The organism is Bradyrhizobium lablabi (assembly GCF_001440475.1).
GTDB classification, from domain to species: Bacteria; Pseudomonadota; Alphaproteobacteria; order Rhizobiales; family Xanthobacteraceae; genus Bradyrhizobium; species Bradyrhizobium lablabi.
Map to the genome: position 1 here is coordinate 120,766 of NZ_LLYB01000071.1, position 115,343 is coordinate 236,108.

Below are 115,343 nucleotides of genomic sequence, written 5' to 3' on the forward strand. Positions count from 1 at the left end.
CGACGAGCTGGAAACGACGATCAACGCGCTGGCCGGCGTCGGCAACGACATCGCCCACGATCTGCGAACGCCGCTGACGCGCGCTCGCCTGACGCTCGAGCGTGGCCGCACCAATGCGACCACCCTGGAGCAGCTCCAGCAGGCCGCCGACAAGGCCATTGCTGGCATCGACCAGTCGCTGTCGATCGTCACGGCATTGCTGCGGCTCGCCGAAATCGAGAACAGCCGCCGCTCATCCGCGTTCGGCGACGTTGCGCTTGGCGAAATGCTGCGCGAGGTCTGCGACATGTACGAGCCGATCGCCGAAGACAAGCAGGTTGCGCTCAGCGTCAACATACCAGCCGCGCTTTCCGTGCGCGGCGACCGGGACTTGCTGCTGGAGGCGGTCGCCAACCTCGTCGACAATGCGATCAAATTCACGCCCCGGAATGGAAGCGTCGAGCTTGAGCTCAAGCGCGGCGAAGGGCAAACCATTCTGCGGGTGAGGGACACGGGTCCGGGGATCAGCGCGGAAGAGCACGAAGCCGTGCTGCGCCGGTTCTATCGCTCGGACAAGATCCGCAACACGCCCGGGGTCGGCCTCGGCCTCAACCTGGTATCGGCGATCGTGAAGCTGCACGGATTTCGCCTGATCATCCACGCCGGCCCGGGGGGCCGGGTGGAGATCGTTTGCCCCGATGAACAACGCGGTCGGACATAGAATTGCTCCCCGCCACCGTCATCCATGCCGGTGGCCGTCATGCTCGGCGCGAGATGCGTGGTGGACGCGCCGATGATGCCAGACGGTGGGGCCGGTCATGCCGCTGTCTCTTTCGTTGTAGGCCTGCATCACCGAAGGCGGTTGCCCTTCCAACCTGTAGGCTGGCGTGGGGGCGCCGCCATTCAGCACGTCCAGATTCGGGTAATAGAACGCAAAGGCACCCGGCTCCTGGATGGCTTCCTGCGCGAGGGCTGGTGCTGCCGCCAGCATCGACAGCAATCCTGCGACGGCGATTGTCTTGATCGAGGTCATTGTCTTTCTCCATGTCGTTGACGCAGCAAGCGCGGCCGCACGCCGCAACGGGCGCCTTCTTCCGAACGCGAACTGCTCGCTTGACGCTGCATCGCTCAGCGGATGCATGCGGAGAGGTAGGGTGGGCGCGATGTCGTCCCACTAAATTGCGTTTTACAAAGCTGAACTGATCTCGTGCCGCCTGCAAAGGTTCGGGAAGCGTCCGCTTCGAATTCACGCGAGCGCGATGGAAGTTCACCGATCGATGTTTTGCGATCTCGCGCACAACACGATCGCGCGATGAGGTCGGGATCGAAACGTTCGCGGACGCTAACAGCGAATTTAGATTCCTCAATTCCAATTTAATGGCTGCGGTGCGGTGTCTTCTCCTAGGGTCTCCCGTGCCGGACCTGATGGATTGGAGCTACCCATGAACGCTCACAGCACAAGTTTGATGTCGGACAATCGGGAGATGTTGACCGCGGACAGATCGCAAAACCTCGTCGGTGAATACGCATCTCTCATCAAGCGATACGCTCTGCTCGAACCGGCACGCGAGCAGCAGCTTGCCCGACGCTGGCAGGATCATCGCGACCGCGCGGCTACTGACGTGCTCGTCACCAGCCATCTCCGGCTCGCCGCGAAGGTCGCGCGCCGCTATCAGAGATACGACCTTCCGCTCGCCGATCTGATCGGGGAGGCCAATCTCGGCCTCGTCATCGCGGCCTCGCATTTCGAGCCTGGCCGTGGCGCCCGGTTTTCCAGCTATGCGCTATGGTGGATCAAGGCAGCCATCCACGATTACATTCTGCGGTCGCGGTCGCTGGTCAAGATCGGGACGACGACGGCCCAGCGGAAGCTGTTCTTTGGCCTGAGGCGCGCCATGCGCAAGTTCGGTGGCGATAGAGAAAGGCTCACGCAGGAGGTAGCCGAGGCCGTCGCGCGCGAACTCGACGTCCCCGTTCGCGAAGTGATCGAGATGCACAGCCGACTGACCGGAGACCTCTCGCTGAATGTGCCGATCGGCGACGATGGACCGGCCGAATGGGAGGCGATGCTGGTCGATCAGTCGCCGGACGCCGAGGCAATCGTCTCCGATCAGGATGAAAGCGCGCAACGGACCAGGGCGCTCCATTCAGCCCTCGATGTGCTGACCGCGCGGGAGCGCCGCATCTTCAAGGCCCGCCGGATGAACGAGAACCCGCCGAGCCTGGAGGATCTCGGGCGCGAGCTGTCGATCTCCGGCGAGCGCGTCCGGCAGATCGAGACGTTGGCCTTCGAAAAGGTCAGGCGTGCGGCGACCAGGCATTGGAGAGCCGCCGCGCTCCTGGCGGGAAAGATGGCGGCTTGAAGGGAAACAAGCGAGCGGCAGCGTTCGCGCCGCTCGCTTCCCTTCAGATCGCCCGATCAGCGCACGATGCGCTCGACGGCGATGGCGGTCGCTTCACCGCCGCCGATGCACAGCGCGGCGACGCCGCGTTTCAGGTTGCGCGCTTCCAGCGCATGCAGCAGCGTCACGATCAATCGCGCGCCGGTGGCGCCGATCGGATGGCCAAGCGCACAGGCGCCGCCGTTGACGTTGAGTTTGTCCGCGGGAATGCCGAGATCCTTCTGCGCCGCCATGGCGACCACGGCAAAGGCTTCGTTGATCTCGAACAAATCGACGTCGGAGACCGACCAGCCGACCTTGTCGAGCAGCTTGCGGATGGCCGGGATCGGCGCGGTCGTGAACCATTGCGGCTCCTGGCTGTGGGTGGCGTGGCCCTTGATCTCCGCCAGCACCGGCAATCCCTCGCGATCGGCGAGTGAGAGCTTGGCCAGAATGAGCGCGGCGGCGCCGTCGGCATTGGCGGAGGAGGCGGCCGGCGTGATGGTGCCGCCCGCGCGGAACGCCGGCTTCAATCCGGGAATCTTGGCAGGGTCCACCTTGAGCGGATGCTCGTCGCTGGCGATGACGCGCGGACCGGCTTTCTCAGCTAGCGTAATCGGTGCGATCTCGGCCCTGAACGCGCCACCCTCGACCGCCTTGCGGGCGCGGGTCAGCGTCTCGATCGCGTATGCATCCTGGTCCTTGCGGGTAAACTGATAGGTCTCTGCGGTGGCCTCGCCGAAATCGCCCATCGAGCGTCCGGTCTCATAGGCGTCTTCCAGCCCGTCCATCATCATGTGATCGATGATCCGGTCATGGCCGGCGCGGTAGCCGCCGCGCGCCTTCGCGAGCAGGTAGGGCGCATTCGACATGCTCTCCATGCCGCCGGACAGCACGATATTGGCGGAGCCGGCCTTGATGATGTCGTGGCCCAGCATGGTCGCCTTCATGCCGGAGCCGCAGACCTTGTTGACGGTAGTGGCGCCGGTGGCGTCGGGCAGGCCGGCGCCGCGCGCGGCCTGTCGCGCCGGGGCCTGGCCTTGTCCGGCCGGCAGCACATTGCCCATGAAGACCTCGTCAACGCGTTCCGGCGCGAGTTGCGCCCGCTCCAGCGCCGCGCCGATCACGTGAGCCCCGAGCTTGTGCGCGCTGAAGGGGGACAGTTCGCCCATGAAGCGGCCAAGCGGCGTGCGGGCGGCGGAAAGGATGACGACGGGATCGGGGCTTGCGGACATGATGGGCTCTCCTGTTCGGTCATGGGTTATGATATGATGATAATCATATATTGCGTCATTGCAAAGAGGCGCCGCCGTCGTGGGGGCCGCGATCTATCTGGAAAGTTCTTGGGGAATGCGGCCGGGAGCGGCCGTTTTTCGGTCCTGGGAGGTCGCCGCGCGCGGTCGTCTCCGCGAGGCACGGTAGCACCGGTCAACGCAGGCGCGTTGGCCCTCCAATCGGGATGCTGCGCCTCTCGGCATCGAAAGGCTTAACACCAATGATCCTCCCGTCTGCGCCGATGGCATTCAGTGCGGAACCCGATCGATGCTATGCTTTGCCCTGCAAGAAGAAGACTCCCGAAACTGAGCTTCGGTGAATGCCAGCCCCTGCGTCCGAAGGCGACCCCGGAACAGCCCCCCGGGGCCTCTTTCGGAGCGAAATACCTCTTGGCCAGAATAGCGTTCGCCAAGCCTGTCGAGCGCCAAGCCTTGTCGGGCGTCAAGCCTTGTCGAGCGTCAAGCCTTGCCGATGCAATGGTGCGCCCGCAAATGCGGGGCGTGGATCGCTAGTGGGAAACGGAGGATTTGACCATAGGCGGCAAATCCGAGGGGACGAGATCGACGCCGTCGGAGCTGACGCTGCGGCCCGCGGCGATGGCGACTTGCGTGCGGTTGCATACGCCCAGCTTGCGCATGATCTCCCGGACATGGACTTTCACGGTTGTCTCGGTCATTCCGAGCTTGCGACCGATTACCTTGTTGGGATCACCCTGGCATAGGCAGGCGAGAACGGCATACTGTCGCTCGGTAAACTCGGGCGCGGGCCGGGCACTCTCGGGGCCACTGCCGCGCTGGATGCCGCCGGGGGACTTTCCATCAAAAAGGGAGCCTGGCTGCTCGTAAATCCCGCTATCCGGGCTCGGCATCGAAGCCGGACTTTGTTGCTCAGGGTCCGGAACCGTCTGTTCCGGAGCCAAATCCGGCGGCCCGAATTCTATCGGCGACGCTCCGCCGAGGGCGCGACCGGCCATGATGACGGTGGGAGGGAAATAGGTTCCGCCGCGCAGAACGAATGAAAGTGCCTGCAGTGCAAGATCCGGAGGCATCGAATTGCTGAAATAGCCCCTGGCTCCCGAACGGATCGCTGCGATGATGGTCGCGGGATTTTCGTCGTCGGAGACGATTGCCAACGCCGCCTCCCGGCGCAGCATATGCAGCACCTGGATTTCGGTGAATACCTCAGGGGCGGAGGAGGCGCCCACGCTGTAGATCAGCATGTCGCATTCGCGGCGCTCGACGAGCTTGATGTGCGCCTCTTCAGGATCGAGCGAAATCAACTCAACCTGTTCGTTACTGGCCCAAGGACTTAAGAAGCTCTCTGCTCGAGCCCGTCGAAAAGCCATTGCGTCTACAATAAACACCGTCTTCTTCGGTGGGACTGACATAACGCGCCCCCGGACTTTGTGATGCTATCGATAGATTCTTTCCGAATCGCGCAAGTTGCTATTATTTAGTTCACTTAGCGTCAAAATTGTTCAGAAAAAGTTTACTCCCATAAGGTGGGGATGCCAAGAAGGCGGAGTGTGACAAGATCTCGTCGAAACTGGGTCATTAAAGTGTGTTTTTCATTCTTCGATTTTAAAAATCGCACCATACAACCTTTGCTATTATATCTTTCGATATGTACATCCGCGGTGGCCAGGCAGATACGATAGTATCCCTTCGTCCCTGCCGTCGCGGACACAAACGATGTTTGTCAGCAAGCTGCCGCCAAAGCCGGATTTTGAGGTGCTGGCGGCCGCTGCCCCGGCTTCCGCGGATCGCCGGACATTCGTTCTCGCCCTGATTGGGAACCTGATCTGCAGCTGGTCCAATAACGAAAGTCTCTTTATCTACGTTCTGATGATCCTGTTGCGGACCGACGAAGCGTCGGCCGCCGTCGTGTTCGCGACGCTGAACACCACCCGCGCTCGACTGGATTTGATCCAGCGGCTGGCCAAGATCAGAGTAACCGACAAGGCGCTCGCCAGGAGTCTGACCTCGCTTGTCGAACGCTTTTCGGAATCCACCAAGGTTCGCAATGAACTGAATCACTGCATGTTCATCTTCGACGCCGCAGGCGCCATCACCCACACCCAGTCGATGCGGTTGATGGAAACAAAGTCGAGCCTGAGGTTCGGAGAGATAAAGGCGCTGGACGACAACCGCCTGCAGGAGATGCTGCGGACGACCAGCGAGATGACGAAGATCAATCACGACATCTGGGATCTGCTGCCGCGCCTTGAAGCGCATGTCTGCGGCGGCGCGCAGCAAGACCTTCCCACCAAAGTGGCGTAGGCCGCCTCCGACGGCAATGGAAGTTCATGCCGTCGTCGCGGCCTCATCGGCATTCTCGACTCTCTTGAGCGTGACGTGCGTCGATGGTTGATATCGCAAGATACAACGTCAGATCGAATGCATGCATGTTGTTGACGAGGGNTGTGTCGGCAAACTGACAGAGCTGGCATCCGCAATCAGGCGGTGCCGGCAGTNCGGAAGAACCGACATGGCAGAGCAGCGCCGCGCCTCGCAGACCGCAGACTTAGAAGATCAGCGATCTCGTTCCGCTCGCGATGCTCCAACCTCAGGAGCACATCATGAGTAAGCCAAAGCCGAAGTGGGATCCCAAGGATCAGGAACAAGACCAGGACCAGAAGCAAGACCAGTTGCAGGCACAGGCAAACCTGCAGGCCCAGCTCCAGGGGCAGGGTCAGGGCCAGGGCCAGGGTCAGGGCCAATACCAGACCGCGGTGCAGTCGCTGGAGTCCAACAGCGACAACGACAACTGGAACGCCAACGGCAACCTGAACGGCAACGGCAACCTGAACTTCAATGAGAACAAGAACGAGAACAAGGTCGATAACAAGGTCGATAACGACGTCGACAACAAGCTCGACAACAAGGTCGACAATGATATCGACAACAAGATCGAGAACACCATCGACAACAAGGTCAACGTCGATGTCGACGTGAAGGTCGATCTTGATATCGACGCCGACAGCCTGAGCAGCCCGGTCATCGATCTCACCCATTTCACCACGACCGATTCTGTCGTGATGCCCGACGTGGTGAACCAGACGCTGAACGGTGGCGGCAACCAGTTCAATATTGATCAGGTCAACAACCTAGTCGATAACGACACCAACACCTCCACTGCCAGCTACTCCAGTGGCGGCGGATCATGGCACGACCCGGGCTTCAACATGGAAGCCAAGATCGAGGGCGGCGAGTCCAAGATCGACGGCGGAACCATGACCGACGCAGTAGGCGCCGGCTCTGGCATTGTCTCTCACGCCGATGCGGTTCTGAACCAGTCTGCCTTTGACCAGAACATCACGCAGGGTGCGAACATCCAGTTCAACAGCATCACTATGCAGGTGGCCGGTCATGATCTGACCGACTCTCACGACATTTAGCCTCGTGCTCGACCCGCGCGGCGTTTGCCGCGCGGGTCATTGTTCTCAAATATACATTTTCAGTCGCCGCAGTTGCCGACAAGAAGCTGTCCGCGACCCTGGCCGTTCACGGCAACAGGGGAGGTTCCCATGGCGTCAGCAAGCTTTGCCGAAATTATTGCCCACTTCGCAGGATATCTGCAGATCTTCCAGGACATCGCCCGCGACCGTATCCAGTACGACGACCACCTCGCGCCCCGTCCTTCCGACGACTACACGACGCCGCGACCGGACGACGATTTTCGCTTCGTGCCGGACGACATGGATACAGCGGCGAGTCCCGCTCCGGCGCCACTGTCGGACGACCCGATACATCTGGTTCGGGGGCGTCCGCTCAAATTGCTCCATGACGCGCCGGATTCCGATCCCGATTTCTTTAAGCCCTTGTCGACCCCGAAAATCACGCTGCCGATGCCCGGTGGTGGCGGCGGGAGCGGGCATTCCGAGCATCACATCAAGGTGACATACCAGGAAGACGGCCAGCAGACGCAGCTTACGGTCCACCAGTTCAATGTCATGCATGACGACGATGCCAACCTACCGCCGGGCGCCATGGCTGTCGTCGACCCCTTGATCGTGCATGTCAACGCCAGTGCGATGGCAACCATTGAGCAACTGGCTTCCAATGCCAATGAGGAGATTCCTTCCAACTGGCAGATGCCGCAGAACGATGCCGGCGCAAAGGATTTTCTGTCCGCGCACGACGCCGCGTGGGCCGACCGCGGCGGTACGCCGGACGAGCATTCGGTGCCGGTCGGCTACTACGTCAATGGCGAGGTGCAGGAACACCCGACGGAGCCGACGCCGCCGGCCGAGCCGCCGACGCTGCCCGACACCGGCGACGGAATCGGCCAGTGGGCGACGCTAGGTAGCAACTTCAGTGTCAACGCGGCGCTGATCGTCGATATCGGCGAGGGCGTCCGCACCATGGTGGTGATGGGCGATTACTTCAAGACTGACGCCATCTTCCAGACCAATACGATTGTCGACCATGACCAGATCAGCGTATTGGGCGGGAACGGCGCGCCATCGGTGAGCTGCGGACATGATGCCGCGACCAACATCGCCGACTTCGTCCAGAACCCCAGTATCTACACCGGCTTCGCGGCCCAGGTGGCCGGCCCGAACTGGAAGATCGATGTGGTCGATGGCGACTACTACAGCGTTCATGCGGTGGCTCAGGTCAACTATCTCTCCGACAACGACGTGGGAACGCAGGTCAGCGGCAGCACCCACTACAACCTCGTCGGTGGCCACAACGAGCAAGGCAATCTGTCTCTGGTTCTTGATGGCAGCATTCAATACGACCTGATCATCATCAAGGGCTCCTATCACGGGATGAACGTGATCTTCCAGAACAACATCCTGTTAAACAACGACAAGATCGTGATGGCGGCCGACGGCTCCGATCCGTCTCAATCGGTAGATTCAGGCTCCAACAGCCTGCTGAACCAGGCAGCCATTGAAAATTTCGGCGGCGACAATATCGATACGATGCCGCCGAACTTCGCGCTGATCGAGAGCCTGCTGGCATCGGGCGTGACCTCGATTGATCCCGCGTTGGGCAGCGCCTTGGTCGGCAATGGCGGCAGTACCCTCAAGGTGCTCTACATCACGGGAGACTATTACGACATCAATGCGGTCTGGCAGACCAACGTCACCTCCGATGTCAATGTGATGTATCAGCTGCAAAACCGGCCGTCGTCCGATCTGCTGGCGCGTGATCCCGATGGTGACGTGACGCAGTCGGTCAGCACCGGAGACAACAGATTGACCAACGACACTGCGATTGTCGACGTCAATCCCGACCACACATACGTCGCCGGCCATGTCTATGCCGATTCCATTCTGGTACAGGCCAATCTGCTGCCGTCAGCGCCGGATACCGCGCTCAATACCAACACCGACAGGCTCGCGACCGAACTCATTGCGTTCGTCGACGACGCTCAGGACACGACGGCGCCGCCGCCGGCTGTGGTTGCCAATACGGTGCATGCAGACCCGATGGCGAGCATGCTGCATTAGAGGCAAGGGNTCTTCTGTTTCAAGAGTGCTCTCTTTATTGCCGCGGTAATGGAGTTTGAAAANTGTGGGGCTGGGATGATCGTCCAGGCGCTGCCGGAAGTTCGCGTTTGCGTCAGTACGACGAAGCAACAGCGAGTACGGCCAAGATAATTCCGCTTCGTCCGTGGTTCGACCCACCATCCAGGCAGGCCGAGGCCCCATCAGTCACGTTTGCCGACGCGAAGGCGCCTCCTCCGGCAGAGGCCAAGACGGCGGAACCGCCGTCAGTCGAACCATCCCTGCGCGAGGAAGCCAAGACACCGCCGGGATCCACCGTCGTGATCGAGCAGACTGTTCCGGCTCCCCCGCTGCAACGTGGAGGTGACAGAGACGGAGGCGGCGCCTCCGGCGGCGGTGGGGGCGGTGGAGGTGGCGGCGGTACGCCGCCCCTGCACAAGCGTTCAAGCGACCATGAATTTCGCGATGTGCTCGGCAAGGGCCTGGCCAACGCCCGCCGCAATCTGGTGGTCGTCGGGCTGTTCTCGATTGCTGTCAACCTGCTGGTGCTGGCGATTCCGATCTACCTGTTCAACATGTCCGACCGCGTGCTGACCAGCCGCAGCACGGACACGCTGGTGATGCTGACAATCATCGTGGTCATCGCGATCGGGGCACATGTGCTGATGGACATGATGCGCCGCATCATCCTGATGCGGGTAGCCGTCGAGACCGAAGCCCGATTAGGCGGGCCCGTCCTGAGCGCCGCGGCCAAGGCCGCGCAGAGCGGGTCCAGCCGCGAATTCCAGACATTGGCGGATCTGCAGCATTTGCGCGCATTCATTACCGGCCCGGTATTGCTGACGATGTTCGATACGCCGGTGTCGCCGGTCTATTTCGCGGTGGTTTTCCTCATCCATCCCCATCTCGGGTTCATCGTGCTGGGGTCGGGCATCGCGCTGATCGTCGTGGCGCTGCTGAACCAGCGCTTCACGGCGATCCCGTTCAACCAGGCCAACAGTTACGGCGCGCGGGCAAACCTGCAGGCGGAATCGATGGCCCGCAATGCCCAGGTCATCAACGCGATGGGCATGATCCCGGAAGGCGTCCAGGTATGGGGCCGCGAAACCGTGGAATCCCTGAAGGCGCAGGTGATCGGGCAGGACCGCAACGTCCTGATGACGGGATTGTCGAAGTTTCTGCGGCTGTGCACCCAGATCGCAATCCTTGGCTGGGGCGCATGGCTGGCGCTGGAAACCCAGATCACCAGCGGCATGGTCATTGCAGCTTCCATCGTCGCGAGCCGCGCGCTGGCGCCGCTGGAGGGCACCATCGAGGGCTGGCGCAACTTCGTGCAGGCGCGCTCCGCCTATGCCCGCGTCAAGGCGCTGTTGCTGAACTCGCCGCTCAACCTGGAGCGGCTGCGGCTGCCGCGTCCGGCGGGATATCTCAACGTCGAGCGTATTCTCTATGTGCCGCCTCCGAACAAGAAGGTGATCCTGAACGGAATCAGTTTTCAGCTGAAGCCGGGCGAGTCGCTCGCGATCGTCGGAGACTCCGGTACCGGAAAAACCATGCTGGCGCGCATGCTGGTCGGGTCCATCATCCCGACCGCGGGCAGCGTGAGGCTCGACATGATGGACCTGCGCAACTGGGATCCACGCCAGTTCGGCGAGAGCGTCGGCTACCTGCCGCAGGATGTGCAATTGTTCCCGGCATCCATCAAGGCGAACATCGGCCGGATGCGCGACGACGCCCGCGACGAAGACGTGTTTGACGCGGCCGAGGCTGCCGATGTGCATGAGATGATCTCGGGCTTTGCCCAGGGCTACGAGACCATCGTCGGCATGGACGGGAGTCCGCTGTCGGGCGGCCAGCGGCAGCGCATCGGGCTGGCCCGCGCGTTCTACGGCAACCCGCGCCTGCTCGTGCTCGACGAACCAAATTCGAATTTAGACGCCAATGGCGAGCGGGCGCTTGCCAAGGCGCTGGTACGCGCCAAGGAAAAGCAGATCACGGTCGTGACGATCACCCAACGCGCGGCACTGCTCACGAGCGTCGACAAGATTATGATCCTGCACCAGGGCGCGGTGCAGGCTTTCGGCACCCGCGACGAGATCATTCCGATGATTACCGGACGCAAGCCGAACAGCATCCCGCCAGGGCCGGGCGGACCGCCCTCGCTGAATTGATGGCAGCGCCAGCCGGTTTGACAGTAACGAGGTTACGCGATGGCAAAAAGGAAAACTGCGAAACCCGCCGCGGCATCAGCGGGCACCTGGTACGATTCGCTGCCGCGATCGACCAAATGGCCGACCTTTGCCGGCGTGCTGATCATGGCCACGGTGCTGATGGGGTTCGGCGTCTGGGGCAACATGGCGCCGATCGCGGGCGCCGTAGTCGCGTCGGGCGTATTTGTCGCTACCGGACAGAACAAGATCATCCAGCATCTCGAAGGTGGCATGATCCGCGAGATCTACGTACGCGAAGGCGACACTGTGGAAGCGGGACAGTTGTTGCTCGAGCTTGACGAAACGGCGGCGCGCGCAGAGCTGCAGCGCCTGTTCCTGCGCCGCATCAGGCTGTCAGCCATGGATGCAAGGCTGCAGGCCGAGATGAAGGAGGAGCAGGAGATCACGCTACCGGGCGAAGTCGTCAATTGGCTGGGTGGTTCGTCCGAGGTGAAGGAAATCGTGGACAGCCAGAAGCTGACGTTCACGGCGCGGCGCAACAACATCAACAGCGACATCAAGAGCATCGACGAGAGCATCAAGGCGCTGGAGGAGCGGATCAGGGGATCGCGGGTACAACTGGACGCGGTCAAGCGCCAGATCGTCCTGCTCGATGAGGAAATCGAGACCAAGGATCGCCTGGTGCAGGCCGGACTGGTGCGCAAGCCCGAGCTGATGGTGCTGCAGCGGACGAAGGCCAATCTGGAAGGCGAGGTGGGCCGCATCATGGGCGACATCGGCGATGCCAAGGAACGCATCGCCCGCGCGGTCGAGCAGATCAATGGCGTGCGGAAGACCGCGATCAAGACCGCGGTCGAGCAGATGCATGAGGTCCGGGGCGAACTGGCCGACGTCCGCGAGCGGATGTTGAGCGCCAAGGGCGTGCTCGATCGTGTCCGCGTCACGGCGCCGGTGAGCGGTGTCGTGGTGAAGCTGCGCTATCACACGCGGGGCGGGGTGGTCGAGGCCGGCAAGAATATCATGGAGCTGTTGCCGCTGAAGGACGAACTCATCATCGAGGCGCGCGTGCGGCCGCAGGATATCGACCATGTCAAGCACGGGCAGACCGCGATGGTGCGGCTGACCGCGCTGAACCAGCGCATCACGCCGATGGTCTCCGGCGACGTCGTCTACCTGTCGGCCGACACGCTCGCCGACGAAAAGAAGTCCCAGCAGGTCGGCCCGACCGACATCTATCTCGTCCGCGTCCGGCTGAATGGCGAGGAGAGCCGGAATGTCCCGAACTTCAGTCCGACGCCCGGCATGCCGGCCGAGGTCTACATCAAGACGTCGGAACGGACCTTCTTCCAGTACCTCGTCAGGCCGATCCACGACAGCATGACGCGTGCGTTCCGGGAGCGGTAGCGAACCAGCAGGTGTAACAAGCACATTGGAAAGGCGGTCGCCGTGCATATCGACATCATCGAAGACCTGCCGTCGCTGGCCAAGCTCGAGGACAACTGGAACGCCGTCTACGACGAGGATCCCGAGGCCCAGATATTCCTGTCGTGGAAGTGGCTGCACGGCTGGCTGTCCTGCATCCATGGGCCGTGGTTCATTCTGGCGGCCAAGGCCGGCAAGGCCGCCGACCTGCCTTATGTTGCGTTCTTTCCGCTGCGGCTGCAGACCACGATCGAGGACGACGACATCATCCATGACATCAGGATGGCAGGCAATTTTGGCGCCGACTACACCGGCATCGTCTGCAGGCCCGAGGTGGAGAACAAGGTTCTTCCTGCCCTTGCCCGCTACGTCAGGCATATGAACTGGGCGCGCTTGAATCTCGACAATCTGCGAATGTCGGAGCGGCGGGTGCGGCTGCTGCTGGCGTGTTTCCCGAAAGCCAGTTTTCGCTATCGGGAGGCCAACGCGGTCAACAAGGTCGACGGGATCGATAACAGCCTCTGCCCCTACGTGACGCTGCCCGGAGACTGGAATGCCTACCTCGAAACGCTGAGCACCAATACACGGCAGAAGATCCGGCGCCTGCTGAAGCAGGTCGACACGCCCAGCGAATATCGGATATCGGTCTCCACATCCGAAACTTTCGAGCAGGACCTCAAGACCTTGCTGGGGTTCTGGGAGACAAAATGGCGTCCGCGCAAGGGGGACCGCACCGACAGCCTCGTGCACTCGAACGGCGCGATGCTGACGCGCAGTTTCCAATCCGGTCTGGTGTACCTGCCGACGTTCTGGCATGGCGAGCGTGCGGTTGCGGCGCTGGCCACGCTGGTGGATCCGCGCAAGCGGACGTTCTCATTCTACATGACCGGACGTGACGAGACGTTCGAGGGACCGCCTGCGGGAATGATCCTGCATGCCTTCAGCATTCGCCACGCCATCGCGAACGGCTTTTGCGAGTACGACTTCCTGCGCGGCAACGAGTCCTACAAATATTCGTATGGCTGCGCCGAGCGCAAGATCCGCCACACGATTCTGGAGACCAGGGACGGCAGGAATCTTCGCACCGGCATCGATCCGCGGAGCATTCCGGACGTGTTGCAGAAGGCCACTGAGCTGCACAAGAAGGGGAAAATCACCGAAGCCGAGATGGGATACCGCCGGATATTAGGCGCGCAGCCGAAACACGCCGACGCGTTGCACCGGCTGGGCCAGTTGCTGGCGGCAAAGGCTGATTTTGTCGCGGCCAAGCGGGTGTTCCGCACCTTGACCGCGGTTCGCCCCGGCGCCGCCAAGGCGTGGCAGTGCCTGGGTCAGGCCTGCGAAAGCCTCGGTGACTATGAGCAGGCGCTGCGTCAGCATCTCGAGTTCATGCGGTTGCAACCGGATTCGCCCGACGGGTTTGTCGCGGTCGCCAGATGCATGGCGAAACTCGGGAGGGTTGCAGAAATCAATGCCGCGCTGTTGGCCGCAATCGAACCGGCGAGCGGACCGTCGGTGAGGAAGTGGCGCGACTGGCGAAGCATACCGGATCGGCAGACCCCGGAACGCTCGATCTCGGCGTAGGACGGGATAGATGAATTCCGCAAAAGCGCTTCGTCCCAGAACCGGATCCCGCAAAGCGTCACCCGATCAACAGCCTCAGCTGCCTGCAGGGACCCGTGTCAGGACGAGTGCGCTCGGAGCGATGCGATGCCCAAATCTCGCCGGCCGGGAAGCCGTTGTCATCGGCTCGGGTCGCTATCGCAGCACCATCCGCGTCATGTTCGACGGTTTCAAGTCGCCGACATCGCTGCATAGCAGCTACATCGAACCCGTGGTGGACGAAGAGGGTTCTTCCGCCCAGGCCAGCGCGGTACGCCTGGACGCCGGTTCTACCCGAGAGGGAGAAGCCGGCGTCCACGTGCGGGGTCGGCGATTCCATTGAAGCCCGAAGCCGGGGAGGCGCCAAGTTCCGTCCGGCTGGAACTCTGCTGCCCGCAAGACGTTGATTTGCCGACGGGCGAACGCGCGTTTTTCGATCCCGCATCTGCTTCCATGTTCTGTCGAGGTGTCGCCTGCTGCGAAGCTCATCCATCCTCATTCCGGGTAAAACCGTCTGGAGAAGGTGCAAGGCAGGGCGGCTGGCAATTCTCAACGACGCAGCCGCGTATTTCGCCGCTCTGCGGGAAGCGCTGCTGCGTGCGACGCGGCAGGTCTACATCATCGGTTGGGACATCCACAGCCAGACCCGATTTGTCGGGCCCTCCGGGCACGCGGAGGACGGCTATCCGGAACAACTGGGGGCGTTTCTCAAGGCGTTGCTGAGAGAGAAGCCCGACCTGCGCATCAACATCCTGAGTTGGAATTTTCCGGCGCTGTATGCGGCAGAGCGGGAGTGGAATTCGGCCGCCAAATTCACCCTGGACGCATCGGACCGGCTCCGTTTCTGTTTCGATTCCAGCCTTCCTCTGGGGTCAGCACAGCATCAGAAAATCGTCGTCATCGACGGCGCGGTCGCGTTTTCCGGCGGCCTCGACCTGACGATCCGGCGCTGGGACACCAGCGAGCACAAAACCCGTCATCCGCTGCGGACCGATCCCGACGGCAAGCCGTATCCGCCGTTTCACGACGTGCAATGCATGGTGGATGGCGAAGCCGCAGCCAGTCTGAGGGAGGTGGTGGAGAACAGATGGCGGGCCGCCGGCTGCACGGTCGAAACCTCAGCCGATGTCACTGATGACCGCTGGCCGGCCTCGGTGCCGGTGCAATGCCGGGGCATGACAGTCGGCATCGCCCGGACCGAGATCGCAACCGCCAGCGATAGCGGCGTCAACGAGGTCGCGCGGCTGTTCGAGGCCTCCATCAACGCGGCCGATCGTTTCATCTATATCGAGAACCAGTTCACCAGCGCCACCGACATCGCGCGCCTGTTGGCACAGCGGATGCTGGACGTGCCGCAGCTTCGTGTCCTGATCGTCACGCCGAAAATGCATTCGTCGTGGTTCGAGTCGCAGGCGATGCAGAGCGGCCGCGGCGGATTCATCGCGCCCTTCGTGGCGGTCGGCGTCATGGACCGGATCCGCTTTCTCTATCCATCGACGCAGGACGGCGACGAAGTCGCCGCCGTCATGGTGCACAGCAAGGTGATGATCGTCGACGATCGCATCCTGCGTGTCGGCTCGGCCAACCTCAACAATCGCTCGATGGGCGCGGACACCGAATGCGATCTCGCGTTCGAGGCGACCTCCGAAGCGCATCGTCAATGTATCGCCTGGCTTCGCCGTCAGTTGATCGGCCATTTCTGCGGCGTCGACGAACGGGAAATTGCAAGCAACGAAGCTGACCTGTTCGGATATCTGGATCGATTGGCCGAAGGTGGCGGCGCGAAATCGTTGCGTCCGATTGATCCGGCCGCGACAGCCGGCAGCATGGCGACCATGGTGCAGCCGGTCGCCGATCCCAGGGAGCCGCTGCATCTCGATCGCGCCGCGACGCGCATGTGGACGCCGAGAACGATTTTGGCCGTGTCCGGATTGGCTGCGGCGCTCGCCGGCCTGGCGCTGGTCTGGCAGTACACGCCCTTGCGCGATTTCACCGATGTCGGCTTCGTCTCCTCGGTCATTTCGCAGCCCGCGCGCTCGCAATTCGCGCCGCTGTTTGCGATTGCTGCCTTCGTGGTCGGTGGCCTGGTGGTGTTTCCGGTGCTGGTTCTGATCGCTGCGACAGCGGCGGCGCTCGGGCCGTGGATGGGTTTCTTCAGCGCCGGTGCCGGCGTGCTGCTCAGCGCACTCACGCTGTTTTCGATCGGCCGTGTGCTGGGCCAGACGCGGTTGCAGCGGCTGCTCGGCCGCCGGGCCGCGCGGGTTCAGGGCCGCATCATCGGCAAGGGGGTTGTCGCGGTCGCCATGATCCGGATGGTGCCGATCGCCCCGTTCTCGATCGTGAACGTAGTGGCGGGCGCCAGCAAGCTGAGCCTGCGCGATTTCCTGCTCGGCACCGTGCTGGGCATGGCGCCGGGGATCGCGGTCATGGCCGCGCTCGGCGCGCAGATCGCGGATCTCGCCCGGAATGCCTCGTGGGCGAATGCGCTGCTGCTGGCGCTGGCGATTCTGGCCTGGATCGCGCTGTGCCTTGGCGTGCAATTCCTGGTGACGTGGATGGCGGGACGACGAACGTGACGGCGACGATGCGCATCATGACGTGGAACGTCCACGGCATCTTCCACCTCAATCCGGGTTTCGATCTGGATGGCGTTTGTTCCGTCATCCGCCACTGGTCGCCTGATGTGGTGGCGCTGCAGGAAGTCGATTCACGTGGACGAACCGACGATCCCTTTGCCCTTCTGGCGAAAGCCGTCGGCGACCACAGCGTCGATGCAAGATCGATTGTCACGCAGGACGGCGACTACGGACAGGTGCTGCTGAGCCGCTGGCCCTTCGCCGAGCCGCCAACAATTTCCGACGTCTCCTATCAGGAACGCGAGCCCCGCCGCGCCATCGCCGCGCGCATATTGTCTGATTTTGGGGAGATGAAGGTCATTGCCACCCATCTCGGCCTGAGCATTCATGAACGGCACGCCCAGGCGCACGCGTTGATCGACCTGGTGCAGCCGACGCGAACGATCGTGCTCGGCGATTTCAACGACTGGTTCTGGGTGAAATCGGTGCGGGGCGTGCTGGCGCGGATCTGCCCGGTCCGGACGCGGCTGCGGACGTTTCCCGCAAGATTGCCGATGATGCGACTGGACCGGATCTACGCCTCGCGCGACCTGATCATCCGCTCGGCCTGGACCGATCGCAAGGCCCGTGCCTATTCGGACCATCTGCCGGTGATCGCTGACGTCGTGTTTCCGGATTAGGCTGCATCAGGCGGGCTTGGCCGGATGCTGCGTTCTCGGATGGCGCTCGTGCAACAGCCTCGCCAGATCGTGACGCAGCTCGGACCGGTCGCGCATGGCGGCCTCGAACAGCGCTTCCTGGATGTCGCGCGGCATGTCGCCCCAGACTGCCATCGCAGCCTCGCCGAGCAATGATGCAAAGGTCTGTTCGTTGGTCATGTCGATCCTCCCGATTTTCGACGTTTGACCGGAACGAAGGTTCCCTCCGACCGGAATCAATCCCGTGTCGTCCGTCGACGAACAGAGAGTTACGGACCGGCCGGCAGCCCGAGCCGGCCGACGCCGGGCAGTTTCAACGCGGGGCGGCGGATGTCGAAGCCGAGCACGCCGCCGAAGAAATTGAGTTCGAATCCCTCGATCCATCCGATCGTCAGCCCGAGATAGCCTCCGAGCGAAGCAAACACGCCGGTGCGCGACGGGGTGAAGCCGACCCAGTCGCCATGGTAGGGGTAATCCTTGCCGATCGCCGTTGGCGGCAACACCGCCTCGAGTTCCGGAACGGCATTCAGGATCGCCTGGATGAAGGTGTTGGAGTTTGGACCGGGCCAGGCGCTGTAATCGCCATAGGCGCGAAACCTGTAGGTCTCGATGACCGAGCGGATCTTGGGAATGAGCGCTTCCGCCTTCGGACCGTCGACGCTGACGACGGTTTCGGGGACCGCGCCGAACCAGCGGCCATCGGCCTGGAATCCGTCGATCCGGATCGGTTCGCCCCAGGCCGTGTAATCATAGCGGCTGTAACGGCTGGCGCCGCGCTCCTTCACGACGATCCAGGTGTGAACCGCGAAGATTCCGCGCCAGCGCACGGTCCTGGCGGCGAAAACCCGGATGACGGCGTCCGCGTGCTCGGAGGCCTTGGGAAGCAGCCCGGCGCTTGAACGGTCCGCGGTCTGCCAGTTTTCACGCCTGTCGCCGAGCAGATATTTCACGGCGGAAATAGCCACGGGAACGAGCACGAGCAGAAGAAAAATGACGAGGTATCTCTTCACGGCGGGGGATCAGTTGGAGCGGATTGCAGGCTCTTGATGTAGTCGCTCCCATCCTGATTTCCAGTTCAGCCCTGCCGGGGTAGCTAAAGCGGGATCAAAAGTGCAGGAAGCCCAGGGCGACAAGCAGAGCGAAGGTCACGGCTGCCGAAAGCAGCAGCGAACCGAGACATCCCAGCCGGTTCGAGAAAAACAGGAACATCTGGTTGCCTGTTTATGATTTCGCTTCTCCGATGGTGTCGGCCATCGTCGCGCCGCGATGACCCAGCGGCTTGTTTTCGCCCTCGGTGCTGTCGACCGCGGTCTGATGCTCTATCTCCGAATTGAGTTCGGCGCCAAACAGCACGACGATCGTCGACATCCACATCCACATCATCAGGCCGATCGCGGCGCCGAGCGAGCCGTAGGTCGCGTCGTAATTGGCGTAATTGGCCAGATAGAACGAGAGCAGAGCAGATCCGGCGAGCCACGCGAGCGTTGCAAGCACGCTGCCGACGCTCAGCCAGCGCCATTGCGCCGCGCGGCGGCTTGGTCCGAACCGATAGAGCACCGCAAGGCCCACAAGCATGGTCAGGACCAGGATAGGCCAGCGTCCGATCCGAAACAGCGCATCGGTGACCGACCCGAGCCCGATGGTGGACAGAACGATCGGGAGGGCGACTACGGAGCCGATGGCGAGAAGCGCCACAACCAATCCGCCGAAGGTGAAGGCGAGAGAAACCGCGTTGAGCTTGAAAAATCCGCGCTTCTCGTCCTCGTCATAGACGACGTTGAGCGCATCGATGATGGCTTTCAAGCCGCCATTGGCGCTCCACACCGCAAGCACGAAGGAGAACAGAAACGCCAGTCCGAGCTTGACGTCGCCCTTGGCCAGCACGCGGCTGACCTGATCCCTGACGATGCCGAGCGCGCCCTCGGGAAGGATGCCCGCCAGCATCGTCATGTGATCGTTGATCGTGCTGGCCTTGGCAAACAGGGCGTAGGACGAGACGAGGGCGGTGATCGCCGGGAACAGGGCGAGCAGCGCATAGAAGACGACGCCTGCGGCAACCGCGAGCAGCCGGTCTTCGCCGATCTGCTGGTAGGTCCTGATCAGGATGTCCTTCCATCCCTTCCAGGGAATTTGCCATGGTGACACCGCGCGGCGGCCGCGGCCCTGATCGCCTGGATCTCCTGAAACGTCCGGCTCGCGCCGGGCCGCAGGCATGATGCCGTGCAGGTAACTCACATTGCTCATGGCGAACCGTCTCGCGCCTCTACGCCTTAATGCGCTGAGAGCGGCGACGTTCCTCGGGTCAAGTCGCAGCGAGCAGGCGGCGCCGCCGGCTAGCGGTGGCGATCTACCGCCCCCAGCGCAACACCACGGGATCGAGCTGGCGGGCGATTTCAACGAGACCGGCGCGCGCGGCCGGGTGAACCCTTTGCAGGGGATGACGAACCGCGTCCGAGCCGATCACGCCGCCTTCCTTCATCAGGATTTTTGCAGCCTGCAAGCCGCACTGGCGGTTTTCGTAATTGATCAGCGGCAGCCAGCGCGCATAGGCCGCCATCGCCTCACTGCGGCTCCCCGCGAGATAGGGATCGATGATCTGCCTGATGCCATCAGGATAGCCGCCGCCCGTCATGGCGCCGGTCGCCCCGGCATCGAGATCGGCCATCAGCGTGATGGCTTCCTCGCCATCCCAGGGCCCCTCGATGCTGTCGCCGCCGGCGGCGATGAGATCGCGCAGCTTCGCCGCCGCCATCGGCACCTCGATCTTGAAATAGCTGATGTTGGGAATTTCCCGGGCCATGCGCGCCAGCAGATCGACCGACAGCGGCGTCCCGGCAACCGGCGCATCCTGGATCATGATCGGGATATCGATGGCGTCGGACACGGTGCGATAGAAGTCGAAGATAGCCTTTTCCGGCACGCGGAAAGTGGCGCCGTGATAGGGCGGCATGATCATTACCATTGCCGCACCTGCGTCCTGCGCCTGGCGGCTCCGCTCGGCGCAGATGCGCGAGCCGAAATGCGTCGTCGTCACGATGACAGGCACGCGGCCGGCGACGTGTTCCAGCACCGCATGCATCACCTGTTCGCGCTCGGCATCGGTCAGCACGAACTGCTCGGAGAAATTGGCCAGAATGCACAGCCCGTTCGAGCCGGCATCGATCATGAAATCGATGCAGCGCCGCTGCCCTTCAAGATCGAGTCCGCCCCGCTCGTCGAAAATGGTGGGAGCGACGGGGAAGACGCCGCGATAGGGCCGTTTTGCAGTCGAGTTCATCTGGGGAGGTTCCGTTCGAAGAAGATCAGTGATTGTATGGTCGTCCAATTCATTCATCAACATGCTAGAAGGTCCGGCACAACCGGGCAGGCAGATATAAGGAAGAATCGATGGGGGGAGTTCTGGAGGGCGTTCGCGTCCTCGATTTCGGGCGCTATATCGCGGGGCCGTATTGCGCGACCTTGCTGGCGGAATTTGGCGCGGAAGTCATTCGCGTCGAAAAGCGGGACGGCAGCGAGGATCGTTTTGTCGCGCCGGTCGGGGAAGGCGGCGAGGGCGCGCTGTTCCTGCAGGTCAACCGCAACAAGAAGTGCATCACACTGGATCCGATGAAACCGGAAGGGCAGGAGGTGATGCGCCGGCTGGTCGCGACCGCCGACGTCGTCGTCGCCAATCTGCCGCCGCAGACATTGCGGGCGATGAAGCTCGATTATGACTCGCTGAAAGCGATCAAGCCGGACATCATCCTGACGACGGCAACCGCCTTCGGCAACCCCGGGCCATGGTCCGACCGCGTCGGCTTCGACGGCGTCGGGCAAGTGATGTCGGGCGCGGTCTACATGACGGGCAAGGGTGATCCGCCGTACCGCGCCGCGGTGAACTGGGTCGATTTCGGCACCGCGCTGCATTGTGCGTTCGGCACGCTCGCCGCCCTGATCGAGCGCGGCAAATCCGGGCGCGGCCAGATCGTCGAGGGCGCGCTGCTGGCGACCGCGCTGTCCTTTACCAACGCGACGCTGATCGAGCAGGCGGTGATTGCGGCCAACCGGGTACCCACCGGCAATCTCGGCCAGACCGCGGCGCCCGCCGATATCTACCGCACCAGGGACGGCTGGGTGCTGTGTCAGGTCACCGGCCACCCACTGTTCATCCGCTGGGCGAGATTGATGGGTGAGGCGGATCAATGGCTGAGCGATCCGCGTTTTGCTGACGACATCAAGCGCGGCGACAATGGTCCGATCATCAGCGAACGGATGGCGCGCTGGTGCGCCGAGCGCACCACGCAGGAAGCGGTCGATACGCTCGGCAAGGCGATGATTCCGGCCGGCCCCGTGCTGAGCCCGCAACAGGCACTGGAGCATCCGCACATCCGCGCCACCGGCTTCATGCAGGATGTCGATTATCCCGGCTTGCCTAACCCGGCACCCACGGTGCGCGCCGCGGTACGGCTGTCGGAAACCCCCGGCGAAATCGCCACGCGCCCGCCGACGCTCGGCGAACACACCGACCGCGTGCTGGCCGAGATCGGCTATGACGCGGATGCCATCGCCGCGCTCCGCAACAACGGGATCATCTAGATGCAGCAGCGGTCGACGACCCGGCGCCTTGCTGGTTGCTGTCAGGCGGGCCTTCGCCTCACCGGCGCCCGCTCGTCCGCGCCATGACGCTCCTCTCCATACCCTCCAATCTCGTTCCGGAGGGCGCGTTTGCCGGAACGATCGGAGCGCCGGACGGCACCGCATTACGTTTTGCGCGGTGGGTGGCGCCGGCCACCGGCAGGGGGACCGTCTGCGTCTTCACCGGGCGCGGCGAGTGCATCGAGAAATATTTCGAGACGGTGCAGGATCTGCGCAAGCGCGGCTATTCGGTGGCGATGATCGATTGGCGGGGGCAGGGACATTCCGCGCGCCAGCTGCGCAATCCATTCAAGGGCCATGTGCGGAGTTTTTCCGAGTACCAGAGCGACGTGGCGGCCTTCGTCAAGCAGGTGGTGCTGCCGGATTGTCCGCCGCCCCATTTTGCGCTGGCCCATTCGATGGGCGGCGCGGTGATGCTGCACGTCGCGCATGCCGGCAACGAGGTGTTCGAACGCTTCGTGCTTTGCGCGCCGATGGTCGGCCTGCCGAGCCTGCGCGCCTCGTTGCCGATGCGCGCCCTGATGCGCACGCTGCGCGTGACCGGATTGGGCGAGCGGTTCATTCCGGGCGGCAATGTCGACCTGATGAAGTCGACCGGCTTTCCCGGCAATCCTCTGACCTCGAACCCGCACCGCTATGCCCGCAACGCGGCAATTCTCGAGGCGGATCCGACACTCGGCATTGCATCGCCGACCGTGGCATGGCTCGACGCGGCATTTGCGGCGATGGCCGAGTTTCGCTCGCCCGAGTTTGCCCGTGGGATTCACCGGCCCGTCCTGATGTTCGCGGCAGGCGCCGACACCATCGTATCCGCCCCCGCCATCGCGGCGTTTGCCGGTAATCTGCCGGCGGGATCGTATCGCCTGATCCCGGGTGCGAAGCACGAAATCCTGCAGGAAGACGACCGCTATCGCGACCAGCTCTGGGCCGCGTTCGACGCGTTCATGGCGGGGTAGAAACGCCGTTGATATCGCGGTTGCGAACATGCCGGAAATCGCCCGGTCTCGATGCTTGGGCGCTTGTCACAATGGAGTTCCAGACCGTATCGTGACGTCGCAGCCGAAGCGGGATCGGGGAATTGCATGGGGTCGCAGGTAAGCTTGCCGCTCTGGGTCGTCGTCCTGATGGCGATCTTCGCGATCTCCGCGGCGCTGGATCGTATCCTGATTCCCAGCGTGCGCTGGGCGCTGCGGCGCCGCGCCAATCGTGCCATCGAGGAACTCAACACCAAGCTCAAACTTCGCATTCAGCCGTTCAAGCTGACCGAGCGTCAGGTGCTGATCGACCGCCTGGTGTTCGACCCGGAAGTGCTGCGGTCGGCCGAGGAATATTCGCACCAAACCGGCGTGCCGAATGAAGTCGCGATGGAAAAGGTGCGGCGCTACGCCCGCGAGATCGTTCCGGCGTTCAGCGCCTATGCTTATTTCCGCGTCGGGACGCGGATCGCGCGGGCCGTCTCCCACATGCTGTACCGGGTGCGGATCGGCGTCCGCAACGACGAGGCGCTGGCCGCCGTCGATCCCACCTCGTCGGTGATCTTCGTCATCAACCATCGCTCCAACATGGATTACGTGCTGGTGACCTATGTCGCCTCGACCTCGTCAGCGCTGAGCTACGCCGTCGGCGAATGGGCCAAGGTCTGGGGTCTCAGCAATCTGATCCGCTCGATGGGCGCCTATTTCATCGCGCGCGATTCCGGCGAGGCGCTCTATCGCAAGGTGCTGTCGCGCTATGTGCACATGGCGACCGCCGCGGGTGTCACGCAGGCGATTTTCCCGGAGGGCGGGCTCAGCCGCGATGGCAAGCTGCGGCCACCGAAATTCGGGCTGCTGAGCTACATGGTGACGGATTTCGATCCGCACGGCCCGCGCGACGTGGTGTTCATCCCGGTTGCCGTCAATTACGACCGCGTGCTGGAAGACCGCATGCTGACCTCGGTGGCCAATACCGAGCCGGGGAAGAAACCGGTGTTCGGCTTCAACGCGGCGATCTTTGCACGCCATTTCTTCCGCCATCTCTGGCTGGCGATGCGCGGCGAATGGTATCGCTTCGGCTATACCTGCGTCAGTTTCGGCGTGCCGGTGTCGCTGCGAAATTATGTCGAGGCCAGGAAGATCGACTTTCGCGTTCTCGCGGCCGAGCCGCGCCGCATCGAGGTCGAACGGCTCGGCAACGAGCTGATGGATGCCGTTGGCCGCGTGGTGCCGGCGCTGCCGGTCTCGCTGGTCTCGACGGCGATCCTTGCGGCCGGCGATCAGCCGCTGACGCTGCTCGAAATCAAGGGCCGCGTCTCGGCGCTGATCGGCGATCTCGAACGCGTCGGAACCTATGTTCACATCCCGCGCGCCGACCGCGATTACGCCATCTCCGTTGGCCTTCGGATGCTGACGCTGCGCCATCTCGTGATCGAGACCGATGATACCTACCGCGCCAACCCGAAGGAGATGGTGCTGCTGCACTACTATGCGAATGCGATCGTCCATCTGTTCAAAGGCGGGGATACGGATATCAGCGGCGATGTCGCTGCGCGGTGGACGGAGAGGGTTGCTCCGTAGGGTGGGCAAGGGCGCGTAAGCTCCGTGCCCACCATGTAGCAACGAGCGCGCTGCCTGGTGATGGGCACGCTTCCGCCTTCGCTCTTCGAGCTACGGCGGACGCAGTTGCTTTGCCCACCCTACGACTGTACCCGCCGTCATTGCGAGGAGCGAAGCGACGAAGCAATCCACCTATCCCCGTGCTGAAATATGGATTGCTTCGCGGAGCCTGTCATCGGGCGCGCATTCGCGCGACCCGTTNCAGAGATACCCCGCTTTCGGGGGGATGACAGTCAGTGGCCTTCCTTGCAAAAGCTTGAAGTTTAAAATATATGCTGGACCATCATCCTGGAGGCCTGACCGATGTCTCAATTGTCGCGTTCCTCCCATGCGCTCGTCACCGGCGGCGGGCGGGGCATTGGCCTTGCGATATCGGCGGCGCTGTCGAAGGCCGGCACGACGGTAACCGTGCTCGGCCGTAACCGCGCGACGCTCGATGAAGCCGTTGCATCCGGCGCAGCACAGTTCGCGGCCGTGGCCGACGTCGCCGATCAGGCGTCGGTCAAGGCGGCAATTGCGGAAGCTGCCGTACGGCAACCGATCGATATCCTCGTTGCCAATGCGGGCGCGGCGGAGTCCGCACCCTTCGGCCGCTCCGATGCGGCATTGTTCCAGCGCATGATGGACGTCAATTTCATGGGCGTGGTCCACGCGACGCAGGCGGTATTGCCCGGGATGGTGGAACGCCGTCGCGGGCGGATCGTCGCCGTTGCCTCCACCGCGGGTATCAAGGGCTACGCTTATGTCTCGGCCTACAGCGCGGCGAAACACGCCGTCATCGGCCTCGTCCGTTCGCTGGCGCTGGAGACGGCCAAGAGCGGCGTCACCGTCAACGCCGTCTGCCCAGGCTTCACCGAAACCGATCTGCTGGAAGGCTCGATCGACAACATCATCAAGAAGACCGGCCGCAGCCGCGAGCAGGCGGTCGCCGAACTGGCAAAGCACAATCCGCAGGGGCGCCTCGTGGCGCCATCGGAAGTGGCCGACGCCGTGCTGTGGCTGTGCGGAGAGGGCGCAGGCGCCATCACCGGGCAGGCTATTGCGGTGGCAGGCGGCGAAGTCTGATCGGCCGCGATATCGATAATGATTGAATTCAGGGAGAGATCATGAGCAAGCCCGCGAACCCCGTAACGCTGCCGCTGGCGGATTATTCGCCAAAACATTTTCTGCTCGCTGTGGTCGATCGCGTCGCGACCGTCACGCTCAATCGTCCCGAGCGAAAGAACCCACTGACCTTCGAAAGCTATCGCGAACTCACCGATTTCTTCCGCGCTTGCGCGATGGATGACGAGGTCAAGACCGTTGTCGTATCAGGTGCGGGCGGCAATTTCTCGTCCGGCGGCGACGTGTTCGAGATCATCGGGCCCCTGATCCAGATGGATACCAAGGGCCTCACCGCCTTTACGCGCATGACAGGCGATCTGGTGAAGGCGATGCGCGCCTGCCCGCAGCCGATCGTGGCCGCGGTCGAAGGCATCTGCGCCGGCGCGGGCGCGATCATCGCGATGGCGTCCGATCTGCGGCTGGCCGCCACCGGCGCCAAGGTCGCGTTCCTGTTCAACAAGGTCGGGCTCGCCGGCTGCGACATGGGCGCCTGCGCGATCCTGCCGCGCATCATCGGCCAGTCGCGCGCATCGGAACTGCTCTATACCGGCCGCTTCATGACGGCGGAGGAGGGTGAGAAGTGGGGCTTCTTCTCCAGGATCGTCACGGCGGAACAGGTGCTGCCGCAGGCGCAATTGTTGGGCAAGCAGATTGCCGAAGGGCCGACTTTCGCCAACACCATGACCAAGCGCATGCTGGCGATGGAATGGGCGATGTCGGTGGAAGAGGCGATCGAGGCCGAAGCGGTAGCCCAGGCGCTCTGCATGACCACGGAAGATTTCAATCGCGCGTTCGAGGCGTTCTCGAACAAGCGGACCCCGGCGTTCCAGGGGAATTGACGAGGACGTAGCCCGGGTGAAGCGCAGCGAAACCCGGGACTTCGGCCCCAAAACGACGCCCCGGGTTGCGCTTCGCGTCACCCGGGCTACTGGCCACGGATAGCCCCCTTGCCAAAAATTATTTTAGGCTTAAAGTAATTTCCGGACGAGCCCGACAGCCTGTTTCGGAGGCGGCAGATGAAGATCGCGATTATCGGCGGCGGACCGGCCGGTCTCTATGCCGCGATCCTCTTGAAAAAGCAGCGGCCGCAGGCCGAGATCACGGTCTATGAGCGCAACCGCGCCGACGACACGTTCGGCTTCGGCGTGGTGTTCTCCGATGCGACGCTCGACAATTTCGAGAAATACGATCCGCCGAGCTATCGCCGCATCACCGAGGAATTCGCCTATTGGGACGACATCGCCGTGCATTTCCGCGGCACCGTCCACCGTGTCGGCGGCAACGGCTTTTGCGGCTGCTCGCGCCGCACGCTGCTCTTGATCCTGCAGGAGCGCGCCCGCGAACTCGGCGTGACGCTGTTGTTCGAAACCGACATCGATGACGAAGCCCGCTTCGCCGATGCCGACCTGATCGTGCTCGCAGACGGCATCAACAGCCGCTTCCGCGACAAGCACATCGAGCATTTCCAGCCGCAGGTCGATCTGCGCTCAAACAAGTTCGCCTGGATGGGATCGACCCGGCCGCTCGACGCCTTCACCTTCATCTTCCAGGAGACCGAGTGGGGGCCGTTCATCGCCCACGCCTATCAATATGAGGCGGGGCGCTCGACCTGGATCTTCGAGACCGACGCCGAGACTTTCAAGCGCGCGGGTCTCGAAGGCCTGGATGAACAGCAATCCGCCGACCGGATGGCGAAGATTTTCGACTGGTTCCTCGACGGCCATCCACTGCTGATCAATCGCTCGATGTGGCGCAATTTCCCGATGATCCGCAGCCAGCGCTGGGTCAAGGGCAACATGGTGCTGCTCGGTGACGCCAAGGCGACCGCGCATTTCTCGATCGGCTCCGGCACCAAGCTCGCGATGGAAGACGCGATTGCGCTGGCGGATGCGATGGCGCAGGCGCCGAACGTCAACGCCGCGTTGCAGACCTACGAGCATGGCCGGCGCGAGGAGGTCGAGAAGACCCAGCACGCCGCCGACGTATCGCTGGTCTGGTTCGAGCATGTCGATCGCTTCTGGGATTTCGATCCCGTGCAGTTCGCCTTCGGCGTCATGACCCGCGCCAAGGCGATCACCTACGATAATTTGACGCTGCGCGCGCCGGAGTTCGTCCGCGAGGTCGACAAGGCGTTTGCGAAGCAGGTGCGCGGCAAAGGCTTTGACGTCGATCTCGACAAGCCCGTGGCGCCGATGTTCCAGCCATTGAAACTGCGCGAGATGGAAGTGGCGAACCGCGCGGTGGTTTCGCCGATGTGCATGTACTCGGCAAGAGAGGGCGTGCCCACTGATTTCCACCTGGTGCATTACGGCTCGCGCGCGATTGGCGGCGCCGGCCTGATCTTCACGGAGATGACCTGCGTCGGCCGCGACGCCCGCATCACGCCCGGCTGTACGGGTCTGTGGAACGACGAACAGCAGGCCGCCTGGACGCGGATTGTCGATTTCGTCCACGCCAATTCCGCCGCCAAAATCTGCCTGCAGCTTGGCCATGCCGGACGCAAGGGCGCGACCAAATTGATGTGGGAGGGCATGGACCGGCCGCTGGAAGAGGGCGGTTGGGACACGATCTCGGCGTCGCCGTTGCCTTACTTCCCGGACAGCCAGGTGCCGCGCGAGATGGATCGCGCCGCGATGGACCACGTCAAGGCGGAGTTCGTGGCGGCCACGTTGCGCGGCGAGGCCTGCGGCTTCGACATGCTCGAAATGCACTGCGCCCATGGCTACCTGCTGGCGAGTTTCATTTCGCCACTGACCAACCAGCGCACGGACGAATATGGCGGCACGCTCGCCAACCGGCTGCGCTATCCGCTGGAAGTGTTCGAGGCGATGCGCGCGGCGTGGCCGGCGCACAAGCCGATGTCGGTTCGCATCTCCGCGACCGACTGGGCCGCCGGCGGCATCACCGGCGACGATGCCGTCGCGGTGGCGCGCGCCTTCGGCGAGGCCGGTGTCGATCTGGTCGATGTCTCCACCGGCCAGACCGTCCGCGACGCCCAGCCGATCTACGGCCGCATGTTCCAGACGCCGTTCTCCGATCAGGTCCGGAACGAGGCCCGGGTCGCGACCATGTGTGTCGGGAACATCACAACCGCGGATCAGGTGAACACAATTCTGGCCGCCGGCCGCGCCGACCTGGTCGCGCTCGGCCGGCCGCATCTGGTCGATCCGTCCTTCACGATGCGGGCGGCGGCCTGGTATGGCGCCGATGTCGCCTGTCCGCCACAATATCTGCCGGGCAGGGAACAAATCTTCCGCAACAGCGTGCGCGACCGGCAGGATTTTGAAGACCTCAAAATTAAGGGTAAGCCGAAAACCCGTGCCGAGTTGAAAGCCGAGGCGACAAAGCCGCTTGCAGCCGAATAGGCCGAATGGCAGGCTCTCTCCTTCACCTCCCTCTCCCCGCAAGCGGGGCGAGGTTGAGGGAAGAGAGTGGAGTAAGCGCATGAAGGCGATCATCGTCGGAGGCGGCATTGGAGGCCTCACCACCGCGCTGATGTTGCGCGCCCGCGGCATCGACTGCGAATTGTTCGAACAGTCGGAGGCAATCCGCGAGCTCGGCGTCGGCATCAATACGCTGCCGCATGCGATCAGGGAATTGGCCGGCCTCGGGCTGTTGGACCGGCTCGATGCCGCCGCCATCCGTACCGATCAATTGTACTATCTCAGCCGCCACGGCCAGGAAGTCTGGCGCGAGCCGCGCGGCCTCGATGCCGGCCACGACGTGCCGCAATTCTCGGTTCATCGGGGACGCCTGCAAAGCGTGATCCATCGCGCCGTCGAGGAACGGCTCGGCCATGAGGCGATCCATACCGGCTGCCGGCTCGGTTCTTTCGCGCAGCATGAGGGCGGCGTGGTCGCGCACTTCTTCGACCGCAGCGGCGCCCATGTCAAAACCGCACGCGGCGATATTCTTGTTGGCGCCGATGGCATTCATTCGCGCGTGCGTGAGATGCTGTTTCCGGATGAGGGACCGCCGTGCTGGAACGGACATATGCTGTGGCGCGGCGCGCGCGACTGGCCGGCGTTCCTGACCGGCCGCTCCATGATCGTGGCCGGCGGGCTGAACGCCAAGGTCGTGATCTATCCGATCGCGGAAGGATCGAGCCCCTCGAGCCGGCTGACCAACTGGGCAATCATGGTGAAGATCGGCGACGGCAATTCGCTGCCGCCGCGCCGCGAGGACTGGTCGCGGCCCGGCAAGCGCGAGGAACTGATGCCCCACGTCGAGCGGTTCAAGGTGCCGCATGTCGATGTGCGCAGCCTGATCTCGGCGACGCCGGAATTTTATGAATATCCATGCTGCGACCGCGATCCGTTGCCGTACTGGACCTGGGGGCGGGTGACCCTGCTCGGCGACGCCGCGCATCCGATGTATCCGGTCGGATCGAACGGTGCCTCGCAGGCGATCCTCGATGCCCGGGCGCTGGCCGACGAGCTGGCGCGAGCCGAGCATCCGCGTCAGGCGCTGGTGGCCTATGAGAAGAAGCGTCTGCCGATGACGGCAGATATCGTGCGCGCCAACCGCCGCGGCGGTCCCGAGGGCGTGATCGACGCCGTCGAGCAACTGGCGCCGGATGGGTTCACCGATATCGAGAAAGTGCTGAGCCACGCCCAGCGCGAGGCGATCGTGCGCGGCTACGCGTCCAAGGCCGGTTTTGCGGCGCCGCCGCTCGGGCTTGCGGCGGTGAGAGGCTAGCTCACGCGTTCCGTAACCTTGTAGCCCGGATGGCGCGAAGCGCGATCCGGGGTTCTTTCCGCAGCGCCAGCAGTCCCGGGTTTCGCTGCGCTCCACCCGGGCTACGGAACCGATTTCACGCGCCCGGAGGCGGCGGCAGGAAGTGGATGTTGTGCTCGGCCGCGAGCGCTACCACCGCATCCGGTTTCTGTTCCTTCATGTTGTGGATCGCCCAGAACAGGTCGTAGAGCCGCCGCGTCGGCGACACCCAGAACAGCGTCTTCGCCGTGCGGCCGGACTTGTTGAAGATGCCGTGCGGCTTCCCCATCGGCAGCCGCACCAGATCGCCCGGGGAGCCTTGCGTGTCGGCGCCGTCGAGGAAGAAGTCGAGCTGGCCCTCCAGGATGTAGAGATATTCGTCCTGGTCGGGATGAATATGCGGCGGCACGAAGGTCTCGGGCGGGAACGTCGCATGCCATGAGAAGGAATGCTCGGTGACGTTCTTCGGCACGTAGGTCTGGCCAAGGATGCTCCAGGAAATTCCCTGAATGCCTTCATTGGCGCGGGTGATGCCGGCGATTTCGGTCTTCATCGTCTCGCTCCCTTCTGTTATTTGGCCGCCGTGCAGTCCTTGGCGTAGCGGTCGCCGTAGTTGGAAAACACCTTCTCGACGATCTCGGTCTGGAACTTGCCGTCGGGCCGTTTCGCCACCTTGGTCAGATAGAAGTTCTGGATCGGGTAGCCGTTGACGTTGAACTTGAAGTCGCCGCGCAGCGAGGTGAACTCGGCCTTTTTCAGTGCCGCCGTGACGGCGTCCTTGTTCTTGAGGTCGCCCTTCACCGCCTTCACCGCGCTCTCGATCAGCAGGGCCGTATCATAGCCCTGCATGGCGTAGGTGCCGGGGACGCTGTTGTAGGCAGCTTCATAGGCGGCGACGAACTTCTTGCTCTGCGGATTGTCCATGTCGGGCGCCCAATTGGCGCCGCCGAACATGCCGACGGCGGCGTCCTGCTGCGCGGGCAGGGTGGATTCATCGACGGTGAACGCCGACAGCACCGGGATCTTGTCGGCAAGCCCGGCCTGCCGGTATTGCTTCACGAGGCCGACGCCCATGCCGCCCGGCATGAAGGTGAAGAGAGCATCGACCTTGGAGGAGGAAATCTTGGTCAGCTCGACCTGGAAATCCAGCGTGCCGAGTGGCGTGTAGCTTTCCTCGGCGATCTCGCCCTTGTAGTCGAGCTTGAAGCCAGCCGCCGAATCCTTGCCGGCCTGATAGTTCGGCACCAGCACGTACATGCGCTTGTAGCCGCGGTCCTGCGCGACCTTGCCGAGGATTTCGTGAACCTGGTCGTTCTGGTAGGAGGTCACGTAGAAGAACGGGTTGCACTCCTTGCCGGCATAGCTCGACGGCCCCGCGTTCGGGCTGATCAGGAACGTCTTGTTCTCGGTCACGGGCCGGTGAATGGCCTGCAGGATGTTGGAGAAGATCGGCCCGACGACGAAATCGACCTTCTCGCGCTCAAGCAGGCCCTTGGCCTTGGTCACGGCGCCATCCGGCTTGAGCTCGTCGTCGACGACGACGACTTCTACGTCCTTGCCGGCCATCTTGCCGCCGAGATCCTTGATGGCGAGTTGCAGGCCGTCGCGGGATTGCTGGCCGAGCACGGCCGCCGGGCCGGACAAGGTCGTGATCACGCCGATCTTGATTTTCTCCTGCGCCGTGGCCGGAGCCGCGGCAACGCCGAGCACAACGGCAAGTCCGGTCAGCTTGAACGACTGCTTCATGATTGTTCCTCCGTTCGGCCTTGGCGGCCGAAACTCATGCCACACCCAAATGCTTGAAGCGCAGCTTATTCTGACGGCGACAGCGCCTGCAAGCAGAACGCTTCCATGCAAGCCATGCGCCAATTGCTTGAAACTTAAAGAAATCTGGGCAATGATCGCTGGGCTGCGCTCTGTTCGGGACCTCCGAACGCTTAAAGCCGGACAAGATTTGCATCATGATCCTCGATTCAGAGACCAAGGCCGTTGAACTCCCGGAGCATCACGGCGACGAACTTAGGCTGTGGCTTCGCCTGTTGACCTGCACGACCCTGATCGAGGGCGAGGTGCGCAGCCGCCTGCGCGAACGCTTCGACGTCACGCTGCCGCGGTTCGATCTGATGGCCCAGCTCGACAAGGTGCCCGAGGGCATGACGCTGTCGGACGTCTCCAAGCGGATGATGGTCTCGAATGGCAACGTCACGGGGCTGGTCGAACGGCTCGTCGAGTCCGGCCATCTCGACCGCCGCACCTCGGACGCCGACCGCCGTGTCCAGGTGATCCGCCTCACCAAGGCGGGCCGCGCCGAATTCCGCAAGATGGCGGCGGAGCACGAATTATGGATCGCCGACGTGTTCGGCGNACCTGACGCCAAAGGATGTTCGCGAATTGATGCGCCTGCTGGCCAAGACCAANGGCCTCGGCGCAGAAATCCGCGAAGGCGCGGGTGGGCTGAGGCCAAAGCGCGCAAGTGCGCATATCCTTGAAATGATGTGCTAGCCCGACTGCGTCATAAGTTCCTCATGGTGAGGAGCGCGGAACGCGCGTCTCGAACCATGAGGCCCCGCCTGTGGCCTGCATCCTTCGAGACGCCCGCTTTGCGGGCTCCTCAGGATGAGGGTTGAACGTAGAACTAATGCATCCTGCGCAGGGTTGCCGATGGCGTCTCGCCGAATTTGGCGCGGTAGGCGCTTGCCATTCGGCTGAGATGGGTAAACCCAAGCTCGAAGGCGATGTCGGTGATGCTGTCGTGAGCGGAGGCGGCGGTCAGTCGGACATTGAGATGCGCAAGGCGGATGTCGCGCAGCATCTCTGAGATCGATGTTCCAAAGTGCCGTTGGAAGCCGAGTTGCAGCGCGCGGATGCCTACGCCAGAGGCCGCGGCAAGTTCTATGAGATCGAGCGGCTCGTCCGCATGCGCCGTGAGGAAATCACGTGCCCGCCGCAACGATGGCGGCAGCGCTTCGGCCCGGCCGCCAAACCGGTCGATCGCATCGCTTGCGCTGTGGCGCTGGCCGTGGAGCAAAGCACCGAGCAGCGTCTCGCGCAGATCGGCAGCCACGATTGGCGAGAGCGGCCGTTGCGGCCCGAGGCGTTCGGCAAGATCGACGAACCCCGAGATCTGCGAGTGAAGCGCCCGGCCGCCTGCAGAGGTGAGATCGACCTCAGGCTCGAATTCGACCGTGCCTGCCGGCTGGCCCGACAGCGCCGCGGCCCGCTGTTCCAACATACGGCGTTCGACCAGCACAATGATCTGGGCGCAATCGCTTTCCCAAGTCATTCGCGTGGGAATCGTCGGCGATAACAGTGAAGCGCAGGCGCCGGGAGCGGTTGCGATGTCGCGCGAGGCGGTTCGGATCCGCGCTGCGCCGTGCACGGGGATTTGCAGCAGGAAGAAGCGCTCGAGACAGCCGGGATCGATCGATACCGACCCGCCATAAGCGACGTAATTGACGGACAGCCCGCCAAAGATCGCGCTGTTATGCAGGGCAAAGAATTCGGGTGACGTGCTGTATTCGGGCGTCAGTCGATGCGGGCAGAATATCCGCCCGACCGCGTCGGCGGCAGCGTCGACACTGTCGGTCGAAACGCGGTTGAACGCCGCCAACCGAACCGTCGGATCATGCCTGACAATGCTGGTGCCCGCCGCCACGGCCCAGTTCTCCGCATTATTTGAAGCCTATAATATCTGCCGGCGCCCCGGTTGGAAAGGCGATTTGGTGGCCGCTGGTGCCCGATCGGAAGGCAGCCGGGTGCGGTCACGCCGTCCTCCTGTCATTTCGCGCCGCAGCAATGCGAAATTTTCCTCGTCACGTCCGGCGGATTCGTTTTGCGGCTAGACGGTCGCCGTGGCCCGATCCAGCCTGCGCGAACCATTCGGAACGTCGCAACCACATCAACCCGAGACAGGAGATGGACAATGGCAGCGCTCGAAAAAGGCATCACCGCCAACGGCACCGGCTATGGCGGCAAGACCTGGAACATCCTGGGTCAGGTCTACTTCCCCAAGGCGATCACCGATTCCACCTTCGCGTTCGAGACCAACAGCGAGCCCGGCCAGTTCGTGCCGGTGCACGTTCACCCGACGCAGGACGAATTCATCCTGGTGCAGGAGGGCGTTCTCGACCTCAAGCTCGATGGTGTCTGGGTGCAGGCCAAGGCCGGCGATCTCGTCCGGATGCCGCGCGGCATTCCGCATGGCTACTTCAACAAGTCGGACAAGCCGGCGCGCGCGCTGTTCTGGGTGTCGCCGATGCAGAAGCTCGAGGCGCTGTTCAACCAGCTCCACAATCTGACCGACCCCGCAGAGGTGGTGCGGATCTCGGCGCTGCATGAAGTGGACTTCCTGCCGCCCGAGGCGAACGAGTAGCGCGCATCAATCTATTCCAGGCCAATCCTTGCGGGAGACTTGTCATGATCAGGCGAAAACAGGTTTGTATCATCGGCGCCGGCGTATCGGGGTTGGCGGCTGCAAAAGCGTTCGCCGCGCGCGGTCATCGGATCACGATCATTGAGCGCAGCGGCGATCTTGGCGGCGTCTGGGAGCCTGCGCGATCCTATCCCGAGGTGCAAACGCAAAGCCCGAAGGATCTCTATCGCTACACCGACAAGGCGATGCCGGATTCCTATCCGGAATGGCCGAAGGGTCCGCAGGTCCACGCCTATCTGACGGAATACGCAAAGGACAACAATCTCCTCGGCGCAATCCGCTTCAATACGACAGTGGCGCAGATGGACCGTCGGCCGGACGCGAAGCCGGGCTGGCGGCTCGATCTGCGCGGGCCGGACGGCAGCACCGGCCATGAGGATTTCGATTTCGTCGCTGTTTGCACCGGGCAGTTCAACGAGCCGCAGACGCTCAGCCTGGCCGGCGAAGATGCCTTCAAGGCGCAGGGCGGGCGCATCATGCACTCCTCGAAATACAACGACCCTGAGATCGCCAGGGGCCGCAGGATCGTCGTGCTCGGCGGATCGAAGTCGGCGACCGACATTGCCGTCAATGCAGTCAATTCCGGCGCCGCCGAAGCCACGCTGGTGTACCGCGAGCCGGTGTGGCGGATTCCCTATTTCATCGGTGGTCTCGTCAATTTCAAACGCATTCTCTACATCCGCGCGCAGGAGGAGATGTTCAAAAGCTGGGGCATCGGCGCAATGTCGCGGTTCGCGCATGCGGTGGCAAAGCCGTTGGTCTGGGCCAACTGGCGCGGACTGGAGAGCCTTCTCAAGGTTCAGCTCAAGCTCGGCAAATGCGACATGGTGCCGAAAGAGCGGATCGAGGACGGCGTCAACTGCTCGGTGCCGATTGCGACGCCAGGATTCTTCCCGATGGTCGCCGACGGTCGCATCAAGGCGATCAGAGGCAGCTTTGCGCGCTACGACGGCAATTCCATCGTGATGACCGGCGGGCAGCGCGTCCAGGCCGACGTCGCCGTGCTCGCGATCGGCTACAAATTGGGCGTGCCGTTCCTGCCGCAGGCATACCGTGAAAAACTCGTCGATCCCGACGGGCAGTATCGGCTCTATCGTCTCATTGCCAACCCAGACCTGCCGGAGATGGGATTCGTCGGCTTCAACTCCAGCTTCTGCACGGTGTTGTGCGCCGACCTCGCGGCGAACTGGCTGGTGCGTTATGCCGATGGCCAATTGGCGCGGCAGCCCACGCTGAAGGCGATGCAGGACAACATCGAGATGATGCTGCATTTCAGGCGCGTCGAGCGGCCGGCGGCCGGCGTCTATGGCGGGCTGTGCGTCGCGCCCTATCACTTCAAGCATTTCGACGAACTGCTCGCCGATATCGGCGTGTCCGGACGGCGGGCCAATCCGCTGGTGGAGAAATTCACCCCGCCCGACGCGGCGGCCTATGGCCGCTTCCTCGCCGCGGCGCCCGCCTATCAGGCAGCCTGAGAGGCGGTTCCCCGCAGGGGGTAACCCCTGCGGGCATGAAGGCATGATTTCACCCTCGATTCCGCACTTGCGCAAAATTGTTTTAAGCCTAAAATGATTTGCGAGACGGCGTTGCCCGGCGTCCTCGATATTGATCTCGAGCCTTTCATTGATGGAAGCGAGGGGAGATGAAGATGTCAGGTATAACTCCCAGCCGGACCGCTGGTCGGTCTCTTGGCCCGTCGGGCCATGTCGACGACTTTGCGCGGCGACACCTGCCGCCTTTAGAACAATGGCCGGACCTGCTGCTTGATCGGCCCGAGTTTCAATATCCGGAATATCTCAATGCTGCGGTCGAACTGACCGACCGGATCGTCGAAAAAGGCTGGGGTGACCGGATCGCGCTGATCGGCAACGGCCGCCAGCGCACCTACAAGGAACTGGCTGACTGGTCCAACCGCCTGGCGCATGCGCTGGTGGAGAACTACGGCGTCAAGCCCGGCAACCGCGTTCTGATCCGCTCCGGCAACAACCCGGCGCTGGTCGCGGCATGGCTGGCGGCCACCAAGGCCGGCGCCGTCGTCGTCAACACCATGCCGATGCTGCGCGCCGGCGAGCTGAGCAAGATGGTCGACAAGGCGGAGATTGCGCTGGCGCTGACCGACAGCCGCATCGCCGACGAACTGGTCGCCTGCGCGAAGACCAGCCGCTTCCTCAAGCAGGTTGTGAATTTCGACGGCACCTCCAACCATGATGCTGAGCTCGACCGGGTGGCGCTGAACAAGCCGGTGAAGTTCGACGCCGTGAAGACGGGCCGCGACGACGTCGCACTATTGGGATTCACCTCCGGCACCACGGGTGAGCCCAAGGCGACGATGCATTTCCATCGCGACCTCATGATCGTGGCCGACGGTTATGCGAGCGAAGTCCTCAACGTGACCGAGGACGATGTCTTCGTGGGCTCGCCGCCGCTCGCCTTTACCTTCGGGCTCGGGGGACTGGCGATCTTCCCCTTGCGGTTCGGCGCGACGGCGACGCTTTTGGAAAACGCGTCGCCGCCCGAGATGATCAAGATCATCGAGACCTACAAGGCCACGATCTGCTTTACCTCACCGACGGCGTATCGCGTGATGATGGCCGCAATGGACAACGGCGCCGATCTGTCGTCGCTGCGGCTGGCGGTTTCCGCCGGCGAGACGTTACCGGCGCCGGTGTTCGAAAGCTGGACCCGCAAGACCGGCAAGACCATTCTCGACGGCATCGGCTCGACCGAACTGCTCCACATCTTCATCACCAACCGCGTCGGCGATGCGGTGGCGGGGACGACGGGGAAACCGGTCGCAGGCTACGAGGCGAAGATCGTCGACGACGACATGAACGAATTGCCTGGTGGCACCGTCGGCAAGCTTGCGGTGCGCGGGCCGACCGGCTGCCGCTATCTCGCCGACACGAGGCAATCGAACTATGTGCGCGACGGCTGGAACCTGACGGGCGATTCCTTTGTTTGCGACGCCAATGGGCGGCTGTCCTTTGTCGCCCGCTCGGACGACATGATCGTCTCCTCCGGCTACAACATCGCCGGTCCCGAGGTCGAAGCGGCGTTGCTGTCGCATCCGGCCGTCGCCGAATGCGGCGTAGTCGGCGCGCCCGACGAGGCGCGCGGCATGATCGTCAAGGCTTACGTTGTCCTGACGGGCGGCGCGGCGGCCGATGCCGCGCTGACGCAGGCGCTGCAGGACCACGTCAAGCAGGCGATTGCGCCCTATAAATATCCGCGCGCGATCGAATATGTCGCGCAACTGCCGAAGACCGAAACCGGCAAGCTCCGGCGCTTTGCGTTGAGGCAGATGGCGGCGGCCGGAGCTGCGTCATCGCCTGACGTTGCCGCGGAGTGAATGCTTTGAATTGGACGAAGGAGAACAGCCGGTGACCGCGCCCAAAGGCCCCACACTGAGTGTGGTGCCTCATCCCAAGACCGACGCCTCTGGCCCGCAAGTGCTGCAGCCGAGCGGGTGGCCGATGCCAAAAGGCTACGCCAACGGCATGGCCGCCGATGGCCGGCTTGTGGTGACGGGTGGGGTGATCGGCTGGGACACGAAAGGGTATCTGGCGCCCGATTTCGTGGCGCAGGTGCGCCAGACGCTTTCCAACATTGCCGAGATCCTTGCCGAGGGTGGCGCCAGGCCAGAGCATCTGGTGCGGCTCACTTGGTATGTCGTCGACATCGAGGAATATCTCGCCAGCCTGAAAGAGCTCGGTCGCGTCTATCGCGAGATTTTCGGCGCGCATTATCCGGCGATGGCGCTGGTGCAGGTGGTTCGCCTGGTCGAGAAGGAAGCCCGCGTCGAGATCGAAGCTACCGCAGTGGTGCCGCGCTGATTTCAGCTTGTCGGGGTCGTCCTAGAGCTCCGTTCTCAGCTTCCAGAGCTCCGGAAACAGTTCGACCTCGAGCATCTTGCGCAAATAGGAAACGCCCGACGTGCCGCCGGTCCCGCGTTTCAGGCCGATGATGCGCTCGACCGTCGTGACGTGGTTGAAGCGCCAGCGGCGGAAATAGTCTTCGAAATCGACCAGCTTTTCAGCAAGTTCGTAGAGCATCCAGTGTTTCGCCGGTGAGGCATATACGGTCTTCCAGGCCGCCAAGACCTCGTCGTTCGGCGTGCGCTTGCCGCGCCAATCGGTCCGGCGCGCGTCCTCGCCGATGTCAAAACCATTGCGCGCCAGCAATAGCAGCGCCTCGTCATAGAGGCCCGGCTCGGCGAGAATTTCCTCGAGCTTGGCCGTGATGTCGGCGCGGTGGGCGTGCGGGCCCAGCAGCGCCAGATTGCGATTGCCGGCGAGGAACTCGATGGCGCGGTACTGGTACGACTGGAAACCCGAGGACTGCCCGAGTTGATCGCGAAACTCGGAATATTCACTGGGTGTCATCGTTCGCAACACGTCCCAGGCGGTATTGAGCTGCTCGAAGATCCGGGCAACGCGCGACAGCATCTTGAAGGCGGGCTGCAACTGGTCGTGGCGGATCGCCTTGATGGCGGAGCGGATTTCGTGGATGGCCAGCTTCATCCAGAGTTCGGACGTCTGGTGCTGGATGATGAACAGCAGTTCGTCATGCGCCTTCGAGAGAGGCTCTTGCGCGTCCAGAAGTCGTTCCAGATGCAGATAATCGCTGTAGGACATGCGCCCTTCGAACGACATCTGGGCTCCCTCACGCGGGGAGTCGTCGGGCTTGCCGGTCATGTGACGAGCGCCTTCTTGCGGTATTCCGCGGTATCCCAGCGACGATTGGTCAGGACGTCGGCGATGATGTCGACTGCCGCGCGAACCTCGGCTTCTCCGATATAGAGCGGCGTAAAGCCGAAGCGCATCATGTCAGGCGCGCGGAAGTCGCCGATCACGTCGCGCGCGATCAGCGCCTGCATGATGGCGTAGCCCTCCGGGTGGCGGAACGAAACCTGGCTGCCGCGCCGCGTTCCGTCCCGCGGCGAAGCCAGCGTCAGTTCGGGACAACTTGCTTCGACTTCGTGGATGAAGAGGTCGGCGAGCGCGATCGATGCATGGCGCACGTCGGCCATGCTGACGCCGTCCCAGACGTCGAGGGCCGCGTCGAGCGCAGCCATCGCAATGATCGGCGGCGTGCCGACCCGCATCCGCTCGATGCCCGGACCGGCGCGATAGTCGAGGTCAAAGGCAAAGGGCGCGCGATGACCCATCCAGCCGGAAAGCGCCGGCCGCGCCGTATCGGCGTGCTTCGGCGCGACATAGATGAAGGCCGGCGCGCCGGGACCGGCATTGAGATATTTGTAGGTGCAGCCGACGGCGAAGTCGGCTCCGGCATTTTCCAACTCGACCGGAAGCGCGCCTGCGGAATGCGCGAGATCCCAGACCGTCAGCGCGCCCGCGGCATGCGCCTTGCGCGTCAGCGCGCGCATGTCGTGCAGCCGGCCGGTGCGATAGTCGACCTCGGTCAGCATCAAGGCCGCGATCGTCTCGTCGATGGCGGCTTCGACGTCTTCGGGCGCAACGACCTTCAACTCGTAGCCACGGTCGAGCGATTCAAGCAGGCCGCTGGCGATGTAGAGATCGGACGGAAAGTTGCCGTTGTCCGACAGGATCACGCGCCGCGAGGGACTGAGCCCGAGCGCCGAGGCCAGCGCCTGGTAGACCTTGACGGACAGCGTATCGCCCACCATCACCGTCCCGTCGGCAGCGCCGATCAAACGGCCGATGCGGTCGCCAATACGCCGCGGCTGCGTCATCCACCCGGCGACGTTCCAGCCCTTGATGAGGTGCTTGCCCCATTCCTCCGATATCATGCGGCCGACGCGATCGGCGGCTGCAACGGGCAGGGGACCGAGCGAATTGCCGTCCAGATAGATCACGCCATCCGGGATGGCGAACCGGGATCTTGTTCGCGTGAAATCGGTCATGTCTTTCCCTGTTCCGCCGCCCCGGTGGAATTATTCGCGCTGATGTCAATTATTTCAAGCTTAAAATTTATGGCGGCAGGCGCGCTTCCCGGTATAGACTGGTTACTCGCGGACATCGATCCCGCCCGGCCACAAGCTCGAATGGAAGCAGAACCCGCGTGATTTTTCATCAGATTTCCGACTGGAGCGACGCCTATGCGAATGCTCCGAACATTCCGGGCGGCGAACGCTGGCCGGCCGCGTGGGTGCAGCCTGCGCAGGCCTATCGCGACGCTCTCCAGGGCAGCGGCCGCGCGATGCTCGATATCAGCTATGGCGACCGCGAACGAAATCGTTTCGATCTCTTCAGGCCGGAAGGCCGGCCAAAGGGCCTGGTCGTCTTCGTCCACGGCGGTTTCTGGAAGGCGCTCGACAAGAGTTTTTGGTCGCATCTCGCGCGCGGATCGGTTGAGAGCGGATACGCAGTGGCGATGCCCTCCTACACGCTGTGCCCGGCCGTGCGCATCGCCGAGATCACGCGCGAAATTGCCGCTTCCGTCGAGCGCGCCGCCGCGATGATCGAAGGCCCGCTTTTTCTGGCTGGCCATTCTGCCGGCGGGCATCTGGTGACGCGGATGATTTCGGCGACGTCGCCGCTTGCGGACGACGTCAAGGCGCGCATCAGCCACACCGTCTCCATATCAGGCCTTCATGACCTTCGTCCGCTGATGAAGGCTGCCATGAATGCGGAGCTGCGGATCGACGAGGCCGAGGCGCGCGTCGAAAGCCCCGCATTGCTGGCGCCGATGCAGAATGCGCGCGTGACGTGCTGGGTGGGCAGCGCCGAGCGCCCGGAATTCGTCCGCCAGAACGCGCTTCTCGCCAACATCTGGACCGGGCTCGGCGCGAAAACCTGCGTGATCGAAGAGCCCGGCCGGCATCATTTCGATGTCATCGACGGGCTCGCCGATCCCGATCACCAACTCACCAGGACCTTGTTGTCTCCGTAGCCGGCTGAATTTGTCGGTCGCGGCGTGGCCTTGCCACCGAGTGATTCTGACCTGCCAATCACGCAGCCTGAAACGCGCGTACGGCCTCTCGCGCGCCAACCTCGAACAGTTTTTCCAGCGCGTCGGTGGCGGCGCTGCGCATGCGGGGATCGGTGCCCAGCGCGCCAAAGACCTGTTCGACTTCCAGCAATGCGGGAGCAAGCAGATCCGCGACCGGACCTGTGCTCTCGGCGATGGCCTTCAGCTTTGCCGCAAGCGGATCGCGCACGTCGATCGCGCGGCCCTGTTCGTCGGTCGCGGTGACATAACGCATCCATCCCGCCACGGCGAGCGCGTGGGCATCGATCGATAATCCCATCCGCAGCCGGTCCTGCATGGTCGCGAGCAACCGTTGCGGCAGTTTCTGCGATCCATCCATCGCGATCTGCCAGGTGCGATGGTGCAGGGCCGGATTGGAAAAACGCTTCAGCAGCGAAGCGCTGTAGGCCGCAAGATCGGTCCCTTCGGGCATCGCCAGCGTCGGCGCCGCGTCCTCCATCACCCGCAAGGCAAACGCGGCAAAGCGCTCGTCGGTCATGGTGGCCGCGATGGTCTCAAAGCCCGCGAGATAGCCGAGATAGGCGAGCGCCGAGTGGCTGGCGTTGAGAAGGCGCAGCTTCATGTGCTCGAACGGTGTCACGTCGGAAACCAGTTGCACGCCTGCGGCCGCGAAATCCGGTCGCCCAGTCGGAAAGCGGTCTTCGACGATCCACTGCGTGAATGGCTCGGTGACGACGGGCCATGCATCGGTCATCCCGAGCGCGGAGGAAACCGCGGCTCGGTCGGCTTCCGTCGTCTCCGGCACGATCCGGTCCACCATCGTGGAAGGGAAGGCCACCTCGGTTTCAATCCATTTGGCGAGGTTGCGCGATCGCAGGGCGGCGAACTGCGTCACGATGCGTCCGACGGTGTGGCCGTTGGCGGAGAGATTGTCACAGGACAGAACGGTGAAAGGGGCTCCGCCTGCAATCCGCCGGCGTGCCAGCGCGGCCACCAGGAAGCCGATGGCCGAGCGCGGCGTGCCCGGATTCTGCAAGTCGTGAACGATGTCGGGATGATGCTCGTCGAGATCGCCGGTCTGCGGCGTATGGCAGTAGCCCTTCTCGGTGACCGTCAGCGAAACAATGCGCGTCGCAGGATTGGCCATGCGCGCGATCAAATGCCCGGGCTTCTCCGGCGCGACTTCGTTGGCGAGCACCGAGCCGATGATCCGGTGTTCGGTGCCTGTGCCGGAGCGAACGGCGAGTGTGTAAAGACAATCCTGTGGGGCGAGGGCATCGCGTGTCGCCGGGCTGCGCAGGCTCGCCCCGACGATCCCCCAATCCATCGCGCCGCCGGCGAGGAGATCGTCGATGACCACCGCCTGGTGTGCCCGGTGGAACGCGCCGATCCCGAGGTGGACAATGCCCGGCGAGATCAGCGAGCGGTCATAGGCCGGTTGCCGGATCTGGCCGGGAAGCCGGCGAAGGTTGGCATCCGAGAGGCGAAAATCGCCGTCTTTCGAGCCAGTTGGCGGGATTTTTGGCGTTTCGCTTGACATAGGAGGCTCAATCCATCAATCTTTGGTCAATTGGTAAGGCCAATTATCCAGATGTATTGGCCTTGGCCCGATCAAAGCAAGAAGAATCGATTCACTCAGGGGATCGTCAAGGGAGCCGAGCGTGCCGCTCGAAGCCGTGGAAGCGCGACGCCTTTATCGCCAGGTTGCCGATCAGCTTCGCGCCTTGATCGACAGCGGCGAATACGGCGTGGGCAGCCGTCTTCCGACCGAACGCGATCTTGCCGAACAGTTGAAGGTGTCGCGGCCGACGGTGCGCGAAGCGTTGATCGCACTCGAAGTCGAGGGCCGGGTTCGCATTCGCGTCGGCTCCGGAATTTATGTAAGTGAACCCGCGGCGCTGACGTCCGTCTTGCCGGCCTTGGCCGAGATCGAAGGCCCGTTCGAACTGCTGCGCGCCCGCGAATTTCTCGAAGGCGCCATTGCCGAGCAGGCGGCGCGGGTCGCGACCGCAAATGACATCGCGCGCATCGACGCATCAGTCGAAGCCATGGCGACCGTGCAGCATCCCGGCGAAGCCTCGATGATCCATGACCGCGCGTTTCATGTCGCGGTGGCCGGCTGTCTCGACAACGCCGTGCTGGTCCGTGTGGTCGGTGAGTTGTTCGACCAGCGGCTCAATCCCTACTTCGCCAAGCTCGCGCACTATTTCGAGAACCCGGCATCCTGGAATGCCGCGCTGGCCGAGCACCGCGCGATCCGCGATGCCATTGCCGCCCGTGAGCCGGATGCGGCGCGCATTGCGATGCGCGAGCACCTGGCGCGCTCGCAGGATCGTTTCGCGCAGAATTTCGGAGCGGAAGCATCATCCGCCTCCCGCGTGCGTGCGAGGAGCGGCTGAGAGAAGAGAATTCGAACGGTCCGGCGAAATGCGGACCGGTTGAGTAACAAAAGCAAATTGTAGCAACGGAGGAAATTCACATGTTGAAGAAATTGACGATTGCATTCGCTGCATCCGCCGCAGCGCTGTTGGCCGCCACCACGTCAGGCACGGCGCAGACCAAGCTCAAATGGGCTCACGTCTACGAAACTTCCGAGCCGTTCCACACCGCTTCCGTCTGGGCCGCCGGTGAAATCGGCAAGCGCACCAACGGGCGCTACCAGATCGACGTCTATCCGGCTTCGCAGCTCGGCAAGGAAACCGACATCAACCAGGGCCTCTCGCTCGGCTCGGTCGACATGATCATTTCCGGCTCGAGCTTCGCCGCCAAGAGCTTTCCGCCGATCGGCGTGACCTATTATCCCTACACGTTCCGCGATGCCGATCATCTCCTGGCCTACACCAAGAGCGACGTCTTCAAGGAGCTGACGAAGGGCTACGAGGACAAGACCGGCCATCGCATCCTCGCGGTGACCTATTACGGCGTGCGCCACACCTCGTCGAACAAGCCGATCAAGACCTGCGCCGACATGAAGGGCCTCAAGATTCGCGTGCCTGACGTTCCGGCCTATCTCGCGATGCCGCGCGCCTGCGGCGCCAATACCGCGCCGATCGCCTTTGCCGAGGTCTATCTCGCGCTGCAGAACGGCACCGTGGAGGCCCAGGAAAACCCACTCACCACCATCGAGGCCAAGAAGTTCTACGAGGTGCAGAAGCACATCGTGCTGACCGGCCACATCGTCGATCATCTCAACACCGTGATGTCCGGCGCGCTCTGGAAAAAGTTGTCCGAGGAAGATCGCAAGATCTTCACCGAAGTCGCGCAGGAAGCAGCCGCGAAGGCGACCGCCGAGATCAAGACCAACGAAGCCAAGCTGGTCGATTTCTTCAAGCAGAAGGGCCTGACGGTGACCGAGGTCAACAAGGACGAGTTCCGCGACACCGTGCTCAAGACCGTGAGCTTTGAGAGCTTCGACTATCGCAAGGCCGACTGGGAACGCATCCAGGCGGTGAAGTAACTGCTGACCTTCGTCCGTGCCTGCCGCGATTTCAGGGCAGGCACGGCGGTGGCTTTTCAAACGCCAGTTCCGGGAGGGCGCATGTCGACGGTTGAAGTGCACAAGCAGATCACGGCGGACGAGATCGCCCATACTTTCGAGGACGAGGTCCCCAAGGGCGCCGACCTCAGCCAATACGCCGCGGAAGACTGGCTCGCGCTCGCGATCTTCTGGATCATGGCGCTGTCGGTGTTCCTGCAGTTCTTCACCCGCTATGTCCTCAATGACAGCTATGCCTGGACCGAGGAGATCGCGACCTACTGCCTGATCGGCGTGGTCTTCATCGGCTCGGCGATGTGCGTGCGGATGTCGCGGCACATCCAGGTCGATCTCTTGTTCCGCTATCTGCCGCATCGGCCGGCGCGCGCGCTATCGACCGTGATCGACCTGATCCGGATCGCGTTCTTCGGTTATGCGATCAAGCTGGTCTGGCAGTTCATCCAGATCATCGGCGATGAGCGGATGACCACCATCAAGTTTCAAAAAGGCTTCGTCTACTACGCCGTGCTGCTCGGCTTCGTGCTGATGTTCGCGCGCTCGATCCAGATCGCGGTCGAGAACTGGCGGCGGGGCTACTCCATCCTGGAGCGCCCCGGCGCATTCGACGGAACGGAAGGGTAGGGCGATGCTGCTGCTGCTTGGGGGATTTCTGCTGCTGATGCTGCTCGGCCTGCCGGTCGCGCTGTCCATGGCGGTCTCGTCGCTCGTTTATATTCTCGTCTCCGGCATCACGCCCGACGTGACGCTGGCGCAGCGCATGATCGCTGGCGTCGAGAGCTTTCCGCTGCTCGCCGTGCCGTTCTTTATTCTCGCCGGCAATCTCATGAATATCGCGGGCGTGACCGGGCGCATCTATAAATTCGCCGTCGCGCTGGTGGGCTGGATGCGCGGCGGACTCGGCCACGTCAATATCGTCGGCTCCGTGATCTTCTCCGGCATGTCCGGCACCGCCATTGCCGACGCCGCGGGGCTCGGCACCATCGAGATCAAGGCGATGAAGGACCACGGCTACTCGACCGAGTTCGCCGTCGGCGTCACCGCGGCGTCTGCGACGCTCGGCCCGATCATCCCGCCGTCGCTCCCCTTCGTGATTTACGGCATGATGGCGAACGTCTCGATCGGCGCGCTGTTCCTCGGCGGCGTGATTCCGGGCGTGGTCATGACGTTGGCCATGATGGCGACGGTAGCCTATTTCGCCCACCGGAACGGCTGGGGTAGCGATACGCCGTTCTCTTGGCCGCAACTCGGCTCGGCTGCGATCGAAATCCTGGTCGTTTTCGCATTTCCGATGGCGGTCTGGCTGCTCGTCCTCGCCGGCCTTTCAGTGAACTTGGCGGTCGGCATCGGTCTTGTGGCGCTGCTGGCGCTCGACTGGTATTTCGATTTTTCGGCGGTGATGGCGCTGATGGCGCCGGTCATCCTGATCGGCGGCATGACGCTTGGTTGGTTCACGCCGACGGAAGCCGCGGTTGCCGCGGTGATCTGGTCGCTGTTCCTCGGGCTGGTGCGCTACCGTTCGATGACGCTGCAGACGGTGGCGAAGGCGACATTCGATACCATCGAGACCACGGCATCGGTGCTGTTCATCGTGACCGCAGCCTCGATCTTTGCCTGGCTGTTGACGGTGTCGCAGGCGGCGCAGACCCTGACGGACGTGATGCTCGGGATCACCCAGAATAAATGGGTATTCCTGCTGCTGGCGAATATCCTGATCCTGTTCGTCGGCTGCTTCATCGACACCATCGCGGCGATCACCATTCTGGTGCCGATCCTGCTGCCGATCGTGCTCAAGCTCGGCATCGATCCGATCCACTTCGGCCTGATCATGACGCTGAACCTGATGATCGGCCTGCTGCATCCGCCGCTCGGCATGGTGCTGTTCGTGCTTGCACGCGTGGCGAAACTGTCCGTCGAGCGCACCACCATGGCGATCCTGCCCTGGCTGGTGCCGCTGCTCCTGGCGCTCGTCGCCATCACCTACATCCCCGAGCTGACGCTCTGGCTGCCTAAATACATGGGACTCTCAAAATGACATCGATGGCTTTGGCTGCAACACTGTTCGGCCCGGAAGATCTGCGCATGGTCGAGCGGCCACTCGATCCGCTAGCGTCCGGCATGGTGCGGATCCGCTTCGGTGCCGGCGGCATCTGCGGCTCCGACATGCATTACTATCGCCATGCCCGTACCGGCGACTTCGTCGTGACCTCGCCGCTCGTGCTCGGCCATGAGATCGCGGGTGAGGTGGTCGAAATCGCGGGCGCTGCGCAAGGCGTGACGGTCGGCGATCGCGTCGCTCTCAACCCGTCGCGCTGGTGCGGCCATTGCAAGCCGTGCCGGGAAGGCCGGCCCAATCTCTGCGAAAACATCTTCTTCATGGGCTCCGCCTCGAAGACCCCGCATATGCAGGGCGGTTTTGCGTCCTACTTCGACGCCATTCCGGCGCAGTGCGTAAAAATTCCGGATGACGTCACGTATCAGGCCGCGGCGCTCGCCGAGCCGCTTGCGGTGTGCCTGCATGCGGTGGCCCGCGCCGGGGACGTCACCGGCAAGCGCGCCGTGCTGTTCGGCGCCGGCCCGATCGGTCTCCTGACGATGCTGGCCGCGCAGCGTGCCGGCATTGCGGAGACGACCGTCGTTGACATCGCCGCGGCCCCGCTGGCCTTCGCCAAGCGGCTGGGCGCCAACAGCGTCGTCGACATCTCCGGCGGAGAAGAGGCGCTGAAGGCGGAGGCGGCGGCAAAGCCGTTCGATGTCGCCTTCGAAGTCTCAGGCACCGCGGCGGGCCTTGCTAGCGCGATCGGCGCCGTCAGGCGCGGCGGCGTCGTGGTTCAGGTCGGCAATCTGCCGGGCGGGCAGATCCCGGTGCCGGCGAACGCAGTGATGGCCAAGGAGATCGATCTCCGCGGCTCGTTCCGCTTCGGAAACGAATTCTTCACCGCGGTCGAGCTGATCGCCGACGGCAGCGTCGACGTGCTGTCGCTGGTGACGGCGCAACGCCCGCTCTCGGTCGCACCCGACGCGGTGCGGCTGGCGCTCGATCGCTCGCAGAGCGTCAAGGTCGTGCTGACGGCTTGATTGCAATCCTTGAATCCAGGAGATCGCCATGATGCTGCAGGGATGGCGGTGGTACGGGCCCAACGATCCCGTATCGCTCGACGACATCAGGCAGGCCGGCGCGACCGATGTGGTGACGGCGCTGCATCAGGTGCCGATCGGCGAGGCGTGGACGCGCGCAGCGGTCGAGGAGCGCAAGAACCTGATCGAAAACAGTCAGCCCGGCCGCTCGCCGCTGACATGGTCGGTGGTGGAATCAATTCCAATACCTGACGACGTCAAGCGGTTGGGGGGCAAGGCGACGCGCTCGATCGAAGCATGGATCGCAAGCATGGAGGCCGTGGCCGCCTCCGGCATCAAGATCATCTGCTACAACTTCATGCCTGTCGTCGACTGGTGCCGCACCGATCTCGAATGGGAACTGCCGAACGGCGCCAAGGCGATGCGGTTCGACCAGGACCGCTTCGTGGCGTTCGATCTGCACATCCTGCAGCGCCCCGAGGCGCCCACGGAATACTCCGAGGCCGCGCAGCGCCGCGCCAGGCAGGTCTTTGAGGCGATGACGCAGGCCGACATCGACTACATCGTCACCAACATTGCCAGCGCGCTGCCGGGATCGACCACCGATCCCCTGACCATTCCGCAATTCCGCGAGCGCCTGCTGCAATATCGTGGCATTGATTCAAACGTGCTGCGCCGGCACCTCAGCGAATTCCTCGCCCGCGTGGCGCCGGTCGCCGAAGCGCTCGGCGTGAAGCTGACGCTGCACCCGGACGATCCGCCGCGCCCGTTGTTCGGCCTGCCGCGCATCGCCTCGTCGGCGGAGGACTATCAGGCGCTGTTCGACGCGGTGCCGTCGAAGGCCAACGGCATCTGCTTCTGCACCGGCTCGCTCGGCGTCCGCGCGGAAAACGATCTGTCGGCGATGGCCAGGCGCTTCGCGCCGCGGATCGGCTTCGCCCATCTGCGCGCGACCAAGCGGGAGGCCGACGGCCTGTCCTTCTTCGAGTCCGATCATCTTGATGGCGACGTCGACATGATCGCGGTGCTGAAAGCGCTGCTCGCCGAGAACCACACACGTTCCTCCAGCGACCAGATCGTGTTCCGGCCCGACCACGGCCATCGTATGCTCGACGATCTCGCCGCGACCAAGCGCACCAATCCCGGCTATACCGCGATCGGCCGGCTGCGCGGCCTCGCCGAACTGCGCGGTGCCATCCGCGCCATTGAACACGCCGGCTAGAGCATGATCCGGAAAAGTGTTTAGCGGTTTTCCGAAAAGATCATGCTCAAACAAAAAGATAAAGCGTGATGACTTTTCGAAGATAAAGTCATCACGCTTTAGGGCGGGAAGTGCTGCGAGTAGGGCCCCATTCTACTTTGCATGGGGTTGTTTTCGCAATTTTGTGCCTGGGCCTTCCCAACCCGCTTCTCGCTCAGCCCGGCGTGCGGGCCGTCTTGGCTGCCTCGAAGGCCGCCAGCCGTGCGGCAAACTTTCCGTTGGCCAGACCGGCCCGTGCGAGAATGGTTGGTGCGGGTATCGTTTCAAAGAAATGACAGGCGACGCGGTGGCCGGGCGCCGCCTCGCGCAGCAACGGCTCCTCGGCGGAACAGCGCGCCTGCGCATGCGGGCAGCGGGTGTGGAAGCGGCAGCCGGTCGGCGGCCTGAAGGGGCTCGGCACGTCGCCCTGCAGCATCACGCGCTTGGTGCGGAGCGCCGGATCGGGTTTTGGGATCGCCGCGAGCAACGCCTGGGTATAGGGGTGCAACGGCCGGTCGTAGAGCGTCTTCTTGTCTGATATCTCGACCAGCTTGCCGAGATACATCACCGCGACGCGATCGCTGATGTGCTTCACCACGGCAAGATCGTGGGCGATGAACAGATAGGAGAGGCCAAAACGCTGCTGCAGATTTTGCAGCAGGTTGACGATCTGCGCCTGGATCGAGACGTCAAGCGCCGACACCGGCTCGTCACAGACGATCAGATCGGGATTGGCGGCGAGCGCCCGCGCGATGCCGATACGCTGGCGCTGCCCGCCGGAGAACTGGTGCGGATAGCGCCTGGCATGTTCGGGCAGCAGGCCGACGATGTCCAAGAGTTCTCGTCCGCGTGCGGCGCGCGAGGCGTCGTCGCCGATCTCGTGGACCCGCAGCGGCTCGGCGAGGATCTCGCCGACGGTCATCCGCGGGTTCAGCGATGCATAGGGATCCTGGAAGATAATCTGCATGTGCCGGCGCATCCGGCGCAGCGCATCCTTGTCGAGATCGGCGATCTCCTTGCCCTTGAAGCGCACCGAGCCGGACGTCGGCTCCATCAGGCGCAGGATCAGGCGTCCGGTGGTTGACTTGCCGCAACCGGATTCGCCGACCAGCGCCAGCGTTTCGCCGCGCGCGATCTCGAAGCTGACGTCCTCGACGGCGCGGACGAGGCCGATCGTCTTGCGGCGGATCAGCCCGCGCGTGACCGCAAAATGCTTGACCAGACCGTCGACCTGCAAGACAGGGACATTGCTTGGCGCATCGCTCATGACGCCACCTCGACCGGCGCTTTCCAGCACGCCACCTGATGCCCGGGCGAAATATCGCGCAAGGGCGGCGGATCGAGCCGGCAGCGCTGGTCCGCAAACGGACAGCGCGGCGCGAAGCGGCAGCCCGCCGGCTGGTTGTTCGGGCTCGGAACCGTACCCTCGATGGTGGCGAGGCGCTTGCGGTCGACGTCGATGCGCGGGATCGAGCCGAGCAGGCCGATCGTGTAGGGATGCTGCGGATCGGCGAACAGGTCGCCCACGTCAGCGCTCTCGACGATCCGCCCGGCATACATCACCAGCACCTGGTCGGCGACCTCGGCGATGACGCCGAGATCATGGGTGATGATCAGGATTGCCATGCCGAGCCGCCGCTGCAGGTCGCTCAGGAGGTCGAGAATTTGCGCCTGGATGGTGACGTCGAGCGCGGTCGTCGGCTCGTCCGCGATCAACAGCGCCGGCTCGCAGGACAGCGCCATCGCGATCATGACGCGCTGGCGCATGCCGCCGGACATGTTGTGCGGGAAATCGTCGATGCGTTGCGCGGCGGAAGGAATTTTCACCAGCTCCAGCATCTCGATCGCCCGCGCCCGCGCCGCGCGCGGCGTCATCGCGGTGTGGGCAAGGATCGCCTCGATGATCTGCTGGCCGACGGTGTGCACCGGATTGAGCGAGGTCATCGGCTCCTGGAAGATCATCGACATCTTGCCGCCGCGCAGCTTGCGGCGCTCGTCGGCGGTGAGCCTCAGCACGTCGCGATTGCTGAACAGCACCGCCTCGGCCTCGACCTTGCCCGGCGGGCTCGGCACCAAGCCCATCACCGAGAGCGACGTCACGCTCTTGCCGCAGCCGGATTCTCCGACCAGGCCGATCGTCCGTCCCCTGGGCACATTGAAGCTGATGCCGTCGACGGCGCGGAACAGGCCGCGATCCGTCGCGAAGTGGGTCTTCAGTCCACGTACCTCGAGCAGATTGTCCATCAGAACGAGAGATCCAGTCCCTTGTAGAAGGTGTTCTGATAGAGCATGTGCGGCCGCACGCCCTTCAGTTTCTTTGAGCTGACCGTGTACATGGCGATGTTCATCACCGGCATCATCAGATGCTCGCTCGTCACCTTCTCCTGCACACGCGCATAGTTGAGGGCGCGCTCGGTATCGGTCAGCGCAGCGCGTCCGGCACGCAGCCACTCGTCGGTCTCGTCATCCTTCCAGTTCATGCGATTGGGGGTCGGGATGTTCTTCGAGTTGAAATAGACGTTCATCAACTCGCCCGCCGACAGATAGGGCACGGTGACGGTCCACAGTTCGTAGTCCTGCTTGCCCATCTCGGCCGGCGCGATCGTGGAGTCGTAGCCCACGATCTTCCAGTCGATGCCGATCTTGCGCATGTAGCCCTGAATGGCCTCGGAGACGCGCGGGAAGTAGGCGACCTGGGTGAACAGCACACGCGGAGCCAGTTTCATGCCGTCCTTCTCGCGGATGCCGTCGCTGCCGACTTTCCAGCCGGCCTCGTCCAACAGCTTCTTGGCGCGTTCGACGTCTTCCTTGATGATGCCCTTGGTCTTGTCGGCGAAATCGAGCGCTTTGGGGTCGACGAAGGTAAATGCCGGTTCGGCGTTGCCCAGCAAGATGCCCTTGACGATCTCGGCGCGGTTGATCGCAATGTTCATTGCCTCGCGCACGCGTTTGTCGGCGACCATGGGGCGGGTGATCTTGTAACCGTAATACATGAGCTGGAAGTTCGGCTGAGCTTCCTGAACCGTCAGGTTGGGCGCTGCCTTGACCTGCTGAATGAACGCGAGCGGAACCTGGTGCGAGAGATCGAACTGACCGCCCATGATGGCGGCGACGCGGCTGGCGTCCTCAGGCACGATCTTGATGCTGACCTTCTCGAATTTCACCGGGCCCCTGTTCTGATACATCGACGGACCCCACTTGTACGCATCGTGCCGCTTCAGCACGATCTCTGTGCGCGGCTGCCAGCTCTCGAAGCACCACGGCCCGGTGCCGTCGATGCCCTTGATGCCGTAGTCCTTGCCGAGCGCCTCGACGCTCTCCTGGTTGTGGATCGCGTTGGTGTACATGCTGAGCTGCAGCAGCAGCTCGGAATAGGGCTCGTTGAGTTCGTACTCCACGGTATAGGGATCGGGCGCGCGCAGCTCCTTGATCTCGCCGGCGCGCCAGGCATAGGGCGCCTTGGTTTCCGGATCCTTCAGCCGCTTGAAGCTGTAGACGACGTCGGCGGCTGTGAACTTCTTGCCGCTACAGAACGTGACGTCGTCGCGTAGCTTGAAGACGTAGGTCTTGCCGTCCTCGCTGATCGTCCACGACTTGGCAAGGTAGGGGATCGCCGTCTTGCCGTCCCAGTCGAGCGCCACCAGCGTATCCTGGAACATGTTGACGATGTCTGACGTCGGCGACCATGTCGTGCGCTGGCCGTCGTAATGCGGCGCGTCCAGCGATTTCATCACCCGCAAGGTCTGCGCCTCGGCCGTCCAGCATATTCCGGCCGCTCCCAGCAGCGCGACAGCGCCCGTCAACATGTTGCGCATCGTGTTCTCTCCCTTGCTATTTCTTATTTCTGGCGCGACACGTCGAGCCCTTTGTAGAACGTGTTCTGGTAGATCATGTGCGGCCTGGCGTCGGTGATCTTTTTATTGGCCACCTGGTCCATGTTGATGTTGAGCACGGGCATCCAGAGGTGCTCGCGCATCACCTTCTGCTGTACCAGCGCGTAATATTTGGCGCGGTCGGTGTCGGTCAGCGCCGAGCGGCCCTGCTTCAGCCATTCATCGGTCTCTGTGTCCTTCCAGTTCATCCGGTTGGGCGTCGGGATGTTGCGGGAATCGAAGTAGATGTTCATGAGGTCGCCGGCCGACAGATACGGCACGGTCACCGACCAGATTTCGTAGTCCTGCTCGGCCATCTTCGCGGAAGCAATGGTCGAGTCCCACGGCTGCAGCTGCCACTGCACGCCGATACGGCGCAGGTAACCCTGGATCGCTTCGGCGACCCGCGGCGTGTTGCCGGCCTGGGTGTAATAGACTTTCGGCTGCAGCTTGATGCCGTCCTTTTCGCGGACACCATCGCTGCCGAGCTTCCAGCCGGCTTCGTCGAGCAGCGCCTTGGCGCGCTCGATGTCCTCCTTCACGATGCCCCTGGTGCCGGCGTCGTGATCGAGCGCGTCGGAATCGACGATGGTGAAGGCCGGATCGGCATTGCCGAGCAGCACGCCCTTGGCGATCTCGGCGCGGTTGATGGCGATGCTCATCGCCTCGCGCACGCGCTTGTCCGATACCATCGGCCGCGTCGTCTTGAAGCCGAAGTAAAGCAACTGGAAGTTCGGCCTTGCCGGCGTCACGGTCAGCATCGGCGCGGCCCTGGCCTGCGCGATGAACTGCGGCGGGAACTGATGGGTCATGTCGAACTGCCCGGCCATCATGGCCGCCACGCGGCTGGATTCCTCGGGCATGATCTTGACGCTGAGCTTTTCGAACTTCACCGGGCCCTTGTTCTTGTACAGCGACGGGCCCCATTTGTAGGCGTCGTGGCGTTTGAGCACGATTTCGGTGCGCGGCTGCCAGCTCTCGAAGCACCAGGGCCCGGTGCCGTCGGCGCCCTTGATGCCATAATCCTTGCCGAGCGCCTCCACGCTCTCCTTGTTGTGGATCACGTTGGTGAACATGGTGAGCTGCAGCAGCAGTTCGGAGTAGGGCTCCTCCAGCTCGTATTCGACCGTATGCGGGTCGGTCGCGCGCAGCTCCTTGATGACGCCGGCGCGCCAGGCATAGGGCGCCTTGATCGCGGGATCCTTCAGCCGCTTGAAGCTGTAGACGACGTCCTCGGCGGTGAATTTCTTGCCGCTGCAGAACGAGACGTCGTCGCGCAGCTTGAACGTATAGGTCCGGCCGTCCTCGCTGATGGTCCACGATTTGGCGAGATAAGGAACCGGCGTGCGGCCGTCCCAGTCGAGCGCCACCAGCGTGTCCTGGAACATGTTGACGATGTCGGAGGTCGGGCCCCAGGTCGTGCGTTGCGCATCGTAATGCGGCGCGTCGATGCCCTTCATCAAATGAAGCGTCTGGGCCGTTGCCGGGCCCGTGACGCACAGTGCCAACGACATTCCCAGTGCGAGCCTGATCATGTCTGCAACCTCGGATCGAAGACGTCGCGGAATGCGTCGCCCAGAAGGTTGGCGGCCAGCACGATCACGAAGATCACGCAGCTCGGGATCGTGGCGATGTGCGGCGCCATGAACAGGAAGTCGCGGCCCTGCGCTGCCATCATGCCGAGCTCGGCAGTCGGCGGCTGCGCGCCCATGCCGAGGAAGCCCAGCGCCGAGCCGGTCAGGATGATCTGGCCGAAGCGCAACGTCAGGAACACGAAGATCGTCGAAATGCAATTGAGCGTCAGGTAGCGCCAGATCAGTGCGCCGTCGGACACGCCCACGGCGCGGCCGGCTTCCATGAAATCCTGGCCCATCACGCCCATCGCCGCGCCTCGCGCCTCCCGCGCGACAGCGGGTACGGTTGCAACGACGAGCGCAATGGCAACGGCCGAGAGCCCGGCGCCGAAGATGGCGGCCACCGCAAGCCCGATCAGGATCGCCGGGAAGGCCAGCATGATGTCGACCAGCCGCATGATCCAGCCGTCCAGCCGGCGATAATAGGTGGCGAAGATGCCCATGATGCCGCCGATCAGGCCGCCGACGATCACCCCGACCAGCCCGAGTATCAGCGTGTTGCGGGTGCCGAAGATGACGCGGCTCAAGATGTCGCGTCCGGTGTTGTCGGTGCCGAACCAGTGTTCGGCGTCCGGCGGCCGCATCACCTTGGTGAGGTCGGTGAAGTAGGGATCGTAGGGCGCGACCCAAGGTGCGAACAGCGCCGCCAGCACGATGCCTGAGAGCACCAGCCCGGCGAGCGCGGCCGCCCGGTCGCGCGCCAGCCGCCGCAGCACTCCGGCGCGGGCGAATACACCGGTTTCACTCTCCCTGGCAAAGCCGGTATCGAGAGTCTCGGCGCTCATCTTCGCTGCACCCTCGGATCGAGATAGACGTAGAGCACATCGACCAAAAGGTTGATCGTGAGAAAGGCGATGGCGAGGATCATGATCGCGCCCTGCGCGGTCGGAAAATCGCTGGAGACGATGGCGCCGACGGCGAGCCGGCCGACGCCAGGCCACGAGAACATGGTCTCGGTCACCACGGCGCCGCCGAGCAGGAACGCCGCCTGCAGCCCGATCAGGGTGACGACGGGGATCATGGCGTTACGCAGTGCGTGATGGATGATCACCACCCGCTCGCGCAGTCCCTTGGCGCGCGCGGTGCGGACGAAATCGGCGCCGAGCACTTCCAGCACGGCGGTGCGCGTCAGCCGCGCGATCGGCCCGATCAACACCGCGCCAAGCGTGAGGGCGGGAAGGATCAGGCTCGGCAATCCGCCGTCCCAAACCGGCCCGGTGCGGCCGGTGAACGGCAGCAGCGCCCACTTGAACCCAACGAACTGGATCAGGATCAGGCCGATGAAGAACACCGGCATCGATACGCCCGCAACCGAGCAGGCCATGATGATGCGATCGGTGAGGCTGCCGCGATTGACCGCCGCCAGCGTTCCGAGCGCGAGCCCGATCGGCACCGCGATCAACATCGCGCCCAGCATCAGTTCGATCGTCGGCCCGATCGTCATCGCCAGTTCCTCGCTCACCATCCGGTTGGAAATGATGGAGCGGCCGAGATCGCCGCGCAGCACGCGCAGGATGTATTCGAAGAACTGGACCGGGATCGATCGGTCGAGGCCGAGTTCCTGGCGGATCGCCGCGATGGTCTCGGCCTTCGCGTCAGGCCCGGCGATGATCATCGCGGGATCGGCGGGCACCACCTGCAACAGGCAAAAGCAGAGGAAGAGAACCCCGACCAAGGCGGGGATCGAAATCAGCAGACGATGGACAATCTGTTGTCCCATGCGACGCCAACGGACCGGTTAGGCCAAAAAGGAGCGCATGCGTCCACGTCGACGCTCTCGTTTCCCCCTTGGCAGCCACGCTTCGTCCGACGTGCGCGACATTTGTTTGTCGCTCGATAGTGACACCTGTCTGCCGTGACGTCACGCCCAATCTGACAATTCGTTTTCGGCTGCGTCCTTTTGCGCCGGTGCATGGACTTCTTGCAATGCAAGAAATCCGTGTCGCGAAATTTTGGCGAGCCGTTTTGCTTTCAGGTCGAAGGTTGCAACGCAGGTCGCTGGAACTTGCGCGGATCGCGCAGCAGAAACATGATGCGCCAGCGCGGCTGGCTACCTGTCGGTGCTGGAATACATCGCGCCGAGGCCGCGGTCGCGCAACCTGCCGCGCCGGATTGACCATCGCTCGAGGCTGTTCTGCATCACCTCGGCAAGCGCTGGACGCGCGTTCAACTGCTTTTCCGGCACGCATGCAATGATCGCATTTCGATCCTGGACGCCCTGCTCGTCGATGATCCACGTTCCCAGCCGGTCGCCGGCAAGCCGCGCGGCGATGCGATCGGGTATCGGGTCGATGTCGTTCGCGACCAGCACGTTCATGACGATGCGGCCGCCGGGCATCAAGCGCGCGCGGATGGCGTCGCAGGTCGCGACGTCGAATTCATCATCAAAGCGAAAATCCGGACCTCCGACATCGATGGCGATCCCGTCGTAAAGGAGATCGTCATCGAGAATGAATTTCCGGAAATCGGACACTATCAGCGGCAATCCATCCGGCAGCCCAAAATATCTCTGGGCGATCACGAAGCTGATTGGATTGTTGTCGACGATCGTGAGCTTTTTACCGAGACGCGCCAGTCTGGTGGCGAGATTGCCGCCGCCGCATCCCAGAACGAGAATGTTCGTCGCGCGATGCAGGAGTTCGTCCATGAGCTTGACATAGCTGAATACGCTCTCGCCGTCGGGCGTGGCCTGGCTCTGCCTGATGCCTTCCTCGAAATAGATCCTCGTTCCATCCGCGGAGCATTCGACAATCTCGATTGCGCCGTTCCTGCCCTGATAACGCCCCAGCAACCGCACCCGATATCACCATGCATCAAATAAGATGTGTGAGACATCGTTTATCATGTCGGGAGTCGGGTGCCAATCGTGTAGAGAGACGCGCGCGGCCTCTGGTTGATATGCTGAACCTCTAAGTTGATGCTTGAGACAGTAATTTAGATAGGATAAATATATTCGCTTCCGAACCGGGAGAAGTGTCCCCATGATTACCGCCAATCAACTCAGGGCGGCGCGTGCGCTTCTGAGCATCGATCAGCGGCAAATGGCCGAGCTGGCCGATCTTTCGGTGCCGACCATCCAGCGCATGGAAGCCAGCGACGGTGTGATCCGCGCCAACGTTGATTCCCTGATGAAGCTGGTTTCCGCGCTCGAGAGCGCCGGGATCGAGCTTATCAATCCGGGCGCGGCGAGCGCTACGGGAGGGCGAGGGGTGCGCCTTCGCGAACATGTCACCAATCCCAAAACAAATCTCAAGACAAAGAGCAAGACCATCCGCCAACCGAAGCGGGTGCTGGAGCGGGTTCGATAGCGCCTCACGGCGTAACGGCGCCCGCGTCCGCGCGTTCGAGCAGCGCCAGCAATCCTTGCAGCATGGCTGTGGGGGCAGGCGGGCAGCCGGGAATGTGCAGGTCGACCGGGACGACCTCGGAGACGCCGCCGACGACCGCATAGCTGCCGGCAAAACATCCTCCGTTCCGCGCGCAATCTCCGACCGCGACGACCCATTTCGGGTTCGGCATCGCGTGATAGGTGCGTTCGAGCGCCTCGCGCATGTTTTTCGTCACCGGTCCCGTCACCATCAGGACGTCGGCATGACGCGGCGAGGCGACGAACCGCAGGCCGAACCGCTCGACGTCGTAATAGGCGTTGTTGAGCGCGTGAATTTCCAGCTCGCATCCGTTGCAGGATCCGGCATCGACCTCGCGGATCGACAGGCTGCGGCCGAGCCGTCGCCGCGCGGCCTGTCCGAGCGCGGTGGCAAGTTCCGCCACGGCGGCGTCATCCGGTAGTGGCGCCCGCTCCGTGAGCGGCTGGCGGAACACGCTTTCGAAAAGCAGCTTGCGCATCGCATGCGTCCTTACAGATCGTGGCCCGAATAGGAACAGTTGAACGACTTGTTGCAGAGCGGAAAGTCAGCGACGATGTTGTTCTCGATCACGGCTTCCAGCAGTGGCCATTGGAACCAGGACGGGTCGCGCATGTGGCATCGTTCGATCAGGCCATTGCGCAGGCGCAGCCAGACCAGAACGTCGCCGCGGAATCCCTCCACGATCGCCATGCCTTCGCGTACCTCTCCGCCAAGCGGTACGTCCTTGCGCGTCGGGCCCTCGGGAAGCCGGCTCAGGATCTGGTCGATCAGCGAAACGCATTGTTCGACTTCGCGTATCCTGATCCAGACGCGCGCGTTGACGTCGCCCTCGCTGAGGACAGGCACGTCGAACCGCAGGCTGTCATACGGCGGATAGGCCAGCGTCCGGCGCGCGTCGAACGAACGGCCCGAGGCGCGGCCGACATAGCCGCCGGCGGCATACTGCCGGGCGAGCGGCGGCTTGAGCGTTCCGGTATCGACGGTACGATCCTGCAGCGAAGCGGTGTTGTCATAGAGTTCGACAAGCGCGGGAAAGCGCAGGCGAATATTGTCCAGCGTGGCCTGGATGGTTTCCGCCCCGCCATCGCCGATGTCGCGGCTGACACCGCCGGGCACGATGATGTCGCGCATCAGGCGATGGCCGAAGGCTGCGCCGGCCGCGCGCAGCACGCTCTCGCGCAACACGCCGCAATGGGCGTGCATCAATGTAAAGGAGGCATCGTTGCAGATCGCGCCGATGTCGCCGAGATGGTTGGCGAGCCGCTCGAGTTCTGCCAGCAGCGCGCGCAGGAACACGGCACGATCCGGCACGACGAGGTCGAGGGCCGCTTCGGCCGCGCGCGAAAATGCGTAGGCGTAGGCTACGGTGCTGTCGCCCGACGTGCGGCCGGCGAGTTGAGCGCCGCGTTCGAGGCTGGCGCCGGTCATCAGTCCGTCGATTCCCTTGTGGACATATCCGAGCCGCTGCTCCAGCCGGACCACGGTTTCGCCGCTCGCGGTAAAGCGGAAATGCCCGGGCTCGATGATGCCGGCATGCACCGGGCCGACCGCAATCTGGTGCAGGCCGTCGCCATCAGCGGCGAGGAACCGGTACGCCGCCGCCGTCGGCAACGCGTCGATGCGATCGCCCAGCGGAAAGCGCACGCCCCAGCGGTCGTGATCGAGCCAGGGGCGGGCGTCGGGCGAGCCCTGAGCGGACAATCCGAACAGATCATCGATGGTCCGTTCCAGCCGCAACGCCGGCGGATGATGCCTGCCGACGGAAGGAAACGTGCGGTCGGGGCAATCCAGGCTGACAACCGCGATCTCTGCGGTCTGTCCATCCATGATCGCCATATGCACCGTTGCGGGTTCGCCCCACAGGCCAAGCAGGCTCCAGCGTCCGTGCGCCAGCTCGCTTGCTGCAAATGTCCAGACCGGAGCATCGACCACGACGCGCGGCCACGGGCCGTGTTGCCCGACCTTCCGGCCCTCCAGTGTCAGATCGATCAGCGACGGCATGTCGTTTCGTTCCTATCCAAGGAGCTGAGCCACGTGCTGGAACCAGACCACCAGCGGGGCGGGAAGATAAATCCCTGCGCCCAATACCAGTGCGAGATGCGCAAACATAGGAATGTACGAGGCGTCGGCCGGGGCCGCGCTGCCGCGCGGCTCGCCGAAGGCGACGCTGGTCAGGCGCAACGTCAAGGCGCCGAAGGCCAGTAGCAGGCCGAACACCAGCACGATCGCAAGCAATGGCTGCCGTGCAAAGGTCGAGCTCACGACCAGGAACTCGCTCATGAATATCCCGAGCGGCGGCAGCCCGGCGATCGCGACGACGCCTGCCACCAGCCCCCAGCCGAGCGCCGGATGGGTCACGGTCAAGCCGCGGATCCGCGAAATCCGCTGGGTGCCCTTGATCTGCGAAATATGCCCGACGGCGTAGAAGATCGCCGACTTGGTCAGGCTGTGCATCACCATGTGCAGAAGCCCGGCGAAATTGGCGAGCGGTCCGCCCATGCCGAATGCAAACACGATGATGCCCATGTGTTCGATCGAGGAATAGGCGAACAGGCGTTTGATGTCGCGACGCCGGTAAAGCATGAAGGCCGCGAAGATCAGCGAGACCAAGCCCATCGTCACCATCAGGGGGCCAGGAGCGATTGAGGCCGGGTTGGCGGCGAGCAATATCTTGAAGCGTAGCAGCGCATAGAGCGCGACGTTCAGCAACAGGCCCGACAACACCGCCGATATCGGCGTCGGACCTTCGGCGTGCGCGTCAGGCAACCAGGCATGCAGCGGCGCGAGACCAACCTTGGTGCCGTAACCAAGAAACAGGAATACGAACGCGACGTTGAGCAGGGCCGCGTCGAAGTTCGCGGCGCGCTCGACCAGCAGCGTCCAGACCATGCCGTCCTGACCTTCGCCCATCACCGGGCGCGCCGCCATGTAGACCAGGATCGTGCCGAACAGGGCGAGTGCGATCCCGACGCTGCCCAGGATGAAATATTTCCACGCAGCTTCGAGCGCTGCATGGGTGCGATAGATGCCGACCATCAGCACCGTCGTCAGCGTCGCGAGTTCGACCGCGACCCACATCAGGCCGATATTGTTCGATACGAATGCGAGATTCATGCCGAACATCATGGTCTGGTACATGGCATGGTAGAAACGCAGGTAGGTCGGCGTCAGCCGGCCGGTTTCGAGTTCGTGCGCGATATAGCTCGCGCTGAAGATACTGGTGGTGAACCCGACGAAGGTATTGAGCACGATGAAGACGATGTTCAGGTCGTCGATCAGCACGTACGGTCCGGGGGAGGGACGTTCGGCCACGAACAGCGAGAGTGCGGCCAGGAATGTCGTGAGACTGGCGACGACGTTCAGCCGCGCCGTCAGCCGGTAACCGGGCAGGGCAGCCAGCAGCGCCGCCGAAGAGATCGGGATCAGCAGGACGGCCGTGACGGGATCGAAGTAAGAAAGGTTCATCGGCGTTCGCCCCGGAAGTCGTCGAGTGCGGAGACATCCACCGAATCGAAGCGCTCGCGGATCCGGAACAGGAAGATGCCGATGACGATGAAGGCGATCAGGATCGAGAAGGCGACGCTGATCTCGACGACCAGCGGCATGCCCTTGGCGCCGGTCGCGGCCAGCACCAGTCCGTTTTCAAGCGACATGAACCCGACGACCTGGCTGACCGCATTGCGGCGCGTCACCATGACCAGAAGTCCGAGCAGCACCACCGACAGCGCGAAGGCAAGGTCTTCGCGCGCCAGCGGGTCGGCGTCGCTCGTCACCCGCAGCATCAGGACGAGCGAAAGGGCGACCAGCCCCATTCCGGCCAGCATGGTCGGACCGATTCCGACCGCCGATTCGATGTCGCGGTGAATTCCGAGCTGCTTGACGATGCGGTGCAGCGCCACCGGAATCACGATCGCCTTGAACACCAGGGCGATGACCGCGGTGACGTAGAGATGGGGTGCATCCTGGATGAAAGCCTGCCAGGCAACCGAGAGCGACAGCACCAGGGCGTGGAGCGCGAATACGTTGAGCAGCGAGTAGAGACGGTCCTGATACAGCATCATCAGGCTGATCAGCACCAATCCGCCGGCCAGTGTGTGGGAAATGTCGAAGGCGATGCTGTGCATCTGCATCAGAAGCTCCTCGAGACGAACAGCAGCAGGGTGCCGAGCAAGCCCAGCATGAGCGCCGCGCCGAGAAACTGCGGAACGCGGAACACCCGCATCTTTGCCGTGGCGGTCTCGAACAGCGCGAGCAGGAAGCCCGCCAGCGCGAGCTTGAGGATATAGGCGCCGGCGCCGATCCCGTAGGACAACACGCCGCTGCCGTAGAGCGCGATCTGCCAGGGGAAGAACACGCAGGCGATCAGCGAGACGTAGAGCAGCAGCTTGAGGAATGCGCCAAGTTCGATCATTGCGAGATGGCGTCCGGAATATTCCAGAATCATCGCCTCGTGCACCATGGTGAGTTCAAGGTGCGTCGCCGGATTGTCGACCGGGATACGCGCGTTCTCGGCGATCGCCACCATGAACAGCGCCACCAGCGCCATCCCCAGCGATACCCGCAGTCCGACGTAGGACGACGCCAGCAAATGCGAGACCGTCGAGAGTTGCGTCGAGCCGGCAACCAGCGCCAGGCAGAATACGATCAGCAGCATTGCGGGCTCGGCAAGCGCGGCAATCATCACCTCGCGGCTGGAGCCGATGCCACCGAAACTGGTGCCGATGTCCATCCCCGCGAGCGCGAGAAAGAAGCGCGCGCTTCCGAGCAGCGCGACGATGGCGATCAGATCCGCCGTCCAGTTGAACAGCAGCCCGGTCGCGAAGGTCGGCACCAGCGCTGCGGCAACCCAGATCGCCGCGAAGGTGATGTAAGGTGTCACGCGGAACAGCCACGACGCATTCTCGGCCAGCACCACTTCCTTGCGCAGCAGCCGCAGCAGGTCGCGATACGGCTGAAAGATGGAGGCGCCCTGGCGGCGTACCAGCCGGGCCTTGATCTTGCGCACATAGCCGGTCAGGAGCGGCGCGAGCAGCAGCACGAGCAGCATCTGCACGCCTTGCACGATGATGTCCGAGATCACGACCATATCGCGAGTACCAGCAGCAGCGTGACGAGGGTGGCAAAGACCAGGCTGAGATATCGCCGGATGGTCAGGAACTGCAGGCGATTGAGCCGCGTGGACGAAAAGCCGACAGCGCTTGCGATCGGCGCATAGATTCCGTTCCAGACCAGGTCGTGCAGTTCGATTCTGAGCCGTGCCGGCCGGAGGTCTCCCGGCGGCGGCATCGTGACGTGATCGCGGGCGTGGAACACCAGCGTGCCGAACACGCGGCGGATCGGTTGCGCAAAGCTGACGCTCGAATACTGCGCCGCGGGCGTTGCATCGGAGAAGCCGCATCCCCAGGCCGGCCCCCGCCGCAGCGCGTGCGAAGCGAGGCGATGAATGAAATAGACCGCAAGCGACGCGGCCAGCGTGATGAACACCATCACCAGCAATCCGTTGTACGAACTGCGGCTCTCCGCAATCGGCACGATCGAAAGCCATGCTTGCCCGGACTGGGCCGGCATGCGGCCGCCGAGAATCTGACTTGCTACCGGCGCCAGCGCGTCGATCACCAGTCCCGGCAAGATCCCCGCCAGCAGGCAAAGGGCAGCAAGGCTGAACATGGCCGCGAGCGAGAAGCGGTCGACTTCACCAGCGGTTGCTGCCGTCGTCCCGCGCGGTCGCCCGAGAAACGTCACGCCGTAGGTCTTGACGAAACAGGCTGCAGCCAGCGCGGCGGCGAGAGCGAGCATCGCGCCGACCGCAGGCACCATGATTTTCAGAGCCCATTGCGGCAGTTCCGGACTTTGCAGCACGGCCTGGAAGATCAGCCACTCCGACACGAAACCGTTGAACGGCGGCAGCGCCGAGATTGCGACGCAGCCGACGAGAACGACGAAGCTTGTGAACGGCATGCGGTGGATGAGGCCGCCCAGCCTGTCCATATCCCGCTCGCCCGTCGCGGTCAGCACAGCGCCGGCGCCGAAGAACAGCAGGCTCTTGAAGAAGGAATGGTTGAGCGCGTGAAACAGCGCGGCCGTGAACGCGAGCGCGGCCGCCGCCTTCAATCCATTCGCCTGAAATGCCATCGCGAGGCCGAGGCTGGCGAAGACGATGCCGATATTCTCGATGGTGCTGTAGGCCAGGAGGCGCTTCAGGTCCTTCTCCATCATGGCGTAAAGGATGCCCATGACGGCGGTGATGCTGCCAAGGAACAACACGACCACGCTGGCCGGCCAACTCGGCTGTCCCAGCAGATCGAACATGACGCGAATGAAGCCGTAGATGGCGACCTTGGTCATGACGCCGCTCATCAGCGCTGACACGTGGCTCGGAGCCGCGGGATGGGCGAGCGGCAGCCAGACATGCAGCGGCACGAGGCCGGCCTTGGAACCGGCGCCGAGCAGCATCAGTATCAGCACCAGCGTCGCCACATAGGGGGTGTGCTGCGCGGCGCGGATAGCCGCAAATCCGTAGCCTCCCGCTGGCCCTGCCAGCAGGCCGAACGCAAGCAGTAGCGTGAGCGTGCCGAAGCTCGCCATTACGAGATAGACGTAGCCGGCCCTGGCGTTGCCCGGTTCGCGATGATGCGCCATGACAAGCGCCCACGACGCCAGCGACATGAACTCCCAGCACAACAGATAGGAGAAGGCGTCGTCGGCCAGCACCACGAGGTTCATGCCGGCGAGAAAGGCAGGGAAGAAGGGAAGTACGCGGTGCGGCGCGTGCTCATGATGGCCGTAGCCGAGGCCGTAGAGACTTGCCGCCGCCCCACCCAGATTGATGACGATGAGAAAGAACGACCCCAGTGCGTCGAGACGGAAGTGCGCGCCAAGCCACGGCAAGCCGACCGGCAGGGTGAGGGTGGTGGCATCAGCGGCGCCGCCGAGCAGGCTGCGCAACGCGCCGGCTAATGCAAACACCGATACGGCCAGTGTCGCGCCGTAGATGACGGGTGTGGAGATCTTCGACCGGCCCAGAACGATCGCCAGCGCGGCCAATCCGAGCAATCCGGCGACACAGACCATTTGCAGGGCGACGGCAGACATTATTTGCGCGCCCTCGCTCCGCTCGATGTCTTGTTTTCCGCGCGATCTCCGGAACCGGCCTTGAGCCGCACGCCGCGCCCGCCGCCGTCGCTGTTCGCCCCGTCGTCGATCAATTCGATGCCGGCATCCTCGAGCGCGGTGATCAGCTTCACCAGCGAATCGACGTTGCCACGAATCATCGTCTCACTCGCTTCCATCCGCTGGATGGTCGGCACCGAAAGCCCCGACAGGTCTGCGAGCCGCCGCTGATCGATGCCGAGAAGCACCCGGGCAGCCCGCAATTGAGCTGCTGTGATCATCAGCCTGCCTCGCCAGCGGCGCTCGGGCCAATATTAAAGGTCATTCCTGCATCCTAAGTATTGATGCGAATATGTCAACAAGTGATATATCAGATATCTATTCTGAGGGGCGCGTCCGGGAGAATTCGTGCGGGGCTTGGAGCCTCGCTGGTAACCAAGGAAGCGACGGCCATTTGCCGCGACGGATGAGCGAGCTCCAGCACCAGCCTCGACAGGCGATCCGCATGCGAAGGTCGTCGAGGCGGGAGCGAGATCAGACTAGCCGCAACCTAATCCTTTGCCGCCGGCTTGGTCGCGAACTGTGGGAACATCGCGGCGACGACGGATCCGTCGGTGCGCCAGGAATGGCAGCCGCCGATGAAGAACGGTCGCTCGCCGGAGTTCTGCTGGTTCTCCAGCGTGTCGCGGCCGTCCGGCTTCCTGCCGTAGGACATGGTCTGGTACAGCGTGGTCACGGCGGGGCCGAGCAATTCCATCAGGTGCGTGCAGGTCTCCAGCCGGCCGATCTTGCGCCGCACCGTTTCGCGCCAGCCCGGGCCGATGCGCTCGCCGACCAGGCGCTGCAGGATCGGCTCGACCTCGATGCAGGTCGGGTAGGGCGTGGCGCGCATCATCGTCTCCGCCTCGCGGATGATCATGCCTTCATCGATGGCGAGCCGGAGGCCGATGTCATGCACGGGATCGCCCGGCTTCAACTCCTCGCGAAAACGATCGGCGCGCTGGGTGAAGGGTTTTGTGTCGCGCAGCCACGCTTCGACTTCCCAGAGTCCGTCGTCGCGCAGAAAGCCGTCGCACTCGACCGATCGCGTGTGCATCAGGCGGCGCGATTTGTTGGCATTTTCCAGAGACATCAGCCCATATCCTCGACGCGTCGCTCAGCCTAATTTGATGATCATCTTGCCCAGCGCCGATCGCGACTGCATGGTCTTGAACGCCTCGCGGAAATTCTCGAACGGCACGATCTTGCCGACAACCGGCTGCAATTGGCCCGACGCCAGCCAGTCGAACAATTGCGCCATCAGCCGGGTGTGCGTCTCCGGCTCGCGCCGCTGGATTTGCGCCAGATCGACCCCGAGCAGGGCGCCGCCCTTGAGCAGCGGCAGGTTGAACGCCAGCGCGGGGATAGTGCCCGAGGCGAACCCGACCACGAGATGCCGTCCGCGCCAGGCAATCGAGCGAAACGCCTGCAGCGACACCTCGCCGCCGACCGGATCGTAAATGACGTCGGGCCCATGGCCGCCGGTCAATTCCTTCAGCGTGTCACGCCAGTCCGCCTTCGTGTAGTCGATGGTCTGATCGGCGCCGAACCCAACCGCGAAGTCGCGCTTCTCCGGTGTCGAGGCGGCGGCGATCACCCGCGCGCCCATCAGCTTGCCGATCTGCACGGCGGCAATGCCGACGCCGCCGGCCGCGCCCAGCACCAGCAAAATCTCGCCGGCCTGAAGCGAGGCGCGGGCCTCCAGCGCGTAAAGCCCGGTCAGATAATTGGCCTGAAAAGACGCGCCGGCCTCGAAGGGCACCTGCGGCGGCAGGTGCTTGAGCGCGGCAGACGGCACCGAGATATATTCGGCGAGCGCACCGGAACGGGTCATGCCGATCACCGGCATGCCCGGCTTGAAGGCGCCGACATCGTCCGCGACGGCCTCGACCGTTCCGGCAAACTCCGTTCCCGGCACGAACGGCAGCGGGTCCTTGGTCTGATAGAGACCCTGTACCTTCAAGCCATCGACGAAGCCGACCGCCGCGGCGCCGATCCTGACACGGACTTCGCCCGCGGCGAGACCGGGCGTATCGATCTCCCTGATCGAGATACCGTCGATCGAATTGTAGTTGTCAACAACGACAGCCTTCATGCAAAATCTCTCATGCGTTTTCCTGCTCAACCTCAAGGCCTTGCGAAGGCATCTTGAGGTGGGTTGCGGATTCTTGACGTGAACTCTATTCGGCTGCTTCCGCCTGCCGGTCGATCGCCAGCGCGCCCTGCTTGATGAGCGGAATCAAGTCACGGCCGATCGCCATCGTATCGTGCGGATTCTCGAAACCGCGCAGCAGGAAGGAGTGAATGCCGAGCCGGTAATACTCCAGCACCGCCGCGGCGATCTGCTCGGGCGTGCCGACCAGGCACGACGTGTTGCCCGGCGCGCCGGTGGCGCGCGCGATCCCCATCCACAGCCGCTCGTCATGCACGTCGCCGCGCGCCGCGTAGCCGAGCAGGCGTTCGGCGGAATGGTTGGTCGGCTGCGGTGCCGCGCCGGTCTTGCGCTCGACATCTGCCAAGAGCGCATTCGCCTTGTCCCATGCCGCGCCTTCGGTATCCGCCATGATCGGCCGCAGCGACATGTTGAAGCCGACGTTGCGCCCGTAGGCGGCGGCGCGCCGGCGGAAATCCTGCACCCGCTCCCGCGTCTCCTTCAGCGGCTCGCCGAAGATCGCGAACACGTCGCAATGCTTGGCACCCATCTCCAGCGCGCCCCCGGAAGAGCCGCCGAAGAAGAGCGGCGGATAGGGCTGCTGATGGGGCTTGATGTCGGAGAAACCGCCCTCGACGCGGTAGAACTCGCCCTTGTGATCGATCGGGCGGTCGCTGGTCCACAGCTTCTGCATCACCTCGAGATATTCACCGGCGCGGCGGTAGCGGTCGTTCTTGGGCAGAAAGTCGCCCTCGCTGGCCTGGTCCGCGTCGCTGGTCCCGGCGATGATATGCAGCGCCATCCGCCCCTGCGTGAGCTGGTCGAATGTTGCGACCTGCCGGGCCGCCAGCGCCGGCGCCACCGAGCCCGGCCGGTGCGCGATCAGGAACTTGATCCGCTCGGTATGGTCGGCCGCATAGAGCGCAATCGCAAAACCTTCGGCGGCCGAGGCATAATATCCGACCAGCACTGAATCATAGTTCCACTGCTCGTGCAGACGGGTGAAGTCGATCACCCACTGGCGCGATATCTGTCCCTTGATCAGGTGAACCGCGACGCCCTCCTGCTGGGTGCCGATCATTCCGATGATTCTTGCGGGCATGTTGTTTCCTGGGTTCCCTCACGTTTGGTTTGAATGAAACGCGTAAGGCCAGAGGAATGCAAGCAAACCCGTCGAATGGCGAAATGCGCTGAGTGAATTGCTGCGCTGCGTCAGACGGGGGACCGATGCATGGATCAATGCGTTAGCGGCCGAACGTCGCCGCAGCGGGGAATCCTGCATGGAAGATCTTCTGTCAAACTTCGAACAGATATTTGGCTGGGTGCCGCAATGGGCGATCGGTCTCGGCCTCGTCGTCGGGGCCATCATCGTTGCACTGTTCGTCTACGGTATTGCCGCTGGGATCATCAGGCGCGTGGTTTCAGCGCGCTGGCCGACGGTGACGCTGCTTCTGCAACGGATCGCAGGTCCAGCCCGGCTGGCGCTGTGTCTGGCGGCCGTGGCGCTGGTGCTGCCGCTGGCGCCACTGAACGACGTGCTGCGCGAGCAGCTCAGGCACTTCTTCGTCGTCGCCGTCATCGCGCTGGTCGGATGGATCACGGTTCGCGCCGTCGACATGGGGGCCGCCCGTTATCTGCAGCGGTTCCGGCTCGATACCGATGAGAATTTTCTCGCCCGCAAGCACGTCACCCAGGTGCGCGTCTTCAAGCGCGTGATCGATACGCTGATCATCCTCATCGCGATCTCGACCGCTCTGATGACCTTCGAATCCGTCAAGCAATACGGCGTCAGCCTGTTCGCGTCAGCCGGCGCGGCCGGCCTGATCGTCGGTCTGGCCGCAAGGCCGCTGCTCTCGAACCTGATCGCGGGCGTCCAGATCGCGATCACCCAACCGATCCGGATCGAGGACGCCGTCATCATCGAGAATGAATGGGGGTGGGTCGAGGACATCGCCTCGACCTACGTCGTGGTCCGTCTCTGGGACTGGCGCAGGATGGTGGTCCCGCTGTCCTACTTCATCGAGCGTCCGTTCCAGAACTGGACCCGCGACACCCAATCGCTGATCGGCGCCATCGCGTTTCATGTCGATTACTGCACCGACGTCTCGCGGATCAGGCAGCGGCTCGAGCAGGTCGTGCGCGAGTCCAGATTATGGGATGGCGCGGTGGTCAATCTCCAGGTGATCGAGGCCAGCCCGCGGGCGATCGAGCTTCGGGCCCTGGTAAGCGCCAGATCCGCGCCGCAATCCTGGGATCTGCGCTGCGAGATCAGGGAAAAGCTGCTGGCCTTCATTCGCGAGGAGATGCCCGAAGCGTTCCCGCGCGAACGCGCCATGGTGTCGCCCCCGATCGCCGATTTCGGCGGTGCGTTCGCGCATGGCGATGCGCGGTCGCGGCCCGTGCCGGCGCGGGCTCATAGCTGAGCGCCACGGATGATCGATTCAATCAGAACCAAAACGCTCTAGACAATGCCGTGCTGCTTCAGAAGCGCCTGCTCATCGCCGGATACCCAGCCGAAGACCCTTGCGTCGCCATCCAGCTTCTGGACCAGGTAGTGAACATCGAAATCGATAATCGTATCGTCTTGATCGGTGCGCGCATAAGTCGCGGTCCAGGAGACATGGGCCACGCAGTGATGCTCATCGATCGGTGAGAGACGAATATGACTGATACGCATCCCTTTGGTCCCGATCGCGCGATAATGCGCGTATCCTTGCGCCATGAACTGCTTTAGCTGATCGTCGTTCTTCCCGGTCATAACCCCGGCAGGCGAGGCCGCGATGAAATGCGAGGCATACAGCGACGCGACCTCATCCATATCCGGGTTCCCGTCGAGCGACCGTTTGAAAAAGCTCTCGTACCGCTCGAACAGCTTTCTTACGGCGTTCTCCATCGGTCGTTTTCCCCGGGTTGAAATCTGGCGTCTCCAACAACGCCGCTCTCGGGCAATTCGGTCCAGGCTTCCAACTCAGCCCCGACGGGGCCGGAATCGGCCTTGCTTCCGCTGGTTCCGGCTGTAATGGATACGGCTGAACTTCTATCCTGACTTGTATCCAGAAGAAGAGATCGATGAGCCAACTGATTGTCCACGCCGGTGAATTCACCTTCGAGGCCCGTTTCGAGGAGCAGCTGGCGCCGAAGACGGTCGCCGCCTTCCGCAAGGCGATGCCGTTCGAGAGCCAGGCGATCCATGTCCGCTGGAGCGGCGAGGGGGTCTGGATGCCGCTCGGCGATCTCGATTTCGGCGTCTCCTACGAGAACCACACCAGCTATCCCGCGCCCGGCCAGATCATTCTTTATCCCGGCGGCATCAGCGAGACCGAAATCCTGCTGGCCTATGGCGGCGTGCACTTTGCGAGCAAGATGGGCCAGCTCGCCGGCAATCACTTCATCACCCTGACTTCTGGACTGGAGAACCTGACCGCGTTCGGCAAGACTGTGCTCTGGAAGGGCGCGCAGAAAATCCGCTTCGAGGAAGTCTGATGGCAGCGCCGGTCTACCCGCGCGACTTCCGCGGCTACGGCCGCAACCCGCCGGATCCGAAGTGGCCCGGCAACGCTCGCGTGGCGGTGCAGTTCGTGGTGAATTTCGAGGAGGGCGGCGAGAACAATGTTCTCGACGGCGATCGCGCCTCGGAGGCCTTTTTGTCTGACGTGCTGGGTGCGCAGCCCTGGCCCGGACAGCGCCACGCCAATATCGAGTCGATGTTCGAATATGGCTCGCGCGCCGGCTTCTGGCGGCTGTGGCGGGCGTTCACCGAACGCAATCTGCCGGCCACCGTGTTCGGCGTCGCCAAGGCGTTGAAGCGAAATCCCGAAATCGTCGCCGCCATGAAGGAGGCCGGCTGGGACATCGCCAGCCATAGCCTGCGATGGATCGAGCACAAGGACATGTCGGAGAGCGAGGAGCGGACCGAGATCGCAGCGGCAATCCGCGTCCACACCGAGGCGACCGGCTCGCGCCCGCTCGGCTGGTACACCGGCCGCTCCTCGATCAACACGTTGCGGCTTCTGATGGAAGCCGGCGGCCTGCTTTATCTCTGCGACTCCTACGCCGACGACCTGCCATACTGGATCAAGTCGCGCGGATCGAAGCCGCATCTGGTCATTCCCTATACGCTCGATGCCAATGACATGCGGTTTATCAACCCGCAGGGCTTTGGCGGCGGCGACGAGTTCTTCACCTACCTCAAGGACAGCTTTGACGTTCTTTATGCGGAGGGCGAGACCGCACCGAAGATGATGTCGGTCGGGCTGCATTGCCGGGTCGTCGGCCGCCCCGGCCGCGCGGCGGCACTGATGCGGTTTCTCGACTATATCGGCAAGCACGAGCGGGTCTGGGTGCCGACGCGGCTTGAGATCGCACAGCACTGGCACGCCAATCTGGCGCATCTCGCCGACGACGCTTTCGATATTGGATAGGCTGGCACCGATGCTGCAAAAGCTTTCCGATCTGAACCATTGCAGCAAGGATGAGTTTGTCACAGCACTTGCCAATATTTTCGAGCATTCGCCCTGGGTGGCCGAAGCGGCGGCCGGGCTACGGCCGTTTGCGGGGATCGGTGCGCTGTTCGCGGCGATGACGACCGCGGTCGACCGCGCGCCGGACGAAGCGCGGCTCAAGCTGATCAACGCGCATCCCGACCTCGCCAACAAGACCCAGCGCGCCTCAGGCCTCACCGCGGAATCGTCCGCTGAGCAGGACAGTGTCGGCCTCGATCGGTTGTCGGATGCCGAATTTGACGCCTTCGAGCGTGCCAACAGCGCCTACCGCGCCAAATTCGGCTTTCCCTACATCGTCTGCGTCCGCCGCCACACCCGCGATTCCATCCTGCGCGATTTCGAGCGCCGCCTGCCGAACGATGCGAAGGCCGAGATGCGGACGTCGGTTGCGGAAATTTGCCGGATCGCAGCGCTGCGCCTCGACCAGTCTGTGGCTTCCGAGGACCGGCTGCCGGTGCACGGGCGGCTGTCGACCCATGTGCTTGATACGCACAGCGGCAAGCCCGCGGCGGGCATCTCGATCGAGCTCACGGAGCTATCCGATCTCGGGGCCTCCCGCGTGGTCGCCCGCGCCACGACCAACAGCGACGGCCGCACCGATCAGCCCCTGATCGGCGGCCGTCCGGTGCCGATCGGCCGTTACGAGCTATCATTTCGTGTCGGCGATTATTTTGCCGGCCGCGATGTGCCGATGTCCGATCCGCCGTTCCTCGATCGCATTCCCCTGCATTTTGCGGTGAGCGATCCCGAAGGCCATCTCCACGTGCCGCTGCTGGTAACGCCGTGGAGCTATGCGACGTATCGGGGCAGTTAGGGAATGTAGGGTGGGCAAAGCGAAGCGTGCCCACCATTACCAGGCGATGCTGCCGTTAGTTGGTGAGCACGCTGCGCTTTGCCCCACCCTACGGCACCAACTAATGCGTCGCGGTTGCCGCCGCCGCTGCGGCGTCGGCTTCTGCCGCAGCCTTGCCGCCGACGCCGTTGAAGAAGGCGTTCAGCGTCACCGCCACCAGCGCGCTGAGCAGGATGCCGGATTCCAGCAGCGGATGCAGGTCGTGCGGCAAGTTCTTGAAGAAGTTCGGCGAAACCAGCGGGATCATGCCGAAGCCGACCGAGATCGCCACCACGAACAGATTGTAACGGTTGTTCTTGAAGTCGACCGCGGTGAGGATACGCGCGCCGGTGGCCGCCACCATGCCGAACATCACGAGCCCGGCGCCGCCGAGCACCACCAGCGGCACGGCCTCGACCAGCGCCGCCATCTTCGGCAGCAAGCCGAGCAGCAGCAAGATGCCGCCGCCGGCGATCGTCACCCAGCGCGAGCGCACGCCGGTGACGCCGACAAGCCCGACATTCTGCGAGAACGACGTATAGGGAAAGGTGTTGAACAGGCCGCCGAGGAACGTGCCGACGCCATCGGCCCGCAACCCGCGGGTCAGCGCGTTGCGATCCACCGGCTTGCCGGTGATTTCGGCGAGTGCCAGGAACATGCCGAGCGACTCGATCATCACCACGATCATCACGATGCACATGGTGATGATGGGGATGAGCTGGAATTTCGGCAGCCCGAAATGCAGCGGCAGCACAGCCGCCGCCCATGGCGCCTTGGCGACTTTGTCGAAATTCATGATGCCGAGCAGGGCGGCGAGGACGGCGCCAGCGATGATGCCGAGCAGCACCGCGACATTGGCGATGAAACCGGCGCCCCATTTGATCAGGCCGAGGATGACGAGCAGCACGAACAGTGCAATGCCAAGCCCCTGTAACTGGCCGTAGTTTGGATTGGGGAACGCGCCCGGGACGCCGTCGACGATCTTGGTCAGTGTCGGCAGGCCGCCGCCGGCCCAGTTGATGCCGACCCGCATCAGCGAAATGCCGATCACCAGAATGATGGTCCCGGTCACAACAGGCGGAAACAGCGGCAGCAACCGGCTGATGAACGGCGCGGCAAGGATGGCGAAGATTCCGGCTGCAATCACCGAGCCGTAAATGCCGAGCAGGCCGATATCGGGGGAGGCTGCCATCGCCAGCATCGGGCTGACGGAGGCGAACGTGACGCCCATCATGACCGGCAGCCGGATACCAACTCCGGGAAAGCCGAGGCATTGCACCAGGGTGGCGATGCCGCAGGCGAACAGGTCTGCGCTAATCAGGAAGGCGACGTCTTCCGGCGGCAGCTTCAGCGCCCGGCCGATGATCAGCGGCACGGCAACCGCGCCGGCATACATCACCAGCACATGCTGCAGGCCGAGCGCCAGCAGGCGCGGCGTCGGCAGAACCTGGTCGACGGGATGGATTTCGCTGCTCATATTCGGATTCCCCCTGCTGCAGGCGCGTCCGCGCCTGCGTGAACCGATACAAGGCTCGTGCCAGAAGCTGTCTCCGAAGGCCTGTCCCTAACGCCTTGTCCCCAAAGCCTTGCCCAGTGGCACGAAGGTTGCTCAATATCCGACCTTACCGGGTGATCGAAATCCCCGCTACCCAGTCGAACGGGAGGTCTGAGCATGCCGCTGATCAAGAACCGCTACGGAAAGGGTCGCGTCCGGGTCATGCGGATTCACCGTGACGGCGACCGCCACGAGGTCAGCCAGCTCAGCATCAAGGCGATGATGGAAGGCGACTTTGCCCGCGCCTATACCCATGCCGACAATTCCACGTCGGTGGCGACAGATACGATCAAGAACATTGTCAACGTCGTCGCGCGCGAGAACACCAGCCTCTGCACCGAGGAATTCTGCCAGGTGCTGGCGAAGCGATATCTCGACACCTATCCGCAGATCGCCTCCGTCGCGATTACTGCGCATGAAACCAAATGGCGCCGCCTGAGCTACGGCGGCGAACCGCATCCGCACAGTTTTGTGCTTGATAGTAACGGCAAGCCATTCGTCGAGGTTGCCGCGGTGCGGGGCGGGCCGTCGACACTGGCCTCCGGCATCGACGGCTTTGCTTTCATGAAATCGACGCAGTCCGGCTGGGAGAATTATCCGCGGGATCGCTACACCACGCTGCCGGAGACCGCCGACCGGATGTGCGCGACCAGCATGGTCGCCTCCTGGAAATGGGCGGCAAAGCCGTCGAACTATCCGGCGGCCAATGCGAAGATCTTGGATACCGTGCTCGAAGTATTCGGCACGACCTACAGCATGAGCGTGCAGGACAGCCTGTACCGGATGGGCGAGGCGGCGCTGGCGGCGGTGCCGGAGATCTCGGAAATCAGCATGGCCTGTCCCAACATGCACTTCATCCCGATGAACCTGTCGGCCTTCGGGCTGGATAACAATAACGACGTCTTCCTGCCGACCGAGGAGCCCCATGGCCAGATTGAGTGCACGGTGGGAAGGGGCTAAAAGGCGGCCCCAGATATCGAGCAGCGCGAATGAGCGCCTCACTGGAACAGCATGAGCGAAACACTCGGCGATGAAATCGTAAGCCGCATCAATCAGCTCGGAGCGATTTCCGAGACCGGCGATCATCTGACGCGGATTTTCCTGTCGCCCGAGCATCGCGTCGCGGCCGATCTCATCTTGTCATGGATGCGGGACGCCGGCATGTCCGCCCATCTCGACGCCATCGGCAACGTCTGCGGCCGTTACGAAGGCGAGCGCCCCGGATTGCCATGCCTGATGCTGGGCTCGCATTACGACACCGTACGCGACGCCGGCAAATGGGATGGGCCGCTCGGGGTCATCACGGCGATTGCCTGCGTCGCCGATCTGAACCGGCGCGGCGCGCGGCTGCCGTTCGCGATCGAAATCGTCGGATTCGCCGACGAGGAGGGCGTGCGGTTTGCCTCCACGCTGCTCGGCAGCCGGGCCATCGCGGGAACCTTCGACGAAAGCGTGCTCAACACGCGCGACCGTGACGGCGTCTCGATGCGCGAGGCGCTTGCGCAGTTCGGCCTCGACCCTGACCATATCGGCGCGGCCGCGCGGGTGCGCCGCGAGCTGCATGCCTATGTCGAACTGCACATCGAGCAGGGGCCGGTGCTGGAACAGCAGAACATTCCCGTCGGCGTGGTGACGGCGATCGCGGGTGCGACGCGGCTCGCCGCGAACCTCTCCGGCATGGCCGGCCATGCCGGCACGGTACCGATGGCGCTGCGGCGCGATGCGCTGGCCGGCGCCGCCGAATGCATCGTCGCGATCGAGCAGTTCTGCAAGGCCGACGGCGCGGGCCTGATCGGCACGGTCGGCGCCATCACGGCATTGCCGGGCGCGACCAACGTCATTCCGGGCAAGGTGTCGTTCACCTTAGACATCCGCGCGCCGACCGACACCCACCGCAAGGGCGCTGTCGCCGAGATCGTGCGGCAGATCGAGGCGATCGCAAAGCGCCGCGAACTGTCGCTGCAGATCGACGTCACCCACGAAAACCGCACCGTACCCTGCGCGCCCTGGCTGAAAGCGCAATTGGCGGAAGCGGTTGCGGCCGAAGGTTTCGGCGCGTTTGAACTGCCGAGCGGGGCCGGGCATGACGGTATGGCGATGATCGACATCGCCGACGTCGCCATGCTGTTCGTACGCTGCCGTGGCGGCATCAGCCATAACCCGGCCGAGCATGTCGAACCCGCCGATGTCGACGCGGGGGTACGCGTGCTGCTGCGGTTCGTCGAGAATTTCCGGCCAAAGGTATAAGGGCGGGGCGACCTAATCGTAGGATGGGTAGAGCGCAGCGAAACCCATCACGTTGCTAAGAGCTGGCCAACGCAAATTCTGTGAGCGAGCCCAATCAGGACGCCGACGAAGATGATGGGTTTCGCTGCGCTCTACCCATCCTACAAGCTACGGGCCTTCCCGCTTTTGTGACAATGCGATGACATCATGAGTCATCTGACAGAAATACGAATCGACGATGTCTGGAGGACCAACCCGTGATAATCGAAACCACGGAAACCTCGTTCGTCCAGGCAGATGCACCGTCACATTTCATTTTCATCCCATCGCGAATACCGGTTTTACCAAGGCCCGATTGCCACCTGCGTCGCCAACGGTATTCAGGCTGTCAATTTTCTCGGCGACCGGTTCCTGAGAAAGTATCACTCGTCGGCCGGGATCGATGAGCTGTACAGGCGCTCGGTCGACAATGCCTTTTCCCCGCAGGAGGCTTTCCTGGTCACGGGGGCGCCGCATGCTTCCGCCTATTATCCGCGGGACTTTGCCTGGTTTTATCCTGATGTTCTCGATCCCGAGACCATCATGGATTCCGAGGATGCCGTGCGCAGGGTTCGCCTGCTCGAGAAAAGCGTCCGGCTGATGCTGGAGGCCGTCCGCGCCGATGTCGTTACCACGACCATCGTTCCCGCAGGCGGCGATCGCTACATCGGCGTCAATTACTTCGCGCTGCCGTCGGATACGCTGCTGGGCATCCTCGCCGGTCTGGAGCAGATCATCCGCGCCGACCGGAGGGTGTCTTCGTTCTTGGCGATGGCGCAGGGCGCTCATGCCGGCCGCCTGTTGCTTGCCGAATATCGCGAGGATCTGAAGAAGGCGATACTTCAACTCGCCGGTGCGCTGCAGCCGTTCGAGGACAACGGCCTCACGGCCCTGCTGTGTGATGCCGACGCACCTCGTTCCGCCGCAACGGATACCCGCGCCGAGCGCAGGCGTTTCGTCACCAATGCCTGCGTCTACGCGACCTTTGTGCGCGGCATCCGGTTGGGGGTGATCGACCAGATCGAGCTGGAAGCGCTGCTTGGGCGCGCGCTTTCCCAATATAAAAAGGAGTTGCTCGGGCTGTTCGGCAAGCATGGCCATATCAGGCATGCCCTGGATTCCAGCAGCGAGCCGGGGGCGTCTTCCGTTGCGCTCGATTTCGTCAATGTGCAGGAGGGATTTTGGGATCTCGGCGAGGCGAGCGAACGCGCGCTGTTCGCAGCCACGACGGATCTGATACTTGGCGAGCCGCGGTTTCGAATCCACGATACGTCTCACTTCCTGGTATCCGTGGATAATCCGCAGACCAAGATGATCCACAAGATTGCTGCTCCCGCCTACCAGGGGCGTTCCTGCTGGCCGACGTTTAACGTCGAATTCGCCGACCGCATGCTGGACTACGATGAACATTCCGGCACCGACACATATCGCTCCTGTGCCCGCGATATATTGCAGGACATCCGTACCGCGACCGAAACGCACGGCGGATATCAGGAGCTACTGTCGGAAAAGGGTCTCAAATACCGCACATGGGCGTATCAAAGCGCCGTCGCACACTCCTGGTTTCCGCGTTTTCTGTCGGTCTGGCGGCGGGCATTCGGAACGCCGCTGCTTAACAGGAACTAGTCAGCGGCCTTCGAGAGGTGCACCGCGGGCGAGCGCGGCCGCGGTCTCAAGCCCGACGTTTCGGACCAGCGGGTCGGCATGGCGGTGAACCAGCCACCATTCCGAGCCTTGTTTGCGGTAGACCAGCGTCACCCGCAACGACCAGTCCTGGTCGGGCAAGCCGCCGACCTCGCCGTGCTCTCGCTCGATCACTGCAAGGACGGCCAGATCGCCTGACGCATAGGATTGGACCAGTTCGACTTTGGCGTCGCCGTTCCTGAAATAGCTTGCAAGTCGTGCCAGCCGCTCGGGACTGTTGTCGAAGCCCCGACTGGCCTCACCGCCAAATGGCTGCATCAGTGTAAAGTCATCCGCGATGCGCATCAGGCTGGACCACCTGTTCATGTCGCCGCGCATGAAAGCCGAAGCCCGTGCCTCGGTCTTGCTGACCAGATCGGCAAGTTCCTGCTCCGAACTTGCCGACATCGGCTCCTGTGCGGCGCTGGCCGACAGCGGCATTGCGAGTGCGGCCTTCAGCGCCAGGCGGCTCCAGTGTTTCGATTTGAACATCTCGGTATCCTTCCGGTTGAGCCGGCGAGTTCCGGCGATGCTGCCCCAATCGCACTTCAATCATGCTGAATCCAGTGATATGATTTCAGCATTATGCTGAAGCAAATTGACCTTTCCCGGACCGATCTCAACCTGCTCGCGTTGTTCGAGATCGTCTTTCAGGAGCGGCATGTCGGCCGGTCGGCGGAGCGGCTGCATCTTTCGCCGTCCGCCATCAGCCATGGACTTGGCCGCCTGCGGACGCTGCTTGGCGACCCCTTGTTTCTCAAGACCCCGAAAGGCGTCGTTCCGACGGAGCGCGCCCTCCAGCTCGCGCCGTCAGTGGCTGAAATTCTCACGCGTGTCCGCGGAGTCGTTTCGTCGGCTGCGCCGTTTGATCCGCGATATTCGACGCGTCGCTTCGTCATTGGCGCGCCCGATGGCGTATCGTCGGTCATCCTGCCTTCGCTGCTGGAGACGTTGCATCGGACGGCGCCAGGCATCGATCTGGGCATTCGACAGCTCCTGCCGGTGCAAGGCTTCACTGCGCCTCATCTTGCATGGAAGGATGCGTTGAAGGAGCTCGAAGACCGAACGATGGATGTCGCGATCATACCCTTTGATGATATTCCGGTCCGTTTCCATAAGCAGGCGCTCTACGAGGAAGAGTTCGTCATTGCTGCGCGCAAGGGGCATTCCTTTGTGCGCAACCCGACCCTCAAACGCTACTGCGAGGCGAAGCATCTCGTCGTTTCGCATACTGGCGATGTTTCCGGATTTGTGGATGTTGAACTTGCCAAGAAAGGCTTGACGCGCCGCGTTGCCCTGACCGTGCCGAATTTCAATTTCGCAATTTCAGCGCTGACCGAAACCGAGATGGTTTCCGCGCTGCCGAGACGGTTCGTGGAGATCCATGGCCCCCGCTTCAATGTCGTGGCCGTCAAGGCGCCGCTGCCGCTTCCGCGCTTCTCGATCAATATCGTCCTTCCGAAAGTGGCGATGATGGATGCAGGCCTTGCCTGGTTGCTCCAGTTGTTGGGACGGGTGCGAACAGGAAAAGGCGAGTTGGCCGTTCGTCGATCGGGAAAACGCAGTCGCAGCATGCACAGGTAATGAGCAACTGCCCGCTCGCGGTGCGTTCGATAAAGGCGCGCCGAGATCAGCATGGACGAGCAACAGGCTGACAATACGATTGATTTTCTCCGGAGCCGTCGCGTGACGCCATTGTACACAATGGCATGCGCCTTGCTTGCCTCAACCCGAGAGTTGTCTCGTTCGGGGCGCGTACGTCATGGCGAACTCAGTAAAGCTCGCAGCGGAGCCGGAGCCGATCGAGCTCGACTGGGCGGCGACCGCGCTTCTCATCATCGACATGCAGCGCGATTTCATGGAGCCGGGCGGTTTTGGCGAGACGCTCGGCAATGACGTCAGCCAGCTTGCGCGGGCGGTAAAGCCGATCGCATCCTTGCTGGATGCGGCGCGCGGGGCCGGCATGCTGGTCATCCACACCCGCGAAGGTCATCTGCCCGATCTTTCCGACGCGCCGCCGGCCAAGGTCGAGCGCGGCGCGCCGTCGTTACGCATCGGCGATCCCGGCCCGATGGGGCGCATTCTCATTCGCGGCGAGGCCGGTCATGACATCATTCCTGAATTGTATCCGCTCGACAGCGAGATCGTGATCGACAAGCCGGGCAAGGGCGCGTTCTACGCCACCGAGCTGGGCGAGGTGCTGCAGCGCTACGGCATCGAGAACCTCTTGGTGTGCGGCGTCACCACTGAGGTTTGCGTCAACACCACCGTGCGCGAGGCCAACGACCGCGGCTATCGCTGCGTGGTGCTGGCGGACGGCTGCGCATCCTACTTTCCCGAATTTCACGAGATGGGCCTGAAGATGATCAAGGCCCAGGGCGGCATCTTCGGCTGGGTCTCCGACTCGGCCGCGGTGCTGGGAGCACTTTCACCGGAGATTCCAACAACGGCAGTAGCGGGGGCATCACGATGAGCACGACGGGGACTTCGGCACCATCCACCTTCAAGCCGGCATTGTGGACGCCGGGCGACTGGAATGCGCTGTTCGGATTCGGTACCAACATCCTCGTTAACATGCTGGTGCTGACCGGACTGTTGCGCTTCGTGCTGAAGATGCCTGACTCGATCGTGTTCGGCCGCATCCTGCCGGCGCTCGGCCTGATGATGTGCCTCTCGACCTTCTATTACGCGTATCTCGCTTACAAACTGGCGCAGAAGACCGGGCGCAACGACGTCTGTGCGCTGCCGTCCGGCGTCAGTGTGCCGCACATGTTCATTGTCACCTTCGTGATCATGCTGCCGATCACGCTCAAGACCGGCGACCCCCTCAAGGGCTGGTCGGCAGGTCTCGTCTGGGTGTTCTTCCAGAGCTTTATCCTGATGATCGGCGGCTTCATCGCGCCGTACATCCGCAAGATCACCCCGCGCGCGGCGCTGCTCGGCACGCTCGCCGGCGTCTCCGTCACCTTCATCTCGATGCGGCCGGCGCTGGAAATGTACATGACGCCGCAGATCGGGCTGATCTGCTTCGCCATCATTCTGGTGGCGTGGTTCGGCGGCGTGAAATATCCGAAGGGAATTCCAGCCGGTCTCGTTGCGATTGCGGCCGGCATGCTGATCGCCTGGGGCTCGAACCTGTTCGGCCTCGGCCTTGGCGGGTTGAGCCTGAAAGGCCTCGGTGATGCCTTTGCGAATTTCGGCTTCTCGGTGCCGCTGCCGGCCTTCGGCTACGTCTTCTCCGGCTTTGAATTCCTCGGCGTCATTCTGGTGACGGCTATACCGTTCGGCATCTACGATCTCGTCGAGGCCATGGACAATGTCGAAAGCGCGGAAGCGGCCGGCGACGAATATCCGACCACGCGCGTGCTCACCGCCGACGGCGTCGTCAGCCTGATCGGTTGCCTGATGGGCAATCCCTTCATCAACGCGGTCTATATCGGTCATCCCGGCTGGAAGGCGATGGGCGGGCGCATCGGCTATTCGGCGGCGACCGGCATTCTGGTGGTACTGCTGTCGTGGTTCGGCATCATCTCGGTCTTGCTGGCGCTGGTGCCGGTGGTCGCGATCTCGCCGATCCTGCTTTATATCGGCATGCTGATCGGCGCGCAGGCATTCCAGACCACGCCGGTCAAGCATGCGCCGGCGATCGTGCTGGCGTTGACGCCGCATCTTGCCGCGTGGGCCAAGCTGCAGATCGACACCATGCTCGCCGCGAGCATGACCGCCGCACAGACCGTCGGCGGTCTCGCCGCCGACAAGGTCGACGCCGTGAAGGCTGCGGCCATCGCCTCGCTACCGCAGCAGGGCGTGATCTATCATGGGCTGGAAGTGATGGGCGGCGGCTCGATCCTCGCCGGCCTCGTGCTCGGCGCAATCGGCGTGTTCGTCATCGAGCGCGACTTCATGAAGGCGTCAGCCTTCGCGCTCGCCGGCGCGGTCATGACCTATTTCGGCTTCATGCACGGCGAAGCCGTCGGCATCGGCGGCGGCCTCGGCGTCACGCCGGGCGTAGCGCTGGCCTATGCCGTGATGGCAGCGGGCCTGTACGCGCTGGCGAGGATGAGCCCAAGCGTGAGCTACAGTTCGCATTCGGATATGCCGGTTGCAGCACCGGCAGAGTAGGAGCCTTATCCTCTCTTGACCGCGCCCGCGGTCAACCCGGCAACGATCTGCTGCTGCGCCAGTACCGTCAGCAGCAGCACCGGAAATGTGACGATGAGGCGGCCACCGCCAGCGGCCCGGCTCAACTGGTCGAACGAGATCATGTTGTTGTGAGAGGACTATCGCGGGGGTGCAAGCCGCATAGCCCTGTTGTGCGGCATTCTGGCGAGAGCACCGACGCGGACGACCCGATGCGGACATGGGATTGACCGTTTGCGAAGCAGCCTGAACGGGTTTAGCCTCGCTCAACTACCAAGGCTTGCATCGCCGACTGCGGCGAGGAAAGACAGGCCAGCTTTCCAGGGGAGCAACGACCATGACCGAACTCTCGCGCCGCCAGCACCTCAAACAACTCGGTGCGCTGGCTGGGGCCGCCGTTACGTCCGGTCTGTCTGCCCCCGCATTCGCCGCCGAAGCCGAAATTCCTCCGCAAGGAATCGGGAAGGGCATCAAGCACATTTCCTACAGCGACATCGGCGGCCGGCCCGACAGCGTACAGGTGATGGTCAACAAGAAACACGTTTACGTCGGGCACATGTTCAGCGACGGCGTCACTATCCTGGACGCGTCGGACCCGCGCAATCTGAAGCCCACAGGCTTCTTCACCGCCGGCCAGTACACACGCACGCATCACCTGCAGGTTTCAGACGACCTGATGCTGCTTGCCAACGGCGCCAACATCGTGGCGATGCAATCCTATGACAGCATGCGGGGTTATTTTGAGAACAATCTGGCTGACAGCATCACCAACCGCAAGAAATTCCGGTCCGGCCTGTCCATCCACGACATCTCCAAGCCCAACGAAATGCGTGAAATGGCCTTCCTTGAAATGCCGGGCTTCGGGATCAACCGCCTGTGGTGGCCGGGTGGACGCTACGCTTATGTCTCGGCGCATTTCGACGGCTTCACCGATCACATCCTGTGCATCGTCGACCTGCAGAACATAGCCAAGCCGGAGATTGTCTCCAAATGGTGGCTGCCCGGCATGAACCGCGCCGCTGGCGAGCCCGATTTGCCCAAAGGCAAGCGCGTGGCCCTGCATCACATGATCACGGCGGGCAACCGCGGCTATGCGGCGTGGCGTGATGGCGGCTTCACCATCCACGACATCAGCGATCCCGTAAAGCCCACGCTGATTTCGCGCATCAACTGGTCGCCGCCATTCCCGGGTGGAACGCATACGCCTCTGCCCCTGCCCAAGCGAGGATTAGCGGTAGTGGCCGACGAGGCGAATGCCGAAAAATGTGCCAAGGGCTTGTTTCACACGTTCATTGTCGACGTCCGAGCTCCCGAAAACCCGGTGCCGATATCGACGCTACCAACACCTCGCGAGCGCGACTTCTGCACCATCGGTACGTTCGGGCCGCACAATTTGCACGAAAACCGGCCCGGTTCGTTCCAAAGCGAAGAGACGGTGTTCGCTACCTACAATACGGCGGGGGTGCGGGTGTTCGACATCAGGGATGCCTTCATGCCGAAGGAGGTTGCCTATTGGGTGCCGCCCACGCCCAGGAAGCTGGTAGATCCCAGGCCCAATGTTTCGCTGGCCGCAAAGACCTGCGACGCTTGCGTCACGGCGGAGGGGCTGATGTATGTCAGCGACTGGAATGCCGGCATGCATGTACTGGAATACGAAGGCTAAGCCAATTCCGCCCTCCGCGTCGCCTGCTACGCTTTGACAAACGCCAGCATTGTGCCGTTGCCTGCAGCCGGCGGCACGACGACGCCGCCGGCGCTGTTCACACCGGCAACACCGAGCGCCTTCTCCGCCGCCGCGACATCGGCTGCGATCACCAACCCGGCGCCGCCGCGCGCGGGCAGACCCGCCAGCGACACGCCAGGATAGCGCTTGCCGAGTTGATCCTTCGTCAGGAACACGAAATCCGCGCGGTCGCCACCCGAGGGCACCGCCACCGCGCCATCCGCCTCGTTGCGTGTCTCGCGATCGATCATCTTTGCGAGATGCGCGGCTTCCGCGGCCGGCTCGGGCGCGACCATCAGCACCTGCTTCAGGCGCCTGGCGCCATTGGCGTGCTTCATCAGTTCGGGAATCCAAACCGTCTCGCGGGTCTTGTGCTGGCAGGCGAAGATGCGCACGCCGCCCGGCGCTTCCGCTGTCGGCCACTGGAAGGTGCGGAATTTAGCCGCGGACACCGTTCCATCGGGCATCGTCACCGGCCGTTCGAAATCGGTGGGCCCAACGGGCGGATAGCCGCGCGCGCGAATTTCTTCCGCGCCTTCGGCCGAATCCACCGCCGTGAACGCGATGCGCTCGATACCTTCGCCGTTCTTTTCGAGATAGGCGCGCGCCGGAGCATTATGTTCCGTCGGCGTCAGCACGCCGAGCAATTCCATATAGTCGGGATCGAACATGATGGTGTAGTTGCCCGATCCCATATGCGCGCTGTGGGTGCCGCGCGGCGACACGGTGAAGCCGAGCCGCTTGTAGTTTTCGGCGGCCTTGTCGAGATCTTTCACCATGACCACGGCGTGATCGATTCCGATGACGTTTTTGAGTGCCACTCTTTTATTTCCCTGGCTGCGGTTAGGGGGCTAAACTAAGCAGAACGAAAAGGCCGCTGCAAGAAAGGATACCGATGAATACGCGCAACGTCCGCTGGCCCGATTCACTATGGGCGGCCGTGACGCCATCCGGGCCTGAATTGCCCGAACTGACCGGCACGCAGCAGGCGGATGTCATCGTGATCGGCGGCGGTTTTACCGGCCTTTCCACCGCGCTGCATCTGCGCGAGGCGGGCGTCGATGTCGCGATCGTCGAGGCCGCGGAGCCGGGGTGGGGCGCGTCCGGGCGCAACAACGGCCAGGTGATCCCGACGCTGTCGCGGCCCGATCCGGAGGATATTGTTGCGAAGCATGGCGAGGCCGGAGAACGTTTTGTCGGCATGCTGCGCGACAGCGCGTCCTATCTGTTCGACGTGACGAGGCGCCACAACATCGACGCCGAGGGAGAACAGGCCGGTTGGGTTCAGCCCGTGCATTCGCCCGGCCGCATCAAGATCGCCGAGCGCCGCGTCCGGCAGTGGTCGAAGTTCGGCGCGCCGGTCGAGTTGCTGTCGCGCGAGCAGACGCGCGACATGCTTGGCTCCGACGCCTGGTTCGGCGGCTTCTGGAACAGGACCGGGGGGCACATCAATCCGCTGGCGCTGGCGCGTGGTTTGGCGCGCACCGTGCTCGGCCTCGGCGTCCGTATCTACGCGCGCTCGCCGGCGGAAAGCTTCGAGCGCCGTGGCGACCGCTGGGTGGTCAAGACGGCGAAGGGTGAAATCTCCGGCCGCGCGCTTGTCGTGGCGACCAATGCCTATAGCGGCGAGTTCTCAAAGTCGCTGGTGCCTGAGATTGCCCGCGAGGTGATGCCGGTGCTGTCGTGGCAGATGGCAACGCAGCCTTTGTCCGACAATGTCCGCAAGACCATCATCCCGGGACGGCAGGCGATGTCTGATACCCATGGCGAGCTTTACTTTGCGCGTTATGACGCGCGCAACCGTCTCGTCACCGGCGGGGCGGTGATCGGCCCCGGCAACAAGGTGGAGCGGATCAAGGCGCGCGTGACCGAGCGGCTGCAGCGGCTGTGGCCGCAGATCGGCGAGGTCTCGTTCGATTATGTCTGGAACGGCTACGTCGGCATGACCACGGATTTTCTGCCGCGCATCCACAAGCTCGGCCCAAACGCGTATGGCTGGACCGGCTGCAACGGCCGCGCCGTGGCGCTGACGATGCCGCTTGGCAACGAACTGGCGAAAGCTGTCCGCGGCGTGCCGGAGAAAGAGCTGGCGTTGCCGTTCACCGAGCCGGTGCCGATCGTCGCCCATGGCGTCCTGCGCAAGCTCGCGCCGCTGATGCTGCTGGTCTACCGCCGAAGAGATGCACGCGAGATGGCGTGAAGAACGATGATCTTTCTTTAGGGCGTACTCGTAAATCCGGGATTGTCAGCTTCGAGAGTAGTGCGGACACGCGGCAGCGCTGCCGGAATGTCGCCTTGTGATCCCAAAGCCGATGTACCGGCTGTGCCCTCGGCGTGGTTGAGCATCGCCGGTAGGGTCGACCATGGTCATGACGATAAGCGGAGCGCAACCAATTATTCGTCACTGTGCGTTGGCGGCCGTTGAACTTGGTTGTACGTTCCCAACTATTCTCCTTTGGATACGATCCGTGCTGGCTATCCTCCAGGATCGGCACCAATCCGACGTTCATGCGTCCGCGCCTGTTGGAATCCGTTCAACGGCGCCTTCTGGCCACACTTCGCTCGGACCACGATGGTTACCAATCGATTCCCGGCCATGAAGAGAGAGTTATGGCATTCGTTATCTGCCGGCGGCCTTGTCCTCGGAACGCTCTTCTTCGCCGCCTCTCTCTCGCCGACGCTCTTGCCGCGGACGTTTTTGACGCAGGGCTTGCTTTCGGGATGTTCTCTGGCGGCTGGATATGGCATCGGCGTATTCGGCGTCTGGCTTTGGAATTACATGGAACTCGCGCGGCTCAACGGCCGCTTTCTGCGCGCCGCCTACCTCGCCGCCACGACCAGTTGCGCGATCGTTGCGGTCGTATCTCTCTCGCAGGCGGCAAGATGGCAGAATTCGATCCGTGAGTTGATGGAACTCGAGCCGGTCGACACGGCGCATCCACTCACGGTCAGCCTCATTGCGCTGGCAGTGTTCGCCATGTTGATCGCGCTCGCGCGGTTCTTCCGATTGACGCTCCGCTTTGTAGCGACACGGGCTAAGCGCTTTCTGCCCGCGCGGGTGTCCAATGTTGTCGGCGTCATCGCGACGGTTGCTCTATTCTGGTTGGTCATCAATGGGCTTCTCTTCCGTGCCTTTCTGCGGGTCGCAGAGGCATCCTTCCGGGAATACGACGCGCTGATCGAAGTGGAAACGGAGCCGCCGTTGGCCCCTCTGAAGACCGGCAGCCGCGCGTCTCTGCTCGCCTGGGACAAGCTGGGACGGGCGGGACGGGAGTTCATCACCTCGGGGCCGACCCGCGAAGACATCAGCGTTCTTTCGGGCAGGGCAGCGCTTTCGCCTGCGCGCGTCTATGTCGGGTTACGATCGGCGGATACGCCCGGAGCGCGCGCTAAGCTCGCACTGGAAGAATTGAAGCGCGTCGGCGGCTTCGAGCGATCCGTGCTCATCGTGGTGACGCCGACCGGCACCGGTTGGGTTGACCCGGCGGCGATCGATAGCATCGAATATCTGCACGGTGGTGACGTCGCGAGCGTTGCCCTTCAATATTCCTATCTCGCCAGTTGGCTGTACTTGCTGATGGATCCAGGTTATGGCGCTGATGTCGCACGCGCGCTGTTCAAGGAGATCTACGAATACTGGATCACGCTTCCCAAGGACCACCGGCCTAGACTTTATCTGCACGGTATCAGTCTTGGCGCGAGAAATTCCGAACAGTCGACGGACCTGATCGAGGTATTGGGCGACCCATTTGACGGCGCGCTCTGGAGCGGGCCGCCCTATTCGAGCAGGCTCTGGCGCTGGCTCACCGACCGCCGCAATCCCGGATCACCCGTGTGGCTTCCCCGCTTTCGCGATGGATCGTTTGTGCGGTTCATGAACCAGCACGGAGAGGCTGCCGAGCCCTCGGGCCCGAACGCGACGTGGGGGCCGATTCGGATCGTCTACCTCCAATACGCAAGCGACCCGGCGACCTTCTTCGACTATCGCAGCCTCTATCGCGAGCCGGAGTGGATGCTGTCGCCACGGGGGCCGGATGTGTCGCCGCAAGTGCACTGGTATCCGGTTATAACTCTCTTTCAACTGATGCTGGACATGTTCATGGCGACCGACGCACCTATCGGATTCGGCCATGTCTACGCCCCGGCGCACTACATCGAGGCGTGGAAGGAGGTGACAGACGTTCGCGATTGGTCGGCGGAGGAGATCACGCGGCTGAAGCAGCACCTCTCCAAGCCGCGTCATCGCGTAGTGCAGCGGAGGGAAGGCTAAATGTCAGCAGTCATTCATCTGTCCACCGTTGATATCCGCTTTTGAGGTGGTATGGCCGCAATATTGGTATTCATACCTTATGCTCGCGCGCGAACGCGCCGCCGGGGATAGAGTCGAGCAGGGCGCGCGTGTAAGCGTGCTGCGGATTGCCGAACACCTCGCCTGCGAGCCCATGTTCCACGACCGCCCCATCCTTCATCACGGCGACGAGGTCGCAGATTTGCGCCGCGACGCGCAGATCATGGGTGATGAAGACGATGGAAAGCCCGAGCCGCTGCCGTAATTCGGCGAGCAGCTTCAGCACCTGCGCCTGCACGGAGACATCGAGCGCCGAGACCGGCTCGTCCGCCACCAGCACGTCCGGTTTCAGCGCCAGCGCGCGGGCGAGGCCAATGCGCTGGCGCTGGCCGCCGGAGAATTCGTGCGGGTAGCGGTCGCCGGCGGAAGGGTCGAGCCCGACCAGCGCGAACAACTCCTTCGCATCCGCAATCGCCTTTGCCCGCGGCATGCCGTGTACGATCGGCCCTTGCGCCACCAGTTCGGCGGCCTTGCGGCGCGGGTTGAGGGAGGCGAACGGATCCTGGAACACCATCTGGATATGCTGGGTCTCGCGGCGAACGTCTTCGCGCGACATCTTCGCCCAGTCGTTGCCGTCGAGCACGATCGATCCCGTATCGGGATCGATCAGCCGCACGATACAGCGCGCCAGCGTCGATTTGCCGGAGCCGGATTCGCCGACGATGCCGAGCGTGGCGCCACGGGGCAGGGCGAGCGACACGTTCTTGACGGCCGGCGTTACGCGCGCGCCACGGCCTAAGAAGCCGCCGGTGCGGTAGGTCTTGGAGACGTCCGAGATCGTCAGGATATTGTCGGCCGCGAGCGCGCGCGGCGGCGGCGCCTTTAGCGGCGGAACCGCGGCGATGAGCTGCCGGGTGTAGGCATGCTGCGGATGGTGCAGCACGTCGGAAGCGGCGCCCTGTTCGACGATGACGCCATGCTGCATCACCACCACGCGGTCGGCGATCTCGGCCACCACGCCGAAATCATGGGTGATGAACATGACGGCGGTCTTGCGGCGCTGCTGCAGGTCACGGATCAGTTTTAGAATTTGCGCTTGCGTCGTGACGTCCAGCGCCGTCGTCGGTTCGTCCGCGATCAAAAGTTTCGGATCGAGCGCCAGCGCCATCGCGATCATGGCGCGCTGACGCTGGCCGCCGGAGAGCTCATGCGGATAGGCTTTCGCCGCGACCTTGGGGTCGGGAATGCGGACGTCGGCCAGCAGCGAAAGCACCCGCGTGTTGATTTCCGCCTTCGAGAGATCGGTGTGGATCGAGAACATCTCGGCGATCTGGTCACCGATGGTGCGGAGCGGGTTGAGCGCCGTCATCGGCTCCTGGAAGATCATGGCGATGCCGTCGCCGCGCACCTCGCGCATTTCCGCAATCGATGCGGCGCAGAGATCGCGGCCTTCGAACATGATCCGGCCGTTGTCGATCGTCACTTCATTGGGCAACAGCCGCATGACGGCGTTCGCCATCATCGACTTGCCGGAACCGGATTCGCCGACCACGCAGAGGATCTCGTTGGAAGCAATTTCCAGCGACACGTCCCGGAGCGCATGCGTCCGGTCAGCGCCGCCGGGCAAGCGGACGCTCAGGCGATCGAGCGAGAGGATGGTCTCGTGCTCGCTCATCGGCCCTTCAGCCTCGGATTGAGCGCATCGTTGAGGCCCTGGCCGACCAGCGACACCGCGAGCACAGTGACGAGGATGGCGATGCCGGGGATCGCCGAGACATACCACTGCACGCGCAGCACATCGCGCCCCAGGCCGATGAGATTGCCCCACGACGCCACGTTGGGATCGGACAGCCGCAGGAAGGCGAGCGCGCTCTCCAGCAGGATCGCGACCGCCATCACCACGCTGGCGTAGACGATGACTGGCGGCAGCGCATTGGGCAGGATTTCCCGGAAAATGAGCTGGATATTCTTCATGCCGAGCGTCCGGCCGGCCTGGACGAATTCGCGGTTGCGCAGCGACAGGAACTCGGCGCGGGTCAGCCGCGCCGGCGCCGGCCACGACACCACGCCGACCGCGATGGTGACGGTGGTCAGCGTCGAGCCGAAGACGGCGACCAGCACCAGCAACAGCACGAAGTTCGGCAGAGTCTGGAATGCTTCGGTGATCCGCATCAGTACATTGTCGACCCAGCCGCCGTAATAGCCGGCGAAGGCGCCGACGAGAATGCCGATCAGGATCGCAATCGCCGTGGCGACGCCGCCGATCAGGAGCGATATCCGCGCGCCGTAGAAAATCTGCGCGGCGATGTCGCGGCCGGAATTGTCGGTGCCGAGCAGGAAGCGCGGGTTGGAGAACGGCCAGACCAGCGGACGTCCCGCCAGCGCCAGCGGATCGCGCGGATAGAACCAGCCGGCGGAAATCGCCATGGCAATCACGATCAACAGCAGGATCAGGCCGGCAACCGCGGCAGGACTTCGGAAATAGCGCTTGACGGCGTCCATCGCGCTAGGCCTCGGCCGTGATGCGGGGATCGAGCCGCGCATAGATGAGATCGACGACGAAGTTCACTGATATGACGAGCAGCGCTGAGACGAACACGATACCGAGCAGCGTATTGAGATCGCGCTGCACCACCGATTCATAGGCCAGCCGCCCGAGGCCCGGCAGCGAGAACACGCTTTCCACCACCACCGATCCGCCCAGCATGGTGCCGGCCTGCAGCCCGATCAGCGTCACCATCGGGAGCAGTGCGTTGCGCAGCACGTGCCGCGTCACCACGCGCGTCTCGTCGAGGCCTTTGGCCCGCGCGGTCCGAACGTAGTCGAGGTTCAGCACCTCCAGCATCGAGGCGCGCATGATGCGCAGATAGATCGCCAGGAAGATCAGCCCAAGCGTCAGCGTCGGCAGCACCAGATGGCTGGCGATATCGAACACGCGCCAGATGCCGGTCCGCATCGTCCCGATATCCTCGAAACCGCCGGGCGGCAGCCATTGCAGGTAGACCGAGAACACCACGATCGCCATCAGCCCGAACCAGAACGAAGGCGTCGCATAGAAGACCAGGCCGAGCGTCGAGATCAGCGTGTCCGGCCAGCGATTGACGCCGCGGGCTGCGATGACGCCGAACACCAGTCCGAAGAAGAAGGCGAACGACAGCGAGGCGGTCATCAGGAGAATCGTCGGCGGCAGCCGTTCCAGAATGACCGACGCCACCGGCTTGCCGTAGATCGAGGAAAAGCCGAGGTCGAGCCGCACCAGCCGCCACAGATAATTGCCGAGCTGCGCCGGGATCGAGAGGTCGAGCCCGTAGAATTTTCGCAGTTCCTTGGCGGTCGCGGCATCGCCGCCACCCATCTGCGCCATCATGGCGTCGACGGTGTCGCCCGGCGCGAACTGCAGCAGCAGGAACACGCCGATCAGGATTAGGACAAGGGTCGGGATCGAGGCGGCGAGCCGCCGCCCCGCAAGGCTCAGGATACGCATGCGCCTATTCTGGCGGATATAGTGTCAGGCCGAAAGCCAAAGATCGTGCCAGCTCGCCGAGCCCCAGCGCGGGGTATTGGAGTGGTTGCGCGCCTTTGCCGTGATCGTGGTGAGGAAAATCTGCTCGATCGGCATCCAGACCGGCAGCTCCGTATTCACCTCCTTGACGAACTGGGCATAGAGCGCCTTGCGCTTGGCCGGATCGACTTCGGTCGCGGCATCGTCGATGGTCTTGTCGACGTTCTTGTCTTCCCAGCCCCACTGGTTGGTCCAGGGCGCGCCCTTGGGCTGGCCGGAACGGTACCAGACCGTGGTCGAGACCGCGGGATCGTTGCGGTACTGGTGCCAGCCGGTGGCGATGTCGAAGGCGTGCTCGTCATAGACCTGCTTGAGGAAGCCGCCGCCATCGTTGCGCACGATATCGACGGGAATGCCGATCTCGCCCAGCGATTGCTGGATGAAGGTCGACCACAGCGAGATATCCTCGCCCCACGGCGCCGGAAGCAGTTTGAGCGAAAACCGCGTGCCGCCGGTGCCCGGCTTGAAGCCGGCCTCGTTGAGCAGCGCGATGGCCTTGGCCTTGTCGTAAGCGTATTGCGGCGTGTTCGGCCCCGGATAGAAGTCGGTCGAGGTCGAGGGGATCGGGCCGGTGCCGAGCTTGGCGAAATCGCCAAGAAAATTCTCGATGAAGAACGGCACGTTGATCGCATGCGCGATGGCGCGGCGTACGCGGATGTCGGACAGTTCCTTGCGGCGGAAGTTAAATTCCAGCGTATTGGTCCGCGCGTTGCCTTCATTGCCCTTGGTCGAGACGATGAAGCGCTTGTCCTTGCCGAGGCGGGCGAGATCGGAGAGCGTCAGGCTCGAGAATGGCGCGTAGTGAAGTTCGCCGGCTTCCATTTGCGCCGATGCCGCGGCGCGATCGGTGATCACCTTCCAGACGATGCGATCGAGATAGGGCGCGTTGGGCCGCCAGTAATTCTCGTTGCGGTCGGCGATGATGTATTGCCCGCGCTCATATTTGACGAACTTGAACGGGCCGGTGCCGACAGGCGCGAGGTTGGTCGGGTTCTGCCTGATATCGCCGTTCTCATAGAGATGCTTGGCCGAGACATAGCCGAGGTCGGGTAGCGCCCGGAGCAACAGGTTCAGCGGCATCGGCCGCTCGTATTTGAAGATCGCGGTGTGCGCGTCCGGCGTCTCGACCGCAGTCAGGAAGAGCTGCAGCGTCGATCCGTAATTGAGGATCTTCTTCCACATATTCATCGCGGTGAATTCGACGTCAGCCGAGGTGAACGGCTTGCCGTCGTGCCAGGTGACGCCCTGGCGCAGCTTGAAGGTCACGGTCTTGCCGTCCGGGGTCCCCTCCCAGCTCTCGGCGAGCACGCCGACCGGCTGGCCGTTGGCATCGAGATCGACGAGGTTCTCCTGGATCTTGCCGCCGATGATGTAGACGCCGGTGGAAGCCTGGATGCTCGGATTGAGCTGGCGCTGCTCGGCGGCGTAATGGACGTTGAACACGCCGCCCTTGCGCGGGGTTTCCTGCGCGAAGGCCCGCATCGGATTGATGACGTTGGCCGCGATGGCCGCCGACGTCAGCAGTGCGGTGCGGCGATTGATCTCAAGGCGCGTCAAATCCATGCGAAGTCTCCGAACACATATTGGTGGCGAACCGTTCATGCGTCCGCCTTGGGGGGCGATTTTACGATGGAACGCCAACGCGAGTCATTTTCAAATCAACGCGCGGGGCGGAAAATCCTTCCTGAAAACAACGTACTTGCCGGTCAATCAATCCGCACATTTTGCCCTTGCAGACGGCAAATCACGGCTCGCTCCGATAGAGGCGGAGACTGGCGCGCAGCCCGGGATTGTCCGGAAATGGGGCATCGGGGCGTGCGGAATCCCCATAAAAATAGGCTTCGGAGGGCTTCTGATGTTAAAAAACCCGGAAAAATTGGACGAATCACTGCAACTCGACTAGCGAGATAGTTGTGCAGAATGTCGGAAACCCTGTTTTTTAGGCGTTTTTCGCCATATCGTCGCCTGTGCCAGAATCAATGGAGCAACCATGGCTACCCAAATGTCTAAGTCGCAGCTGATCGAGAAGATCGCGACCACCACCGAACTTTCGAAGAAAGAGGTCAAGAACGTGATGGACACGCTCGTTGACGTCGGTCACAAGGAGCTCAAGAAGAACGGGCTATTCCTCGTTCCTGGCTTCGCGAAGTTCGTCGTGGTCAAGAAGCCGGCGACCAAGGCTCGTAAGGGCACCAACCCCTTCACGGGCGAGGAAATGATGTTCAAGGCCAAGCCGGCCCGCAAGATTGTCCGGGCCCGCCCGGTCAAGGCTGCCAAGGACGCGGTCTAAGAAAAGCGAGAAGGCCCCTGGCGACGGGGGCCTTTTTGTTTTCTCCCACCTTGCCCCGCTCTTGCGGGGAGAGGTCGCCGTGTCTTCGCGGCAGGTGAGGGGGCTATCCGTGAGTCCAAACTCTAACGGAGATAGCCCCTCACCCCGACGCTCCAAGAGCGGGCTTCGCTCGTCTCGCCCCCGCAAGAGCGGGGCGAGGCAGAAGTTGACGCTGCCACTTTGATCTCAGTCACACCACCGGCGACCGGCCGCCATCGACATTGATGGCGGTACCGGTGATGAACGATCCCTGCTCGGATGCGAGGAAGCAGGCGAGGTTCGCAAATTCCTCCGCCGTGCCGATGCGCCCCAAAGGGGTGCCCTTGGCGAGGTTCTTGGCAAACACATCGAAGTCCGTGTCCGGCGCCTGCGCCGCGTGCCGTTTCACCCATTGATCGCTCATGATCAGGCCGACCAGCATGGCGTTCACCAGAATGTTGTGCTCGCCGCCTTCGCTCGCCATCACCTTGGTCAGCGCCATGCCGGCCGCCCGCGATACCGAGGTGGGGGCCGAGGACGCTGCCGGCGCCTTGGCGAAGGTATTGAGCACATTGATGATGCGGCCCCATTTGCGCGCCTTCATGCCCGGCCAGACCAGCCGGCTGAAGCGGATCGCGGCAAATAGTTTGAGATCGAGGTCTTCCTGCCAGGCGTCGTCGGAGATGTTCTCGAACGCCATCGTCCGTGCCGTGCCCGCGTTGTTGATCAGGATGTCGACCGGGCCGAGATCGGCGACGATCTTCTCATGCGCCTTGGCAATGTCCGATGCCTTCGCGACGTCGCAGACATAGTCGCGCACCGCGAGACCTTCCTTGGCGAGCAATTCCCGCGCCGCGGTGAGGTCGGCTGCGCCGCGCGCGAGGATCGCCACTTTGGCGCCCGAGGCGGCAAATTGCCTGGCGACGGCGAGGCCAATTCCCTTGCTGCCGCCAGTGACGACGGCGACGCGATCTTTCATCGTGACTTGCATGGTGCTCTCCCGATCGCGGTCTTTGATGCCGCCGGCTGGCCGATGCGGATGATCGGCCGATCGTGCCATCATGGTTCCGCGGGCCGGCATGATCAAGTGGCCTGCGGGTGAGGCAGCTTCGCGTCTCGCGCATTGAAGATCCGGATCACGCTGATTGACGACGGCTTCGCCGCGGATGAGCAGGGTCGGCGGAAAACAGTATTGTAACGCGCCGCTCGCGGTCGATGACGCCCCCGTGAATGCCGAAAATACTATCCGGTTCGGAAGGCACTTTAGATAAAGATTTTTCCTGTTTGCCGCCGCCGGGAAAGGCATCGTTGCTATTTTCGTCGCGGACTTGTGGGTACCTGCGGCCGATCCAAGATCAAACAGAACAACAATGGAGTCCAGGAGAACACCATGGGCCTGCAGCAAGCCAAACTCGAATCGCTTCCCTTCGTTACCGCCGAACTGAACTATCTCGCGCCTGTAGCGGGAAAGCCGCGCACCTACGCTTTCGATCCGCCGCCGGGCGAACCAAAATCCACCGCGCTGCCCGAACCCCACAACGTTCCGATCTTCGATGCGCGCCTGATCGCCGCCAACCTCTCGCTGGACCGCGAAGGCTTTTCGCTGGTCCGCCATCCCACCATCGTCAAGGATTTCTACGACGATAAGGAAGTGAGGAACGTCTACTATCCCGCTGTGGAAGCCTTCCTGAAGGCGACGCTGAAGGCGGATCGCGTCTTCATTTTCGATCACACCGTGCGCAAGCGCGTTGAGGGCGCGGCTGACATCAGGGGCGCCGGTCCGCGTCAGCCTGCCACGTGCGTCCATGTCGACCAGACCGACAAATCAGGCGCCAATCGCGTTCGCGAACATCTGCCCGCTGAGGCCGAGGAGCTTCTGAAGGGACGCGTGCAGGTCATCAATGTCTGGCGACCGATCCGCGGGCCGCTGCGCGATGCGCCGCTCGCGATGTGCGACGGCCAGACCGTCGAGCCGGGCGACCTCGTCGCCTCCGATCTGATCTATCCGAACCGCAGCGGCGAAACCTATTCGGTGAAATACAACCCGAACCATCGCTGGTACTACATTCCGGAAATGCGGGCCGACGAGGCGCTGCTATTGAAGTGCTACGATTCCGCAACCGACGGCCGCACCCGGTTCGGGCCGCACACCGCCTTCATCGATCCGACCACGCCTGCCGATGCGGCGCCGCGCGAGAGCATCGAGCTGCGGACGCTGGTGTTCCACAGGAACTGAGCCGGATTCGCGTTCCCGCGATATTGGTGATACCTCGCCCCAAACAGCTTTGGGGCGAGACAGCTCATGGACGGCAAGGCCGATAGCGCGGATGGCAACTTCCGCGCCCTGATTTTTGCGCTGCTGGCGCTGGCCTGCGGCCACATGCTGTCGACGCTGCTGCGGACCATTCCGGCCATCAGCCTCGACGTGATGGCGGCCGACTTCCGCACGCCGCCGCAGACGCTGGCGAGCCTCACCTCGATCTATCATTTCGCCTTCGCCGCCTCGCAGATCCCGGTCGGCGCCGCGATGGACCGTTTTGGCGTCCGCCCGGTCGCCTTGAGCCTGCTCGTGGGAACCATCATCGGTGCGCTGGCTTCGGGACTGGCGACGGGGCCGGAGAGCTTTCTGGTTGGCCAGTTCCTGCTCGGCGTCGCCACCTCAGGCATGCTGATGTGCCCGATGACGCTGGCGGCGAAGCAGATGTCGGCGGCGCGCTTCGGCCTGTGGTCCGGCATCATCCTGTCGATCGGCAATATCGGCATGCTGTTGTCGGCGAGCCCGCTCGCCTTCGTCGTCGAGCATTTTGGCTGGCGGATGGGCTTCTGGATCTCCGCCGGCTTCGGCGCGTTGGTCGCGATTGCAGTGTTCCTGCTGGTGCCGAAGCAACCAGCCGAGCATGCCGATGATTCCTCGCCGCTCTCGCAGATGGCCGAGGTGCTGCGTATCGGGCTGTCACGACCGCTTCGCGGCTTGATCGCGCTGGGGCTGGTTTCCCTGGCGGCCTCGCTGGTGCTGCGCGGATTGTGGGGCGGCCCGTGGCTGATGGAGATCAAGGCGCTCAGCCGCATCGAGGCCGGCAATGCGCTCGGCCTGTTCACGCTGGCGCTGATCGTCGGGCCGGTGCTGATGGGGATTGTCGATCGCAGCATCGGCCATCGCCGCGAAGTGCTGGCTGCCACGCATGCCTTTGTCGCCCTGATGCTTGCGTTCATGTCGGCGGGGGCGCCGCATTATCCGTTGTCGGATCTGTTCGGGGTGACCGCGATGCCGCCGCGGTTTGACGGCCTGCTGCTGGTGCTGATCGGTATAGCCATATCGGCGCAACCGCTGCTGTTCGGCATGACACGGCAATTGGCGGGGGCGCAGAACGCGGGCAAGGCGCTCTCCGGCATGAACCTCGCGTTCTTCCTCGGCGCCGCGCTGATGCAATCGGCGACCGGCGTCGTGGCCACGCTGTTCGGCCTTCCTGCAGTGCTGCTATTCATGGCCGCGACCTTGATCATCGGGACGATTGTGTTTTTGATGTACACCTAGTCGGCCTTCATTGATCGGTACCAATATCAGCCCATGCTAAAGGAATTCGGTCGCGAGATATGGATCGCGGATGGACCTGACGTGTCAGTGTTCGGATTTCATTATCCAACGCGAATGGCCGTCATGAGACTATCGAGCGGAGACCTCTTCATCTGGTCGCCGATACAACTGTCGGAGAGCTTTCGAGCGGTAGTGGATGCCCTCGGTCGCGTACGGCACATTGTTGCTCCCAATTCTCTGCATCATCTGTTTCTTCCGGAGTGGAAGCGGGCCTATCCCGAAGCCAGCCTCTACGCGCCGCCAGGACTACGTGAGAAGCGCGGGGACATCGACTTTGATGCCGACCTCGGAAATGCGTCGAGCCCGGATTGGGCTGATGACATCGACCAGGTCCTGATGCAGGGCAACCGCATCACCACCGAGGTGGTATTCTTTCACATCAAGAGCGGCACCGTGCTCTTCACCGATCTGATCCAGCAGATTCCCGCCAATCGCCTCTCGGGATGGCGGGCAGTCGTGGCGAGACTGGACCTCATGATGGGCCCCGAGCCGTCGGTGCCCCGCAAGTTTCGTCTCGCCTTTACCAACCGCAGCGGCGCACGCGACTCTCTGAAACGCATTTTTGCCTGGCCCGCCGAAAAGGTGCTGATGGCTCATGGGACGCCTGTGGAGGAGGATGCCCGGGCATTCCTGCGCCGCGCCTTTGGGTGGCTGAGCAAGTGATGCCGCTGAATAAGACTCGCCAAGGCAGAGCGACAATTCGTATGCTGCAATGAAAAGAAAAACCGGATGGAAGCACGCATGTACCCGGATCCGAACTCGTCATCGCAGAAAATGTACGATCGGGCGCTGGCGAGCCTGCCCGGAGGCAATACCCGCACCACCGTGTTCATGAAGCCCTATCCGATCTATGCCGCGCGCGGCGAGGGCTGCCGGGTCTGGGATCTCGACGGCAACGTCTATATCGACTGCATCAACAATTTCACCTCGCAGATTCATGGCCACGCCCATCCCGCATTGATCAAGGCGGCGACCGCGCAACTGGCGCTTGGCTCTGCGTTCGGCCTGCCGACCGCGTCCGAGGTCGATCTCGCTGAACTCCTGGCGTCGCGCCTGCCGTCCGTCGATCAGGTGCGGTTCGCCAATTCCGGCACCGAGGCCGTGATGATGGCGCTGAAGGCGGCGCGTGCGCATACCGGCCGTCCCAAGATCGCCAAATGCGAAGGCGCCTATCACGGCTCCTATGATTATGCCGAGGTGAGCCTCGATCCGACACCGGAGGCCTGGGGCCGCAACGCGCCGGTCTCGGTTGCCTATGCCAAGGGCACGCCCGACAATGTGCTGGCCGATGTCGTCACCATTCCCTTCAACGATACCGAAGCTGCGGTTAGCCTGATCCGCGAGCACGGGCGCGAACTCGCCTGCGTGCTGGTCGATCCCATGCCCAACCGCGCCGGTCTCGCGCCGGCGGATCGGGCCTATCTGGAAGCGCTGCGCAAGGTGACGCGCGAAGTCGGTGCGCTCTTGATCTTCGACGAGGTCATCACGTTCCGCCTCGGTTATCGCGGCGCGCAGGGAATCTGGAATATCGATCCCGATCTCACCACGCTCGGAAAAATCATCGGCGGCGGCTTTCCCGTCGGCGCGATCGGCGGCCGCAGGGATGTCATGGCGGTGTTCGATCCGCGCCCGGGCAAGCCGGCGCTGCCGCATGGCGGCACGTTCTCCGCCAATCCGGTGACGATGCGGGCCGGGATCGCCGCGATGGAGCTGCTTGACGATGCCGCCTTTGCGCGGCTCGATACGATGGGCGAGGCGGTTCGCTCCGGCATCAACGAAGCGTTTCGTCGCCACGGCGTGCCCGGCGGCACGGTCGGGCTTGGCTCGCTCCTGAAGATACACTTCGCCGATCGCCTGGTCCGCGACTATCGCTCGGCCTATCTGAGCGAAGAGGAAGCCCGCCGGCAGACGGTGTTTTCGCGCGCACTGCTCAATCGCGGCGTGCTGGCGGCGGGCAACGGATTGATGGCGCTATCGACCCCGATGACCGATGCCGATATTCATGCGATTATCGACGCGGCATCGGGTGCGCTCGAGGAAGTCGCAGGCACGCCCTGACCAGCATAACAGAATGGGTTCAATGGCCGCCAAGATCGATCCCATCACGCGCTCCGTCGTCCAGCATCGCCTCAGTTCGATCGTGAAAGAGATGGGCGAGGCCATGCTTCGCACCTCCTATTCGCAGATCCTCAATTCCAGCCGCGATTTTTCGCTGGCGATCTGCGACACGAGCGCACGGCTGATCGCGCAGGCCGATCATTTGCCGGTCCATGTTGGCGCGCTGCCCTGGGCGACCCTCGCGGTCGAGGAACGCTTCAAGGACGTCGCGCAGGGCGACGTCATCCTGCTGAATGATCCCTATTACGGCGGCAGCCATCTGCCCGATCTCACCGCCTTCGTCCCGGTGTTCGCCGACGGCAAGCGGTTGCTCTGGACCATCGTCCGCGCGCACCAGAGCGATATCGGCGGCGCCACCCATGGCGCCTATAATCCGGGCGCGACCGAGATCTATCAGGAAGGGCTGCGCGTTCCGCCGATCAAATTGTATGAAGCCGGCAAGCTGCGCGACGATCTGCTTGATCTGTTGGCATTGAACATCCGTAACCCCCGCGAATTCCGCGGCGATCTCGCCGCGATGCTCGGCGCGGCGCATCTCGGCGAGCGGCGGCTGTCGCGGCTGTTTGCCGAATTCGGTGCGCCGGTGGTTGAGGCTGCGGTCGAAGCGATTCTTGACGCGACGGAGCAGCAGACGAGGGCGGTGGTCTCGACGTGGAAGGACGGCGTGTTCTACGGCGAAGCGTTCCTCGATGATGACGGCCATGGCCGCACTGACATCCGCATCGCTGCGAAGGTGACCAAGAAGGGCAGCGATGTCGAGGTCGATCTCTCCGATTCCGATCCGCAGTCGACCAGCTTTGTGAACTCTTCCCACGCCAACATGCAGGCCGCAGTTGCAATGGCGTTCGCCTATCTGATCGACGCCGAGATACCGAAGAACACCGGTGCGCTGCGGCCGTTGAAGGTGATCGCAAAGCAGGGCACGGTGGTATGGGCCGATCCCGGCCGGCCGGTGACGCTGTGCACCAGCCATCCCTCCAACGAAATCGTCGAGGCGATCGTCAAGGCGCTGTCCGCGTCCTGCCCCGAGCGCGCGATGGCCGGCTGGAGCCGGCGCTTCCGCATCGCGATCCAGGGCGAGGATCCGCGCACCGGAAAAAATTTCATCTGGCACCTGTTCCAGGCGCGACCCGGCGGCGGCGCGTCCTCAGGCGGTGACGGATGGTCGTCGATCGGCGAGTGGCATTCGGTTGGCGGGTTGAAGTTCGGCAGTCTTGAAGTCGCGGAGGTGCGCTTTCCCCTGCATTTCCGCACCCATGAATTCCGCCCGGGCTCCGGCGGTGACGGCCAGCATCGCGGTGGCCTCGGCGTGTCGCTCGATCTGGTGCTGGAAACGGCAAAGCCCGCCAAGGGCAACACCGCCGGCGACGGCGCGCGCCATGGTCCCTGCGGCATGCTCGGCGGCGAGGACGGCAAGCCGCATCATTATCGTCTCTTGTCCGAGGGCCGCGAGCCGCGCGTGTTGCGCACCAAGGAAGTCGGCATCGAGCTGCACCCCGGCGATTGCCTCGAGATACGTTCCTCCGGCGGCGGCGGCTGGGGGCCGCCCGCCAAGCGATCGGAAGAAGCCCGCCGCCGCGACCGCGAGCAGGGCATGACGGAAGGCCCGGCGGAGCAGCGTAGCTAATCATGTTCAGAATTGGCGTTGACGTCGGCGGGACCTACACCGATCTCGTGGCTACCGACGAGAGCGGGCGAACCGTGTTTGCGAAATCGCCGTCTACCCCGGCGGATCAATCCATCGGCGTGATGGCGGGGCTGGAAGAACTCGCGCGTCGACTCAATGTCACGCGTGCGGAAATGCTCGCCGCGACCGACCGCCTCGTGCACGGCACGACGGTTGCGACCAATGCGCTGCTGGAGCGCAAGGGCGCGAAGGTTGCACTCATCACCACCGAAGGCCATCGCGACGTCATCGAGATGCGCGAGGGACTCAAGCCCGACCGTTACGACCTGCGCTCGCCGCCGCCGGCGCCGCTGGTGCCGCGTGACCTGCGGTTCGGCGTGAAGGAACGGCTCCGGGCGAGCGGCGAGGTTTTGATTTCGCTCGATCCAAAGTCGCTCGACGACGCCATTGCCGGCATCAGGCGATCGGGCGCGACCTCGGTTGCGGTTTGCTTCCTGCACTCATATCTCAATCCCGTTCACGAACTCGCCGCGGTCGAACGGCTGAAGCAGGCGCTGCCCGGCATCAGCATCTCGCGCTCCAGCGAAGTGCTGCCGCAGATCAAGGAATATGAGCGCGTCTCGACCACGATCGTGAACGCCTATGTCGAGCCGATCGTCCGCCGTTATCTGACCAATCTCGAAACGCGGCTCGGCGAGGCCGGCTTCAAGGGCAGTCTCTTTGTCGTTCTCTCGCATGGCGGCATGGCGCCGGTGGAGGAAGCCTCGCGGCTCGCCGCGGGCACCGTGCTGTCGGGACCGGCGGGTGGCATGTCCGGCGGACGGCGCTGTTCTGATCTGGTCGGCATTCCCGATCTGGTGCCGTTCGACATGGGCGGCACCTCGACCGACATTTCGCTGATATCTGGCGGGCAGGCGTCGCTCTCGGCCGACGGCATGCTGGCCGGCCAGCGCATCGCGCTGCGCAGCCTCGACATCGCCAGCATCGCGGCGGGCGGTGGCTCGATCGCCAGCGTCGATGGCAGCCGCACGCTGCGGGTCGGGCCGGAGAGCGCGGGCTCGGTGCCGGGCCCGGCCTGCTACGGCAATGGCGGGGAGGCCGCGACCGTCACCGACGCCAATGTCGTGCTCGGCTATCTCGATGCCTCAGCCTTCATGGGCGGCAAGCGCACGCTCGATCGCGCGGCGTCGGAAACGGCAGTCGATCGTATCGCCGCCGCGATGGAACTGTCGCGCATCGAGGCTGCCGCCGGCATCTATCGCATGATCAATCTGAACATGGCCGACGGCATCCGCCTGATGACGTTGCGCCGCGGCGTCGATCCGAGACGCTTCGCGCTGTTGAGTTTCGGCGGCGCGGCCGGCCTGCACGCGGCGGAAGTGGCGCGAGAACTCGAGATCAAGCGCATCATCGTGCCGACGGTGGCCTCGGTGCTATCGGCCTGGGGCATGCTGACCAGCGATCTCCGCTATGAAGTAAGCCGTACCCATTACGGCGCCGCCGCGCGCATCACGGCCGACGAGGTGTGCGAGCTGTTCGCCGGGCTGGAGCAGCAGGCCGCCGGCCGGCTGCGTTCATGGTTCAACAGCCCGGTCTCAATCGAGCGTTCCGCCGAAATGCGCTACGGCGAGCAGATCTTTGAGATCGACGTCTCGCTCGGCGGTCTCGACTGGAACGCCGCCAATCTCGTCGAGCGGATCGAGGACCGTTTTCACGTCAGGCACGAGGAATTGTACACCTACGCCTCGCGCGGCCAGGAAGTTGTCTTCGTCAACGCCCGCGTCGCGGCGGTAGGTGAAGTCTCGCGGCTGGATTCGGATGCAAAGCCGGCGTCATCGTCGGCGGCCTGCACGCCGCGCAGCCGGCGGCAAGCCTTCTTCGGCGGTTGGCGCGAAGTCCCGGTCTATGCGCTCGACGACCTGCAGCCCGGGCACAGCTTGATGGGGCCTGCGATCATCGAAGCGGAGACCACGACTGTGCTGGTCGACACCGGCGACCGCGTCACGGTCAATGCGCTGGGCTGGCTGGATATCGAATTGCGCTAGGTGGGCAAAGCGAAGCGTGCCCACCATTGTGCTACAGATGCGGACCGATGGNTAGGCACGGCGCAAACGCGCCTTTGCCCACCCTACACGGCAGCTCAATCGGTNGCATTACCGGTTTCGGCCCCTACACGGCCAATCTCGACCATGAATACGGCCAAGTCCCAATTCGTTCGCCAGCCACAACGGAACGGTTTCCTCTTGTGGTCCATAGCGTATCACCGGCACTACGGGCCCGCCGCATGGATCGACCCGGTCGTCCTCAGGCCGATAACGATATCGTGGAACAATATTGTAGTCCCAGTAGGGAGCCGGTCTTACGATGGGCACCCTGATGACGGGCCTTTCCTGAACGACCTGGGTCGTCTGCGCATGCGCTGTGGCACTAAACGTGCCCAGGTTACACAGGGCCAGGGCCGTACCCAAAGCTACGATCGCTATCCTCATGCATCGACCTCCTTGCCACACACAGCCTGGACGCAGCTCGGATATCCTGCGACGTTCGAGTTCGCGCCGCTGTTGAGCGCATATCGGACATCAAAGACACCGGAACCGCAACGTCTCTTTTTATGAAAACGGCGGCATGTGCTATTGCAGCGCCCGCAGCCCGGATGAGCGAAGCGATATCCGGCGTCAAAGCTACCATGCGGCTTCGCTCATGCGGGCTGCGCAGCTGAGGTAGGGTGGGCAAAGCGAGGCGTGCCCACCATTATGCTACCGATGCAGACCGATGGTGGCACGGCGCAAACGCGCCTTTGCTCACCCTAGGCGGACCCAACATTTTATTTCAACAACCTGATTTCCCGCGCTATCATCGGCGGCGCTGGGTGGCGTCACAAGCTCGTGGTGGCTTGGCGTTCGAGGGCATGTTGATGCAAATAATAACAAAAGCCGCAACTGCGCTGTGTCTCGTCGTCGCAATGTTGGCAGTCGCTCCCACCGTGCAGCCGGCCCGCGCCGCCGGCGTGACCGACACTGAAATCCGCGTCGGCAACATCATGCCCTACACTGGCCCGCTGGCCGCGTTTGCTTCGATCGGCCGGGCGGAAGCCGCCTATTTTGACATGATCAACGAGCGCGGCGGCATCAACGGGCGCAAGGTCAAATTCATCTCGCGCGACGACAGCTCAAACCCGAGAACCGCGGTCGAGCAGACCCATGAGCTGGTCGAGCAGGAGCGCGTGCACCTGATGTTCGGCTCGTTCGGCACGCCGAGCAATCTGGCGACGCGAACCTATCTCAACGAGCAGAATATCCCCCAACTCTTTGTCGCCTCCGGCGATGAGGAGTGGGCGCATCCGAAGCGGTTTCCATGGACGATGGGCTGGCAGCCGACATTCCGGGCCGAGGGCCGGATCTACGCCAATTACATCCAGGCTGCCTATCCGAGCAGCAAGATTGCCGTGCTCTGGCAGAACGATCAGTTCGGCCGCGACCTGTTCCGGGGATTGCAGGAGGGGCTCGGCTTCACGGCCAACATGATCGTTGCCGATATCGCCATCGACGCGGATATGTCGATCGACACGCAAGTCGAGATCCTGAAGAACTCCGGCGCTGAAGTGCTCGTGCTCAATTGCGCGCCGCCGATCTCGGCCCGCGCGATCCGCAGGGCGGCCGAGCTGGGCTGGCATCCCGTGCTGCTGCTGGTCAACGCAGCGGCGTCGATCGCGAACGCGCTGCGGCCAGCGGGGCTTCAGAATTCCGTCGGCGTGATCTCCACCTCGTTCCTGAAGGATGCCGGCGACGCCACCTGGAAGGAAGATTCCGCCATCAGGGAATGGCTCACGTTCATGGACAAATATTATCCCGACGGCGACAAGGAGGATGGCAACGCCATCTTCGGCTATGCGGCGGCGGCGACCCTGGCGCAGGTCTTGACCCAGTGCGGCGACGACCTGTCGCGCGAGAACATCATGCGGCAGGCGGCTTCGCTGAAGGGATATCAGAGCCCGATCGCATTTCCGGGCATCGCGATCAATACCGGGCCGACCGATTTCCAGCCGATCAAGCAGATGCGGCTGGTGCAGTTTGACGGCAATGCCTGGCAGCCGATCGGCGACGTGATCGAAAGCGCGTTTGCGGCGAGGCCGGGCGATAAGTGAGGCGAGCGCCATACCATCCCCGTCACCCTGAGGAGGCCGCGAAGGCATTGCGGCTGAACGACAAATTAAGGGTTGGAGCCGCGCCAAGAAGGAAGCGTTGATACGGTCGGATTGGGCCGCTATTAGTCGATTGGCCCAACGCCGAGGAGAGTCTGGCAAACACACCGAAAAATGATCCTTCGCTGAAAGGCTGAGCATGGTGACGGTCGGTTCGACCAGCTCTATCACCGTCATCCCCGCGCAACGGCTTCGCCGTTGTGGCTGAAGGCGCGAGCGCAGCGAGCCTCGAAGGATGAGCGGCACGGCCGGTGGCCGTTCATCCTTCGAGACGCGCGTTCCGCGCTCCTCAGGATGACGGGCTCTACTTATCGTTTCCCGGCCTGCCCGTAATTCAGCAACCCGCCCTTGCTCTTCGGCGGATGGGCGCGCAGGCCTTCCTCGTTGGGCTCGGTGCCCCAGCCCGGGCGATCCGGCATCACGAGGTGACCGTCGACGATCTCGGGCACATGGGTGAACAGTTCATGTTCCCAGGCGAGGCGATCGATATCGGTTTCCATGATGCGCAAATTCGGCACCGCCGCCGAGAAATGCGCGTTCATCATGGTGCAGAGATGGCCGTAGAAATTATGCGGGGCGACGTTGACTTCGAAATGCTCCGCGGCAGCGGCGATCTTCATCGATTGCCACACCCCGTTCCAGGGCGTGTCGACGATCGCGACGTCCATCGCCTGTTCGTTGAAGTAGGGCAGGAACTCGCGCAGGCCCAAGAGCGTCTCGCAGGATGAGACCGGATGCGGGCTCTGGCGGCGGATGTAGCCGAGCGCCTGCGGGTTGAAGGTATCGATCTCCACCCAGAACATGTCCATGTCCTTGATGGCGCGGAGTATCTTCAGATAGCCTTCCGTCTTGGCATTGAAATTGAGGTCGAGCAGCAGGTCGACATCGGGGCCGGCGCCGTCGCGGATCGCTTCCAGGTGCATGCAGAGATTGCGCAGCACCGTGCGGTCGACATTGAGCTCGGGCTCGAACGGCGAGCCGAAACCCGGCCGCCAGCCCTGCGGCTTGCCCTCGGTGTAGACGAAGATGTTGGTCTTCATCGCCGTAAAGCCCTTTTCGCGTACCTCGCGCCCGATCGATTTCACGCCATCGAGACTGGTAATCGCCGGCTTGAACCAGTCGGGATGGTTGATGCGCCAGGTCGCGCAATGCGACCAGTAGACCCGGATGCGGTCGCGGATCTTGCCGCCGAGCAGTTCATAGCAGGGCACGCCGAGCGCCTTGGCCTTGACGTCGAGCAGCGCGTTCTCGATCGCGCCCAATGCCAGCGCCACCACGCCGCCCGCGGCCGGCCGCGTCGCCGCAAACAGCTCCACATAGATCCGCTCGTGCTGAAACGCGTTCTTGCCGACGACGCGTGCGCCAAGCCGCTCGATCGCCGTCGTCACGCCGGGCGCGCCAAAGCCCTCGTCATATTCGCTCCAGCCGACAATGCCGTCCTCGGTCGTGATCTTGACGAAGTGATAGTTCCGCCATCCGGCGTCGCAGGCGAGCGTTTCGACGCTGCGTACAGTCGTGGCCTTTTTCATGATTTCCTGCCCCGGGGCTTGTTGTTGTTGGCTGATACCAACAACGGAACGGCGGGGAGGTCAATTGCAGGGCAGCGCATGGCCCGCATGGCCGGAATGCGCTAGCCCTCCGGCCGAAACAGCGTCGGCTTCCGCCGTTCGAACACCTGCCGCCCGTTCTTGAATCCCATCAGCACATCGGGCAATTCCGCAATCGCATTCGTCCCGCTGTCGGTATCGAGAACGATCAGGTCAGCCGGATTGCCCGGCGCGATGCCATAGTCCCGCAGGTTCATCAGCCGCGCAGGCAGTTCCGTGACGAGATCGAGGCATGCCTCGAACTCGCTGATCCCGGCATGCGCGACATTGGCGTAAAAGTTCGCCATCCGCAGCAGCGACGCGTCGCCGAACGGCGTGAACGGATTGAGCACGTTGTTGGTGGCGACCGAACAGATGACGCCGTCTTCGACGAGCTTGTGCGCCACCGTCAACCCACGCGGTGCATTGTGCGTGGCGTCACGCCCCATCAGATAGAGATCGGTCGCCGGCAGCACGGTGACGGCAACGCCGGATGTGGCCAGCCTTGCCGCCGCCGCCTTCAGCCGGTCCGGCGGCAGCGCCGACAATTTGGTGGCGTGGCCGATCGCGACGCGGCCCTGATAGTTGCGCCGTTCGGTCTGCCGGCAGACTTCTTCGAGATGCCACCACGACGGATCGAGATCGAAATCGAGATGCAGGTCGACATCGATGTCGAACTCCTGCGCCAGGTCGAATACTTTCTCGAGATGCGCGTTGGGGTCGGTGTCCATATAGGGACAGCCGCCGATCGCTTCGCCGCCGTCGCGCAGCGCCGCGACCAAAAGTTCCTCGGCGCCGGCATCGTTGGTCAGGCCTTCCTGCGGGAACACGCAGATCGAGAGATCTAGTGCCCAGGCGTAGTCGCGCTTCAGCGTTTTCACCGCCTCAAAGCTGCGCAAGCCGATGCGCGGATCGATCTCGACATGGGTGCGCATCCGCGTGGTGCCATGCACGATGGCGCGCTCGATCACCCGCGCGCCGCGGGCATAGACGTCCTCCACCGTGAACTCGCGCTTCATGGCCGCGACCGCGGCAATAGCTTCACCGACGCTGCCATGGTTGTGCCCGCAGCGGCCGAGCAGGCAGGCCTTGTCGAGATGGATATGGGTGTCGACGAAACCGGGCAGGACCAACCTGCCGCCGATGTCGATCTCGGCGGCTTCGCAGGCCAGCCGTGGCCCGATAGCGGCGATGCGCCCGCCGGCGACGCCGATATCGACCGGGGTAACCGAGGCCCGGGTCGTGGCGTTGCGGAAGATCAGGTCGAAGGCGGTTTTCGTGTTCATCGTTGGGCAGTCTGGGGACGGCCTCAACCTATCGGAAGCGGGGACACTGGGCACCTCCAGATTGTGTGCAATCTGGAGGCCAAATTGTTCAAAATATGTGCATGCAGTTTATGGTCCGGACTGTAGTATCCCCCGGGGCATCAGGAGAACCCGCCATGTCCACCGCCGCCAAAGCCGAACGCAAGAGAATGTCCGATGCCGAGGTGGTGGAGGCCTATCTCACGGCGTCGATGATCCCCGATCCCGATGCCGCGTCCGCCTATATGAAGCCCGGCGCCATCATCACCTTCACCGGCGGGCGGGAGTTCGACCATCCGCGCGGGCCGACCGGCTTCAACGCAAAGCGCTATCGCTGGGTCAAGAAGCAGATGGACCGTTTCGACGTGTGCCCCGGAGCGGAGGAGACCGTCGTCTACAGCATCGGCACGCTCTATGGCGAATGGATCGACGGCACGCCGTTCGAAGGCAACCGCTATATCGACCGCTTCGTGGTCAGGAGCGGCCAGATCGTGAAGATGGACGTCTGGAACGACAGCGCCGAGCGGATTCTGGTGCAGCGGGGGATCGAGGCGTAGGGCGAAGTTGCCGTCATTGCGAGCGAAGCGAAGCAATCCATCGCGCGGCATAACGGATAGATGGNATCGCTCCTCGCAATGACGGAGAAAACCTACCGCGCCCGCACCACCTTCGGCAGCTTCACCACGCGCTCGCCTTCCTCCGCATAGGGCGCCAGAATATCCAGCAAATCCCGGCCGCGCTGCGGGGCAGGGGCTACCAGCGCCCGGCTGGCCACCGAGTCCAGGTGGCTGTGCATCAGGCTCATCACCTTGGCCTCATCCCCCTTGACCAGCGCGGCAATGATCGCGCGGTGCTCGTTGATGGCGCATTCCGACGAATGTGGACGGCTGTAGAGCGATAGCGTCAGGCAGCAGCGATAGGCGACCTCGCTGACATAGCGCACCAGGATCGGGCTATTGGTCATGTTGGCGAGCAGAATGTGGAATTCCGTCGCGAGCCTGATCGAAACCGCATCGGAGCCGTCGCGGGCGCGGTCCTCGGCGTCGACATGGGTGTTCAGCTCGGCAATCTGGGCCTTGGTCAGTTTGCCGGCGAGCTGGCGCACCACGAGGCGCTCCAGCTCGATCCTGATATCGAAGGCATCGCGGGCTTCCTGCCAGCTCGGCGTCGCCACGACAGCGATCCGGTTGCGGCGCAGCTCGACCAGGCCTTCGGCGGCCAGTTGACCCAGCGCGTGGCGGGCGATGGTGCGGCTGACGCCGAACCGCTCGCCAAGGGAATCCTCCGGCAGTTTTGCCCCCGGCGCCAGCGCCTGCTCGATGATGGCGCGGCGAAGCGCGCGGCAGATCAGCCCGACCTTGTCGGACGGTTCGGCGGGCTTGCTGGCGGGACGGGGCGCCATCGGCGAATCCTTAGGACGTGCTGCGAATGGCGCCTCTTATCACAATTGCCGACCAATTGTGCGCCTCAATTGCATGCAGTTTGAGGGCCAAATTGCACAAAAGGAATCCGCCGAATTGAGCGGCCGATCGCGAGCCCTTTGATTTCAAAGGCGAGTTTCGCTGGCATCCGGCTTGCATGCACTTGCTGCCATGATGCGCATGCAACCACACTCCGAATTCGCCGGTACGCCGGTTCCGGCGGCCGCCGCGCCGATCGCCATCGAACTGTCGGAAGCCTCCGTCACCTTCGGCCGCGGCGCACGCGCCGTGCCGGCGCTGTCCACCACGAGTTTGCGGATCGCCGACGGCGAGTTCGTTGCCCTGGTCGGTCCCTCCGGCTGCGGCAAGTCGACCATCCTGCGGCTGGTCAGCGGCCTGGTGCAGCCGTCATCGGGCGTGGTCATCGTCGGCGGCCGGGAAGTCGCGGCGCGCGCGATGCGCGTCGGCATGGCGTTCCAGAACCCGACCATGCTGCCGTGGATGTCGATCGAGCGAAACATCATGCTGCCGCTCAAGATCGTCGAGCCGTTCCGCTCGCAATTCCGCAAACTGCGCAAGACCGAATTCCGCGACAAGGCCAATGCGCTTCTGGAGCAGGTCGGCCTCAAGGGGTTCGGCAACCGCTACCCCTGGCAGCTTTCCGGCGGCATGCTCCAGCGCGCCAATCTCTGCCGCGCGCTGATCCACGAGCCGCGCATGCTGCTGCTCGACGAGCCCTTCGGCGCGCTCGACCAGTTCACCCGCGAAGAACTCTGGTCGATCCTTCAGGAGCTCTGGATCGCTCACAAGCCGACCGTGCTGCTGGTGACGCATGACCTGCGCGAGGCGGCGTTCCTCGGCAGCCGCATCTGCGTGATGAGCGCGCGCCCTGGCCGCATCCTCGACGACAGCCGTGTCGATTTCGTTCGGCCGCGCACGGTGGCGATGACCTTCGAGCCTGAATTCGTCGCGCTGAACCAGAAGCTGCGCGCCTTCATCGTCGATGCGAGGACAGCGGCAACAAAGGGAGCGGCCTGATGTCCGAGTTCGATTATCGCCAGAAGGCCTGGTCGGCGGGGCTGATCGTGCTGTTTTTCCTCGCCTGGGAATTGTTCTGCCTGATGACCGGAATGTCCGACCTCGTGCTGCCGCGTCCGTCGCAGGTTTTCACCACGCTGTTCGAGAAATTCCCGATCCTGTGGCCGCACATCCTGCAGACGCTGGCGACGACCATGATCGGTTTTGTCCTTGGCGTCGGCCTCGGCGTCGTGCTCGGCGCGATCATCGGCGTTTCCAAAACCGCTTACGACACGGCCTATCCGCTTCTCGTCGGTTTCTCGTCGATCCCGAAGGTCGCAGTGGTGCCGATCTTCGTGCTGTGGTTCGGCTCCGGGACCGTGCCGGCGGTTTTGACCGCGCTGTCGATCTGCTTCTTCCCGATCGTGGTCAACATCGCCACAGGCCTCGCCACCACCGAGCCTGAACTCGAAGACGTGTTGAAGGCACTCGGCGCCAGCAAGCTCGACATTCTCTGGAACGTCGGGCTCCCCCGCACCATGCCGTTCTTCTTTGCTTCCCTGAAGGTCGCGGTCTCCTACGCCTTCGTCGGCGCGGTGCTGTCGGAGACCGTGGCGTCCAATCGCGGCATCGGCAACGTCATGATGACAGCGTCCTCGAATTTCAACGTGCCGCTGGTGTTCGCCGGCCTGTTCGTGCTCGCCGGCCTCGGCGTCGCGCTCTACGTGATCTTTTCGCTGATCGAAGGGCGCGTCACCGGCTGGGCCACCCGCAAGAACGACGTGATCACGACCTGAACCAGGATTCCGCCAACCGTCATCCAACCCTTAATCGAGGAGATCGCCATGTTAGCCAGAGTAAGCGCCGCGCTGTTGGGAGTTGCCCTGTTCGCCGGCCCCGCCAGCGCACAGGAGACCACGATCAAGTTCACGCTGGGCTGGAAGACGCAAGGCTCTGACGCCGCGTTCTTCTACGCCAAGGACCACGGCTTCTTCAAAGAGGAAGGCCTCAACGTCGTGATCGACCAGGGCGAGGGCTCCGGCGCCACGGTGACGCGCATAATGTCAGGCGCCTATGACGCCGGCTTCGGCGACGTCAACGCCATCATCCAGAATGCCTCGACCAAGCCGCAGGAAGCGCCTGTGATGGTCTACCAGATCTGGAACCAGCCGCCGTTTGCGATCGTGACCAAGAAGACCAGCGGCATCAACACCATCAAGGATTTCGAGGGCCGCACGCTCGGCGGCGCGCAGGGCACGCCGACCACGCGGCTGTTGCCGGTGTTCGCCAACAAGAACAAGCTGGAAGGCGAGAAGATCAAGATCTCCAACATGGCGCCCAACCTGCAGGAGCCGATGCTGATCAAGGGCGATATCGACGCGGCGCTGGTGTTCAACATCACCAGCTATTTCAACCTCGTGCTGAACCGCCAGGACCCCGACAAGGACTACAAATGGTTCTCGTTCGGCGATTACGGGCTCGACCTCTATTCGAACGGCGTGATGGTCTCGCGCAAGCTCATGGCGTCCAACCCGAAGGCCGTCGCCGGCCTCGTCCGTGCCGTCAACAAGGGCATGATTGCGATCGCCAAGGACCAGAACGCGGGGATGAAAGCGGCGGTGAACTACGACAATCTGATCAACGTCGATGTCGAGAAGCGCCGCCTGCAGTTTTCCTTCGACAAGCTGATCGTCTCGCCCGAGATGAAGGAGATCGGCGTCGGCGACGTCAAGGACGACCGCATGGCCCGCGCCATCGGCATCATCGTCGAAGGCTATCAGCTCGCCCGCGCGCCCGCGCCGTCCGAGATCTTCTCCCGCGAATTCCTGCCGCCGCGCAGCGAGCGGGAGCTGGTCTATACGGCGAATTGACGAGCAGTGTATCGTTCGTCATTGCGAGCGCAGCGAAGCAATCCATGTCTCTGCACGGGGAGGGATGGATTGCTTCGTCGCGGAGCCTGTCATCGGGCGCGCATTCGCGCGACNNGAGTGCTGTTATGACCACGGAAGTTCCCGCACACAGCCTGTTCTCCGACCGCAGCCTGCTTGAAAACGTCGTGCTGCGGCACGATAATGGCGTCATCACCGATATCTCCGAGACCACGCCGCCCACCACGACCCCACGCGCGCTCGTCCTTCCGGCCTTCGTCAACGCTCACGACCATGCCCGCCCGGCCGCCTCGTCCTTCGGCGCGCTCGGCATGCCCTTGGAAAGCTGGATCCTCCGCTCCGCGCTCGGCACGCCGGTCGATCCTTATCTGACCGCGGCCTCTGCGCTGGCGCGCTCGGCGCGGGCTGGATGCGCGGCGATGATGATCCATTACACCCGACCGAGTGGGGCGATGCCGCTGGTCAATGAGGCGAGGGCGATCGCGCGCGCTGCCTCGGACGTCGGTATCCGCATTGCCTTTGCGCTCGCCGTCCGCGACCAGAATCCGGTGGTGTATGGTGATAGCAGGCCGGTGCTGTCGGAGCTTTCCGGCGATGATCGCAAGACGGTCGAAGATCTGTTCGTCCGCGCGCCGATGTCGCCCATGGCCTATATCGAGCTGACGGACGCGATTGCTGCGGCCATCGCGGGTCCGAAAGTCGATGTGCAGCTTGGCCCCGCCGGCATGCAATGGTGCTCAAAACCGCTGCTCGAGGCGGTGGCTGAAAATTCGGCGCTGACCGGCCGGCGCATTCACATGCATCTGCTGGAGACCATCTATCAGCGCGCCTGGGCGGATCAGCATTTTCCCGGTGGCATCGTCCGCTACCTCCGCGACATCGGTTTCCTGTCGGAACGGCTGACGCTGGCGCATTGCATCCATGCCCGTTCCGACGAAATCGAGATGATCGCGGCCTCGGGTGCGCGCATCGTCACCAATTTCAGTTCCAATTTGCACCTGCGCTCCGGCCTCGCCCCGATCGCGGCGGCACATAAATGCGGCTGCGCCATTGCGGTCGGGGTCGACGGGCTGGCGCTCGACGAGGACGACGACGTGCTGCGCGAAATGCGGCTGGTGCAGATGATGCACGGCGGCCTTGGTTTTGCGCGAACCTGGACCGCGTCCGAATTCCTCGCGCTCGCAATCGCCAACGGCCGCAAGGCGACAGGCGCAGCGGGAACCGGCGCGCTCGTCGAGGGCGCACCGGCCGATTTCGTCACCCTCGATCTCGACCGGCTCGACCGCGACCGGATCATGCCGGTCGACCCGATCGACCTGCTGTTCGCGCGCGGCAACGCCGCGCTGTTGCGCGACGTGGTGGTGGACGGTCGCAAGATCGTCAGCGACGGCCGCTGCACCGGCGTCGACCTTCCTGCCATCGAGCAGGAACTTCGCGGCATCTACCGCGCCAGTGCCGGCAAGCTCTCCGGTTTTCAGCGCGCCTGGCCACAGCTTTCGGCCTCGCTGCAGCGCTGGTTCGAAGCCCATCTGGATTGCCGCTAGGCCATCGCGCCTTCAAGCGAAGCGCACCCCGGACCTCGTCCCGGCGCGCACACGGCCTCGCGCATACTTTCAGTGATTTCCGTTTCGCGGAACAAAATTCCACTTGCATCGGATTTCGCGCAAGGCTGTCATGTTCGGCAACAAGAATCTGAATTGACAGCGATTTTGCGCCGGAGAATTTCGGACCGCAAACGCGAGGGGCCCCGGGAACGTCCATGTCTTTCCACAAGCTGCTGATCGCC

At 63.3% G+C, this 115,343-nt stretch carries 100 protein-coding genes and 2 pseudogenes (1 of these 102 running past the window's edge); 59 read left to right on the forward strand and 43 right to left on the reverse strand.

The features are described from left to right. The coding region (locus CQ14_RS46430; protein WP_245320393.1) for a sensor histidine kinase at nt 1-700 on the forward strand (700 nt) is incomplete at its 5' end. An 18-nt stretch (nt 701-718) separates the two neighbouring features. On the opposite strand, the gene CQ14_RS18060 is transcribed toward CQ14_RS46430, so the two are convergent. Next, nucleotides 719-1,012, reverse strand: a complete 294-nt coding sequence (locus tag CQ14_RS18060) for a hypothetical protein (protein WP_057859192.1) — start codon at nt 1,010-1,012, stop codon at nt 719-721. Between the two features lie 409 nt (nt 1,013-1,421). Here CQ14_RS18060 and CQ14_RS18065 point away from each other — a divergent pair, with 409 nt between their 5' ends. Then, nucleotides 1,422-2,342, forward strand: coding sequence for an RNA polymerase factor sigma-32 (locus tag CQ14_RS18065; protein WP_082649926.1), 921 nt, complete (start codon nt 1,422-1,424; stop codon nt 2,340-2,342). 56 nt (nt 2,343-2,398) lie between these two features. Here CQ14_RS18065 and CQ14_RS18070 read toward each other — a convergent pair whose 3' ends face one another. Continuing rightward, nucleotides 2,399-3,595 (reverse strand): acetyl-CoA C-acyltransferase, encoded by a 1,197-nt coding sequence (locus CQ14_RS18070; RefSeq protein WP_057859194.1) that lies wholly within the window; start codon nt 3,593-3,595, stop codon nt 2,399-2,401. 548 nt (nt 3,596-4,143) lie between these two features. Continuing rightward, nucleotides 4,144-4,914 carry a response regulator transcription factor gene (locus CQ14_RS18075; RefSeq protein WP_057859195.1) on the reverse strand — a complete coding sequence of 257 codons (771 nt, stop codon included), beginning with the start codon at nt 4,912-4,914 and terminating at the stop codon, nt 4,144-4,146. A gap of 412 nt (nt 4,915-5,326) precedes the next feature. Here CQ14_RS18075 and CQ14_RS18080 point away from each other — a divergent pair, with 412 nt between their 5' ends. From CQ14_RS18080 to CQ14_RS18120, 8 genes are all read left to right on the forward strand, one after another. Continuing rightward, a complete protein-coding gene (locus CQ14_RS18080; protein ID WP_057859196.1) occupies nt 5,327-5,914 on the forward strand; it encodes a hypothetical protein in 588 nt (195 codons plus the stop codon). Between the two features lie 299 nt (nt 5,915-6,213). Continuing rightward, complete coding sequence (locus tag CQ14_RS18085) at nt 6,214-7,032, forward strand: hypothetical protein (RefSeq protein ID WP_057859401.1); 819 nt, start codon at nt 6,214-6,216, stop codon at nt 7,030-7,032. Nucleotides 7,033-7,161: 129 nt separating this feature from the next. Beyond that, nucleotides 7,162-9,096 carry a hypothetical protein gene (locus CQ14_RS18090; protein ID WP_057859197.1) on the forward strand — a complete coding sequence of 645 codons (1,935 nt, stop codon included), beginning with the start codon at nt 7,162-7,164 and terminating at the stop codon, nt 9,094-9,096. Nucleotides 9,097-9,443: 347 nt separating this feature from the next. After that, entirely contained in the window at nt 9,444-11,264 is a 1,821-nt protein-coding gene (locus CQ14_RS18095) for a type I secretion system permease/ATPase (protein ID WP_245320411.1), read from the forward strand. Between the two features lie 39 nt (nt 11,265-11,303). After that, nucleotides 11,304-12,668: an HlyD family type I secretion periplasmic adaptor subunit gene (locus CQ14_RS18100; protein ID WP_057859199.1), complete on the forward strand. Its 1,365-nt coding sequence runs from the start codon at nt 11,304-11,306 to the stop codon at nt 12,666-12,668. A 42-nt stretch (nt 12,669-12,710) separates the two neighbouring features. Next, nucleotides 12,711-14,270 (forward strand): GNAT family N-acetyltransferase, encoded by a 1,560-nt coding sequence (locus tag CQ14_RS18105; protein ID WP_057859200.1) that lies wholly within the window; start codon nt 12,711-12,713, stop codon nt 14,268-14,270. Nucleotides 14,271-14,881: 611 nt separating this feature from the next. Then, nucleotides 14,882-16,864: a VTT domain-containing protein gene (locus CQ14_RS18115; RefSeq protein ID WP_488230447.1), complete on the forward strand. Its 1,983-nt coding sequence runs from the start codon at nt 14,882-14,884 to the stop codon at nt 16,862-16,864. Continuing rightward, the gene (locus CQ14_RS18120) at nt 16,861-17,544 is read left to right on the forward strand and encodes an endonuclease/exonuclease/phosphatase family protein (RefSeq protein ID WP_245320395.1); all 684 of its coding nucleotides are present in this window, start codon (nt 16,861-16,863) and stop codon (nt 17,542-17,544) included. The genes CQ14_RS18115 and CQ14_RS18120 overlap by 4 nt, the downstream gene beginning before the upstream one ends. A 6-nt stretch (nt 17,545-17,550) precedes the next feature. On the opposite strand, the gene CQ14_RS18125 is transcribed toward CQ14_RS18120, so the two are convergent. From CQ14_RS18125 to CQ14_RS18140, 4 genes are all read right to left on the reverse strand, one after another. Beyond that, nucleotides 17,551-17,742 (reverse strand): hypothetical protein, encoded by a 192-nt coding sequence (locus tag CQ14_RS18125; RefSeq protein WP_057859203.1) that lies wholly within the window; start codon nt 17,740-17,742, stop codon nt 17,551-17,553. 89 nt (nt 17,743-17,831) lie between these two features. Further along, a complete protein-coding gene (locus CQ14_RS18130) occupies nt 17,832-18,572 on the reverse strand; it encodes a DUF3750 domain-containing protein (protein ID WP_057859204.1) in 741 nt (246 codons plus the stop codon). Between the two features lie 211 nt (nt 18,573-18,783). Beyond that, nucleotides 18,784-19,806 (reverse strand): YihY/virulence factor BrkB family protein, encoded by a 1,023-nt coding sequence (locus tag CQ14_RS18135; RefSeq protein ID WP_057859205.1) that lies wholly within the window; start codon nt 19,804-19,806, stop codon nt 18,784-18,786. A 103-nt stretch (nt 19,807-19,909) separates the two neighbouring features. Continuing rightward, nucleotides 19,910-20,839, reverse strand: coding sequence for a dihydrodipicolinate synthase family protein (locus tag CQ14_RS18140; RefSeq protein ID WP_057859206.1), 930 nt, complete (start codon nt 20,837-20,839; stop codon nt 19,910-19,912). A 110-nt stretch (nt 20,840-20,949) separates the two neighbouring features. On the opposite strand from CQ14_RS18140, the gene CQ14_RS18145 reads away from it, so the two are divergent. The 7 genes from CQ14_RS18145 (at nt 20,950) to CQ14_RS18175 (ending at nt 30,593) form a co-directional block, all read left to right on the forward strand. After that, entirely contained in the window at nt 20,950-22,137 is a 1,188-nt protein-coding gene (locus CQ14_RS18145) for a CaiB/BaiF CoA transferase family protein (RefSeq protein WP_057859207.1), read from the forward strand. A gap of 83 nt (nt 22,138-22,220) precedes the next feature. Further along, nucleotides 22,221-23,153, forward strand: coding sequence for an alpha/beta fold hydrolase (locus tag CQ14_RS18150; protein WP_057859208.1), 933 nt, complete (start codon nt 22,221-22,223; stop codon nt 23,151-23,153). Nucleotides 23,154-23,279: 126 nt separating this feature from the next. After that, the gene (locus CQ14_RS18155) at nt 23,280-24,752 is read left to right on the forward strand and encodes a 1-acyl-sn-glycerol-3-phosphate acyltransferase (protein WP_057859209.1); all 1,473 of its coding nucleotides are present in this window, start codon (nt 23,280-23,282) and stop codon (nt 24,750-24,752) included. Between the two features lie 342 nt (nt 24,753-25,094). Further along, the gene (locus CQ14_RS18160) at nt 25,095-25,856 is read left to right on the forward strand and encodes an SDR family NAD(P)-dependent oxidoreductase (RefSeq protein ID WP_057859210.1); all 762 of its coding nucleotides are present in this window, start codon (nt 25,095-25,097) and stop codon (nt 25,854-25,856) included. Between the two features lie 41 nt (nt 25,857-25,897). Then, a complete protein-coding gene (locus CQ14_RS18165; RefSeq protein WP_057859211.1) occupies nt 25,898-26,734 on the forward strand; it encodes an enoyl-CoA hydratase family protein in 837 nt (278 codons plus the stop codon). 177 nt (nt 26,735-26,911) lie between these two features. Beyond that, nucleotides 26,912-29,260: a bifunctional salicylyl-CoA 5-hydroxylase/oxidoreductase gene (locus CQ14_RS18170; RefSeq protein WP_057859212.1), complete on the forward strand. Its 2,349-nt coding sequence runs from the start codon at nt 26,912-26,914 to the stop codon at nt 29,258-29,260. A gap of 79 nt (nt 29,261-29,339) precedes the next feature. Beyond that, nucleotides 29,340-30,593: a flavin-dependent oxidoreductase gene (locus CQ14_RS18175; RefSeq protein ID WP_057859213.1), complete on the forward strand. Its 1,254-nt coding sequence runs from the start codon at nt 29,340-29,342 to the stop codon at nt 30,591-30,593. Between the two features lie 115 nt (nt 30,594-30,708). Here the strand turns inward: CQ14_RS18175 and CQ14_RS18180 are convergent, their stop codons facing one another. After that, entirely contained in the window at nt 30,709-31,164 is a 456-nt protein-coding gene (locus tag CQ14_RS18180) for a cupin domain-containing protein (RefSeq protein WP_057859214.1), read from the reverse strand. 17 nt (nt 31,165-31,181) lie between these two features. Beyond that, nucleotides 31,182-32,357 (reverse strand): ABC transporter substrate-binding protein, encoded by a 1,176-nt coding sequence (locus CQ14_RS18185; protein ID WP_057859215.1) that lies wholly within the window; start codon nt 32,355-32,357, stop codon nt 31,182-31,184. A gap of 215 nt (nt 32,358-32,572) precedes the next feature. On the opposite strand from CQ14_RS18185, the gene CQ14_RS47855 reads away from it, so the two are divergent. Then, nucleotides 32,573-32,975, forward strand: a 403-nt coding sequence (locus tag CQ14_RS47855; RefSeq protein ID WP_347337146.1) for a MarR family winged helix-turn-helix transcriptional regulator, incomplete at its 3' end; no start/stop codon positions are given. Nucleotides 32,976-33,246: 271 nt separating this feature from the next. On the opposite strand, the gene CQ14_RS18195 is transcribed toward CQ14_RS47855, so the two are convergent. After that, entirely contained in the window at nt 33,247-34,266 is a 1,020-nt protein-coding gene (locus tag CQ14_RS18195) for an AraC family transcriptional regulator (protein WP_057859216.1), read from the reverse strand. A gap of 267 nt (nt 34,267-34,533) precedes the next feature. Between CQ14_RS18195 and CQ14_RS18200 the strand changes: the two genes are divergently transcribed. The 4 genes from CQ14_RS18200 (at nt 34,534) to CQ14_RS18215 (ending at nt 38,876) form a co-directional block, all read left to right on the forward strand. Next, nucleotides 34,534-34,983, forward strand: a complete 450-nt coding sequence (locus CQ14_RS18200; RefSeq protein WP_057859217.1) for a cupin domain-containing protein — start codon at nt 34,534-34,536, stop codon at nt 34,981-34,983. Nucleotides 34,984-35,027: 44 nt separating this feature from the next. Next, a complete protein-coding gene (locus tag CQ14_RS18205) occupies nt 35,028-36,518 on the forward strand; it encodes a flavin-containing monooxygenase (RefSeq protein ID WP_057859218.1) in 1,491 nt (496 codons plus the stop codon). A 173-nt stretch (nt 36,519-36,691) separates the two neighbouring features. Next, nucleotides 36,692-38,392, forward strand: coding sequence for a benzoate-CoA ligase family protein (locus CQ14_RS18210; RefSeq protein ID WP_057859403.1), 1,701 nt, complete (start codon nt 36,692-36,694; stop codon nt 38,390-38,392). 31 nt (nt 38,393-38,423) lie between these two features. Beyond that, nucleotides 38,424-38,876 carry a RidA family protein gene (locus tag CQ14_RS18215; protein ID WP_057859404.1) on the forward strand — a complete coding sequence of 151 codons (453 nt, stop codon included), beginning with the start codon at nt 38,424-38,426 and terminating at the stop codon, nt 38,874-38,876. Nucleotides 38,877-38,897: 21 nt separating this feature from the next. On the opposite strand, the gene kynA is transcribed toward CQ14_RS18215, so the two are convergent. Next, nucleotides 38,898-39,737: a tryptophan 2,3-dioxygenase gene (gene kynA, locus CQ14_RS18220; protein WP_057859219.1), complete on the reverse strand. Its 840-nt coding sequence runs from the start codon at nt 39,735-39,737 to the stop codon at nt 38,898-38,900. Next, nucleotides 39,734-40,927 (reverse strand): kynureninase, encoded by a 1,194-nt coding sequence (kynU, locus tag CQ14_RS18225; RefSeq protein ID WP_057859220.1) that lies wholly within the window; start codon nt 40,925-40,927, stop codon nt 39,734-39,736. Before kynU ends, kynA begins: the two co-directional genes overlap by 4 nt. Before the next feature lie 158 nt (nt 40,928-41,085). Between kynU and CQ14_RS18230 the strand changes: the two genes are divergently transcribed. Next, a complete protein-coding gene (locus tag CQ14_RS18230) occupies nt 41,086-41,916 on the forward strand; it encodes an alpha/beta hydrolase (protein WP_057859221.1) in 831 nt (276 codons plus the stop codon). Nucleotides 41,917-41,974: 58 nt separating this feature from the next. On the opposite strand, the gene CQ14_RS18235 is transcribed toward CQ14_RS18230, so the two are convergent. Beyond that, nucleotides 41,975-43,495 (reverse strand): mannitol dehydrogenase family protein, encoded by a 1,521-nt coding sequence (locus CQ14_RS18235; RefSeq protein ID WP_057859222.1) that lies wholly within the window; start codon nt 43,493-43,495, stop codon nt 41,975-41,977. 121 nt (nt 43,496-43,616) lie between these two features. Between CQ14_RS18235 and CQ14_RS18240 the strand changes: the two genes are divergently transcribed. From CQ14_RS18240 to uxuA, 6 genes are all read left to right on the forward strand, one after another. Then, entirely contained in the window at nt 43,617-44,354 is a 738-nt protein-coding gene (locus CQ14_RS18240) for a FadR/GntR family transcriptional regulator (RefSeq protein WP_057859223.1), read from the forward strand. Nucleotides 44,355-44,434: 80 nt separating this feature from the next. Then, nucleotides 44,435-45,412 (forward strand): sialic acid TRAP transporter substrate-binding protein SiaP, encoded by a 978-nt coding sequence (locus CQ14_RS18245; RefSeq protein ID WP_057859224.1) that lies wholly within the window; start codon nt 44,435-44,437, stop codon nt 45,410-45,412. Nucleotides 45,413-45,493: 81 nt separating this feature from the next. Then, entirely contained in the window at nt 45,494-46,072 is a 579-nt protein-coding gene (locus tag CQ14_RS18250; protein WP_057859225.1) for a TRAP transporter small permease, read from the forward strand. Between the two features lie 4 nt (nt 46,073-46,076). After that, nucleotides 46,077-47,483, forward strand: a complete 1,407-nt coding sequence (locus CQ14_RS18255; RefSeq protein ID WP_057859226.1) for a TRAP transporter large permease — start codon at nt 46,077-46,079, stop codon at nt 47,481-47,483. Then, nucleotides 47,480-48,526 carry an L-idonate 5-dehydrogenase gene (locus tag CQ14_RS18260; protein WP_057859227.1) on the forward strand — a complete coding sequence of 349 codons (1,047 nt, stop codon included), beginning with the start codon at nt 47,480-47,482 and terminating at the stop codon, nt 48,524-48,526. The genes CQ14_RS18255 and CQ14_RS18260 overlap by 4 nt, the downstream gene beginning before the upstream one ends. Nucleotides 48,527-48,557: 31 nt before the next feature. After that, nucleotides 48,558-49,748, forward strand: coding sequence for a mannonate dehydratase (uxuA, locus tag CQ14_RS18265; protein WP_057859405.1), 1,191 nt, complete (start codon nt 48,558-48,560; stop codon nt 49,746-49,748). Nucleotides 49,749-49,941: 193 nt separating this feature from the next. Here uxuA and CQ14_RS18270 read toward each other — a convergent pair whose 3' ends face one another. From CQ14_RS18270 to CQ14_RS18300, 7 genes are all read right to left on the reverse strand, one after another. Next, nucleotides 49,942-51,033 (reverse strand): ABC transporter ATP-binding protein, encoded by a 1,092-nt coding sequence (locus CQ14_RS18270; RefSeq protein WP_057859228.1) that lies wholly within the window; start codon nt 51,031-51,033, stop codon nt 49,942-49,944. Further along, nucleotides 51,030-52,010 (reverse strand): ABC transporter ATP-binding protein, encoded by a 981-nt coding sequence (locus CQ14_RS18275; RefSeq protein WP_199805556.1) that lies wholly within the window; start codon nt 52,008-52,010, stop codon nt 51,030-51,032. Before CQ14_RS18275 ends, CQ14_RS18270 begins: the two co-directional genes overlap by 4 nt. After that, complete coding sequence (locus CQ14_RS18280) at nt 52,010-53,581, reverse strand: ABC transporter substrate-binding protein (protein ID WP_057859229.1); 1,572 nt, start codon at nt 53,579-53,581, stop codon at nt 52,010-52,012. Before CQ14_RS18280 ends, CQ14_RS18275 begins: the two co-directional genes overlap by 1 nt. Before the next feature lie 23 nt (nt 53,582-53,604). Beyond that, on the reverse strand, nt 53,605-55,173 hold the full coding sequence (locus CQ14_RS18285) for an ABC transporter substrate-binding protein (protein WP_057859230.1): 1,569 nt from the start codon (nt 55,171-55,173) through the stop codon (nt 53,605-53,607). Beyond that, nucleotides 55,170-56,057, reverse strand: coding sequence for an ABC transporter permease (locus tag CQ14_RS18290; protein WP_057859231.1), 888 nt, complete (start codon nt 56,055-56,057; stop codon nt 55,170-55,172). Before CQ14_RS18290 ends, CQ14_RS18285 begins: the two co-directional genes overlap by 4 nt. Next, the gene (locus CQ14_RS18295; protein ID WP_057859232.1) at nt 56,054-56,992 is read right to left on the reverse strand and encodes an ABC transporter permease; all 939 of its coding nucleotides are present in this window, start codon (nt 56,990-56,992) and stop codon (nt 56,054-56,056) included. The genes CQ14_RS18290 and CQ14_RS18295 overlap by 4 nt, the downstream gene beginning before the upstream one ends. A 330-nt stretch (nt 56,993-57,322) precedes the next feature. Further along, on the reverse strand, nt 57,323-58,069 hold the full coding sequence (locus CQ14_RS18300; protein WP_057859233.1) for a polyamine aminopropyltransferase: 747 nt from the start codon (nt 58,067-58,069) through the stop codon (nt 57,323-57,325). Nucleotides 58,070-58,253: 184 nt separating this feature from the next. Here CQ14_RS18300 and CQ14_RS18305 point away from each other — a divergent pair, with 184 nt between their 5' ends. Continuing rightward, on the forward strand, nt 58,254-58,580 hold the full coding sequence (locus tag CQ14_RS18305; protein ID WP_057859234.1) for a helix-turn-helix domain-containing protein: 327 nt from the start codon (nt 58,254-58,256) through the stop codon (nt 58,578-58,580). A 4-nt stretch (nt 58,581-58,584) separates the two neighbouring features. Here the strand turns inward: CQ14_RS18305 and CQ14_RS18310 are convergent, their stop codons facing one another. The 10 genes from CQ14_RS18310 to CQ14_RS18355 all read right to left on the reverse strand — a co-directional run bounded on the left by CQ14_RS18310 (nt 58,585) and on the right by CQ14_RS18355 (nt 69,043). Then, entirely contained in the window at nt 58,585-59,118 is a 534-nt protein-coding gene (locus CQ14_RS18310) for an NADH-quinone oxidoreductase subunit B family protein (RefSeq protein ID WP_057859235.1), read from the reverse strand. Between the two features lie 11 nt (nt 59,119-59,129). Further along, entirely contained in the window at nt 59,130-60,641 is a 1,512-nt protein-coding gene (locus CQ14_RS18315; RefSeq protein WP_057859236.1) for a hydrogenase large subunit, read from the reverse strand. Nucleotides 60,642-60,653: 12 nt separating this feature from the next. Next, complete coding sequence (locus CQ14_RS18320) at nt 60,654-62,105, reverse strand: hydrogenase 4 subunit F (protein WP_057859237.1); 1,452 nt, start codon at nt 62,103-62,105, stop codon at nt 60,654-60,656. Beyond that, nucleotides 62,102-62,764: a hypothetical protein gene (locus CQ14_RS18325; RefSeq protein ID WP_057859407.1), complete on the reverse strand. Its 663-nt coding sequence runs from the start codon at nt 62,762-62,764 to the stop codon at nt 62,102-62,104. The genes CQ14_RS18320 and CQ14_RS18325 overlap by 4 nt, the downstream gene beginning before the upstream one ends. 5 nt (nt 62,765-62,769) lie before the next feature. After that, on the reverse strand, nt 62,770-63,726 hold the full coding sequence (locus CQ14_RS18330) for a respiratory chain complex I subunit 1 family protein (protein WP_057859238.1): 957 nt from the start codon (nt 63,724-63,726) through the stop codon (nt 62,770-62,772). Further along, nucleotides 63,717-65,732: a hydrogenase 4 subunit B gene (hyfB, locus tag CQ14_RS18335; RefSeq protein WP_057859239.1), complete on the reverse strand. Its 2,016-nt coding sequence runs from the start codon at nt 65,730-65,732 to the stop codon at nt 63,717-63,719. Before hyfB ends, CQ14_RS18330 begins: the two co-directional genes overlap by 10 nt. After that, complete coding sequence (locus tag CQ14_RS18340; protein ID WP_057859240.1) at nt 65,732-66,031, reverse strand: helix-turn-helix domain-containing protein; 300 nt, start codon at nt 66,029-66,031, stop codon at nt 65,732-65,734. Before CQ14_RS18340 ends, hyfB begins: the two co-directional genes overlap by 1 nt. 269 nt (nt 66,032-66,300) lie before the next feature. Then, nucleotides 66,301-66,882, reverse strand: coding sequence for a DUF2889 domain-containing protein (locus CQ14_RS18345; RefSeq protein WP_057859241.1), 582 nt, complete (start codon nt 66,880-66,882; stop codon nt 66,301-66,303). A gap of 24 nt (nt 66,883-66,906) precedes the next feature. Then, entirely contained in the window at nt 66,907-67,884 is a 978-nt protein-coding gene (locus CQ14_RS18350) for an NADPH:quinone oxidoreductase family protein (RefSeq protein ID WP_057859242.1), read from the reverse strand. A gap of 85 nt (nt 67,885-67,969) precedes the next feature. Then, nucleotides 67,970-69,043: an LLM class flavin-dependent oxidoreductase gene (locus CQ14_RS18355; protein ID WP_063800377.1), complete on the reverse strand. Its 1,074-nt coding sequence runs from the start codon at nt 69,041-69,043 to the stop codon at nt 67,970-67,972. A gap of 178 nt (nt 69,044-69,221) precedes the next feature. Between CQ14_RS18355 and CQ14_RS18360 the strand changes: the two genes are divergently transcribed. Next, the gene (locus tag CQ14_RS18360) at nt 69,222-70,364 is read left to right on the forward strand and encodes a mechanosensitive ion channel family protein (protein WP_082649929.1); all 1,143 of its coding nucleotides are present in this window, start codon (nt 69,222-69,224) and stop codon (nt 70,362-70,364) included. A gap of 38 nt (nt 70,365-70,402) precedes the next feature. On the opposite strand, the gene CQ14_RS18365 is transcribed toward CQ14_RS18360, so the two are convergent. Beyond that, entirely contained in the window at nt 70,403-70,834 is a 432-nt protein-coding gene (locus CQ14_RS18365) for a DUF6841 family protein (protein ID WP_057859244.1), read from the reverse strand. Between the two features lie 176 nt (nt 70,835-71,010). Between CQ14_RS18365 and CQ14_RS18370 the strand changes: the two genes are divergently transcribed. Genes CQ14_RS18370 through uraD form a run of 3 tightly spaced genes read left to right on the forward strand, consistent with a single transcriptional unit; the run spans nt 71,011 to nt 73,257 of the window. Further along, entirely contained in the window at nt 71,011-71,424 is a 414-nt protein-coding gene (locus tag CQ14_RS18370; RefSeq protein ID WP_057859245.1) for a DUF3830 family protein, read from the forward strand. Then, nucleotides 71,424-72,362 carry an allantoinase PuuE gene (gene puuE, locus CQ14_RS18375; protein ID WP_057859246.1) on the forward strand — a complete coding sequence of 313 codons (939 nt, stop codon included), beginning with the start codon at nt 71,424-71,426 and terminating at the stop codon, nt 72,360-72,362. Before CQ14_RS18370 ends, puuE begins: the two co-directional genes overlap by 1 nt. Before the next feature lie 10 nt (nt 72,363-72,372). Then, a complete protein-coding gene (gene uraD, locus CQ14_RS18380; protein ID WP_057859247.1) occupies nt 72,373-73,257 on the forward strand; it encodes a 2-oxo-4-hydroxy-4-carboxy-5-ureidoimidazoline decarboxylase in 885 nt (294 codons plus the stop codon). A 100-nt stretch (nt 73,258-73,357) separates the two neighbouring features. Here uraD and CQ14_RS18385 read toward each other — a convergent pair whose 3' ends face one another. Next, nucleotides 73,358-74,752 (reverse strand): nucleobase:cation symporter-2 family protein, encoded by a 1,395-nt coding sequence (locus CQ14_RS18385; RefSeq protein WP_057859248.1) that lies wholly within the window; start codon nt 74,750-74,752, stop codon nt 73,358-73,360. A 195-nt stretch (nt 74,753-74,947) separates the two neighbouring features. On the opposite strand from CQ14_RS18385, the gene pucL reads away from it, so the two are divergent. From pucL to CQ14_RS18400, 3 genes are all read left to right on the forward strand, one after another. After that, nucleotides 74,948-75,790 carry a factor-independent urate hydroxylase gene (gene pucL / locus CQ14_RS18390; protein ID WP_057859249.1) on the forward strand — a complete coding sequence of 281 codons (843 nt, stop codon included), beginning with the start codon at nt 74,948-74,950 and terminating at the stop codon, nt 75,788-75,790. 51 nt (nt 75,791-75,841) lie between these two features. After that, the gene (locus CQ14_RS18395) at nt 75,842-77,077 is read left to right on the forward strand and encodes an allantoate amidohydrolase (protein ID WP_057859250.1); all 1,236 of its coding nucleotides are present in this window, start codon (nt 75,842-75,844) and stop codon (nt 77,075-77,077) included. A gap of 276 nt (nt 77,078-77,353) precedes the next feature. Further along, the gene (locus CQ14_RS18400; protein WP_057859251.1) at nt 77,354-78,721 is read left to right on the forward strand and encodes a hypothetical protein; all 1,368 of its coding nucleotides are present in this window, start codon (nt 77,354-77,356) and stop codon (nt 78,719-78,721) included. Here CQ14_RS18400 and CQ14_RS18405 read toward each other — a convergent pair whose 3' ends face one another. Then, nucleotides 78,722-79,270, reverse strand: coding sequence for a YybH family protein (locus CQ14_RS18405; protein WP_057859408.1), 549 nt, complete (start codon nt 79,268-79,270; stop codon nt 78,722-78,724). It abuts the gene before it with no gap. A gap of 93 nt (nt 79,271-79,363) precedes the next feature. Between CQ14_RS18405 and CQ14_RS18410 the strand changes: the two genes are divergently transcribed. From CQ14_RS18410 to CQ14_RS18420, 3 genes are all read left to right on the forward strand, one after another. After that, nucleotides 79,364-80,362 carry a LysR family transcriptional regulator gene (locus CQ14_RS18410; protein ID WP_057859252.1) on the forward strand — a complete coding sequence of 333 codons (999 nt, stop codon included), beginning with the start codon at nt 79,364-79,366 and terminating at the stop codon, nt 80,360-80,362. Between the two features lie 178 nt (nt 80,363-80,540). Continuing rightward, nucleotides 80,541-81,251, forward strand: coding sequence for a cysteine hydrolase family protein (locus CQ14_RS18415; RefSeq protein WP_057859253.1), 711 nt, complete (start codon nt 80,541-80,543; stop codon nt 81,249-81,251). After that, nucleotides 81,248-82,900: a hypothetical protein gene (locus CQ14_RS18420; RefSeq protein WP_057859254.1), complete on the forward strand. Its 1,653-nt coding sequence runs from the start codon at nt 81,248-81,250 to the stop codon at nt 82,898-82,900. Before CQ14_RS18415 ends, CQ14_RS18420 begins: the two co-directional genes overlap by 4 nt. Nucleotides 82,901-82,905: 5 nt before the next feature. On the opposite strand, the pseudogene CQ14_RS43685 reads toward CQ14_RS18420, so the two are convergent. Beyond that, nucleotides 82,906-83,046: pseudogene (locus CQ14_RS43685) on the reverse strand (carbohydrate ABC transporter permease); the annotation flags it as partial. A gap of 209 nt (nt 83,047-83,255) precedes the next feature. On the opposite strand from CQ14_RS43685, the gene CQ14_RS18425 reads away from it, so the two are divergent. Next, nucleotides 83,256-84,581, forward strand: a complete 1,326-nt coding sequence (locus CQ14_RS18425) for an LVIVD repeat-containing protein (protein ID WP_057859255.1) — start codon at nt 83,256-83,258, stop codon at nt 84,579-84,581. A 26-nt stretch (nt 84,582-84,607) separates the two neighbouring features. Here the strand turns inward: CQ14_RS18425 and CQ14_RS18430 are convergent, their stop codons facing one another. Further along, nucleotides 84,608-85,462, reverse strand: coding sequence for a VOC family protein (locus CQ14_RS18430; protein ID WP_057859256.1), 855 nt, complete (start codon nt 85,460-85,462; stop codon nt 84,608-84,610). 74 nt (nt 85,463-85,536) lie between these two features. Here CQ14_RS18430 and CQ14_RS18435 point away from each other — a divergent pair, with 74 nt between their 5' ends. Together CQ14_RS18435 and CQ14_RS18440 are read left to right on the forward strand one after the other, a co-directional pair. Beyond that, nucleotides 85,537-86,841 (forward strand): NAD(P)/FAD-dependent oxidoreductase, encoded by a 1,305-nt coding sequence (locus CQ14_RS18435; protein ID WP_057859257.1) that lies wholly within the window; start codon nt 85,537-85,539, stop codon nt 86,839-86,841. Nucleotides 86,842-87,237: 396 nt separating this feature from the next. After that, nucleotides 87,238-88,911: an alpha/beta hydrolase gene (locus tag CQ14_RS18440; protein ID WP_057859258.1), complete on the forward strand. Its 1,674-nt coding sequence runs from the start codon at nt 87,238-87,240 to the stop codon at nt 88,909-88,911. Nucleotides 88,912-88,981: 70 nt separating this feature from the next. Here CQ14_RS18440 and CQ14_RS18445 read toward each other — a convergent pair whose 3' ends face one another. The 4 genes from CQ14_RS18445 to CQ14_RS18460 are packed head-to-tail and all read right to left on the reverse strand — an operon-like array spanning nt 88,982 to nt 94,054. After that, nucleotides 88,982-90,604, reverse strand: a complete 1,623-nt coding sequence (locus CQ14_RS18445; protein ID WP_057859259.1) for an ABC transporter ATP-binding protein — start codon at nt 90,602-90,604, stop codon at nt 88,982-88,984. Then, nucleotides 90,601-91,431 (reverse strand): ABC transporter permease, encoded by an 831-nt coding sequence (locus CQ14_RS18450; protein ID WP_057859260.1) that lies wholly within the window; start codon nt 91,429-91,431, stop codon nt 90,601-90,603. The genes CQ14_RS18445 and CQ14_RS18450 overlap by 4 nt, the downstream gene beginning before the upstream one ends. A gap of 4 nt (nt 91,432-91,435) precedes the next feature. Then, nucleotides 91,436-92,413 carry an ABC transporter permease gene (locus CQ14_RS18455; RefSeq protein WP_057859261.1) on the reverse strand — a complete coding sequence of 326 codons (978 nt, stop codon included), beginning with the start codon at nt 92,411-92,413 and terminating at the stop codon, nt 91,436-91,438. 24 nt (nt 92,414-92,437) lie between these two features. Then, nucleotides 92,438-94,054: an ABC transporter substrate-binding protein gene (locus CQ14_RS18460; protein ID WP_057859262.1), complete on the reverse strand. Its 1,617-nt coding sequence runs from the start codon at nt 94,052-94,054 to the stop codon at nt 92,438-92,440. 37 nt (nt 94,055-94,091) lie between these two features. Between CQ14_RS18460 and CQ14_RS43690 the strand changes: the two genes are divergently transcribed. Further along, entirely contained in the window at nt 94,092-94,394 is a 303-nt protein-coding gene (locus CQ14_RS43690) for a hypothetical protein (RefSeq protein WP_156435129.1), read from the forward strand. An 87-nt stretch (nt 94,395-94,481) separates the two neighbouring features. Next, on the forward strand, nt 94,482-94,781 hold the full coding sequence (locus CQ14_RS18465; protein ID WP_028347431.1) for an HU family DNA-binding protein: 300 nt from the start codon (nt 94,482-94,484) through the stop codon (nt 94,779-94,781). A gap of 229 nt (nt 94,782-95,010) precedes the next feature. Here the strand turns inward: CQ14_RS18465 and CQ14_RS18470 are convergent, their stop codons facing one another. Next, on the reverse strand, nt 95,011-95,790 hold the full coding sequence (locus CQ14_RS18470; protein WP_057859409.1) for an SDR family oxidoreductase: 780 nt from the start codon (nt 95,788-95,790) through the stop codon (nt 95,011-95,013). A 399-nt stretch (nt 95,791-96,189) separates the two neighbouring features. Between CQ14_RS18470 and CQ14_RS18475 the strand changes: the two genes are divergently transcribed. From CQ14_RS18475 to CQ14_RS46440, 8 genes and pseudogenes are all read left to right on the forward strand, one after another. Continuing rightward, on the forward strand, nt 96,190-97,035 hold the full coding sequence (locus tag CQ14_RS18475; RefSeq protein WP_057859410.1) for a CmcJ/NvfI family oxidoreductase: 846 nt from the start codon (nt 96,190-96,192) through the stop codon (nt 97,033-97,035). 66 nt (nt 97,036-97,101) lie between these two features. Further along, the gene (locus tag CQ14_RS18480) at nt 97,102-98,334 is read left to right on the forward strand and encodes an MFS transporter (protein WP_057859263.1); all 1,233 of its coding nucleotides are present in this window, start codon (nt 97,102-97,104) and stop codon (nt 98,332-98,334) included. Nucleotides 98,335-98,367: 33 nt separating this feature from the next. Next, a complete protein-coding gene (locus tag CQ14_RS18485; protein WP_057859264.1) occupies nt 98,368-99,057 on the forward strand; it encodes a DUF4336 domain-containing protein in 690 nt (229 codons plus the stop codon). Between the two features lie 78 nt (nt 99,058-99,135). After that, nucleotides 99,136-100,452 carry an aspartate aminotransferase family protein gene (locus CQ14_RS18490; RefSeq protein WP_057859411.1) on the forward strand — a complete coding sequence of 439 codons (1,317 nt, stop codon included), beginning with the start codon at nt 99,136-99,138 and terminating at the stop codon, nt 100,450-100,452. A 22-nt stretch (nt 100,453-100,474) separates the two neighbouring features. Beyond that, complete coding sequence (locus CQ14_RS18495) at nt 100,475-102,139, forward strand: hydantoinase B/oxoprolinase family protein (RefSeq protein WP_057859265.1); 1,665 nt, start codon at nt 100,475-100,477, stop codon at nt 102,137-102,139. Between the two features lie 2 nt (nt 102,140-102,141). Then, entirely contained in the window at nt 102,142-104,184 is a 2,043-nt protein-coding gene (locus CQ14_RS18500; RefSeq protein WP_057859266.1) for a hydantoinase/oxoprolinase family protein, read from the forward strand. 869 nt (nt 104,185-105,053) lie between these two features. Further along, nucleotides 105,054-106,283: an ABC transporter substrate-binding protein gene (locus tag CQ14_RS18505; protein WP_082649942.1), complete on the forward strand. Its 1,230-nt coding sequence runs from the start codon at nt 105,054-105,056 to the stop codon at nt 106,281-106,283. A 40-nt stretch (nt 106,284-106,323) separates the two neighbouring features. Continuing rightward, a pseudogene (locus CQ14_RS46440) lies at nt 106,324-106,458 on the forward strand (GIY-YIG nuclease family protein); the annotation flags it as partial. A 190-nt stretch (nt 106,459-106,648) separates the two neighbouring features. Here CQ14_RS46440 and CQ14_RS18510 read toward each other — a convergent pair. Together CQ14_RS18510 and CQ14_RS18515 are read right to left on the reverse strand one after the other, a co-directional pair. Beyond that, complete coding sequence (locus CQ14_RS18510) at nt 106,649-107,869, reverse strand: mandelate racemase/muconate lactonizing enzyme family protein (protein WP_057859267.1); 1,221 nt, start codon at nt 107,867-107,869, stop codon at nt 106,649-106,651. Nucleotides 107,870-107,970: 101 nt separating this feature from the next. Then, on the reverse strand, nt 107,971-109,212 hold the full coding sequence (locus tag CQ14_RS18515) for an amidohydrolase family protein (RefSeq protein WP_057859268.1): 1,242 nt from the start codon (nt 109,210-109,212) through the stop codon (nt 107,971-107,973). 155 nt (nt 109,213-109,367) lie between these two features. Between CQ14_RS18515 and CQ14_RS18520 the strand changes: the two genes are divergently transcribed. Continuing rightward, a complete protein-coding gene (locus CQ14_RS18520) occupies nt 109,368-109,787 on the forward strand; it encodes a nuclear transport factor 2-like protein (RefSeq protein ID WP_057859269.1) in 420 nt (139 codons plus the stop codon). A gap of 92 nt (nt 109,788-109,879) precedes the next feature. Here the strand turns inward: CQ14_RS18520 and CQ14_RS18525 are convergent, their stop codons facing one another. Further along, a complete protein-coding gene (locus CQ14_RS18525; RefSeq protein ID WP_057859270.1) occupies nt 109,880-110,632 on the reverse strand; it encodes a GntR family transcriptional regulator in 753 nt (250 codons plus the stop codon). A gap of 193 nt (nt 110,633-110,825) precedes the next feature. Between CQ14_RS18525 and CQ14_RS18530 the strand changes: the two genes are divergently transcribed. From CQ14_RS18530 to CQ14_RS18550, 5 genes are all read left to right on the forward strand, one after another. Beyond that, nucleotides 110,826-111,689: an ABC transporter ATP-binding protein gene (locus CQ14_RS18530; protein ID WP_057859413.1), complete on the forward strand. Its 864-nt coding sequence runs from the start codon at nt 110,826-110,828 to the stop codon at nt 111,687-111,689. Continuing rightward, a complete protein-coding gene (locus CQ14_RS18535) occupies nt 111,689-112,465 on the forward strand; it encodes an ABC transporter permease (protein WP_057859271.1) in 777 nt (258 codons plus the stop codon). Before CQ14_RS18530 ends, CQ14_RS18535 begins: the two co-directional genes overlap by 1 nt. A gap of 48 nt (nt 112,466-112,513) precedes the next feature. Further along, on the forward strand, nt 112,514-113,539 hold the full coding sequence (locus CQ14_RS18540; protein WP_057859272.1) for an ABC transporter substrate-binding protein: 1,026 nt from the start codon (nt 112,514-112,516) through the stop codon (nt 113,537-113,539). Between the two features lie 125 nt (nt 113,540-113,664). Beyond that, nucleotides 113,665-115,101: an amidohydrolase family protein gene (locus CQ14_RS18545; protein WP_057859273.1), complete on the forward strand. Its 1,437-nt coding sequence runs from the start codon at nt 113,665-113,667 to the stop codon at nt 115,099-115,101. A 215-nt stretch (nt 115,102-115,316) separates the two neighbouring features. Next, nucleotides 115,317-115,343: the 5' portion of a carboxyl transferase domain-containing protein gene (locus CQ14_RS18550; protein WP_057859274.1), read on the forward strand. Its footprint extends 3,294 nt past the window's final position; the window shows 27 of its 3,321 coding nt (coding positions 1-27); its start codon is at nt 115,317-115,319; the stop codon falls past the right edge of the window.

What these genes read in the sequence shown, in the direction of transcription:
- CQ14_RS18060 (WP_057859192.1), bottom strand. Translation starts at nt 1,012, where the DNA reads ATGACCTCGATCAAGACAATCGCCGTCGCAGGATTGCTGTCGATGCTG.
- CQ14_RS18065 (WP_082649926.1), top strand. Translation starts at nt 1,422, where the DNA reads ATGAACGCTCACAGCACAAGTTTGATGTCGGACAATCGGGAGATGTTG.
- CQ14_RS18070 (WP_057859194.1), bottom strand. Translation starts at nt 3,595, where the DNA reads ATGTCCGCAAGCCCCGATCCCGTCGTCATCCTTTCCGCCGCCCGCACG.
- CQ14_RS18080 (WP_057859196.1), top strand. Translation starts at nt 5,327, where the DNA reads ATGTTTGTCAGCAAGCTGCCGCCAAAGCCGGATTTTGAGGTGCTGGCG.
- CQ14_RS18085 (WP_057859401.1), top strand. Translation starts at nt 6,214, where the DNA reads ATGAGTAAGCCAAAGCCGAAGTGGGATCCCAAGGATCAGGAACAAGAC.
- CQ14_RS18090 (WP_057859197.1), top strand. Translation starts at nt 7,162, where the DNA reads ATGGCGTCAGCAAGCTTTGCCGAAATTATTGCCCACTTCGCAGGATAT.
- CQ14_RS18100 (WP_057859199.1), top strand. Translation starts at nt 11,304, where the DNA reads ATGGCAAAAAGGAAAACTGCGAAACCCGCCGCGGCATCAGCGGGCACC.
- CQ14_RS18125 (WP_057859203.1), bottom strand. Translation starts at nt 17,742, where the DNA reads ATGACCAACGAACAGACCTTTGCATCATTGCTCGGCGAGGCTGCGATG.
- CQ14_RS18135 (WP_057859205.1), bottom strand. Translation starts at nt 19,806, where the DNA reads ATGAGCAATGTGAGTTACCTGCACGGCATCATGCCTGCGGCCCGGCGC.
- CQ14_RS18140 (WP_057859206.1), bottom strand. Translation starts at nt 20,839, where the DNA reads ATGAACTCGACTGCAAAACGGCCCTATCGCGGCGTCTTCCCCGTCGCT.
- CQ14_RS18145 (WP_057859207.1), top strand. Translation starts at nt 20,950, where the DNA reads ATGGGGGGAGTTCTGGAGGGCGTTCGCGTCCTCGATTTCGGGCGCTAT.
- CQ14_RS18150 (WP_057859208.1), top strand. Translation starts at nt 22,221, where the DNA reads ATGACGCTCCTCTCCATACCCTCCAATCTCGTTCCGGAGGGCGCGTTT.
- CQ14_RS18155 (WP_057859209.1), top strand. Translation starts at nt 23,280, where the DNA reads ATGGGGTCGCAGGTAAGCTTGCCGCTCTGGGTCGTCGTCCTGATGGCG.
- CQ14_RS18160 (WP_057859210.1), top strand. Translation starts at nt 25,095, where the DNA reads ATGTCTCAATTGTCGCGTTCCTCCCATGCGCTCGTCACCGGCGGCGGG.
- CQ14_RS18165 (WP_057859211.1), top strand. Translation starts at nt 25,898, where the DNA reads ATGAGCAAGCCCGCGAACCCCGTAACGCTGCCGCTGGCGGATTATTCG.
- CQ14_RS18170 (WP_057859212.1), top strand. Translation starts at nt 26,912, where the DNA reads ATGAAGATCGCGATTATCGGCGGCGGACCGGCCGGTCTCTATGCCGCG.
- CQ14_RS18175 (WP_057859213.1), top strand. Translation starts at nt 29,340, where the DNA reads ATGAAGGCGATCATCGTCGGAGGCGGCATTGGAGGCCTCACCACCGCG.
- CQ14_RS18180 (WP_057859214.1), bottom strand. Translation starts at nt 31,164, where the DNA reads ATGAAGACCGAAATCGCCGGCATCACCCGCGCCAATGAAGGCATTCAG.
- CQ14_RS18185 (WP_057859215.1), bottom strand. Translation starts at nt 32,357, where the DNA reads ATGAAGCAGTCGTTCAAGCTGACCGGACTTGCCGTTGTGCTCGGCGTT.
- CQ14_RS18200 (WP_057859217.1), top strand. Translation starts at nt 34,534, where the DNA reads ATGGCAGCGCTCGAAAAAGGCATCACCGCCAACGGCACCGGCTATGGC.
- CQ14_RS18205 (WP_057859218.1), top strand. Translation starts at nt 35,028, where the DNA reads ATGATCAGGCGAAAACAGGTTTGTATCATCGGCGCCGGCGTATCGGGG.
- CQ14_RS18210 (WP_057859403.1), top strand. Translation starts at nt 36,692, where the DNA reads ATGTCAGGTATAACTCCCAGCCGGACCGCTGGTCGGTCTCTTGGCCCG.
- kynA (WP_057859219.1), bottom strand. Translation starts at nt 39,737, where the DNA reads ATGACCGGCAAGCCCGACGACTCCCCGCGTGAGGGAGCCCAGATGTCG.
- kynU (WP_057859220.1), bottom strand. Translation starts at nt 40,927, where the DNA reads ATGACCGATTTCACGCGAACAAGATCCCGGTTCGCCATCCCGGATGGC.
- CQ14_RS18235 (WP_057859222.1), bottom strand. Translation starts at nt 43,495, where the DNA reads ATGTCAAGCGAAACGCCAAAAATCCCGCCAACTGGCTCGAAAGACGGC.
- CQ14_RS18245 (WP_057859224.1), top strand. Translation starts at nt 44,435, where the DNA reads ATGTTGAAGAAATTGACGATTGCATTCGCTGCATCCGCCGCAGCGCTG.
- CQ14_RS18250 (WP_057859225.1), top strand. Translation starts at nt 45,494, where the DNA reads ATGTCGACGGTTGAAGTGCACAAGCAGATCACGGCGGACGAGATCGCC.
- CQ14_RS18255 (WP_057859226.1), top strand. Translation starts at nt 46,077, where the DNA reads ATGCTGCTGCTGCTTGGGGGATTTCTGCTGCTGATGCTGCTCGGCCTG.
- CQ14_RS18260 (WP_057859227.1), top strand. Translation starts at nt 47,480, where the DNA reads ATGACATCGATGGCTTTGGCTGCAACACTGTTCGGCCCGGAAGATCTG.
- uxuA (WP_057859405.1), top strand. Translation starts at nt 48,558, where the DNA reads ATGCTGCAGGGATGGCGGTGGTACGGGCCCAACGATCCCGTATCGCTC.
- CQ14_RS18270 (WP_057859228.1), bottom strand. Translation starts at nt 51,033, where the DNA reads ATGAGCGATGCGCCAAGCAATGTCCCTGTCTTGCAGGTCGACGGTCTG.
- CQ14_RS18275 (WP_199805556.1), bottom strand. Translation starts at nt 52,010, where the DNA reads ATGGACAATCTGCTCGAGGTACGTGGACTGAAGACCCACTTCGCGACG.
- CQ14_RS18280 (WP_057859229.1), bottom strand. Translation starts at nt 53,581, where the DNA reads ATGCGCAACATGTTGACGGGCGCTGTCGCGCTGCTGGGAGCGGCCGGA.
- CQ14_RS18285 (WP_057859230.1), bottom strand. Translation starts at nt 55,173, where the DNA reads ATGATCAGGCTCGCACTGGGAATGTCGTTGGCACTGTGCGTCACGGGC.
- CQ14_RS18290 (WP_057859231.1), bottom strand. Translation starts at nt 56,057, where the DNA reads ATGAGCGCCGAGACTCTCGATACCGGCTTTGCCAGGGAGAGTGAAACC.
- CQ14_RS18295 (WP_057859232.1), bottom strand. Translation starts at nt 56,992, where the DNA reads ATGGGACAACAGATTGTCCATCGTCTGCTGATTTCGATCCCCGCCTTG.
- CQ14_RS18305 (WP_057859234.1), top strand. Translation starts at nt 58,254, where the DNA reads ATGATTACCGCCAATCAACTCAGGGCGGCGCGTGCGCTTCTGAGCATC.
- CQ14_RS18310 (WP_057859235.1), bottom strand. Translation starts at nt 59,118, where the DNA reads ATGCGCAAGCTGCTTTTCGAAAGCGTGTTCCGCCAGCCGCTCACGGAG.
- CQ14_RS18315 (WP_057859236.1), bottom strand. Translation starts at nt 60,641, where the DNA reads ATGCCGTCGCTGATCGATCTGACACTGGAGGGCCGGAAGGTCGGGCAA.
- CQ14_RS18320 (WP_057859237.1), bottom strand. Translation starts at nt 62,105, where the DNA reads ATGAACCTTTCTTACTTCGATCCCGTCACGGCCGTCCTGCTGATCCCG.
- CQ14_RS18325 (WP_057859407.1), bottom strand. Translation starts at nt 62,764, where the DNA reads ATGCACAGCATCGCCTTCGACATTTCCCACACACTGGCCGGCGGATTG.
- CQ14_RS18330 (WP_057859238.1), bottom strand. Translation starts at nt 63,726, where the DNA reads ATGGTCGTGATCTCGGACATCATCGTGCAAGGCGTGCAGATGCTGCTC.
- hyfB (WP_057859239.1), bottom strand. Translation starts at nt 65,732, where the DNA reads ATGTCTGCCGTCGCCCTGCAAATGGTCTGTGTCGCCGGATTGCTCGGA.
- CQ14_RS18340 (WP_057859240.1), bottom strand. Translation starts at nt 66,031, where the DNA reads ATGATCACAGCAGCTCAATTGCGGGCTGCCCGGGTGCTTCTCGGCATC.
- CQ14_RS18345 (WP_057859241.1), bottom strand. Translation starts at nt 66,882, where the DNA reads ATGTCTCTGGAAAATGCCAACAAATCGCGCCGCCTGATGCACACGCGA.
- CQ14_RS18350 (WP_057859242.1), bottom strand. Translation starts at nt 67,884, where the DNA reads ATGAAGGCTGTCGTTGTTGACAACTACAATTCGATCGACGGTATCTCG.
- CQ14_RS18355 (WP_063800377.1), bottom strand. Translation starts at nt 69,043, where the DNA reads ATGCCCGCAAGAATCATCGGAATGATCGGCACCCAGCAGGAGGGCGTC.
- CQ14_RS18360 (WP_082649929.1), top strand. Translation starts at nt 69,222, where the DNA reads ATGGAAGATCTTCTGTCAAACTTCGAACAGATATTTGGCTGGGTGCCG.
- CQ14_RS18365 (WP_057859244.1), bottom strand. Translation starts at nt 70,834, where the DNA reads ATGGAGAACGCCGTAAGAAAGCTGTTCGAGCGGTACGAGAGCTTTTTC.
- CQ14_RS18370 (WP_057859245.1), top strand. Translation starts at nt 71,011, where the DNA reads ATGAGCCAACTGATTGTCCACGCCGGTGAATTCACCTTCGAGGCCCGT.
- puuE (WP_057859246.1), top strand. Translation starts at nt 71,424, where the DNA reads ATGGCAGCGCCGGTCTACCCGCGCGACTTCCGCGGCTACGGCCGCAAC.
- uraD (WP_057859247.1), top strand. Translation starts at nt 72,373, where the DNA reads ATGCTGCAAAAGCTTTCCGATCTGAACCATTGCAGCAAGGATGAGTTT.
- CQ14_RS18385 (WP_057859248.1), bottom strand. Translation starts at nt 74,752, where the DNA reads ATGAGCAGCGAAATCCATCCCGTCGACCAGGTTCTGCCGACGCCGCGC.
- pucL (WP_057859249.1), top strand. Translation starts at nt 74,948, where the DNA reads ATGCCGCTGATCAAGAACCGCTACGGAAAGGGTCGCGTCCGGGTCATG.
- CQ14_RS18395 (WP_057859250.1), top strand. Translation starts at nt 75,842, where the DNA reads ATGAGCGAAACACTCGGCGATGAAATCGTAAGCCGCATCAATCAGCTC.
- CQ14_RS18400 (WP_057859251.1), top strand. Translation starts at nt 77,354, where the DNA reads ATGCACCGTCACATTTCATTTTCATCCCATCGCGAATACCGGTTTTAC.
- CQ14_RS18405 (WP_057859408.1), bottom strand. Translation starts at nt 79,270, where the DNA reads ATGTTCAAATCGAAACACTGGAGCCGCCTGGCGCTGAAGGCCGCACTC.
- CQ14_RS18410 (WP_057859252.1), top strand. Translation starts at nt 79,364, where the DNA reads ATGCTGAAGCAAATTGACCTTTCCCGGACCGATCTCAACCTGCTCGCG.
- CQ14_RS18415 (WP_057859253.1), top strand. Translation starts at nt 80,541, where the DNA reads ATGGCGAACTCAGTAAAGCTCGCAGCGGAGCCGGAGCCGATCGAGCTC.
- CQ14_RS18420 (WP_057859254.1), top strand. Translation starts at nt 81,248, where the DNA reads ATGAGCACGACGGGGACTTCGGCACCATCCACCTTCAAGCCGGCATTG.
- CQ14_RS18425 (WP_057859255.1), top strand. Translation starts at nt 83,256, where the DNA reads ATGACCGAACTCTCGCGCCGCCAGCACCTCAAACAACTCGGTGCGCTG.
- CQ14_RS18435 (WP_057859257.1), top strand. Translation starts at nt 85,537, where the DNA reads ATGAATACGCGCAACGTCCGCTGGCCCGATTCACTATGGGCGGCCGTG.
- CQ14_RS18440 (WP_057859258.1), top strand. Translation starts at nt 87,238, where the DNA reads ATGAAGAGAGAGTTATGGCATTCGTTATCTGCCGGCGGCCTTGTCCTC.
- CQ14_RS18445 (WP_057859259.1), bottom strand. Translation starts at nt 90,604, where the DNA reads ATGAGCGAGCACGAGACCATCCTCTCGCTCGATCGCCTGAGCGTCCGC.
- CQ14_RS18450 (WP_057859260.1), bottom strand. Translation starts at nt 91,431, where the DNA reads ATGGACGCCGTCAAGCGCTATTTCCGAAGTCCTGCCGCGGTTGCCGGC.
- CQ14_RS18455 (WP_057859261.1), bottom strand. Translation starts at nt 92,413, where the DNA reads ATGCGTATCCTGAGCCTTGCGGGGCGGCGGCTCGCCGCCTCGATCCCG.
- CQ14_RS18460 (WP_057859262.1), bottom strand. Translation starts at nt 94,054, where the DNA reads ATGGATTTGACGCGCCTTGAGATCAATCGCCGCACCGCACTGCTGACG.
- CQ14_RS43690 (WP_156435129.1), top strand. Translation starts at nt 94,092, where the DNA reads ATGCGTCCGCCTTGGGGGGCGATTTTACGATGGAACGCCAACGCGAGT.
- CQ14_RS18465 (WP_028347431.1), top strand. Translation starts at nt 94,482, where the DNA reads ATGGCTACCCAAATGTCTAAGTCGCAGCTGATCGAGAAGATCGCGACC.
- CQ14_RS18470 (WP_057859409.1), bottom strand. Translation starts at nt 95,790, where the DNA reads ATGCAAGTCACGATGAAAGATCGCGTCGCCGTCGTCACTGGCGGCAGC.
- CQ14_RS18475 (WP_057859410.1), top strand. Translation starts at nt 96,190, where the DNA reads ATGGGCCTGCAGCAAGCCAAACTCGAATCGCTTCCCTTCGTTACCGCC.
- CQ14_RS18480 (WP_057859263.1), top strand. Translation starts at nt 97,102, where the DNA reads ATGGACGGCAAGGCCGATAGCGCGGATGGCAACTTCCGCGCCCTGATT.
- CQ14_RS18485 (WP_057859264.1), top strand. Translation starts at nt 98,368, where the DNA reads ATGCTAAAGGAATTCGGTCGCGAGATATGGATCGCGGATGGACCTGAC.
- CQ14_RS18490 (WP_057859411.1), top strand. Translation starts at nt 99,136, where the DNA reads ATGTACCCGGATCCGAACTCGTCATCGCAGAAAATGTACGATCGGGCG.
- CQ14_RS18495 (WP_057859265.1), top strand. Translation starts at nt 100,475, where the DNA reads ATGGCCGCCAAGATCGATCCCATCACGCGCTCCGTCGTCCAGCATCGC.
- CQ14_RS18500 (WP_057859266.1), top strand. Translation starts at nt 102,142, where the DNA reads ATGTTCAGAATTGGCGTTGACGTCGGCGGGACCTACACCGATCTCGTG.
- CQ14_RS18505 (WP_082649942.1), top strand. Translation starts at nt 105,054, where the DNA reads ATGCAAATAATAACAAAAGCCGCAACTGCGCTGTGTCTCGTCGTCGCA.
- CQ14_RS18510 (WP_057859267.1), bottom strand. Translation starts at nt 107,869, where the DNA reads ATGAAAAAGGCCACGACTGTACGCAGCGTCGAAACGCTCGCCTGCGAC.
- CQ14_RS18515 (WP_057859268.1), bottom strand. Translation starts at nt 109,212, where the DNA reads ATGAACACGAAAACCGCCTTCGACCTGATCTTCCGCAACGCCACGACC.
- CQ14_RS18520 (WP_057859269.1), top strand. Translation starts at nt 109,368, where the DNA reads ATGTCCACCGCCGCCAAAGCCGAACGCAAGAGAATGTCCGATGCCGAG.
- CQ14_RS18525 (WP_057859270.1), bottom strand. Translation starts at nt 110,632, where the DNA reads ATGGCGCCCCGTCCCGCCAGCAAGCCCGCCGAACCGTCCGACAAGGTC.
- CQ14_RS18530 (WP_057859413.1), top strand. Translation starts at nt 110,826, where the DNA reads ATGCGCATGCAACCACACTCCGAATTCGCCGGTACGCCGGTTCCGGCG.
- CQ14_RS18535 (WP_057859271.1), top strand. Translation starts at nt 111,689, where the DNA reads ATGTCCGAGTTCGATTATCGCCAGAAGGCCTGGTCGGCGGGGCTGATC.
- CQ14_RS18540 (WP_057859272.1), top strand. Translation starts at nt 112,514, where the DNA reads ATGTTAGCCAGAGTAAGCGCCGCGCTGTTGGGAGTTGCCCTGTTCGCC.
- CQ14_RS18545 (WP_057859273.1), top strand. Translation starts at nt 113,665, where the DNA reads ATGACCACGGAAGTTCCCGCACACAGCCTGTTCTCCGACCGCAGCCTG.